We start from the raw sequence: 115,343 nt of genomic DNA, 5'->3' as shown, positions 1-115,343 counted from the left end.
GATGCCGAACAGCAGCAGGGCAAATGACTGCCAGCGGCTGTTACGCCGCACGGCAGCCCGTCTTGAGAGTGTACGCGACATAGCTATAAGATCCTTTTTACGTGTAGAGCATTTCGGATATCACTATTATATACGCAAGCATGGTGAGATGTTTGCGGGCATGACCATTAGGCGCTGAAATCGCCCTTGCGTCCCTTGCCCTGCTGGAATTGCTTCGCGCCTTCTGCCGCCTCGCCGCTGTTTAGCGTATCAGCTCCAAGTCTTGCTTCCTGGCGAAGTCCTTCCGCCAGGTCCTTGCCCAGACCTTGATATGCTGCCTGCCGGTCGTTGCGCATAGCAGTCTGTGGAAATTGTGCCAGCATGTGAGCCAATTCCATTGCACGTTGTAAGCTTTGCCCGCGCGGAACCACCTCGTTTGCCAGGCCCCAGTCGAGCGCCTCGTTGGCCGGTACTGCGCGACCGGTCAGAATCATTTCCAGGGCGCGGCCAAGGCCAATGATACGCGGCAGTCGCTGTGTTCCGCCATCAATCAAGGGTACGCCGAAGCGTCGTTCAAAACAGCCAAATATGGCGCTTTCGTCCGCGATTCGCAGGTCGCACCAGCAGGCGAGTTCAAGCCCGCCTGCGACACAATAGCCGGCAATGGCAGCGATAGTAGGTTTGCTGACGAACAAACGAGTGAAACCGAGCGGGCCCGGACCCTCTATGTCCACATCGAACTGGTTAATATCGTGAAGATCAGCGCCGGCACAAAATACCTCGTCTCCACCGGTTAAAATGCCGGCCAGCGCGTTTTCGTCCGCCTCGAAATCCATCCAGGCTTTCCTCAGCGCCGTAGCCGTCATCTTGTTAATGGCATTCCTGACCTGTGGGCGATTGATGCGAATAATGGTAATGGGGCCTTCGTGTCGTACTTCAACCTCGTTCGTATCTGGCATAATGTGTTCCTTTCAAATAAAAATTCCGAGGACCAGGCTTCTAATGGCTAGAACTGGCCTCGGAAGAGTATGCTACATGTGGTTGCGGATGCCCAGGTTTAGAGGGCCGCAGGGGGCTCATCAGAAGTTGGTCGCTCGGCGCGAACCACCTCAATCGAACACTGGGCTAACAGCGCACCAATTGCGCCAAGCGCGGCCCACAGTGGAGCCACGAGGACACCAACAACGCCAACGGATAGAGGGATTTCCAGAATTGTGTGGCCCTCTTGCTTAATGATAATGCGGCGCACATTGCCCTCGTGGAGCAACTCTTTCACCTTCGAGACGAGTTGCTCGCCCATTACCTGAAGCTCTTCCTGGTAGCTGGCCCTCTGTTCAACATTGTTTGGATCTGCCTGTGTCATCTTCATCTCCTCCTTGAATATGTATCGGTCTATTTAGTCAATACCCGCCTATGGATACATGCGCTTCACAACCTGAGTTGTGATATGCTATGCTCTGGCTAGATGTAGTCCCGTCTATTATCTTCACGGCTACATCTTATATACGGAGACAGCCTGGATTGGGTTAGAGAAGTTGCTTATGGCTGTTCCGATTGTACTCAGAAGAAAAGGCGGTATTCTATGGCATATTTTCTAGCAAAAACTGACCCTGATCACTACTCCCTCGCCGATTTGGAGAGAGACAAGGTAACCGTGTGGGATGGAGTACGGAATCCGCAAGCGGTACGTGTTATTAAGGACATGCGGCCCGGGGATGAGGTGCTGATCTATCACAGCCAGGGTGATGCGGCGATTGTCGGCCTTGCTCGCGTGGCATCGGAGCCTCGTCCAGATCCAAATGACGACAAAAGCTGGGTAGTGGATATGGAGTTTGTGCGCCGGTTCGCGGAACCCGTTACGCTGAAGGAGATCAAGGAGAGCCATAAATTCGATGACTGGAGCCTGGTGCGCCAGGGACGCCTCTCAACGATGGCCGTTCCGGAGAATGTGGTCGCCTGGCTCAAGGAGAGGAAGGTATTGTAGAATCAGAACGACGTTATGGGACAGCTAGAAAGAATCAAGCGATATGGACAAGCAAGCGCTGTGGTACGTTGATGGCCAGTGGGTACATCCGCACGAAGCCTCTCTTTCCGTAAATGATATTGCCGTCTTGCGCGGGTACAGTGTCTTTGAGTCGATGCGCACGTATGACCGGCGTCCTTTTTACCTGGACGATCACCTGGATCGCCTCTATCGCTCTGCCGAATTGATTGAGATGACGATTCCCTGGCCGCGAGAGCATATTGCCGGTGTAATACGAGAGATTATTGCGCGAAATACCTACCGGCATGCTGCCTTGCGATTGCTGGTTACGGGGGGCGAAAGCGAGGATGGCATTTTACCATCCGGCTCACCAAAACTGATCGTGATGATTACTCCGCTGGGCGAGCGAGATATGGAGCGCTTTGCCAGGGGATACAAGTTGATCACGAGTAGCTTACAGCGTGTCTCGCCGGAAGCCAAGACGACCAATTATATAGCTGCTGTTCGTGCTCTAAAGGAGGCGGAATTGCGAGGTGCGAACGATGCGCTTTTTGTCAGCGAACAGGGACACGTGCTGGAAGCTACCCGTAGCAATTTCTTCATTTTTCTGGGAGATACACTCGTCACACCGCGAGAGGGAGTATTAATCGGCATTACGCGCAATGTCGTGCTGGAATTGGCGCGGGGGCGCTTTGCGATTGAGGAACGGCCTATCCTGATGACGGAATTGTTGGCCGCAGATGAGGCATTTATCACCTCGTCATCAAGGGAGATTACACCCATTGTGCAGATTGATGAGCGAGCAATTGGCGATGGGAAGCCGGGTTCAAGGACATACGAGCTGGAGCAGCGATTTATTGAGATGATAGAGCAGGGCAATTTCTCATGAACAGTTGTGGTGCAACGGAACCATATCGTTGCACCACGGATAGGTCACTTATAGTTATTTGAAGATTTATCCAACGGAACTGACCTGCGCGGTTGCCGCTCCCGCGACCGCTACAAAGGCATCCTCGAAGATGTCCAGGCCTTGCTGCAACTGTTCGTTGGTAATGCAGAGAGGCACCAGTACGCGCAGGACATTATCGTACATTCCCGCTTTAATCAGTATCAGGCCGCGATGATGCGCAGCCGCCAGCACGTCGCTTGCCGCATGCGAATCAGGTTCTTTGGTCGTGCGGTCCTTTACCAGTTCCATCGCCACCATGCCGCCCAGACCACGTACATCGCCGATCATCGGGAATCGCTCTTGAAGCCTCAAGAAACGTTCGGTAACAGCGTGTCCGATCTCTCGCGAGCGGGCGGCATAATCGTCTTTTTCAAAGAGGTCCAGCACAGCAATCGCGGCTGCGCACGCGACCGGGTTGCCGCTATATGTACCGCCAAGAGTTCCGGGAGGAGGCGCATCCATGATTTCAGCACGACCAACTACGCCGCTGATAGGCATGCCCGCGCCCATAGACTTCGCGATAATCATCATATCGGGTGCAACGCCATCATGCTCGACCGCGAACATCCTGCCGGTGCGGCAAAAACCGGATTGAATCTCGTCTGCGACGAACAGGATACCGTATTTTTCACAGATGGCTTTGAGCGCACGTAAAAATCCAGGAGGCGCAACCATGAAGCCGCCCTCGCCCTGCACAGGCTCGATAACGATGGCGGCTACCTGTTCCGGCGCCACGTCTCCGCTGAACATGCGCTCAAGCTCCGCAATGCAGAATGCCGAGGCCTCCTGATCAGTCATATTCATACGATAGGCATAGGGGAAAGGCGCGCGGTAGACTTCCGGTGCGTAAGGGCCGAAACCGAACTTATAGGGTTTCACCTTTGAGGTCATCGTCATGGTCATCAATGTCCTGCCATGGAAAGCGTTATCAAACGTGATGATGCCCGGCCGGCCCGTGGCCCAGCGAGCAATCTTTACCGCATTTTCGACGGCCTCCGCGCCGCTGTTGAAGAAAATGGCTTTTTTCGGGAAGTTGCCGGGGGCTAGCTTGACGATGCGCTCGGCCAGGTCAACGTAAGGTTCATACATTACGACGCTGAAGCAGGTATGCGTGAATTTAGCGGCCTGCTCTGCTATAGCTTGAGTCACTTCCGGTCGTGCATGCCCAATATTCATCGCGCCGATGCCACCCGCGAAATCAATATAGCGATTGCCATCGACATCCTCGATAATAGCGCCATCAGCTTTCGCCGCAAATATGCTGGTGTAGGAAGAAACGCCGCGCGCTACAAATTGCTGGCGTTTAGCCAGGAGCTCGCGTGAATTTGCTCCAGGGATGTCGTAGTAGGGAACATTTTCGGACATTGGTGCCTCCTGATTTGAGAAGATAGGACAGTGCTAACGAGGTATAGCCAGGACAGTCAGTTCATATACCATCTCGTACCATTTTACCATATCCAGGTGCTGGCTTTGTACCGCCAAATGAGGCATGGGGAAGCAGCCATCTAGTATGCAGCATTGGTTCGCCGGGTTGATGATGGGGTATACTTCGGAGAGTCGAAAGATGCAAACTGGTCAGAGTGGGCCGGTACTCATGTAGAACACCGGCCTTCAGGCTCGAAAGATTGCCTGCCGGAGAACGCATGCGAACCCGGGCAGGCTGTTCTAGACCTCGTCCTTCAAGAGGGGTGCATTCGCTGAAACTGGCAGAAGCTCTCCGCGAGCGGGTCTATGCTACTCCACTCAAAGTGTTTGTTTCGCTATTACGTCCGGCGACCTGCGCTGCTGCCTCCTTCAGGCGAGCCTCGCTGCGAGGGCCGAAGCCTGGTAGTCTGCGAATGCGCTGCTGGTGGGCGGCCCACCAGAGCTTTTCCGGCGTATCTATGCCGAGTTCCTCGTGCAACCGGATGGCGGTATGAGGGCCTACATGTTCGATGGCCAGCAATGCTCGCGCGCCGGTCGGCAGAGCTTGCATGCAAAGATCATTGTAGAAGGTCATCGTGCCGGTTTGAACAAGCTCCGCAATGCGCCTGCGTAGACGCTCTCCCAGGCCTGGCACCGGCAGTTCCTCACCGCGCGCCAGAATAGTTGCTGCCTGTTCCTGCAATTCAAGAACGCCGCGAGCTGCATTACGGTAGGCCTGAACGCGATAAGGATTACTGTTCGCCGACTCCAACACGTTCGCAACGCTTGAGAGCACTTCGGCAATCTGGCGATTCGTAATGATTGCAGGCGTTGTATCCTCCGGCTCCATCCCTGGCAACATGGGCTGTAAGGGATATTTACCGGGCCTATAGGCAGATGGCAAAATTTGTATTGTTTGTGTCAGTTGTATGATACTCATGAGTTACGCCCCTTCCTTTATGGGCATTTTCATAACTGGCTTGTAACATGCTAAGCTAGACGATAAAATGGATGATCTATGATGAGTTAGTGTACAAATTACGTTGAATGCTTGTTCTAATTGTAGCACGTCGCACAAGAAATGTCAAATCCAAAATGGGAAATGGACGCCGGCTAGAGGCTATTTAAGTCGATTTCTCTTGCAATCCACTACCGTAAAATTGCATACTTTTTATGAGCTTTATAAGCCAGTAATGTCGTTGGGAAAGGATGTTGAATATGGGATATCGTCCTGTATGTGTTGCCGGAGATCCACTGGATTATTTTCTTCAGGAGCATGATGAAGAACATCGCCTGCGTATTGCCGATGTAGTAATACGCGAGAACAAGAGTGCCAAAGAGCTTTTCTCCCGCTTGATCCGGCTGGCTACCGCGAGTCCCTGGAGTCATTCGGCGCTGGTCTACCTGTTAAACGATCCTCACCAGGGATATGATAATACTTTTTTGATTGAAGTAACGACGAAGGGTGCGCGTGTTGCAAGCTGGCGCAAGGAGATTTATCCTTTCAAAGAATTTACCATCGGCATCAAACGGCTGAATGTGGATTGGTATGCAGAGACACCATACGAAAAATCTCGCCATGACCCGCATGATCCAGAAGATACACATGGTATTAGCTATCTCCGCCACGTGCGTGGCATAGCGCTTGACCACATCAATAGCTTGTACGATCATAAAACGGTCTATGAAATGACGGCGTTGTATGCTGAACGCCTGGCAAAGCGGCATTTCGGCTCCATTCCTGGCGTAGCTGATGCGGCAGCCGCTATTGCCGACCTCTTTAGAAAGTGGGATGAGGATAGTGATACGGCCACGAACATGCTGCATTTCATTTGTAGCGGGATGGTGCAATATAGCTTTTTCGAGGCACTGCGCCGTCGCATCATAAACGATCTGGCGATTCCGGAACACCAGGATGCTGCTATCAGTAATCTACATAACATGCATCGCGTCCTCTTTCGCGACGATCCCGAAGGTATTTTTGCCGGCTATGTACAAGGTGTACAATCTGGAAAATTGGATATCACTACACCGGTTCCAGGCAATGTGCTGGATCTGCTCAAGACGGCAACGCCCGCCGATTTCAGCAATAGCGAGAACCTGGAATGGAGATATGTTATTCGCCAGGGTATCGTCTGGCGTATCGATAAGATTGCCGGAGAATACGAGCCACACGATGAGGAAGAGGCGGCAGTTTTAGAGATGATGAGACCCGAGCAATAATCTAATAGTGCGAGACCTCCTGAGTCCTGCTGAATGCATAGCGAAGGTGATGTACTCAACAGCGCAGGAGGTCTCGTCTAGCGTCTTGATATGAAGATTGACTCAATCTTATTTAGGGCTTTTGACAATGCTCCATTTTGTGCCGTTCCAGTGTTCGATCAAGGCCTGGTATTTTAAATTGGCAGTCAAGTAGTCGCCCACCGTCCAGATGTCGCTGGCGGAAACAACAGCCAATGCAGAAGGATTGTTGCTTTGTTTGCCGATGTCAGGGCTTTTGACGATGTTCCATTGAGAGCCGTTCCACTGCTCGATTAGCGTCCGGCCTGAACCTGCGCTGTTGATAGAGGATCCTACCGTCCAGACATTGTTCGATGAAACTACGGCTACACCATTAAGGATGTTGTCACCTGTTCCAACATTGGGACTTTTGACGATGCTCCATTGGGAGCCATTCCAATGCTCAATCAAGGTCTGGAAAAGGGTGCTGTTAGGAGCATAGGAGCCAACAGTCCAGACATCATTGTGCGAAGTGGCGGCCACTCCCCAGAGGTTGCTGCCGTTTGTCCCAGCATCAGGGCTGGTGACAATGCTCCAACTCGAGCCATTCCAGTGTTCGGTCAGAGTTTGCGCTATGTTATCAGGAGTGAAGGAGAAGCCAACAGTCCAGATGTCGTTGGCGTTGCCGGAAACGACCGACAAGCTTTGCAGGTAGTTGTTGTTTGTGCCGGCACTGGGGCTGGCGACAACGCTCCAACTACTGCCGTTCCACTGCTCGATCAGCGTCTGGAAGATGCTGCCATTGAAGTAGTATCCTACGGCCCAGAGATTGTTCTGAGAGACGACCGCTACTGCTTGCAGGTGGTTGCCAGAACCCATACTTGGGGCTGTAACAGTCTTCCAGCTAGAACCATCCCAATGCTCGATCAGCCCATGATAGAACCCCATACTGTAGTAATCCCCGACCGCCCAGACATCATTGGTCGAAACGGCTGCTACGCCGTTCAGGTAGTTATCTCCTGTCCCGACATTGGGGCTGGAGACAATACTCCATTGTGTGCCGTTCCAGTGTTCGGTCAGCGTTTGAGGTGCGCCATTGCTGGTGAATGAATAGCCAACGGCCCAGACATCATTGGTCGAGATTGCTGCTACGGCGGTCAGCAAATGGTTCGTGATCACCTTCGCTTCACCGGCGGCTTGCCGGGAGGTGGCGCCGGCAACTCCCGCTGTTAGCTGCAAGGCAATAAACATGGCTAAAAACAGGGATACGAGAAAACATTTTTTGGCGTGTTTCATGATCATCTCTTTCTGGTAGATGTACCTTTTGCTAATATGTTCGCATTCAAGTGTTTAAAGCTACATTTAGACATTGGTTGAGGGAACAGTAGAAGAGATCTCTTACAGAACAGTCTATGTGGAAATACAGGAGTTAACTGTGAGCTACTTCACAATTTAGATATTCTCAGGATAAATACTTAATAGGATCTGCCAGTTTGTCTCTGTTGTTTCTTCATGACTGGCGTTTGAGATAGTTGTGTGGTTAGATGAACAATGCTATACTTTTTTCTAAAACATCAAGGAAGAGGCTTCATGGAGCTTATGAAGACGGAAGTCCTAAAGATAAATCCCACTCATCCCGAAGCATCGATAATCGAGTATGCCGCTGCGCTGATACAGCAAGGTGAAGTGGTTGTGTTTCCTACTGAAACGGTGTACGGGCTGGGTGCGGATGCCTTTCAACCGGTGGCCCTGGAGCGAATTTTTGCGGCTAAAGGTCGTCCATTCAGCGATCCCCTGATTGTGCATATCGCAGGGGAAGATGCGCTTGGACTATTGACTGCTTCTATTCCTGAACGGGCGAGGCGCTTAGCACAGGCATTCTGGCCCGGGCCTCTTACGCTGATCCTTCCACGGGGGTCGCGAGTGCCCCGATTGGTTACAGCAGGGTTGGATACGGTCGCGGTGCGCATGCCGCGCCACCCTGTTGCGCAGGCACTTATTCGTGCGACCGGTTCACCTATTGCCGCGCCCAGCGCCAACCGTTTCATGCATGTCAGCCCCACAATGGCGCAGCACGCGTTTGCCGACCTGGATGGGCGCGTGCCTTTAATTCTGGATGGTGGTCCCAGTGAGGTGGGAGTGGAATCGACGGTGCTTGATCTTTGCTCTGAAGTACCCAGAATTTTACGTCCGGGCGGGGTCAGTCTGGAAGCCTTGCGAAGTGTTTTGCCGGAAGTTCAACCGCCGGTGCTACGCACTCCTGAGCAGGTGAATGAAGCAGAGGCGCAGGTAGCTCCCGGTCAGATGCTCATCCATTATGCTCCTGTTATCCCGTTACTGCTCTTTGATGGCGGGCTTGAGGCCATGCGCAATGCAATGCTGGATGAGTTGCGGCGCAGGCGTTCGTCTGGAGAACGAGTTGGAGTACTCATAGCCGATGAAGATGTGCCAGTTTTTGAGGACAGCGAAGCGGCTATTCGGACGCTGGGAAGCGCGAATGATCCGCGGCAGATAGCAACGGCATTGTTTGCGGGTTTGCGCGCATTGGAATCGGCGGGCGTAGATGTGATTCTTTGCCGTAGCTTTGATGAACATGGGCTGGGACTGGCCATACGTGACCGGTTGTTGAAGGCAGCGGGTGGCAAAGTAGTGCCGTGTGAAATACCTTGACGAGCTCTCTATCAACTAGTCAAGGATGTAAAAAACAATGCTTTTGCTTATGCCATGATAGATTCTGGACTTGTAACATTTTATGCACCTCTTCCAATTGGTTCTGTATATATCTTTGCCTTGTGAACAGCTATAAGTTATTGTGTTATTTGATGTTATCATTCGCGAATATTGACAATGAAATATGATCTATTGTATAGTAACATAAATTCCCGAAGGTCAATAGAGTTTTCTTAAAGCGATTTGATGGTTTGTGTTAAGTGTTTGAGGTGAATGGTGATTGATAACCCTCCTGATTTTAGCTATAGTAGGGGATTAGATCGGCGCTCTTTGCTGCTTGAAGCCGCCGAGCGGCTTGATGATCTCGAAAACCACCTGGGGCCCGGTGATAGTACAAAAGCTGAAAGTGTTGCAGCTCAGCAGATACGGGCATTTGCCGATGATGAGGCGGAGTTTGCCGATATCCCCACCATGTATAAGATTACTGAACAGTATTTTCTTCAATTGCCGGATAAGACGGTACCCTATAGCTTCAAACAACTTGCCGCGCGCAATGATTTCTACTGGTTGGATATTACGATCAACCTGCATCCGAAAACAAAGTGGGCTTTTAATCAGATAAGGGTTGACATCGAGTTTAATCCGTATGCTCCTAAAGATGGTACGCGCCCCAAGGCGTATCAAATTTTTCCAGACGAGCAGTTTGTCGAATATATGAAAGTTCATGCTCAGGCCCAGGTAGGACTTGATGCGAATTTGAACCTGGTTGCTCAGCTTCCCAGTATTCATATACCAGCAGCTACGGCACCTCTGCCTATCATCACTGATCTTTCGGCGGGAGTGGGTACAAAAAATAATCTTAGTCTCGGATTCGAAATTCCGCCTCATATTTTATCCCTTAAGGCCGATAAAATTACGCATGCTCCTCCCATGTTAGAAAAGGTATGGTGGGAACTGCATGGAAAGGAATTCTCGCGCGAACACCGGCCATTACTTTCTGTGATTGTTCAGGTACCGAAAGGCACCCGAGAATTCAAGATCAGAGGCGAGATGGATGTAGCGCGTTCTTTTAAATATGCGCCTGCCAATCTACGTGAGGCAATCGAGGATCTGCCGGCGAAATTCAGGGAACTGTTTCAAAAAGGTGCTCCTATTCATGTAAAAACCCCGGAAGATAGTCCATGGGATATGACACGCTTCTTGTAACTACGTAGAAGGAGTCCTGCATGCAAGAAGAGGATAATGTCCAACTGTTCAAAGTAACTGTTGGCATTGATAGAAAGATCACTACTCAGCACACATTGAATCGTGATATAGGTTTTCCAACCGCCTATTTGAAACCAGCTTCCGCTGTTCAATGGGACACAATTACCACACTTTCAAAGATATTTCGTGAAGGCCGGTTGCTTGAAGAGGATGAATTTCGTACCCTGGGCGCGAATTTATACGAATTCTTGCTAAACAATCCGGTTGGGGACCTGATTAATCGCATCATTTCAGAAAAATCCGGTTTTGACAAGCAAGAAGGTGCTATATTGCGTCTTGAGCTTGAGTTTGAAGAGGATGAGTATGGCATAAACAGCGATAAATTAGAATTTCTAAGCTGGCCCTGGGAATATCTTTATTGCTGGCAGCAGCAGATGTTTTTGTCTGAGGTCACACAATTAGTTCTTACCCGGCGCCTCTTTTTACGTAAGGGGGAGAACAAGCGTGACCTGTTGATCAAAGATAGGGACAAACCAAGGGTATTATTTGTTTGCGCAAGCCCCAAGGCAAGCCCTGATGAACCGCAACTCAGTAGAGTACAAAGTGCGATCCTTTTTGAAATGTTCAATGAAGAGCCTATCAGAAGTAAAATTGATTTATTAGAACCTCTCCTGATCGCCAATAATGAAGAAGATGTACAAAATGGGGTAGATAATGATAAACTCAGGCGCGGTTTTGCCACATGGCAAGCTTTTAAGACGCTTGTTGCTACCTATAGACCCAATATTATTCATTTTGTTGGCCATGGTCGTTTTGAGAAAGACAAGGGAGAAATAGCGTTTTTAACCGCTGATGAGTCTCATAGCGCTCATTGGATTAATCAAGAAGCCATAGCCAGAGAACTCAAGGGGATAAAGGAAGTGCGACTGGTATTTTTACAGGCCTGCGAAAGTGGCGTTGGTGGTAAAATAGCCAATCCCTACAGAGCTATTTCTGGTATTGCTAGCAGACTTGCAGCTGAAAATATCCCTGCTGTAGTGGCGATGCAATCAAAAATTTCAAACAAAGAAAGTAACCGCTTCGCAAAAGAGTTTTATACGGCACTGCTTGAATCAAGGGCGATAGAAGCAGCAGTATTACAAGGTAGAGAGAAACTGCTGCAAGATCTGGGAGACTGGTCTGTAAGCAAGGCATTCGGTTTGCCAGTGCTCTACTTACGCAGCAACGATAGCATTTTGCTGCCACCTAAGCAAAAGCAGCGTTCAACCCCAAACACTAATGAGGGTAGCCTTTCTGAGAATTCTAACCAATTTATCGGCACACCCGATTCCGGCTATTGCCCGCGATGCCATGCTTTTTATGAAGCAGGCGTGACGGGATGCGTTGAATGTGGGACGCCTTTCTTTTGTAGTAAGTGTAAAAGACCTATAATAACTACTCTTAAGAATGAGAAAGCTCGCTTCTGTCCATATTGTTTTCCCCCAACTCCTCTGGCATTACCCCCTCTTCCTGCAGATACAGTCTCGACAGATAGTTTTAGCAGAACGGGAAAAACAGGACCGCTATGAGAGAAAGCATACAGCAATTTTTATCCAATCGGCGAGAACATTCTTCCTATTCTCGTCAACTGCATAAAGAACTGGTGTTGCCAGGACGTTATGCTGAGCCGGCTTCGTTGCGCAACCTTTATTTCGATTGTGGAAGAGCTTTGTTAGATGCATTGCCGGCGCGAGCCGGAGAAGCTATCATCACTTTTAACCAGGCTTTGCAGGAAGATAAAGACTCTTCTACTATACCGGACTGGGAAGTTTATGTCTATCTGGCGGCAGCATATGAAAAAAATGAAGATATACAGGCTGCTTTCCATGCCTATCTCGAAGCTGCTTTACAGGAACCACAGCACGCTAATTTGTTACTGGAGCGGGCACACGGGCTGATTACCAGGAAAAGAGGGATTGTGCGTGCGGAAAGCGAATGGCTATTGCATGAATGGATAGCGATACGTACCAGTCCCGGACTTGACCAGAAGCAACTCAACAGTATAAATCAATTTATAGGACGGGTGCATTTGCATTTGCGTATGTATGATGCCGCTGTAGACGACTTTGAGCAAGCTCAGCGCGAAATGCCGGGTGATGTACGAGTGCTTGAGGGGCTTGGGCAGGCACTGTGGCGCAGTGGTAAAACTGAGCGCGCAGTGAATATTTTGCGCAAAGCCTATGAACTGGCAAGACAGGTAGAGCAATCTGATCGACTGATACCAACGAATGCCAAACTCGTACAGGCTCTTGCGGCCGCAGGTCAGTATAAAAATGCTTTATCTTACATGCCTGCTGATATCATGACGAATATGCCGTTTGCCTATGAATTTTTGATGGTCGGTGGCCTCTGTCATCTTGCGCTTGGCGAACCACAAGAAGCACTTATCGCTGCGAAGTCGGCAGCCGAAAGTCGTCCAACGGATTGCGAACCATATCTTCTCTGCGCCCAGGCTTATATTGCACTAGGAGAGCATGAACAGGCAGTGAGTGCAACAAATGAGGCATTGCAGCGCAATCCCTCAAACGGCGATATACTCTTTTACCAGGCGCAGGCACTGATCGAGGGCAACATCGATCTTGCTCAAGGGCTCAGGCTGCTAGAGACGTACCGAGAGGACGGCAAGGAAGAGACGCTCATAGAGCGTATTCAATCGGCTTCTTTTAGCGTGCGTGAAAATGATGCAAGAATGCATTACTTTCGCGCACAACTCTATTTTACATTCTCGCACGATTCTGAAATCACGTACTATCAACAGGCAGAACAGGAGATCAAACGCGCTTTCGAGTTACAATTCCTGATAGCAGCCAGTAAACTTGAGGCCCCTGCCCAGCAATTAAGAGGGGATATACTGGTTGCATCTGTACGTAATAAAGGCCTTGACCTTTCTCAACCTGAGGCAGAGCAGGCGGCCAGCCACTACTATGAAGCAGGCATACTTTTTTATAATCAGCAGTTGTATACTGAAGCTGAAGCTGGTCTGAAGAAGGCAATAGAGCTTAGGCCGGAGCATGCGCTATCCTACCTCTACTGCTGTGCGGCTCTTGCTTTTTCCGCCACAGAGGATTCACCACTGAGTTCTGAGGAAGAGAAAGTTCGAGAAGAAAAACTTAAACAGGCATGTCAACTTTGGGAAAATGGTGAAGTTCTTGGGTTTTCAACATCTTTCCTTTCCTGGGCCTATTTTATTTATGCCTTCTGCCTTTGGCAACAGGCATTTACCGTAGAGCGACGCACAGGAGAAACAGAACTATTCTGGAAATCGGCTTTTTACGTAGAACGTGCCGTGCTTCTGCAGCCAGACGAGGATACATACTTATCGCTTCTAAGCCTCTGCTATATGAGTCTTTCGAGGTCTACGAGTGCATTGGTAACAATGCCTCTGGTACCAGGTTCCGCAGAATTACTGTATTTGAAGGCGTTAATGCTTATATTTCTTGAGGACGAGCATGCCGGTGAGGCTTTTCAATCTATAGATGACCACAACAAAACTATTGATTTAAGATTAGCATATGCCTGGCTTCTCTATCTCAAGAAAGATTTTTCAGGGGCTATAGAGCAACTCGATCAATGCATAGCAATTGATGAAAATCACTTTAACGCTTGGATCTTACGTGGACGTATATACCGTCTATTAGGAGATGATGTACAAGCTCAAGCTAACTTTCAGCAAATCTGGAAGAAAACCACACCTGGACTGCCGCTTGATATCCCCGGCAATCTTATGAAACGTGCATACGCAGGATACGAACTCGGCTACTATACAGATGCAATTGATATATTACAGGTAGCTATTGAAAAGGCTTCCGCAAGTTATTTTGATATTTATTCTGCTTTAATGTTTTGCTACCTGAACTTAGAAAACATAGACGATGCAAAAAAAGCCTGCCTGGATGCTTTAAAGCAAATCCCTGCTCTAACATTACAGCTTCATTCTAACCTGCAGGATCTCAATGAGTTCGAACAATTCCATCTTCGCGAAAATGCGAAGACCTTATACACTCGTGAGGTCCTTGCTCTCTATCGGGATGAATTAGAGAAGAAGCTGCGGCAGGTGCGAGAGCAGGCGGAACGAGACAGCGGAGCCGTTCTGGAACTTGTACAGCCAATAGAGGAGAACCAGTTCGAAGCAGGAAGTATAGAATGGGTAAGTTCCCTTGCGGGTGCTGCTCGCCTCTCCCTACGCACTCAACAATTTGATAAGGCTATTGAATACTATTCTATGCTCGTTGAAGCCTATGATTCAAACGAACAACTGCTCATGCCAGAGGCCCGAATTGGCTTGGCACGAGCTTTTAAAGAGGTGGGAATCGAAAAAGCCTTCGAGGGACAGATCGAGGACGCAGTAGAGGCCCTGTATCACAGCCTCCAACTGTATAACGATGCTAAACAGGATAATATGGGACAGAAGATCATACAAGACGTGTATGCACGTATAACTACGCGGGAACATTACCTGGCAATCAGCGAAATCATACATTTACTGGCGAATGAGTCTGCTGTAGATACACAACGACGTCATGGCCTAAGCATTGCTCAATTAGAACTCAGCAAAAATAGCTATCTGGCAACGATGCATCCTTCTAGGAAGGAAAAGGACTTCGAGCAACTTACTCCACAATTTATTGCTGCCGGCTGTCTTACTATTGAATTAGGATTAGGCTTAATTGATGAACGGCTTCTGAATGAGCAGGTTATCAAAATTGATATACCTGAAATGAGAAAGCGTGTTCACCAAAACATGGGTGTACATGTTCCCGGCATCCAATTGCGTGACAACCTGTCTTTGCCTTACTATGGTTATCAGATACTCTTTTACAATACCCCTTTTGTGACGGAAACTATTGATGTCAACAACTCTTCGGATGGCATGCTCGAAGCATATCATGTAATCCTCTCTCAAATGGAAGAGCTTCTTCTGGCGAATCTTGATATTTTGCTGGGTACGCAAGAGGTGCAGTTTACTCTGGATGAGTGGAAGAAGGAGGGAGGTGAAGAATACCGCACGCTTATGAGTGAGGCATTGCCAGATGAACTTTCTGTCGCACGGCTGGCCCAGGTCTTGCGCAGATTAGTAAGGGAACGAATATCTGTTGCTGATTTAGGCACTATCCTCAAAGCCTTTAAAGATAAGAAGGGGCTTGAGGTTGATGAGATTGCCAGGTACATACGAGGTATCCTCGGGCAAGAAGTGCTAGATAAGCAGGTAAGTGCTAGCTAAGGAGGCCAAATGGAAGACGCAAATCAGAAAAATATGTTCAAGCTCTTTCTTCGGTACCTTGAAGAGCTTGGTATCTCAACTGAAAATAGAGACATGCTACAGAAGTTGTTTGGAAGATATCAGAAGTATCATTTCTCGGCAGAGGATTGCGCAGAACTTGCTTTTGCCCGCTTGCGAGCCGATTCTATTGAGATTATCAGTCCCGTAAAGTATCAACCCCTTTTCCTTATCGAAGAAAGCTCGGATAGTTTCAATTTTGAAGAGCAGTTCTCTGTTTCTTTGCCATGGTTAGCGAAGAGATTATTTGATGAACTGGGTGTGATTGCTCCAAAATTTGTCCTTTCACTATCTGAAGACGCCGATGTTTTTTCTGTCAAAATAAATGATTATATTATTCCGCTCTCCCTGGCAGATGAACCATCTTCTGATGTACTAAGGGAAATGATATACGATATTCTTGTTCGGCATGTAGCGCAATTGATTAGCATTGACGATATTGAGTATCATCTTGCGCGACTACGTGAAATCTACCCGGTACTGGTTCAGGCAGTTCTGGCGCGCTATACACGTGGAGATATCACTCGCATCCTACGAGATATGGCGCGAAAAGGCACTTCTATTCAGGATATCCGCTTTCCTCTAGAGCGTCTCCTGGATAGCTCTTTTGCTGCTGCGATCAAGTAACATAAATAAATTTTCTCCTTGATCCTCTCATCTAAAAATCTATCCCTGGCTTATCTCCGTATTGCTCGTCTCTCTACGCGGTCGTCTTCTGCGGCTGGCGGCCCTGCGTGCTTCACCTGCGGCCCGCAGGCGTGGCACAACCAGGAAAACGTAGAGCGCTGAAATGATAAAAATGATGATGGTGATAACGAGCGGCAATCCTGCCTGAATATTTGAGCCAATGCCGAGCGAGGCCAGTAGAGCGAGGATGCCAAAAATGAGAATGGTCAATATGGGGATGGTCCAGCCTCCGCGGATGCGGAACGCGCGTTCTGTGGAAGGCTGTCGTCTGCGCAATTGGATGACGCATAGCCCCGCGACGGTATAGATCATCGCTTCGAGTACCGCGCCTACTAGAATCAGAACCTGGAACTGTCCCGTGAAAAAGATGATAACCGCGATGGCGGCGGATGCGATGGTCAGGAAAATAACGCTTGCATATGGGACGGCGAACGTGATGCTGAGACGCGCAAAGAAAGTCGGCAAGGTATCTTCGCGCGCGGCTGCATACAGGAAGCGCGAGGCGGTCGCGAAGCCACCGTTGAAGGTCATAATGGCCGTTAAAAGGGTAGCCAGGAGCATCAGCCAGATGCCCAGTTGACCAAGCACCGCTTTGCCCAGCAACATTTGCGGAACAGGAGAGTTGTAAATGGCCGGGCTGTGGACGTTCAGGAAGCTGCTGGATGCGACAGTATAGAGCGCGTAAGAAATACCAAGTAGCGCAAGGGCGATGAACATGCCTCTTGGGATCAGGCGGATATCTGAGATTTCCTCCGATAACGGCGTAACCCATTCAAAAGCTGAAAATATGAAAACACCTACGGCGATGGCGTTGATGAGCGCGTCGGGATGGCCCAGCGCGTCGAAAGGGGCATGTAACTGAAAACCGTGCTGACCGAGGGCGATCAGGGAAATGATGATGGCAAATGCGAGCAGGCTGTAAGTAGTGATATCCTGCAACAAACCGGCAATGCGAATGCCCCTCAGGTTGGCTCCCATGGAGAGTCCAAGCAGGGCAAGTATCCAGATCAGCGAGGCCCAGTTCGGCAGCCCAAAGGCGTAAGTAATGGCGCTGCCGACAATGTAACTATCGGCGGCAATCACGGCAATGATGGTGAGCATATAACCAAAGGTGATGGTGAGCGAGAAATTGTCGTTGAAGGCCTCTCTCATGTACTGGCGAATCGCTGCTGCCGTGGGATAGAGCGCGTTCAGTTCGGAAAAACACAGCGCGGCCAGCACTGCCAGCAGACCAGCAATCACAATGGCGATCCAGCCCGAATCTCCTCCAACTAATGATGCCAGCTGCACGCAACCAAGCAGACTAATCGCGGCATATGCCAATCCGGTACTGGTAGAGACGACGGTGCGGAATTTGAGAACACGACGCAACGAGACGGGTTTACTCATGGAATGCCACCTTTCAATACAGTAGTCAGGGTAACTGAAGCGTACTGGAAAATGAAATGGTTGTCAATGGCCAGGAAGACTGACTGACGCAGCCTCTTGCAAAGAAATTCCGAACAAGATAGGATAGTGGCGTGCAAGGAGAGGCATCAACAATGAACTGAATAGGAGGGACAAAATGAATAATTGCTATGAATGTGTAACGTAACATATTTAGGAGGAGAGCATAGTTACCCATGAAAAAGTCAACGGTCGCGATACCCAATTTGCGCCTGAAGGAAGCGAGAGAACTACGTGGCTGGTCGCAGAAATATGTTGCTAATGAGATCGGCGCTGATTACTACTATCTGAGCCGTTGGGAGCATGGCACCGCCTCACCAAGTCCCTACTATCGCCAGAAACTGTGTGAGCTTTTTGGAAAGGATGCACGCGAGCTTGGCCTCATCCGTGACAAGGATACGAAGGTGCCGCAGAAGACGGGTGATGGGCTTCCGCCAGCCATCTCTGATGATCGAACTTCGCCTTCAATTGGTATTGCAATTCCGCTCTATGATCCAATGCTTCCACCTCCCACTGGAGATACGGCGAAACCAATTGGGCGAGACGGCGTCTTATCGCAGCTGCGAGAGCATCTATGCGAAGGCAAAGGAGAAGTACTGGCGGCCATCAATGGATTACCAGGCGTAGGTAAAACAACGCTAGCTATAGAATTAGCCCATGACGAGCAGGTGCTGGCTCGTTACAAAGATGGGGTATTATGGGCCGGCCTTGGTCCGACCCCCGATGTCTTTGCGACCCTTAATCACTGGGGAACGTTGCTTGGGATTCCTGCTCAGCAGGCCGCTAAGTTGAAAAGTATTGAAGATTGGTCGAGGACGCTGCGAGCGGTGATCGGCCAGCGACAGCTCTTGCTTGTGATCGATGACGCATGGCGCATTGAAGCTGCGCTCGCTTTCAAGGTGGGCGGTTCTCGATGTGCCTACCTCTTAACAACCCGTTTCCCCAATATCGCCTTGCACTTTGCTGCTGATAAGGGCGTATCTATAGTCTTGCAGGAATTGAGTACGGCCGATGGCTTCGCGTTGTTAGCTCGCCTGACCCCCGAGGTAGTGAAAAACGAACCGGATAGCGCGCGCAAGCTGGTGGAGGCTGTTGGAGGATTACCGCTCGCACTCACACTGATGGGCCGCTATCTGCGCGCTCAATCGCACAGCGGGCAACCACGCCGCATCCGTGCAGCTCTTGAAAGATTGCACATAGCTGAAGAGCGCTTGCGCCTCGTCGAGCCTATCTCTCCTCTTGAGCGTCCTCCTCATCTTGCTCCGGCTGCTCCCTTATCCTTACAAACAGTGCTCTCTGTCAGCGATCAGCAGTTGGAGGACGATGAAAAACAGGCCTTGCGGGCGCTCTCCGTCTTTCCTGCCAAGCCCAATAGCTTTTCAGAAGCAGCAGCCATCGCCGTAAGCGCCGCTCCCGTGGAGGTGCTTGACGCATTGAGCGATGCGGGCCTGCTTGAAGTTAGTGGCCCGGGTCGCTATACGCTGCACCAGATAGTTGCCGATTATGCCCGGACTTTTCTGGACGATAGAGACGCGTTCACCCGCATGGCAGACTATTTTGCGGAATTTGTTGAGCAAAATGCGAGACATTTTGATGCGCTGGATCAGGAAATGCCCAATATATTCGCCTCTTTAGACGCCGCGTATGCAACAGGTCAGGACAAAAACCTTGTGCGCTGCGTCAATGCTCTTTTCCATTTTCTTTTCACACGCGGTCTGCATGCTCAGGAAGCCGGAATATATATCGAACGCGCAGTAGAGGCTGCGCGCCATCTCAACGATGATGATGCTTTAGCTACTGCGCTACTTAATCAAGGGAAAGTCGCCTATAAGCAGGGGAATTATGCCAAAGCAGAGCAATGCTTACAGGAGGCACGAGCAATAGCGAGCAAGGGGAGTGATGCCAGACTGCTCAGCGAAATCTTGATGGTGCTGGGAGTACTGTATCGCTTTCGCGTATCATATGAACTGGCGGAGACATACCTACGGGAAAGCCTGGACTTAGCGCGCCAGACCGGAGATTCGAAGTTGCTCAGTGACGTGTTGGGAAATCTGGGCTGTGTCCTGAGTGACAAGGGACACTATGCTGATGCCGAGACCTATAACCTGGAGGGATTGACCATCGTGCGCGCTCTTGACGATCGTGGCGGGATGGCGCAGTTACTAATCAATTTGAATGCTATTGCGGTACTGAGAGGGGATTATGAGGCGGCGGAAAGGTATGGCCAGCAAGCCCTTGCTCTAGCGCGTGAGATTGGATTTCTTGATGCTATGAGCGCCATATTAACCAATCTTGGCGGGGTAGCACTGGAGCGAGGAGAGTATGACAATGCCGAATCGTATATCGTCGAGGCGCTTGATGTAGCCCGGCGTATCGATGATATACGATTCGTAGGCACCAATGTTGGCTCCCTGGGAAGTCTGGCTCTGAAGCAGGGACATTATGAGCAGGCTGAGCAATACCTGCGGGAATCATTGGAAATAGCACATAAGATCGGCGATATCTGGATGCTTGGTATGATGTTGAACGAATATGGTGAACTGCAACTCAAACAAGGCCGGATCAATGACGCATATGCAGCATTTGAAGAGGCAAGCAATGTTGCTGCCGGCGGGAGCAAGGAAGTGGTGGCATTAACATTATTCGGGCTGGCACGTGTGAGTGCCGCCCGGGGAAACATGCAAGAAGCGCAACGACTGGCCGCAGAAAGCCTGCAAATGTTTGAGGCTATGGGAAACCGGATAAAAGAGCAGGTGAAAGCCTGGTTGTCCTCCTTATCAGAACCACGGAATGCCTGATAGTATATGCCGCCATTGGATGACTATGATAGCCCACAACATAGTTTCTTCCTTTCAATACTAGACTGGTAGGGAAATGCCTATTTCCCGGCAAGGAGCATGCCGGCTCCCTTGCTTATCCATTCTTGTATTGTCCCTATCCTCTGCATGGATTATATCAATAACTACACCTGGAGAAACCTTATAGCGGGGATTTCTACTATCACATACGTAACAATCTCATCACTGGATCAATAGTGACCCTGGCTTTTGCAATTGTTCAGCCTATGAAAATTTCATAATCGGCAACAAATTTCTGGTTGACTGAACGTTTACATGCCGGAGGTTTTATTATGGCAACAGAATCAAAAATGAAGGACGCTCAGGATCACTCACAATCGAATCAAGCGCGTATCTCGCGCCGGACTCTGCTAGCCGCGTTAGGCGGATTAGTCATCACCGGGGGCGTAGTTGGCGGCTTCCTGTATTATCCCAAACCCCTGATCTATACTGGCCACAGTGACCGCGTAAATGCCCTGGCATGGTCGCCGGATGGGAAAAAGATTGCTTCTGTTTCCGATGATGGCACCATGCAGGTATGGAACGCTTTCACAGGGGAGCGTATCTTTACTTACCGGAATCCAGTTCGTGACTCAATCTATGAAGAAAATTCTGCAACTTTAGACGTGGTAGCATGGTCGCCTGATGGCCGTTTGATAGCGGTAGGGTCGCAAGAGGATACGGCTGTTCGGATAGTGAATGCCGGAACAGGGAGGGATGCATTTCTATGTCATGCTACCTCTTATTTACGTGCAGTGGCCTGGTCTCCGAATGGAAAATACATTGCAGCCGGAGAAGTTGTGGACGATAATCATCAGGGTCATGAAGTGGAAGTGTTTGATGCGGCAGATGGGAGGCTCATTTTTGCCTATAAGGGTCATTCCATTGACGTGCAAGCAGTTGCATGGTCTCCCGACAGTACGCGTGTAGTCTCCGGTTCTGGAGATGAGACCACTCAGGCATGGGATGCGACGACAGGAGCGAATGTTGTGGTTTATCATCACGTTTTCGTTCCCAGTAAATATGATCCTCGTGGTGAATATGATGAGCCCTGGTGTGTAGCATGGTCACCAGATGGCAAATACATAGCTTCTGGCTATTTTAATACCGGTTCTGTACAAATCTGGAATGCCAGCACAGGAAAACTTTTGCTCAACTTTCAAGGGTCTGAGGAGCCAATTTTTACGGTAGACTGGTCTCCGGATGGGAAGCTGATTGTCTCGGCAGGAGCCGGGTTCGTACCAAAAGTCTGGGATGCTATGACAGGTAGAGTTATCTATACGTATGAAGGTCATACATACCCGGATGGCTATTATACCGTCCGGAGCGCGAAATGGTCGCCGGATGGAAAATTCATTGCCAGTGCGAGCGCTGATAAAACTGTACAGGTATGGCAATTGCCGTAGGGGGAGAGAATGCAATGAATCTCATTAAACTGGTTACTTTCCTGCTCTGGTTCGTGCTGATCGTGTATATCATTCTGGGCGGCACCGCCCTGGGCATGGCTACCTGGGAGCTCTTTCCTCCTAAAGAGCAGGGAGCGCAATATCGTCTTTTCATTCACAAAGCAATTGGCCCCACCTGGGAGGCAAGCCATCTGCTGCTCATTTACCTGCCATTTGGCCTGTTTCTGGCGTATCCATTTGTCTATTCAGTGCTATCAACAGTGTTCCTGGTACCAGCTATTCTCATCCTTGTTGCAATAGTCTTGCGCGTTATAGCTCTGATTCTCCTTTCAATTAACGCAATGTTGAGTCGGCTGTTGCGTTTGGTCAGTTTGCTGGCCCTTTTTCTGCTGGGAACAATAGCCGGAGTTATAGCGAGTGGGCAGATTATTTTCCAGCAAGATCAGCTCGTTCCTGTAAATCTATGGAACAGCTATGTGATTCCATTTGCGGTCGTGATGGGAGCTTTTGTAGTCGCGTTGTGTAGTTTACAGGCATGTCTGTATCTATTGGTAAGGGCTGAGGAGGCGGAGAATGATACACTGATAGCAGCGCTTCGCTCGCGTTCACTGATTGCTGTTGCTGTCACAACCATTCTCGCGCTAGTTGGGCTGATTCTGGCTCGCGCAGATGTCCCGATATTATGGCATGGCATGATCAAACAGGGCATCTTTCTACTGGTAGTGACAACATTTTTCTGGCTCTGGATGGTGTGGTCGCTCTTCCAGGAGGCATATCATCGCGCGCGCAATCTCATGATTATCGAAACCGCCCTACTACTGCTCTGGTGGGGCGCCTCACAAACACCATACCTGATTCCCCCTCATATCACAATCGATTATGCCACGGTAGGGCCGTACAATGTACTCATAGCTCTACTCATCGGCTCGATAATAGGCCTTGTATGCTTGTTTTTAGCGATCCGCTACCATTCGCACATTTTTAAAAGTAGGGGTTCAGAGCCTTCGATGTGAATAGAAATTTTAAACTGCTGCCGGGTATCTAGCTGCTAAAAAGCACTGATAGATCGTAAGGTCGTGTGCCGTCAATCACCAGGTCTGCCTTTTGTTCTGGGTGCTCACGCTCGATATACTCATCCTCGTGTGCCATCCATTCCTCCCATTGTGGACGAGCAGCTTCCCCATCACGTTGTAGACCGCGCTGTAGCCGCTCCTGGCGTGGCGTTTCAATCCAGATGGAGAATGTGAGGTATGGCCGAAAAGCCTCTCTTGACGAAGAGACTCCCTCAAGGAGAAGATACCCGGCGGGCTGTATTTCGTGCCACTCTGCCAGGCGTTTTGTGACCCAATCATAGCGTTGGTAGCGCGCTGTTTCATTGTGAGAGAGTGGCTCAAGTACTTGCCTGAGCAAGCGGGGCCACCAGTTGAGCGGATTCTCCCAACTGGCAAAATCATCGGTGTGAAGAATAGGTGCATTGCCTAATTGCTGTGATAACTGCTCGGCAAACGAGCTTTTCCCCGCGCCGCCTGGACCATCAATGGCGATAATCCTGGTGGTCATCCCATTCGGAGCCTGTGCAGTCTGGATTGTCTGGATGATGCTTCTCTGATTATTCATATGCTTCCTCTGTTTCGGTGGATTTTCTTACATTCGCCTCAAATTCGTGCGGATTTGATCCTATTCACTATGCAAAAGATACAATTGAAAGATATCTTGCGTAGAGTTGCAAGTGCAAGGTATTAGATTGGTAGAATGTTTTTTGTCTTGGTAACGCCGTTACCAAATCACAATAGCGTTGCTCAACAAATGTTAAAGAGGAGAAATTACTTCTATGTACGCTTATCAAGGTAAGACGGCTCTCATTACGGGGGCATCTTCGGGTATTGGCACGGCATTCGCGCGTATATTGGCGGCGAAAGGTATGCATGTCATTCTTGTGGCACGCAGCGAAGACAAGTTGCGCGAACTGGCAAACGAGATTATGGGACAGTTTGGAGTTCGCGCAGAGGTAATTGCTATCGACCTGGGACGTGAAGGTGCCGCGCAGGATGTATATGAGGAGGTACAGCGCAGAGGATTGAATGTTGATCTGCTCATCAATAATGCCGGTTTCGCCACGCATGGTCGTTTCGAGACGCTAGATGCGACGCGCGACCATGACGAAATCATGCTGAACGTTATCGCTCTCGTTGATCTGACACATGTATTCGTTCCATCGATGGTGTCACTTAGAGAAGGAGCGATTATCAATGTTGCCTCGACCGCGGCATTCCAACCACTCCCTTATATGGCTGTCTACGGGGCAACAAAGGCTTTTGTAGTCTCATTCTCTGTGGCTCTGGCCCAGGAGTATCGCCGGCGTGGGATTCGCGTGATCGTACTCTGCCCTGGAGCAACGGCAACTAATTTCTTCAATGTTGTGGGGACAGAGGATGCAGCGGTCGGACGGAAGCGTACACCGCAGCAGGTGGTAACAACAGCCCTACGAGCCCTGGAGCGCGGTCGGAGTATTGCAGTTGATGGACGTATGAATGCTCTACTTGCTGCGCTTGCACGCCTGGTCCCAATGTCCTTTTCGGCACGGATGGCTGCATTAACAATGAGACCGGGGAGAAGTGGAACGCGCAATAAGCGCAGTAAGGCCGCTGTATAAGGTTCCGGCAAATTGTTAGCCGCAGAACTCTTTTGCTACGGCGGTCAAAATCTGGGCGCACTTTGCTACTTGCTCAAGATCTGACCATTCGATTACGGCATGCGCACCCTCTCCACCTGGACCAAAGATCACAGTTGGTATACCGGCAGTCGAGAGGATGGCCGAATCCATCCAGGCAAACTGTCCGATTATCTCAGGCTCTTCGCCGAGTTGAGCGGCTGCGTGACGGCGGAGAGTCTGGACGATAAGTTCATCTTCCGAGACTTCGAACGCATCTCGTGCAAGCAATGTCTTGACGGCGGCTTTGAAGTTGGGATCGGTTGCCGCTATTCGTTCAAAAATTTCAGGTAGCTCAGACTCGACCTGCTGCTTCGTTTCGCCGGGTATAGTGCGCCGCTCCACGCCTAAGACGCAGCTTTTGGGATAGCTTGAGAGTTCCTGCCCTCCGTGAATCAGGGAAGCATGTACGGAGCCGCTTTTTAGAAGACGATGAGAAGGAGCGGAACGGAGCCTCTGATCAAGTTCTTCCAGCCCGGCGAGAACTTTGCCCATTTTGGCGATGGCATCGACGCCTATTTCGGGCAGGGAGCCATGGGCCGCCACGCCTGATGTTTCTACCTCGAACCAGATGAAGCCCTTGTGGGCAACGCAAATATTTAAATCGGTAGGTTCCGTCACGATAGCGGCGTCCGCGTGCCAGCGTTTGACGATGGAACCGGTGCCGATGCTCGCATATTCCTCGTCCGCGACAGCTGTAATGATAACATCGCCACGAAGTTGCAGTTGTTTTGCGGCGGCACCGGTGGCCATGATAGCAGCAAGCCCGCCTTTCATATCATAGGCTCCACGCCCATAGAGCCGGTTGTCCTGTATATATGGATCGTGAGGCCGCTCCATACCGGCAACTCCAACGGTATCCATATGGGCATTGAGCATAAGTGAACGTCCGCCGCCCGTACCACGAGCGATGCCGATGACGTTGGGGCGTCCCGGCGCAGGTTCGTCCCAATGAACTTCCAGACCTGCCTCCTGTAGCCAGTCGGCTATGAAACGGGCAATTTTTTCCTCGCCTGCTCCTCCAGGCACGAGGTCGGGATTGATGGAGTCGATAGCGACGAGTTGACGTAAAAGTTTGACGATTTCACTCATAATTACGAATCCTTTTTGTTTTCAGGGAACAGATGACGCACCTTCAACGCGATTTGCAAAGACAGGCGCAATTCAGGGTCTTCCAGAGATCTTCCCAATAATTCTTCGATGCGTCCCAGCCTGTAGAGCAGGGAATTTCTATGCAGGTGCATGGTACGAGCCGTCTCGCTGAGATTGCCGTTGCAGCGAAAGAATCCTTCGAGGGTTTCAATCAACGCTCCATTGCTGCGATTATCGGAATCAAGCAATGGGCCTAATGTTTCATGGTAAAAATCGGTGAGTTCCTTCTGACCATGGAGATGGAACAGGAGACGATAGATGCCTAGACGAGCGAATGAATGCAAGTTGCCCTCGCCGAAGAGCCTCTGTCCGATCTCCAGAGCTTGCCGCGCCTCACGATAGGATTGGGGGATATCAGGCAGACTTCTGGCGAGATGGCCGATGCCCGCCGAATACGCCGGCAGGCTGCCATTGCTTCCCATGTTCTGCTGCACTCGCGCCTGTACCCGCTCCAGGCGTTTGAAGATGATTTGCTCGCAGTCGCGTAGTGCTTCCGGGTTATTGCCATTGGGCTGGTAGGGCAGTAGAGCTGTAACGCGGCGCTGCTCCGCGAGTATCCAGCAAGATGGCCACACCCGCAACAGCTCATCACGAATCCTTCTATGCCATTGCGAGAAGCTATCGACGGGATATTCTGGTTCGGCAGGAGCAACTTCGAAGATGACGACGACCTGGGGGACGGCGAGGTCGTGGCCAAGTAAACGGGCGCGCGCTAACATTTCGTCAGCTTGCTGGTAATTGCCCTGCAAAACATCCATGAACGCCTCGGCTTGATAGCGTGTTTCGACCTCGCTGCGCTCGCGTTCGTGCGCGAATTCCAGTGCCAGGATGGGCACGACCTGCCCCAGGATGAGGCGCTCAAGGTGGTCGAAATCGCTATCCCCGCCGATGAGTGAGAGGTAGCCTACTGTTTCATGGCGGATCTGAATTGGGACCGTGATGCGCGTTAAGTTGGCCTGCCGCAAATTTTCGTCCGACAATTCTGCCGGCAGCGCCTGGCTATGCTCCTCTGAGGGTGGTATCTGATAGAGAATATGCTGCTCCGCGTCTCGCAAAACGACCCATTTTTCGCAACTGCGTGCGAGTTGTTCGCACAGGCCCTTGATACCTGTACCCTGAATGCTCAATTGCATGAGCCGGTGCGAGATTTCAGTCGCTCTACGTTCGATTTCACCCCGGAAACCAACGACAAAAGTGATGACTTCGCGTTCGATCTCTTCCAGGGGAGCCGATAGAGGAAGGAGGATTAAAGGCAAATGTAGCTGGTTTGCAAGGGTGAGGGATTCTTGTCCGAGAGCTTCGATGGATGGAGCAGCGACGGCAATAGCGGTAATCCCCTCCTGATGCAGGCTTTGCAGTACATGTGGTAGGGTTTCATCATGACGACGTAATAGTGAGAGTGCCAGCAGAGCGAGTTCCCCTCCACGCACGCTTTCAAATGCTGGAAGGCGTGCTCGCATACGAGTGGCCCATACGACCTTGCGTTCCAATCCTCCCGCTCCTGCAACCAGTTGCGCATCTTGTGCGACCAGGAGAGTAAGAATGTTACGGACAGAGGCCGAAGATGTGGGGGAAGGCGAACTGCTCATTGCTCCATACACAAATAGGAAGCGCGGCGATTATCGCCGCGCTGGAGATGTGGCAGCAGTGCCGCTGGCTTTTTGCGCTTTGCGCTTCTCTTCGTACTTCTTAGCTTTGATACGATGTTTGCGCCAGGCTACTCTTTTGGTTTTGTTCATCCTGTTTTTCCCTTCTTTTGTTATTCTTCACCCTCTACGCTGCCTTCGAAATCAATCTCGGTCATTTCTTCGGCTTCGTCGGTGCCGTCGTAGTATTCATCATCATTGGCGATATCTTCGTCATCCTCGCGATCATAGCGCAGCATGCTGTCCTTGATGTATGCCCGGATCGTGTCGCCACCGCCCTGAGACGGGAAGCTAACTTTGCCGAACATGCTGGGATGCTGGTACTCCTCGCGTATGATCAAACGCACCTTGCCATTATCCATATTAAGAATCGCGGCGGCGTAGCGATTGCCACCCTCCATAAAGTTGATCAGGCGGTTAGAAAGACGCGGCTCTATCTGACCTATGTCCTCTCCGGCGGCGTTCTGCACAAATATCGTGTGCCCATTGACATGCAAATTTACCCGGTCGCCCACGCCCACCGTTGCGAGGACAGAAGTGGGAGCAAGGTTGATCAACTCCGTCATGCCGGTTTTGCCGGTCTCTTCAATGAAGAGCCGTGGATCGATGCGCTCGACCCCTGTATGAATCTGCACAGGAGTTTCTCCAAGCATTGAGAGCCGGTCCAGATTCTTTTTAGCAATGGTATTGTTTGGGCTAAATTTCAAGGTCTGGGAATAAGCTTGCCGGGCCTCGGTATACTGTCCCAGTTCGCTGTAGGCTTTACCCAGACGGTTGTAGGCTTCAGGATCGTTAGGAAAGAGATTCAAGATATTCCTGTTCGTAACGACTGCATCTTCCCATTGACTCGCCAGCGCCTGTTGAATGGCCATTTCCGTCCATTGTTTTTTCAAGCGTGCTTTCTCTTCAGCCGATTGTGTTTGTTGTGTCATCGACGCCTCCTCCATCCATAGCAGGGATGTACTCGTTTATAATTTGCCTATTATACAGCAACTACGCAACAGTGCAAGTTATTCCATGTCTATGCGACTGCACATCCCTGCAAAGACCACGCTGTTGCTCGTTCTATGCGTACCTGCACAAGATCGCCGGGCTGAATAACACGCGGCGCCTGGCTCCAATCAGCTGGTGGTGCTCCATCTTCGAAAGTCTCCTCGCCGGGCTGCGGGAAAAAGACCAGTTTGTTCGTGCGATTGCGCCCTTTCCATTGCATGCGACCATGCGAATAGTTCGTGTCCTCGACCAGTACTTCCTCGATCTTGCCGATATGCGGGCGGTTCAAGTCGAGCGCGATGGATGCCTGTAGCTCCTCCACGGCATGCAAGCGACGTTTCTTTTCTGCTAATGGCACATCATCTTCCCAGCGCGCAGCTACGGTTCCAGGACGTACCGAGTATGCCGCGACATGTACAACGTCGAAACGGATTTCTTCAAGCAAATCGAGCGTGTGCTGGAACTCCTCCTCAGTTTCTCCACAGAAGCCCACGATGATATCGGTGGAAAGCGATACACCCGGCCACAGTGCGCGTAGCCTTTGAATGCGGTCGCGGTACTCATCGATGGTATAGCCACGTTTCATGCGCTTGAGTACGGCATCATCTCCGGCCTGTACAGGAATATTGACGTGCTCGCAGACTTTTGGTAACGCTGCCATACGCTCGATCATGCTATCGTTCATGTGGCGCGGGTATGAAGTCATGAAACGAATACGCTCCAGGCCGTCGATCTCGCTAAGGTGGCTCATCAGTACGGCAAGGTCGGGCTTATCCGGCAAATCCAATCCATAGGCTTCAACAGTCTGTCCAAGCAGCGTCAATTCCTTCGCGCCCCTGGCGACCAGCGAGCGCGCCTCGGTAACCAGCTCCTCCACGGGACGGCTGCGCTCGCGACCACGGCGATAGGGCACGATGCAGTAGGTGCAGACCTTGTTGCAGCCTAGAATCACGGGCAACCAGGCGGTTGGACTCGCTTTTGCCGGTTCGATTTTGGTAGGATAATGGGCCGTGCGCTCGCCCGGCTTCGGCGTGATTGCCATCGGTAGCACTGTGCGCTTGCCAATGGTACTGGTTGAGGTGGCAAATGTCGGCAGGAGGCGCTCAATAGGCTCGACCGGAATATCCTCATCGGGAGGCGCATATTCTATGTCGAGACAGCCCGCGCCTGAGATAGGCGTCCAGCGCTCCTCCAGGAAACGTGGCAGAATATCAGCTTGCTCAACCTTCATGAAGAGGTCGATATGTGGGTAGCGCCTGCTCAATTCGTCGATGGTCTTCTGGTTACCGATCATGCAGCCCATGAGAGCGACGAGCAAGTCACTGCGTTTGGCCTTGGCATGCTTGAGTTGCGCCAGCTGGTTATGCGCCTTCTCTTCCGGCGCCTTACGAACGCTGCACGTATTGAGAATGACGAGGTTGGCCTGATCCATACTGGTCTCTTCCCACCCCATTTCATCGAGCATCGTCTGTATGCGCTGGGAATCGGCCTGATTCATCTGGCACCCCACGGTCCAGATATGATATTTCCCGCGTGCGATATTCGTCGTCGTAGTCATCCTTTTGTCACTCCAAGCATGGTTCATTCGTCCGGTGATTTTCTGGTGTCTTATCTCTAAGGACGGTATTATAGCATACTGACAGAAGGTTTCATAGGGCCTATGTTCGCATCGTAAATGGACTGGCTCAAGAACCATACTATATGAAGATATCCCCATTTCTCCCGTTTACTACTAAGAGATAAAGGTGTATCAACATTTGTCATTATGATTACGCGCATGAAGGAATGCAACGCATGCCACGTTTATTGAAGATTGTATTGTTGGGTGTGGTGGTGATGATAATTGTCGCGGGAGTTTTATGGTTTGGCCCTGAGCATGTTAAGGGAGAGCCAGGTGTAACGAGCTTTCATGAGAATTCCAGTCGGGCAGGACTAAGTACTGTAAATGAGGTTCCTGAAGGAAGAGCCTCGCCAACTGCGCGTGTAAGCCCAACGCAGAAACCTGCGCCGACTATCACACCGGTGCCTACGCAACAGCCGTCACCAACAGCCACTGTTCCTGTTACTCCAACCCCTGTTCCCTCAATGAGGGAGGCTTACGCGTTGGGTCCATATACGGTTCAGGGCAATCTTATCCTGGCCGCCGATGGGAAACCATATCTGTTTCATGGCATAGGACGTGATGGGCTTGAATATTCCTGTACCGGCGATGGGCATTTTGACTCCCAGGAACTAGCATATATGGGCTCCGGTACGAATCGGGCCGGTATAACCTATTGGAGAGCGAATACTGTGCGCCTTCCGCTCTCCGAGGGCTTCTGGCTCTATGGTCAATCTTCCCCGGCATGTACCGCGACGCAGTACCGGGCCCTTGTCAAGCAGGTCGTGAATGCGCTGACGGCATTGAGATTGAATGTTATCCTTGATCTGCAATGGTCGGATGCCGGTGGTCAATCACTGCAGGGCGGCGGACCGTGGGCAATGCCGGATGCTGATAGCGTCACGTTCTGGCAGCAGGTAGCGGGAATATATGGCAGCTATTCAAATGTCCTGTTCGAGCTATTTAACGAGCCGCATCCATCTTCCTGGACGTGCTGGCTATCCGCGTGTACCATCACCGGCCAGGCTTATTCGGCTGATTGCCACTGCACAAAGACATTGACTTTTGATAGTGTGGGTATGCAGGCATTGGTGGATGCAGTACGTAATACAGGCGCGACAAACCTGGTGCTGGTGGCTGGTATGGACTGGGGTTTTAACTTGAGCCAGGTAGGCGTGTACCACATTAGCGGCTCGAATGTGGTGTATGATACCCATCCCTATCCCTATACTGAGAAAATGCCGTCGAGCTGGAATGCGGCATTCGGGGCAATCAGCAATACGTACCCCGTGATATCGGCTGAAAGCGGCGAGTACGATTGCGGCACAAGTTTTATGAGCAAATTGCTCACTTACTTCGATGCGCATCATATCGGCTGGGTGGCATGGGCCTGGGTCGTGCAAGGTTCTCCATGCGGCTATCCCCAGCTCATCGAGAATTATCATGGAACACCGGTGCCCGGAATGGGCCAGTTGGTGTATGCACGATTACGGGGATATGTTTAGTTACCCCTACTTCTTTTTGCCCTGCTACCCCTGTTCCCGGCAGATTTTGCACTTTCGTTACTGCGCTGCCGGGAACAGGGGTAGTAGTGAATTGATTAAAAAGCCCTCACGACCGTTGCCAAACTGTCCGGTTCCGTTGCCCTACCGTGTTGTAGCAGGCACGGCGTTCTGACTGTCGTTCGTCTTTTCTTATTTATGGTTTTAGCCATGACTTTGCGAACTTCATGAAATAATTCGGCTGCCAGGGCCGGCAATGAGTTTTCACAAAATAGTTCAGCAACGGACGCGAGCCGATGAATCGGCGGTGTGTACGTGGTGAATTAGCCCGTTAGCTCACCGTCAAGGTTACATCGTCCACATACATATAGGTGTAGTACGAATAGCCGTTGGACTCCTCGTGATCCAGGAATTGGATGCCGATGGTCTGACCGGCGTATGCCGAGAGATCAAAGGACATTTGAATCCAGACCTGGTCATTGGTCGTGTTCTGGAAGAGTTGCTGCACGACCTGGCCATTGCTATTAATCACATCAGCTTCTTGCCAGCCGTAGGTGCTGGAGTCATTGCTGGCTGGCCAGTAGTAGAAGCTGAGGGTAGCATGCTTTGTGCCAGCTGGAATGGTTACCGTTTGATAGGCAGTCGAATCGCCCTGTTGCCCACTGCTAAGTCCCACCTTTAAGGAATAATGCCCGCTATGTACTTGCGTACTACTGCGCGCGGGATGACTCGTACCCCCATACACCCAGTTGCCACTCGATTCAAAGCCTCCATTGATAATCAGATTATTTCCTGGAGGGGGTGTGCTGGTGGGAGGAGGCGTGGGTGTTTTGGTGGGCGTGGGAGATGGCGTACTGGTATTTGTCGGCGAAGGGGTATTCGTGGCCGTGGGAGATGGCGTGTTTGTGGTCGTGGGTGTAGGTGAGGGCGTGCCGGTTGGGGATGGTGATGGCGTGGGCGTCGGAGTCACACCGCCTGTGAAGAAGCCTGAGATAATTTGTCCTCTGCTATCGACAGGTGCGGGGAGGCCAAGCTCATACATAAAGGTCGCGCTCATGTCATCGATGCCCACATTGCCTGTATAGGTCTTGCCGGTCGCTATGCCTGGGCCTGAGAAGACGAATGGAAGATGGCGCGTTGAACCCATGCCCGTATCGCCCAGGCCATAGAAGTTATCATACTGGGTGCCGTCATTTTGTGCCTCGTCAGAGACGATGGCGATGGCGGTATTGCTCATATAGTTATTCTGCTGCAGCCATGTCTGTAATTCTCCGAATGCCTGGTCATCCCAGGAACTGGCCTGTTGATAGAGGCTACCGGAGACATCCGGGCTGGTACTTTCTATAGATTTACCCTCCGCCTCTGTGACCGGCATATACACCAGGGAGCCATTGGCGTTCGAGGCGTGAGCCGTCAAGAAATTCTCCACCTCGGTAACCCACTGGGTAGGAACACCATTGATGTTTTGGCCCAGGGAAATCTGGTCTACGTTGGCATCGGTAATGTGCCCGGTTGGATAGTCATTGCCACCGATGACGGCGGTACTCATGCCATAGCTTTTGGCGACATCGAAGATTGATTCCTGGCCGAAAACTTCTGATCCGCCGTACCAGATGTTGGTGTCGAGTCCATTTGGCTGGCCCCATACTTTGGCCGGAGCATCGGGTGTGCGCCATGCAGGGTACGAGCCAACAGCGATCTGGTAATGATCGATGGGTGAGTAGCCGTACTGTGTCCAGGTCTCTGAGGCTAGCACGCCATTTTGCGCAAGTTGATGGGTGGCAGGTGAATTATTGGCCATGGATTGTGTATCGGTGAACCAGGACTCGTAGTAGGTTTCGTCGTAGTCCACGATAATCAGATTTTTGGCGTGTCCTGCCGGAATGGTGCGCGAACCCGGCACGGCAATGGGAGTCAGGCTAAAGTTGACCGTCACACTGCCGTTGACATTCACCTGCATTTGCTCCGCATCTTTATAGAAAGGCTGCGTTCCGCTAATGGTGTAGCGATCTGCTTCCAGGTTGTATGTCCCGGCGGCGATGCCGGTGAAGCTGTAGCTGCCATTGCTGGCGGTTGTCGTGTATTGCGCTGTTGAGCTCACGGTACCAACGCTGATACCGACCTGAGCGTTCGCGACCGGCTGTCCGGTAGTAGCATCGGTAACGACGCCGCTGACAGACGCAGAACCGGCTGCTAACCCTTGTCTGACTGGCCTGATCGACCCCTTCGGCAGATCATCGGTATCACCGAAGACGGTCGAGGGGACGTACTGAGCTTTGGGTAAGGTGTTGGATACGGCGTGAATTGAAATGGCGCGAGGGATAATGACGATTGACGAAATAAGTAGGGTCAGAACTGCCGCGGAAGATAGAATGGTAGTGAGGTGTTGGCGCAGCCAACTTTTGTTGTTCGTTTGCACTACTCTACTCCTTACATTTGACGTTTTTCTTTTGTTGCCGGGTCTGCCTCATCATATAGCTAATACAGGGCTTTGCGCGCTAGACCTGGAAAGCCTCAGATGTCTAGATTTCTCCTACCTTTGCGCTTGATATTGCTCACCGGGCATGATGAAGCCGGTCCCTATAGCAAATAAACAGGCGCCCGTAGGATGATTAGCACACTTTGGGGGCAGTTTTAGAGCGTAGACAGAATTTCTTGCCAGGGCCGTTTAGTTGAACAGTGATTATTTTTATGTATTGAGAGGTACGGTAGTGCAGCGTCTATTTCAGGTGTTCGTCCTGGGCCTCGTGTTGATAGTGCTGGCCGGATGTGGTAGTGCTGCTTCTCCAGGGGCGAGCACATCTACAACTCAAAATCGCGTAATTGATGCGAGCCTGTTGGAGGGTTCGAGCGCCGGTGATTGGCCGATGTTTGGTTATGATCCAGGACATACCGGTTTCGTCGATCCGCTGGTACACCCGCGTACAATTGATGGCAAGATAGTATGGACCCGGCGGCTAAGCCCCATCTTCTCCTCGCCCGTAGCCGGTCTAAACATGCTGTATATTGCCGGCACCGATGGTTATTTATATGCTCTGAGGCAGGATTCGGGGGCTGTAGTATGGCGCGCGAAACTGAATAATTCGCTGACGGATGCGACCCCATCCCTGGAAGGCCAGGTAGTATTTGTGGCTATGCAGAGTAAGGCCATCGCTGCTTTCAACGCGGAGACGGGTCAGATGTACTGGTCGTTCAGTGTGGGTGAGAAGATTCAGGCCCCGCCGGTTGTCGTTGGTGGACGTGTGTATGTCGCTTCTCTCACTCATTTGTGGGTTCTTGATGCAGCCAGCGGGCGAGTTATATGGACATTCAAACACGGGGCGAGCGGATGGCCTACAATGGGTTCTCCGGCAATTATGGGCAACGCGGTCTATATTGGCCTGGGAACGGGAACCCAGCTCTGGGCGCTGAGTCTTACGAATGGACACGTCTTATGGTCATTCGATACCGGAGATCGCATCACAAGTAGCCCGCTCGTGCAGGGAGATACCGTTTATATCGCTACATGGCAGGGAAAGATTTTTGCCCTGAACCGTAGCAATGGCCAATTGCGCTGGGTCTATCTGCTGAACACGGTGCATAATCAAAATGTGGTTGATGGTGTGGGCGGTAGCATGGCCCAGGCGAATAACAGACTCTATATGGGAGACTATCGCGGCTCGATTTTATGTATTGACGCGCTGCATGGGAAGCTGATCTGGCGTTTCGCAACAGGCGCGCAGGTTCTTGCGACACCGGTTGTGGCAGGTGAACGCATATATATCGGCTCTGGAGATGGTTTCTTTTATGCGCTGGATAGTAAAACCGGGCGTCCTATCTGGCGTTATGCGACGGGCGAGATACGGGGTTCTGCCTCGTTAGCCAATGGGCGCCTGTATGTGGGCAGCCTCAACGGGATGGTGTATGCATTTAGATAGCAGAACCGATTATGAATGAGATCTAGCCCTTTCTGCCTGTACCGCCAGCAACGTACTCTGGATAAGTAGAATGATGGCTGTGAGCAATAATGTGTGCTTGATATCCCCCTCGTTTCCTCCGAGAGAGTTCGCATCGCTAAGAGGATACTGAATAAACAGGCAGATAGTGGCAGCGCCAGATACCACAAAGAGCAGGAGACGGCCCGGCCAGGAGATTGAGCGAAATAGCCAGCAGAGTAAGACAAGCGCAGCAATTCCTAATCCTGCCGTAAACAGGTTGTTGTCGCTGACATGTACCAGGTTCTCGATGAGCTGGATACCGGGTGTTGCCTGCATGAGAAAAGCTATGCCAGATGCCATGCTGCCAAGCGCGATGACCATAAGGATTAATAGGGGAACGAATTTGTGAACGAACAGGGTAGCTCCAATCGCAACCAGAAGCAGGAGAGCAGATAACCCGAATTCAACCATATGATCCGAGTTCACGATGAAGTTGAGCGCATAGAGGGTGCCACCTGCGGTAAGGATAAGCATGCCAAGGAATAGGGTGGTGAAAGGAGCTGTCCATGTTGCCTTACGACGAAAGCCGGCAGCTGACGCTTGCGGATGACCGCGAGCTGATCTTTGAGGAAGTTGGGGAGACGGTGCCGCGGTTCTTACTGCCACTGTTGGAGGTAGTTGCGGCGCCTGGTAAGTATTGTGAGGGGATGCGGGAGATAGAGCGTTCGGCGGGACATTTTGGGTTGGAGCATACGCGGGAGCGGCAGGACGAGGACTCACTTGCACAGTATCACCTGCTGCCTGTTGCCTGATCTGGCGCAGCCATTGCTGGACTTCTAGAGCGCTGGCCGGACGATAGCGTTCATCTACTATCACTAAACGCTGGATGAGCTGATCGAGTTCAAGCGGGACCTGCGGGTTAACCTGGCGCACCGGGGTAAAGATGAAGCGTTCTGTTGAGAGATAGGGGTCTTTTCCCGTCAGGCAGCAGTGGAGTGTAGCACCTAATGAGTAGAGATCAGAACGGGGATTCGTTTGTCCGCTGCCATGCTGTTCGGGGGGCGCATATCCTGGTGAACCTAGAAGAATAGTGTCCTGCTGTTGGCCTTCCTTAAAGAAGCGCGCAATGCCGAAGTCGATCAAATAAATATGACCATCCCCGGTAACCATCACATTGGTTGGCTTAAGATCGCGAAAGATGATTGGCGGTTGCAGTCCATGCAGGTAAATAAGCACATCGCATAATTGAAGGGCATAATCCACGACCTGCGCCACGGGAAGCGGGCGCATTTTGTTTTCCTGCAGCAATTGGAACAGGTTTTTGCCCTCAATGAATTCCATGACGAGGTAAGAACGTCCCTGCTCTTCGAATATATCAAAGATGCGAGGTAGATTAGGATGTCGAAGCGAATGTAGCAGGGTGGCTTCCTGTTGAAACCGCCTGATGGCTTCATCGAGATCAGGGCCGCTGAGATGGCCCTGGCTCATCTCCTTAATGGCGACGCGCCGGTTAGCCTCTTGAGTATCTACTGCCTGGTATACCGCGCTCATTCCGCCGCGGCCAAGCGGACCAACGATGGCATAGCGCTGGTGCAAGATGGATTGCCGGGGTATTCTTCCGGTCTGATTTTCAAAGATCGACATGCCGGACCTCACTTTAACACTGCGTTTTCGTAGCCTTTTCGGATACTCGCAAGATTAATTTACTAGAGAATAAACTGATAGATACAGTATAGTTTATCTATGTGAGCCGGTCTATCGTTTAGTTCACAGTTTTGCGAGGAACTATCTTACTGTTGGAGAATGTCTATCCAGGCTCGGGATGTCGGAGCGGATAAACTGACCTTTCAACATGCGTAAAGTTCCCAGGATCAGGCATAAAAGGACGACTTCAGAGAAAAAGAAATTAGCTTCTGTAATGGTTTGGGAAGACAAAGGGATCAGTACAACCTGAGCAAGAAAAAAGTTTGATTCGTTAAATCCCTCGCTGGGAATTGCAAGGAGCAAGAGGATAAGAGGCGCGACCCCGAACAAGAATGTAGGTCCTGGCTGTGCTGTCCAGCATGAAGGGCGCAGCCACCATACGAGTGTGGCAAGAACCAGGGCGGTTGCCGCAACGTACCCCTCGAACATGCCCAATGACCATGTACCGGCAGGGGTAAGAAAATAAGCCAGTACAACGGCCAGAATTCCCCCAATGGGGGCAAGTCCAAAGAACAGGGCATCCCAGCGCCGGAATGGGATTTGCTCCATGGAAAGGCAGGTGTAGGCGCCAAGCAGAGCAATGCAGAGAGCCGCGTTGACAGGAGGAATAAGCGGCGAACCGATATTGCCAGAAGTTGAGATAATGATGATATCGAGGTTCATGAAGATTGCCCAGATACATCCGAAAATAGCCCCGATACGCGCCCATTGCGAGCGAGCAAATATCGCCAACAGCAGCCAGAGTATGCCGGCAATAGCGACATGCGCCTGCATAATCCATTGTCCCGTATAGAAATGAGCGAGCCATCCCTCGGCAAGCAGCGCATCCCCACTCAATCCCAGTACCAGTAGTGAAGCAAATGTGACCATGAAGAAAGGCGTCCAGACACTGTCTGTTCCGGTCATAGAAAGTCCATCTGCCGCTGGCATGTTTTCATTCACCACAATACTCTCTCGTGTTGTTGTTTCTGGTTCCCCGGTATGTTCTGTACCTGATTCAGTTAGACGTTCAGCCATAGGTGTTTTGATACCCCCTGCAACGCTGTTAATGATACACCTTTGCTGCTTCGCGGGCAATGTCGCCGGCGATATTTTCGCTGAAATTGCCGGCAAGTACAACGAGGGATCAGTATCGGTAATATTATGCAGCTTACATGCAAAAAAAGTTGGCTCTGGACGTTTACCATTCAGTTATGGCTGCTGTGACCTGGGAGGAGTTTGCAAGGCTGGAGTAGTTACATGGAATTCATATCCCGATAGATTAGTATTCCTGATAAAAATATGAGCGTTACTTCACGTTTTAAGATGATTGCCGATTCATTATTGCAAAAACCAGAGTGATCTTTAACATATATTTTTTGTGGATTGAAGCTCTTGCTTTTTATAGGGCAGAAGTTTATACTTTTTCCGTGAACCGAGTTGCACCGTTCAGATGCAATGCAGGGAAAAACCAGGTGGCAAGGGCTGAATTTGGGAATATTGACTGTCCCGGTACAATCGTTTTTGTTACCAGCTGCTAACAGCCGGTTATATTGGTAATGGAGGCTTTGCCTATGCCAGCAGATTCACAAACGCTTAATGTACAGTTGACCTGGAGTGATGTAGCAACCGGTGAAGGCCGAGAATTCGTGGGACCACTACCGGTTACATTTGGACGAACTGATGAGAATACAGTTGTTCTCAGCAGCAACAGGGTATCGCGCCGGCACGCGACATTACGAGCTGATGGTGGGAGACTGATCCTTCAAGATCTTCAGAGTACCAACGGCACATTCGTCAACGACGAGCGTATTACTGAAGTACAACTGGCCAGCGGTAGTAGCTTCCAGATCGGCCCTTTCCATTTTACGGTGAGGGAAGTGCCCGCGGCAGCTGTGCAGGCAGCGCAGTTGTCGACGACACGTAAGGGTCTTGAGAAGTCGGCCCTTTTTTCGCAAAGTTTCCTGGGCCGGTTTGCCGGATTGCCGGTTGGCGAGTCCGCTCTTGTGTTCAGCCATGACGACAAACTGCTGCCAGAAGCGACGAAGGAGCCTGTAGAGGAATCCTTACCCCTGGGTGGCATGCGCCAGCCCATTATCCCAATGAATGAGATATACCGCAGCGGATTGCCTGTCATAGAGACGACGTACCTCGCTGTTGGTGGCGGAATAGGCAGCTTCGCCTGGGTTGATCACCTGCGCATCTTCGGGGTACCTGCCGACCAGATTGCCGCGATAGGTCTGGAGCCGAGGCCCATGGGTCGCTACTCGCGCCTATGTGGCAACTCGCAGATACCGCTCCACGAGCGATTACGTTCCAACAGCGAGTCGTGCCCGGACAATATCTGGGGCTGGCCATCCTACGGTCTGCGTGAAATCTTTCGTTCCCTTGGTAAGGGTGAGTTGGGGAACGCGTGGTGGGTCGCAAAGCATGTTTTTGGTGAGCCTTCGCTGACGTATACCTACACGCCGCGTTCAGGAGATGTTTTCAGATCTGTGGATAAAGAGGCTCAGCGCATCGGCTGGGGACGCATCTGGCGCTATGGCCGGGCGCAGGCGATACGTAAAACAGATGATGGCCGGTATGTGGTGGCCTATATGGCGCCTGACCAGCGAGGGCAAATGGTTCATCACCTGGCGGTAGGGCGCTATGTCCAGCTGGCGATGGGCTACCCTGGAATAAAGATTCTGGATGATATCAATGAGTACCGCGAGCGAACCAGGGACTACAAGCACACGGTCAACGCCTATGAAGAGCACAATCACGTGTATGAGGATCTGAAAAAGAATGGGGGAGTAGTGATGATTCGCGGGCGAGGAATTGTGGCTTCACGGGTGATCCAGCGACTATACGAGGTGCGCCAGCAGAATAAGAATATCGTTATTATCCACGTTCACCGCAACCCGGTGCCGAAGGGTCATCGAGACGGGCGCGCTGTCAGGCGAGTGATCAACCATGTCGAGCTGCAGCCGTTCAACTGGCCCAAGGGTTGCTGGACAGGATCGATGCGCATCCGGCTTGAGAGGGCGGATGATGCGGAGCGCGACCGGTTGCTAAACGATTGGGGAGGAACGACCACGGCGGACCGTACAGACTGGCAGAAGATTGCGAATCGGGGGCTGCGAGAAGGCTGGTATCAGATCTACTTCGGAGAGGTTAAGCGCCTTGAGCGTAGCGGCAAGGGGCAGGTCGTGACGCAGCTTTCAACGGGCAAGCCGAACCAGCCCGAGATAGCGCTGATTACAGACTATATCATTGACTGTACAGGGTTGACAGCGGCCATCGATAAGAACCCTATGTTAAATGATATGGTAAACACGTACAGTTTGGGATTAAATCCCAAGGGCCGGTTACGGGTGACGAATGATTTTGAGGTGGAGGGTATGAGTAATGGGCCGGGAAGAGTCTATGCCTGCGGAGCGATGACACTTGGTGGGCCTCACGCGGTTGTCGACAGTTTTCTAGGATTGCAATACGCGGGTCTTCGTGCTGTAGAAGACCTGGTTAGATTGCGCGCGCCGGGATTGCGCAAGCTCACTCCACTGCGTTCATTCTCTCAATGGATGCGTTGGGTGCGTGGCGCTGAGCCGAACAGGAGTTCGTCAGCTCCGACCGGTACAGCATATGCAGGCGGATTTCAAGGACAAGCACAAGGACAAGGAGTACGCGTATGACACCAACATTATTCGGTCGCTGGCAGATTCGGCTCTTTTTACTGCCGACTGCCGGACTTATCATCACGTTGCTGGTGGGGCTGGTCATTCATAACTACCTCACGCCATTATGGGCGCTGCTGTACGTGCTGGTCTTTGGATTGGTCTGGGATATACTGTACCAGTTTATCACGACGTTTCGTTGGGACCGCGATTGGCCGACGAGCTTCCAGGTAGCAGCAGGTATAGTGGAAGGCGCTTTGATCTGGGTACTGATCATTACAGTACATCTGCCAGGTATTAAAACGCCCCCGCCATTTCCTGTCTTCTTGATCCAGTATGGGCTGATCTGGCTGAGCATCTTTTTGCTGTTACAGGGGCCGCTCCGCCTGTTCTTCCTAAATTGGCGCTATCAGGGTGGGCAATGGTTGATCAGTCGTGCCACGAGAGTAAGTCCGGCCCCGGCTGTACCATATCCTGCCCAGCAGCAAGTTGGTGTCGCCAATCCACTGGAGCCACCGCGAGTTGCGCCTGCTTTCGCTGGTGCGCAGCCGCAGTTTGCGGGCCCGAATCCGGCTCAATTTGCGGTTCAGCAACCTGTTCAGTTCGCGGGTCCCAATCCGGCTCAATTCGCAGGCCCGCAGGCGGCGCAATTTGTAAGCCCAGGTCCCATCCCGCTTGATGCCCAGCAGACACTACGAACTCCAGGTCCCAGCGCGGCGCAAATTCCGGCAGAACAGACTGTACGGGCGGCAGTTAACCAGCCTTACCTGTGCGCGTGTGGATTTACTTCTGATCGCAACGCGGGGAACTTTTGCCCCAACTGCGGCAGGCCGAAGGTGTAGTGAGGATCTTTCCTGACTGCTCATCGGAAGTCTGCTGTTAATATAAAAAATGCGGCGGAGTAGCATTGATTGCACTCCGTCGCATTTCTTTTTGTGTTGAACTACAACTTCCTACGCTTATCGGACATTTAGCAGCACGTTAACGCTGATTGGGCCGCATGGGCGGCGTGGGTTCAGTGTTATCCGCATACTGTGGCGGATAAGGCTGCTGGGGTGGATAAGGTTGTTGTTGTGCAGGGTAAGGCTGCTGAGGCGGATAGGGCTGCTGATAACCCTGCGCCGGTACGGGCTGCTGGTAAGTGGCAGCTTGAGGTACCTGCATCTGAGCAGCATTGGCCTGATTCATGCTCTGTTGAGCACTGATCTGTGAGGCCGCACTGCTTACCGTATTTTCTCCGCGAGCGAGCCAGCGACGCGCTGCATCCTGCCCACCAAGACCAAAAGCCAGTCCGAAAGCGATAGCCAGCGCTAAGACAACAGCGCCGAATAGCTCATTAATCAGGTCGGGCGTGATCTTTAACTGCTCAAGCGCGACCAGCGCGGCAAAGGCGATGATGGCCCAGCGAGCGATGCCCGCAAAAATGGATGGGTTACCGATATTTGTGGAGGCAGTTGCTCCACGCACCAGGTCGGCAACGAAGGTAGCCAGCAACGTACCCAGAAACAGTACGAGGATAGCTACAAACACGTTCGGAATGTAGGCCACCAGCGTATTCAGAATGTTACTGACGGTTGGCAACCCCAGAGCATCGGTTGCGGGAACCAGGAAAATCAAGAGCAAGAACCAGAAAACGACCTTGCCTAGAACTCCGGCAGGATCCAATGTAACCCCCATGCGCTGCTCAAAGCGATTCAGACCGATGCGGTTTGCCATGCGGTCAAAACCGACCTTGCGCAACAGGAATGTTACCGCCTTGGCAACAAGGGTAGCAATGATCCAGCCAATGATCAAAATGACCAGAAAGCCGATAATACGCGGGATGAACGTCAGAATGAGATTCACCGCGTTGCTGAGGGCATTGAAAATGGATGTGCCCCAGTTCGTAACCATACAGACTCCTCTCTAATCGTTGTGAATGAGTAAGTAGCATGAATGTGCAACCGACCGGTCCTTTTCTCGTCAACGAACCGGTCGTTTTTTCTTTTGTGAGTAAAGGATAATCTACTGTAGAAATGCGAATCAAGTCAACAATGAAAACGCTAAGTCAATTTTAAGTTTTCTGCTAATCTTACTTTAAGAATAGAAATGATGCCATAAGAATCCTATTTTCTTGCGATTTTTATAGTAGAGAAGGAACAGTTTTAGGGGATGCTGAAGAAGATTGGGTTGCCGGGCAGCACAAATTTTTGCCCTGCCCGGCAATTCATGATTGCGCGGAGCGTTGATGTGGATGTATGCCCATTATCTACCAGCTGGTTATTCCTCTGGTAGGTGATTCTCCAGCAGCCTCTCTGCCTGTTTGCGCAGCGCTTGCAACCCGTCGCTGAAACGCACGGGATAGGGCTGATCTACTGTGAGTTGCCGGTATTGTAACGGGAGCATTTGTAAGTTCTGCTGGGCCAGTTCGCGTATTTCTGAGAGCGGAGGCAGGCTGCCAGGAATCATCTCACCGTTGCGCATAACCGGGCGCAGCAGGCGATGGTAGTTATCGGGACGGGGTTCGTTGGCGAGCTGGACAACATCTTCTTTCCATTCAGGATGGCGATAGATTTCTTTCCTGCCGGGCCAGGTAGACTTGGGGCCGGCGAGCTTCACTTTGGGAATCTCGTTGCCTGCTTCATCCATGTACGAAACCTCTTTATACACGGCGCCAAGCGCTCCACCGGGAATATCGAGTTCAATGGAGCCGCTGCCAAAGCCGAGGGAGGTGCCTACTCCAAACGAGTCAACCTCGGCTCCTGCCGCCAGCATATCGCTAATTTTCCATTCGTCAAGGTCGCCGCTCGCGAGGATGCGCACGCTGTCGAGTCCCGCCTTGTCGAGTTGTTCGCGAATGTATTTGCTATCGGCGACGATATCTCCGCTATCGAGGCGAACAGCGGCGAGTGTATGGCCGAGCGTTTCTTGCGAATGCAGTGCGACGCTGATAGCAGTATGGATGGCCTGGCGTGGATCATAGGTATCGAGCAGAAGCGTATAGCGATTATAGGCCTCCGCGATGGCGTCGAAGGCTTCTTCCTCAGTGGGGAAGAGTTCGATCAAGGCGTGGGGGACAGTGCCGGTTGCCGGTAAGCGATACTCGTAGGCGGCATTGAGCAGCGAAGTGCTGGAGCAGCCGCCGATGTAGGAAGCGCGAGCGACGGTCAGTGGCTCTTGCGCGCGGCGAAAAGCGAACTCGGCGACCCGGCGAGGGCGCCCCTGTTCTGCCGCGAAGACAATGCGAGATGCCTTTGTTGCGATCAAGGTGGAGAGGTTGATGGCCTGAACCAGCCCCGCCTCGAGCAGGATGGCTTCACGAAACGGAGCTGTGACGCGCATGATTGGCTCATTAGGAAAAGCAATGGAGCCTTCGGGCAGCGCGAGTATCTCGCCGGTAAAACGCAGTTTCGCCAGTTCATCGAGAAAAGCGCTATCATAATCGCGAATTTGCGCCAGGAAACGCAGTTCATCGGGTGTATAGTGAAAAGCCTGCACAAATTCGAGCGCGGACTCCACTCCGGCCACCAGCAGATAGGCGCCACCGAAAGGAGCGGTACGGGTATAGAGATCAAAGGTTGTCAGTCCATTGAGACCTGTTCGCCATGAAACATAAGCGGAATCTGGATGGTACATATCTGTCATTAAAGCTGGATGATACTGTGGTGCGCGACGATTCATGATGATTTTTCAACTACCTTTCTTCGTAAGATACTTAGTGTATATGATACCATATCTATTCCTGGGGCACAATTTGAGATATGGCAATCAAGCAGCTTGAATTTGATGAGGTACTGTGTAGAGCGGCTTCGCATATACCAGCAACATTGACATGTTACCTCCTGTATGATACGCTCTATAGTGTTACCTACCAGAAAAGAAGGACAGGGTGTCGCCAGGCACTAGCGCGAATAATATTAACCATTCGCAACTGATAGGCGTATTCACTAGTAGGAGGAGTATCGTTTATCGGGCATAACCCGAGGTAGGTATCGAGATTCATCCTTGTTTGTTGTACCCTCTATTTGTATTGCAAGGAGAAACATCGATGACGATGAAGCGCGAAATCACCGTCACGGTGAATGGCAAGCAATACCATTCATCGGTTGAACCCCGTTTGTTGCTCGTTCATTATCTACGAGACGTGCTGGACCTTACAGGAACGCACATTGGCTGTGATACCTCGCAATGTGGAGCCTGCACTGTACTACTCAATGGCGAAACCGTCAAATCCTGTACGGTGCTGGCAGTACAGGCCGATGGTGGCGAAGTGACAACCATCGAGGGACTGGCACCTGAGGGAAGTCTGCACCCCATCCAGGAAGGTTTCTGGGAGAAGCACGGTCTGCAGTGTGGCTTTTGCACGCCCGGCATGATTATGGCCTCGTATCAATTGCTCAAGGATAACCCCAATCCGACAGAAGAAGAGATCCGCAAGGGGCTTGAGGGCAATATCTGCCGCTGCACCGGCTATCAAAACATTGTGCGCGCAGTCCAGTACGCTGCCGAGCAGATGCGTACCGGCGCTGCCGAGCCTGTTGGAACTGGTGACTAGTACCGGCGAGTAGCTATCGCGAAGATACACATGCACGAGTCAAAGATGCTCTTGCCTTGTTCGCGATGAGAAAGGATAGGCATACGTATGGGTATTGCAGCTATGCTTGGCTCGCCAATTAAGAGGCGAGAAGATCCGCGCCTGATTACCGGACAGGCGACTTATGTCGATGATATCAAACTCCCCGGTATGCTTCATATGGCCGTATTGCGTAGCCCTTATGGGCACGCCCGCATTAAGGGCATCAATACGGAGGCGGCCCGTAATCAGCCTGGCGTTGTGGCCGTCTACACCGCAGAAGATCTCAAAGGCGCAGTTGGCGATATCGCCGTGGCAGTACCTCTTGGGAAGATGACCGAGGGTATGGGCATTCGTAAGCCACTGGCCGAGGGCAAAGTGCGTTTCTACGGCGACCCCGTGGCCGTTGTGATCGCGGAAGACCGCTATACGGCTCGCGACGCGCGCGACCTGATCGAGGTCGATTATGAGCCACTACCCGCCGCTATCGATGTTGAGAAAGCCATGCAGCCGGATGCGCCACTACTCTACGAAGAATTTGGCACGAACGTCGCTTTCAGCATGCATCCCTCATCTGAAGAAATTGACAAGGTCTTTGATCAGACAAAGGCTGATGGCGGTGTCGTTGTCAAAACACGCATGGTGAACCAGCGACTCGCTCCTGTACCTATGGAGACGAGAGGTGTCGTGGCAGAGTATCATAAGGCGCTCAAAACGCTAAATGTCTGGAGCTCGTCGCAGATACCGCATCTGCTACGCAACATTCTCGCGGCTACCGTTGGCCTGCCACAGCACCAGGTGCGCGTAATTGTCCCTGAAGTTGGTGGTGGCTTTGGTTGCAAGCTGAATGTTTACCCCGAAGAAATCTGCGCGGCATTTGCTGCGATGAAGACGGGGCACCCGGTCAAATGGATTGAGGATCGCAGCGAGAACCTGGCGGCGACCATCCACGGACGCGACCAGGTTGACTATGTCGAGGTTGCGGCTACGAAAGAAGGCAAGATCACCGCTCTGAAGATTCACGGCATCTCCGATCTGGGTGCGTATTCGCAGCTGTTCACCGATGTGATCATGATTGCCTTTGGATTCCCGGTGTCCTGCGGTGCTTATGATATTCCGAATATTTACCTCAGTGGTGACATCGTCTTCACGAACAAAGTTCCCACCGATGCGTATCGGGGCGCTGGCCGTCCAGAAGCGACGTATATTATTGAGCGAGCCATCGACCTGGTGGCGCGCGAGCTGGGTAAAGACCCTGCCGAGGTGCGCAGACTCAACTTCGTCAAACCAGACCAGTTTCCCTACAAGTCGGCGGCCGGAGCTGTCTATGATACCGGCGACTACGAAGGAGCGCTGGACAAGGCGCTGGCGATAGCGGACTATCAAAACCTGCGCGCGGAGCAAGCTCGCAGGCGTGCTGACGGCAACGGCAAGCTGATGGGCATTGGTCTTTCTTCCTACATCGAGATCTGCGGCTTTGGTCCAAAAGGTACGGCGCCGGTCGGTCTCTATGAGAGCGCCCGTATGCGTGTCGAGCAGAGCGGTACAGTCATGGTCTATACAGGTTCTTCCCCCCATGGCCAGGGTGAAGAGACGACGTTCGCTCAGATCGTCGCCGAGGAGTACGGTATTCCGGTTGAGAATGTAATGATCATCCATGGCGATACCGATTCGACTCCTGAGGGTCGTGGCACGTATGGCAGCCGCACGACGGCAGTCGGTGGCTCGGCAGTCTATGAGGCGGCCCAGCGATTGAAAGAAAAGATGAAGCAGATCGCGGCACACATGCTGGAGGCTAGCGCCTCAGATGTGACGCTGGAGGACGGCAAATTCTTTGTGACCGGTTCGCCACAGAAGGCCGTCACCTTCGCGGAAGTGGCCTTGACCGCTAACCTCTCGAATACGCTACCCCCTGGTATCGAGCCTGGATTAGAGACAACGGTTTTCTGGGAGCCTGAAGCCTGCGTCTTCCCATTCGGCACGCATGTTTGCGTGGTCGAGGTTGATAAGGATACCGGAGAGGCTGAAATCACGCGTTATATCGCGGTTGATGACTGCGGGCGGCAGCTCAATCCGATGCTTGTGCAGGGTCAGGTTCACGGCGGCATTGCCCAGGGCGTTGGGCAGGCAATGTGGGAGGGCGTCGTCTATGGCGAGGACGGCCAGTTGCTGACGGGAACCTTGATGGACTACGCGATGCCAATTGCTTCAGAATTACCGAGCTTCGAACTGGATCATACGGTCACATTGACGCCGGTCAATCCTCTGGGTGTGAAGGGCGTCGGTGAGGCCGGCACAATCGGTTCGACACCGGCAGTTGCTAACGCGATTGCGGACGCGCTCAGTGTAGCGCATGTCGATATGCCGTTCAAGCCGGAGAATCTGTGGAAAGTCATCCACCAGGCGTAAGGTTGAAAATTCCTCGCCTTCAATAGATGAAAAAGGAGAAAAGAGTATGTCTGTACCAGCAGCATTTGATTACTATCCCGCTACGTCGGTGGATGAGGCTATCTCGCTCTTACAGCAACATGGGGAAGATGCCAAGTTGCTGGCGGGCGGGCATAGCCTGCTGCCAATGATGAAGCTGCGCCTGGCTCAACCCGGCGTGTTGATCGATATCGGCAGGATTCAAGGCCTTTCCTATATCCGTGAAGACAATGGAGTAGTTGCCGTCGGCGCGCTGACGACCTATGCAACGCTGGCACGTTCCGATGTAATACGCCAGCATTTTGCGTCGCTCTCGGACGCCGCCTCGGTAATCGGCGACCCGCAGGTGCGCAATCGCGGTACGATTGGCGGGGCTGTTTCACATGCCGATCCCGCGGCTGATATGACGGCTATCGTGATGGCGCTTAAGGCCGATATCGTAGTCAAAGGACCCAACGGTGAGCGTACCATCAAGGCCGACGATTTCTTCGTGGATGTCTTCACAACCGCTCTTGAGCAGGGTGAGATTGTTACAGAGCTGCGTTTTGCCATTCCGCCGGCCCATACCGGAAGCGCGTATATGAAGCTGGAAAATAAGGCTTCACATTACGCTGTTGTCGGCTGCGCGGCAGTTATCACGCTGGGTCAGGATGGCACGTGCTCCGCCGCAAGCCTGGCAATAACCGGTGCCTCGGTGAAACCCACACGCGCGAGCGCGACGGAGTCGGCCCTTGTGGGCAAGCAACTGGATGACGCGACCGTCGCGGAAGCTGCCAGTCATGCTGCCGATGACCTGGAGCTGGTGAGCGATATTCATGGCTCTCAGGCGTATCGTGGTGATATGACGAAGGTGATGATGCGACGGGCGATTCAAAAGGCGGCGGAGAGGGCTCAGTAGAACAACCTGTCTCTTTCAAAGTATGAAAAGAAAGGATGGCCTCAAATAGCCATCCTTTCTTTGTTCGTATGTCATTTTGATTCGAAAGTCATTTTGTTGACACGACGTTTCCTTCTACATACTCTTCGAGTACCCTGGTTACCTTCTGATTCATGCGTTTGTATCCAAGTAAAGGTAAGATCGGCGAAGCCATCATGGTTGTAACGACGGCCATGATTACCAGTATGGCGAAAAGGGTTGGGGAAAGAACACCCAGGTCCAGGCCAATATTGAGGACGATGAGTTCAACCAACCCTCGCGTATTCATCAGTACGCCAAGGCTAAGCGATTCGCGCCAGGAATCTCCGAACATGCGGGCGGAGAATGTGGCTCCAAAGATTTTGCCAGAACAGGCCACAGCAAGCACCAGCAAGCAGATGAGCCATAGAACAGGACTACCTATCAATCCGATTTGGGTTCGCAGGCCGGTGGCGACAAAGTAGAGAGGCAGGAACAAGAGGCCGTTCGTCTTATCTACGCTGCGCACCAGATCAACAAACAGGACGTTGCGAGGCACGATGATGCCCATGATAAATGCACCAAACACCGGGTGAATGCCAATAGTGTTTGTTGTATAGGCGGACAGCAGGAGCAGGATGATGGTGATGGCAAGCACCAGGGGCTTCGATGGTATGCGCTTATCAGCTAAGAGTAACAACGGGCGGATTATGCCAATCATAATCGCTATAAAGAGAAGCGTTTCTCCTATTGTGATCAGTGCCGCGGTCGCACCCCTGGCATTAACAAGAGCGATGATGAGCGCTAATAAGAACCAGGCGATAACGTCATTTGCGGCCGCGCTCGTCAATGCCAGTGTTCCAATTCTGGTGCTCAACATATTTCTTTCGGTCAAAAGACGTGCCAATACGGGAAAGGCGGTCAGAGATATGGCTGTTCCCACCAGGAACATGAAAGTAAGCAAGGTTGCCTTTGGACCGGCCAGGCCAGGAAACAGGAAATAGGCCAGAATTGCACCCATGATCAGGGGAAGGGCTATGCTCGCCACGGAGATTACTCCAGCTTTGCGGCTCTGGCGTAACATCATAGGAATGTCGATATGGGTGCCTAATGTAAACATGTACAGGATCAGCCCAATATCACCTAGCGTTTGCAGTGTTGGTAGCGCGCTTGCCGGGAAGACGGCCGCCTCGACACTGGGGAAGAAGTGACCCAGCAGTGAAGGACCCAGGGCAAGACCGGCAAGGATTTCTCCGATTACCCATTGCTGCCCAATAAGGCGAGCGAGATAACCGAAGCATTGCACAACAAGCAAGATGACGATCAGCTGTAGAAGGATGACACTGGTGAGCATCATAAGCGGTCTCCTTTGCTCTATCGATAAGGCCTGCTTTCACAGACAACTGGATGCTGCCGTTCGTTTCTTCCCACGTCAGTGCAAGTGCTCTGTAATGAGTCGAAATCTATACTTCACAATAGACGTTGTAGCATAGCATTTTTTTCATGTGTAGAAATTGCAGCACAATAGTACTGTGAATAATCTCATATATTCAGAAAAGGAACCTCCTCCCTTTAGCTGTTGCATTATCTCATACTTTCAGTATAAGGGATATCCCGTTTCGTGTTCGCTTCATGAAGCATTTTCTGCTGGAGCATAGGTGAGGATTTCTGGATATGCGCGTGTAGATGTTTGTCATAGCGGCGCAAGGAGAAAAGAATAGCTATATGTTATACTTTTGTTACCAGGAAGCATTTTTAATGAGAAGGATTGATAAAGTATGATACGAGGTGAAAAGGTTTATCTGCGGCCAGTTAGACAGGCTGACCTGGCATTACTCGAGTCCTGGAATGTTGATCCGAAGCATGACGGTGAGTTCAATGACTTCGGCTTTCATCCATCAGGCCCTTTACAAAAGCGCTTTGCCGAGGATGGGCTGATCGGATCGCGCCAGGGTGAGCTACTGGTGGTCAACTATGATGACGAGGTTGTGGGATCGGTGAGCTATCACCAGGAGCGCTATGGGCCGAATGAGGGCAGCATTGCGTATAACATTGGTATTAGCCTCTCGCCGGAATATCGCGGCAAGGGCTATGGCAGCGAGGCCCAAAAACTCCTGGCCGCCTATCTCTTCGCAATATATCCGATCATGCGCGTCGAGGCTTCAACCGATATAGAAAATATCCCAGAACAAAAGGCGCTGGAAAAAGCAGGCTTTCAACGTGATGGCGTAATGCGCAAAGCTCAATGGCGAACTGGCGATTGGCATGATATTGTCGTGTATAGCAAACTGCGCGGGGAGTAGCAGTTGTTCTCACTGCTGGTTGTTGCCAGGCTGCAATGTTTCCATCTTTGCCAGTTCCTGCTCCGAATGCCGCAAACCCATTCGTATTCCGCCTGCCAGTTCTGTTCAATATGCTTCATGAGTGAGTCGCTGTATACAAAATGGGCACAGGCTTAATAATCTGTATATTGCCCGGTACCTTTTAGAGGTATCACTTGATAGGTGAGCTGCGCGCCTGCTTTTGATTTTGTGCTATTGTCCTGCGTAATAATTCCTAATGTTTCTAAGGGCTGCTCTGTCTGTCCGCCGAGCTTGACTTGTGGTAGCACCAGGGTAAACATCCTTGCACCGGAATCAGCAGCCGACTTGAGAGTAGCGGTGATGAGCGTTCCCAGCGAGGAATTCTGGATGTTCAGGTGATCACTCTGAAAGGTGAGGGTTCCATTAGCATCTTCATAGTCAAGCTCGGACGAATTATCCTCGTTGACGTAGTAAGAAATCTTCACCCCTTCACCTGCCAGCAGGAACATGGTAGCCCGGTCACTTTGTTGTGTCATATTTAAGAATCCTCCATCTCATGATGCTCTTCATGCCTGTTAATGGGGCATGCGTTGATATACGGCAAGCCAATTGGTCGCGATTTCAATCTGTGCCTCTTTCAAGGAAATAGCTCCTGAACATACCTGATTGTGCAAGTAGTTTTCAACCTGGTCTTTCTGGTGGAACCCCGGAGTTGGCGATGCCGCTTCAGGCCAGAGATTTGCGATGTCATTGGAGCCACCTAACTCTAAGGAGACGAGGTGATCGACTTCGTATTGGCCTGAAGAGTGATGTGTAATTCCATACTCAGCATAGGCCTGATCTTTTTCACTTGTTGGTACGTTGCGTACTGAGCTTGCGTATCCAGACTTGCAAATTTCCTGCGCTGTCGCATTTGGGAAGATCGCGCCAGGGGTACAGGCCGAATCGGGAAGCCCTCCATGCGCTTGACAACCTGATGTTTTTGTCTGTACCCCAAAGTGAGTGGCGCCGGACGAGGGAGTAGCAGTCGCTGAACCACTCGACGTTATGGTTACATCACATCCGCATAAGAGTAACGACAAAACGGCGATTATTGCCAGGGCAGAAAGAACGTGCTTCATGCGGCTTCCCTTTCATATAAGATAAATTGATCTAAGATATTACCTCAGGCAAGAGCGCCATCACCCATCTTATCACGCCTGTGAGGGCATCCGCTATGCAAAAGAGTTGGAGATCAGGAGATTGACAATCGGCAGCTTCCTGATCCCAATGTTCTCTTGCCGGTTATATATCTTTTACAGTCTTGGGATGCGCCTTGTATTCGTCCCAGGTATGTTGCAGCGCAAGGTCTCCTGGCCCATTACTATAGACGGAAAAGACGGTCATATCGTTTTCCCATCCAGGCGATTGCCAGAAAGCCCTCAGTATTTTGAACCCCACCCTTGCCCATAATCGTTGTATCTAACATTAGCATTATTATAAGGAGGTAAAAAGGGCATGCCTGACTGGTGAAAATGCCCTTTCTAGAAACAACGAGTATGCATGATATCCGTATTGAGCGATGGGCGCACACGCTCGTCCGTTATTGCCTGTATGTGAAAGCAGGAGAAACGGTCTTAATTCGCGCTACCCCATTGGCTGCGCCGCTGGTGGAGGCCGTTTATAGCGAACTGTTACATGTCGGGGCTTTCCCTGTGCCTTTAATTGACCTGGAAAGCCTCGATGAGATTCTTTTGCAGGAAGGAAGCAATGAGCAACTGCTGAGGCCATCGCCTGTGATGAATGCGCTGGCAGAAAAGGTCGATGCCCGGCTTACTATCGAGTCGGAAGGCAATACACGTGCCTGGAGCGGGATTGTGCCGGCACGCGTGGCGAAACGGCGGCAGGCCAATCAAAGTGTCACCCACGTATTGCGCAAACGCGCCCAGGAGAAGACATTCCGCTGGTCATCAACCCTCTATCCCACAATGGCCTATGCCCAGGATGCCGGTATGTCACTGCGCGAATTTGAGGAGTTTGTGTTCGATGTGTGCTTCCTCAATGATGCCGATCCGATAGCGCGCTGGAAGGAACTGGCGGCAAAGCAGCAACGACTGGTAGACTGGCTTGCTGGTCATAAGCAGGTGCGTATTCAGGGCGAGGGAACAGATTTGACGCTCTCCATTCAAGACCGGGTGTTCATCAATAGTGATGGGAAACGGAACTTTCCTAGCGGCGAGTTTTTTACCGGTCCGGTCGAGAACAGCGCCAATGGGGTCGTCCAGTTTGATATACCCTCTAACTATGAAGGCCGCACTATCGAGGGTATACGGTTAGTATTCCGCGAGGGAAGGGTGGTGGAGGCGAGCGCGAGGCAGGGCCAGGACTTCCTGGAGCAAATGTTAGATCTGGACGCCGGATCTCGTTACCTGGGCGAATTTGCTTTTGGCAACAACCCACGAGTGGACCGCAGTACTAAGAACACACTGTTTGACGAAAAAATGGGCGGGACGGTACATTTTGCATTGGGCGCTAGCTATCCTGAAACAGGAGGGGAAAATCAGTCGGCCCTGCATTGGGATATGGTCTGTGATCTACGCAAATCGGGCGAGGTCCGGGTTGATGATACACTGTTTTTGAAGGATGGGAAGATATTAGTCTAGGCTGCTACGGTCGTGTGCAAAATAATCCGGCATTCCGCGGAACGCCGGATTATTTTGCACACAACTACAGTAATTTATTGCGATACAAAGATTGTGGCATATGCTGCAGCCACCTGTTGGCCAAGGCTATTAAAACTGGTCGGATGTTTCCATCCACCATTAGTCAGCATATCGGCATCGAAGTAGGTGGAACCAAGCGCATTGGCCTGGATAAAAGGAATAATGGTGTTGGGTGACGGCTGGCCGTATTGCCCGCCCCATTCTCCTATAATGAACCCCTGGTTATGTGCCTGTGCGAATGAGACGTTCTTAGAAGCACCCTGCGAAGGATTCCAGTTGGGATCATAGATGTGGGTATCCCAGATGATGTTCGGCTGTGAAAAGTTGGGGAAGCGACCGGATTCAATATCCGGCTGGTCGTGATTGTAGACCATGATAAGTGAGCGAGGCGCATATTGCCGCACCGTGTTGATGCGGGCGTTCATATCCTGGAAGTAGGTTTGCTCCGAGATGCCCTGTAAGTCCGCGTTGCCCGGTTCATTCCAGACATCGAAGATGATGGCGGGGTCGTTGGCATACAACTGTGCCAGGCTGGCAAGGGCAGCAAGCGCAGTCGGCTGGTAAGAAGATTTCTCCTGTGGATTGGGAGGATTGTTCTTTTGTGCCTGGTTTTGTGATGGGCACAGGCTAACATGATAGCCCATACCATCATCGCCACAAGGAGGATTGTGAAACTGGGTGGCGTTATCCAGGATCACGTAGTTGCCTTGCTGCTCCTGCCACTTTACGACCGTCTCTAACCATTGACGGAAGTGCATTCTTACATCCGGCACGTAGACATCGGTGTTCCACCAGTAGGCGTTGTAGGCTTCCCGCACGACATTCATGGCAATATGCTGTTTGAACCAGCTAATGGCGGAGGGAGGGGCATGCCCGGCTGAAGCCAGGAACAAGCCTCCCATATTCAGTCCTACCAGGTGAACAACGCAATTGTTTGCATCGACAATTTTACCGTTTGCTACATGCAGCCATGAAAAAGTATAGGAGCCGTCGGGATTTTGTGTGACGCCGCAGCCGTTGGCAGTATTTGGTACCTTCTGTGGGCCTTGCGTGCCATGGCTGCCGCCGCCCTGTGAGTTTTGCGGTGGAAGTGTAAGTGATTGCCCTGGCGCATTATGAGGAAATAGCTTGATACCATTGTTTACTAATTGGTTCAAGCCACCCTGATTGCTTGCCAGGTAAATGGTCAGCGGACCGATGATGACCAGTAAGAGTAACACAATACAGCCCAATCTTCGAACGAACGAAGATTTTGGCCTCAAACCGCGTGAAAGGCGTATCAAGTTCTTCATAGATGTGTCACCCTGCTTTTTTCTATATAGAGGGTAACAAATATGTGCCGGGTTTGCAATATACAAGAACTTATTTCCTACCGCCTGCGCTATGACCTGCATGGTTATCTCTCGCTTTCCACAATTCTCATCTCGTTGCCAATGTGCGTCATCGTGAGCGATGAATTACATCCATGCAATCTGGCACTTTTTCCATCAACGTATTGACATACTCCAATACATAAAGAAATATATTGAAGCATGTCGATTGGTCAGGTTCTATAATCGGTAGGTTTATAAAATTCTGGAGAGGGAATGGGGTTTTTCTGATGTGGTATCATTGACGCTTCCCTTTTTAAAGTCATAGAATAGGAGTAGTATCATAACGTTTTCTTGTGCTGGATAGCACTAGTTTTTCTGGGAGGCTTTTTTTGGACCAGGAACAATTGAAGACTATCGAAGATGTACAACGGGCAATGTTTGACGAGCGTTATATCGCCGATCGCAGCCTGGCAACGGCCGTGTTCCTGGCGCTGAAACGACGCAAGCCGCTCTTGCTTGAAGGCGAGCCAGGAGTTGGCAAGACCGAGGTAGCCAAAGTTTTGGCTGCCGTCCTCGATACGAACCTGATTCGTTTGCAGTGTTACGAGGGGATCGATGTGAACACTGCCGTCTACGAGTGGAATTATACGCGCCAGATGCTGCATATTCGCCTGATGGAGGCACAGCGACTCAACCGCTCTGAAGAACTCAAGGAAATTTTTGGTCCCGATTTTCTGATAACCCGCCCGCTATTGCAGGCTATTGATCCGTCGAATGCCAAAGCTCCTGTTTTGCTCATCGATGAATTGGATCGCAGTGACGAGGAGTTTGAGGCGTATCTGCTCGAACTGCTGTCAGATTTCCAGATTACAATTCCTGAAATCGGCACCATTCGTGCGAAAGAGACGCCGGTCGTAATTATTACCTCTAACCGCACGCGCGAGATTCATGATGCGCTGCGGAGGCGCTGCCTGTATTATTGGATTGATTATCCTACATTAGAGAAAGAATATTCTATTGTGCTGGCACGCATGCCCGGCGTACCGGAGCGGCTTGCCAAGCAGGTATGCGCGTTTGTGCGCGAATTGCGCAGTATCGATCTGTTCAAGGCCCCCGGCATCGCCGAGACGCTCGACTGGATCAGCTCACTACTGGCGCTCAATCAGATAGAGTTGGTCGAGGGACCGGTACGCGATACATTGGGCGCGCTGCTCAAGTACCAGGATGATGTACTGAAGGCCGGCGGCAGCGAGCTCTACAAGATGATCCGCAAGGCGCAGGGAGTAGCCTGAGTATGGGCATACAGGGGCAACCGCAACAAAATGGTGATTACTTTGCTGCCGAGCCACTGCGTCCGGTTGAACTTGAGCGCGGCGCGCGCCTGCTTTTCCGGCTTACCGAATTTGGGCGTATTCTCTGGGAGTCTGGTATTGATGTAGGGCCTCGCAAGATGCTCGACCTTGCCGAGACGCTGGATTATATCGATATCACCAACAAAGAGGATTTCTATAATACGCTCAAGTGCAGCCTGCTTGCCAAACATGAGCAGGAGCCGGTGTTCAATCAGCTGTTCCTGTATTATTGGTATATGCGAGATCGGCAGGATAAGAAGGCGAACAATGCATCCGGGGCAGCAAAACGGGATGAGCGTCAGATGCGCCTGCCCCCTTCGGAACGGAAACGCCTGGCGGAACACCTCAATTCGCAGTCGGAACAGCGTAAAGACCTGCGCCCGGAGATGCGCGAAAGCGAACGCCGCCGTCGCAAGGATGAGCGCATCGAGCAGGAGGATGACGACGATGCCGCCAATCCACAGGGAACAGCGTACAGTGCCATCGAGATGCTGAGGAAGAAAGACTTTGAGTCTTTTACCTGGGATGAGGTGCAGGAGGCCAAGCGGTTGATGGCCGAGATGCGCTGGCACCTGGGTATGCGGCCTACACATCGCAAGTCGCCTGCTCGCCATGGCTCCTATCCTGATATGCGGCGTATCGTGCGCCGTAATCTCAAGTATGGAGCGGAGTTTCTGGAACTGACGTGGCGCGAGATTCGCTATAAGCCGCGCCCGCTGGTCATCATCTGTGATATCAGTGGTTCGATGAGCCTGTATTCACGGCTGCTCTTGCATTTCATTCATACCATTTCTAATGGCTTGATGAATGTAGAGGCGTTTGTTTTCGGTACGCGGCTTACACGTATTACGCGCCAGTTAAAGAAACGTGATGTCGACGATGCCGTGCGCGATGTGTCAAAATTAGTGCAGGATTGGTCGGGCGGAACACGTATTGGGGACGCGCTGCACTACTTCAATCGTAAATGGGCCAGGCGTGTACTGGGGCATGGGGCCGTAGTGCTGATTATCAGCGATGGCTGGGATCGTGGCGACGCGGGTATGCTTGAAGTGGAGATGGATCGCTTGCAGCACAACTGTCACCGGTTGATCTGGCTGAATCCGTTGCTGGGTTCTCCTGATTACCGACCGCTGACGATTGGTATGAAGACAGCACTGCCGTATATCGATAATTTTTTGCCTGCTCATAACCTGGATAGCTTGATCAGCCTGGGCAATCTACTGGCGGCTATCGACGATAGCAGGCCGGTACGCAGCGCGGCGGCCCGCCGTAAAGCTGCTGCTGAATGGAGTAAGCCACGGGTGTGGTGAGCGGTAATCCATATAGAATGGCGTGTACCAACGAAAAGGAGGTCTGTTATGCGTGATATTCTGCCTGATGTCGAGAAGTGGCGCGAAAACGGCGAGCGTGTGGCGGTGGCTACTGTCGTATCGATGGCCGGATCGGCTCCCCGCAGGCCAGGAGCAAAACTGGCAGTGAGCGAGAAAGGCGAGTTGTCCGGTTCGGTCAGCGGGGGATGTGTTGAGCCTGCTGTCGTGCATTCGGCCATGGAAGTGATTAAGACGGGCAAGCCGCAGATGCTCGAATTTGGCATTTCAGAAGAGGAAAACTTCGAGAAGATAGGGCTGGCCTGCGGCGGAACGATTCGTGTCTTCGTCGAGCGATTGGATTGGTAAGGTCATGGGCGAACTTTACGACGAATTGAGGGATTTGCTGAAGCAGGAAAAAGGTGTCGCATTGGCCACCATCGTGCAGGGCGAGGAGGAGTATCTAGGCGCGAAGATGCTGGTGTATCCGGGCAAAAAAACGCGCGGCACGCTTGGAAATGCCGCGCTTGATACCCTGGTTGTTGAGGATGCCGAGCGGGCCATCTGGAATGGGGATGCAGGAACGCAAACCTACAGCGTGGAAAGCGAAACCGGTGCTTTAGCTTTTGATGTCTTCATCGAGGGCTTTCCGCCGCCGCCAACGCTTTTAATTGTAGGCGCGGGGCACATTGCTATCCCTTTGACTACTTTTGCCAAAACCCTGCATTATCGCGTCGTAGTGATCGATGCGCGCGCGGCATTCGCTACCCGCGAACGCTTCCCGCATGCCGATGAGCTGATTGTGGCCTGGCCCGATGAGGTCTTGCAGGAGATGGATCTCAATCCTTCGACCTCGGTTGCCGTTTTGACACATGATCCCAAGTTCGACGAGCCGACATTGCAGGTTGTGTTATCACGCAATGTCGGCTATATCGGTGCGATTGGCAGCCGCAAGACGAAAGAGGAGCGTGATGAGCGACTGAGGCAGAAGGGACTGACAGATGAACAGTTGCGCCGCATTCATGGCCCGATCGGATTGAATATAGGTGCAACCTCGCCTGAAGAGATGGCCCTGGCAATTATGGCCGAAATCGTGGCTACTCGTCATGGCAAGGATGCTAAAGCCATAAATGATTGGTCAAAAAAATAGGTTCTCCATTCATTTGAATGAATCGGCGATGGGCGCAGTAAACCGGCCTCTACCGTAGAGGCCGGTTTACTGCGCCCATCGCCGATTGACAACCAAAACCGGTCATCGGCCTTGCGGTCATCCTGGATTCTGCTCTTTGCTCATTGCTGGGAAATGAGACTTCCTGGTAATTGATTCGTTCATATACTTAGTGATCAGTCGCTTATGCATTCTAAAATAGAACATTGATCTCTATAATCTGATACTTCAAGGATTTTTATTACTGTTTACTTGCTTTTTTATCTCCCATGGTAAGGAGTTTTTATGAGCCAGTGTGAATATTGTGGTTCCGAGTTACCCGCGGGTGCCAGGTTTTGTGGTGTATGTGGGCGTGTTCAGGGTAAGGGTCAGGGAGCCAACGGGTATCCTGCTGTGAATAGAAATAACGCGGACGAAACGATCGGTACAGGCCCATCCAGCAGTAGAAGAGGGTCTTCGCGTCGCCCTTATCAATTTACGCCTCTCTCTCCTGAGCCTGGTGCAAATATGCAGAAGCCAGAACCATTCATACTAAGAGCGCCCCAGCAACAGGTTCAGGATCAAGCGTGGCCTCCTGTCCAATCGTCTGCTCCCTCGCCCCCGGCCAGGCCTGATGCGACACCGGGAAGAAGCCCTGGAAGTTATAGCTCAGGACGTCCGGTTGCGCGTCCGGCTTCAAACCGGCGTCCGCGCAGGCGCAAAGGTTGCCTGATCGGATGCCTGTCTGTCGTACTGCTGCTAGTGATAGTTATAGGCTTTGCGGCAGTAACCCTGCAAAAGGTGCTGGCATTCGGTTCGGCGATTTCTACCCAATCTCCACTCAGCACGCAGACAGGCTACATGGGGGGCAGTGATCGCGTAAACCTGCTGGTGATGGGTTATGGTGGAAGCGGTCATGATGGAGCATACCTGACAGATTCTCTGGTAGTGATGAGCCTGCTACCGAATAATGGTCATACTACGCTGGTATCGGTGCCGCGAGACCTCTGGGTGCAGATTCCAGAAGGCTCTGGAAATTATGGTAAAATCAATTCTGTCTACGAGTATGCATCCAATAACAATGCGAATCCGGTTGCGGGCGGCAATGCGGCAGCGCAAAAGATATCGCTTATTACCGGCCTGGATGTGAAATACTGGTTGACCATCAATTTCACAGGATTTAAGGATTTCATTGACGCCATTGGTGGAATCGATGTCTATGTGCCCGATTCCTTCAATGCCTGCTATCCAAGGAATGATGATGCAAGCATAGACCCGGGCTGGATTAAGGTTCAATTCAACAAGGGTTGGCAGCATATGGATGGTGCCCGAGCGATTGAATATGCGCGCGCGCGTGAGCCACTGGAAGTATGTGGCAAGGGCACGTCTGAGAATCAGGCCGAGTTGACCGATTTTGCCCGTTCGGCACGGCAGCAGATCATCATCAAGGCCGCGCTATCAAAGGTGAAGTCGGTTTCTACCTGGCCTAGCCTGTATAATGCATTGAACGTGCTGTCAAAAGCCATCTACACAAATCTGTCGCTGGCCGATCTGGGACTGTTTGCCCAGAAGATGAATCTAGATAGTGCGCACCGTGTGAGCTTAAGCAATCAAAATGTGTTGATGGATGCCACATCCAACAATGGGCAATACATTTTATTACCTGTGAATGGCAACTGGCAGGCTATTAAGGATTATGTGAAGAAAAATTTGTACAATTGAAAGTTGTACTTCTTCCCACAAGGAGGCAGGTATGGCGCAGCGCGATTCCCGTTTGATCGGAGGTATCTATCGGGTAGGACAGGTTCTCGCGAGCGGCTCTATTCTTTCGATGTATAGCGCCTATAATCGCAATACGAGTGATGTGGTGGGGTTGCTGGTGCTGGAAGTGCCACCAACTATAGGAGCGGAGGTTGCGCAACAGCTGCTCCAACCGCTGGAACGAAGGCGCCAGGTAGAGTCCCCGCATGTGATCCATGTCTACGATTGGGGGATAGATGGCTCCCGCGCATTCATCGCGACCGATCCACCGCGCGGAGTGACGCTGCGCAGCATACTCGAGGACGAAGCATTAAATTTGCGGCGCGCGGTGGATATCGCGCAGCAGATGGCGCAGGGACTATTTGCTTTACAGGCAGAAGGAATAATAGATACAGACCTGCGCCCGCAGCTGGTAACGGTAGACACTGTAGATGGCGCGGATCGCGTACAATTAGACGATGTCGGGCTGCGTTTATTAATGACGCAACTCGGCTATATTCATAGCCAGCAGGCGGATGATCTCTGGAATCTAGACCCTCGCTATCTGGCGCCTGAATCTTTGCAGCAGGGGCCAGTTGGCCCCTGGACGGATGTCTATCAACTCGGGTTGATTTTATTTGAACTGGTGACGGGCCGGGCCCCTTTTGTCGGGCATACACCTGCTGAGACGGCCGCGTTACAGAGCAGCGCTCCTGTTCCTCGCCTGGAACAGTTCCGTCCCAATACGCCCGCGGCACTGCAAGCTGTGATCGACCGGGCTATGGCGAAGGACCCGGCTCAGCGCTTCCCGAATGCCACCGCACTGCTTACGGCTTTAGAGGCCTTGCCTCTTCCACAACGCTCGCTTGCAGGTGATCAGCCTGGGGGTGCCCATATAACGGGTGAAATGACGACGGTTCGAGATACAGGGGATATTTCCTTAAGCGATACGGTGATCGATGATACGGTAACAGATGTACCTACTGCTGTGGATGGTGTACAGCTTGTGCCAGCGGAAGAGGGAGTGTATGCATATTTATGCCTGGAGAAAGATGGGAAAGATATACAGCGCTTCGCCATTAAGGATAAGTATGTGATCGTCGGGCGCGTTGACCCGAAGCGCGGCCTGAAACCTGAAATCGATCTTACACCTGTCGATCCTCGTATGACAGTCTCGCGGCAGCACGCGCGTATACGTTACGAGAAGACAGCCTTTCATATCGAGGACTTGAAGAGCCGCAACAAGACGCGGCTTGGTGAAACACCTCTAATTCCGCTGAAGCCGGAACCGTTGCAACATGGCGATGTCGTGCAATTTGGCTCTGTACGCCTGGTTTTTAAGATTCCCGGTATGCCCGAACCGGTGGTTGACAGGCCTGATAAGGGGAGCCAGCCATAAATGGGTGCAAATTGCACCTGGTTTGAGAAAGATGCTTAGACCTCATCCATGCCCTCCTTCTTAAGAATGCGCTTGAGGTGGTGGAGACCAAGACGCATGCGGGCCTTGACCGTACCGAGAGGCACTTGCGTACCCTCGGCAATTTCAACATGTGTCCATCCTTGAAAGTAGGCCAGTTCGATTACCAGGCGTTGTTCGGGGGCAATCTTCATGAGAGCCGCTCGTACCTGCGAACTCTGGACGTTCCGCCATGCTTCATCCCAGACATCGGGAAATACAACTGTTTCTTCGAATTCAACTTCTTGCAACGGGGCTTCGTGTAAGACTGAGCGGCGGCGTACTTTGCGCAGGTAATCAATCGTGCGGTGATGGAGGATAGAGATCAGCCAGCTGCGTGCTCCTCCCGCCTGGGGAGAAAAGGAGGTGGCCCGTTTCCACACGGCTATAAATGCGTCTTGTAGCAGGTCTTCGGCTACCTGGTGATCCGCTACCATGCGATAGGCAAGCGAGTAGAGGATGCGGCTATAGCGCTGGTACAGCAATTCCATGGCCCATGCAGCTCCCCCGGCAATCGCATTAAGCAGCGCTTCATCACTTGGTTCGTCTCTGATATCAGCATCCGAAAAACTCTGCATAGCAGTTTTTTTACACTCCCTATCTAATAATACGAGATCAGGCTGCGATTAGATCATTTTGGGACCGGCCTCTGCTTCTATTGTAACAGATTGATGGGCCGGGTAATGATAAAAACCTGGATGGGTCAATTTTTATTGTGAAAGGTCTCTTGTTTTGCGCCCATTGCTTCTGGTAATATGAAGTACGAATGAGGATGAAAGGGTAAGAAAGAACTATGGATGATTCCTTTCCGTGCTGGTATCCAGTACAAATCCGCTTCCGGGACCTTGATCCCCTGGCGCATGTGAACAATACCGTCTACTTTACCTATTTCGAGGAGGCCAGAAGCTATTATTTCAACCAGCTCGAAACCTGGCTGAATGAATGGCCCTCCCGTGAGGAGCATCAGGAGGTCGAAGGCATTGTTTCGCATCCACCGCATAATCCTCGCATTCAAACGCGGCCCAATGGAAGCCATTACGGTCTGCTGGTCAAAGAGATTTCTTGCACGTATGAACTGCCCTTGATCCGTTCTGATCGTGTCGAAGTCGGTGTCCGTGTGGTGCGGGTAGGGCGCACCAGCTTCACAATGGAACACCAGATACGCGATATGACCGAACACGAACGCATCTTTGCGGCAGGTAAATCGGTCATGGTCTGGTGTAATTATCTCAACGGTCGTCCGCATCCTGTTCCGCGTTCTCTGCGCTTTGCGTTTGAGCAGATGGAAGGCAAAGCGTTTCCCCCACCTTAACTTGCCAGGCGGTCTCACCAGGTTCAATGGGTGCTGAAAAGCACTTCTGGAAGAACTAATAGCAATGCAATCTGAAGGTGCAAGTAATCCATGAAAAATCCTTTGACGTATTACTGTTTGTATTGGATTGTACGGGGGGAATGGCGTTAAAAACGTCACGTACAATGCCGCTCTACATTGTATGACTGGCATTATCTCGCCAGGCAATAAGTGGAGCGGATATTATTTTATTTATCTCAAAATCCCTTTTCGAAAGGAATATTAAAACTAGAGCAAATCTTTTTCCTTCTCCTTCTCTGATTCCGTACAAAAGGCTCCGTACAGGTAAAACTGAAAATCGGAGCCTTTTGTATTTCAACTGCTACATGATTGAAGTTCCTCGTTATGGTTGAGGGAAACGGAGACCCTTATAAAATACCAGGCTGCCGGTGTTCTATAGGCTTCCATTGACTCTTGCTAGAGCAGTAGAAGAGACGAAAAAGTGCTAAGCTTAGAAATAGATTAAGAATATAAAAAATCCATGAAAAATTCAATCTCTTCGGTCAAGTACTTGACAAACAATACTATTTGGGTTATGATTGCGGTGGGAAGATAGAGAGAGTCTTCTACGTGTCCGTGTGAGACACAAGAGAGAAGGGGAGATGGATGATGGAAAGTGGTGATGTTATGGTATCAAGGCTTCTGCCGGGTATGAGGTTATGAACGAGGTAGACCGTGTGCAGGGGCTGAGATACCAGCATGAAAGGATGCAGAATGAAAATAGCTCACATAGCTCCCCCCTGGATAGCTATTCCGCCGAAGAACTATGGTGGGACGGAGATTGTGATTTATAATCTGGTAGAGGAGCAGGTGGCGCAGGGGCATGATGTCACGTTATTTGCGCCGGGCGATGCCAGAACCTCGGCAAAGCAAGTGTCATTTTTCCCGAAATCATTGATTGATGAGGGAATACCATGGGCTGCGCACCTGAAGCCTTTTTACCACCTGTACAAGTCTTTTGAGCAAGTCAAGGATTCCGATTTTGATATTGTACATACCCATCTTTCCTCAAGTTCGGATATGTACATTTTTCCGCTTTCGGCTCATCTAGAGACACCTCATGTAACGACGCTGCACAGCTGTTTCCCGTTTGATCGTGTGCGAGAATGGACAGGTGAAGCGGATAAATATTATATGGAGTGGGCTCCATTTGTGCCGGTGGTCGCGATTAGTGAAAGTGCCATGGAGGAGGTGCCCCATAACCTGAATTTTGTGGGAGTCGTACACCATGGCATACCGATGGAGACATTTCGCCCGTTAGATGTACCGCGAGGCGATTTTTTTGTGTGGTTGGGCCGCTTCATGCCTGAGAAGGGTCCGCACCTGGCAATCGAGGCTGCGCGCAAAGCGGGAGTACCGCTTACTCTCGCAGGTATCGTAGATCGTCATTTACCCGAGTCGATTAACTACTTTGAAGAGTTGATCAAGCCCCATATTGATGACGAACAGGTCAAATATATTGGGCCGGTAAATATGGAGCAAAAGATTCGCCTCTTGAGCCAGGCACGGGGATTTCTCAATCCTATCGAGTGGAACGAACCCTTTGGGATGGTCATGATTGAGTCCATGGCGCTGGGCTGTCCCGTCATTTCGTTCCCGCGGGGAGCCGCGCCAGAGATTGTGGCGCATCGCAAAACCGGTTTCCTGGTGCATGACGTAGAAGAGATGGCACGGTTCATCCCGCGTATTGATGACATTAATCGCGATGAGACGCGTGCATACATCGAGAAGAATTTTTCGGTGCGTGCCATGGCTAATAAATATACCAGGATATATAAGAAGGTAATTGCCATGGGTAAGGAAGCGGGCGTGCGTAAGTACGAGGAGAAGCGCCAGAAGAAGCCGGTACTCACTCCACCTTCCGTTCCAGATTTCATTAAAACAGTCTTGCCTGTTCAACTCCCTTATCTAGGGGGTCAGGCTCAGGCTAGCAGGGCAAAGGTGAAGCTGGAACCAGGCCCTTGAGACGTTCAGCAGGTAGGGCGAAGTAAAGGCGAATGGCTCTCAAAAGGGCAGTTACAGAAGCCATAAGGTGTTCTGCCCTTATTGAGCTATTTCGCCATTTTTCATCTTTACCTGCGGGCGGGAAACGAGATGCTACTTTAGTTCGTGATTTGCAAGCCAGAGATCGTAGTCCTCAAATATGCCCTCCTCAATCACGAAGAAGCCTGGGATGGTGAAGACGGGAGCGGATTGACCAATCCTCACCTTGAGCCGGTAAATAGCCAGGTCGTTGTCTGATTTGCCGGTATAGCCCACGCGTTGTGCCAGGCCGCAAATTTGGTCAGGGGCATCCATAGTAGCCACCGGAATTTTGCCCCAGGATTTGCGATAGGTAGCCCGCTGTATTGCGACGGCGGGAATATATATGCGGCGAGCTTGTGCCTGCTCGGGTTGTTTCATAAGAGTGTCCTTTATCTATACTTGAATCCCTTCAAGCATAACAGGCAAAGGAAAAAAGGCCAGTTGTAATGTAAATAAGAGTACTGGTGAGCATGCCTGCTTTGCTTCAACGGAATGATGTGCTCTCTGCCAGAATGTAGGGTTACTACCGTTAATACGATTAAGGATGAGGAAGCGTTTCATGGAATTTTCGACATTTCTCCAGAATTCTAATGAACTTCCAAGGAAAAAGGGCTATTTTTTATTGAACAGTTACAAAAAATAAGGTAAAATACAACTGATGTTTTCTGAGGGAGACAGATTTTTATAAATAAAGAGGGGCCAATGCTTGCATCATGAGGACGTTTCGTGGCCCCGGGAGGTTAAAGAGATGACAGAGGGTATTGGGGAGTATATTCGACAGGCACGCCGGCAGCGTAACCTGACACAAACTGAACTGGGAGGAGACCGGTTCTCAAAGTCCTATGTCAGTGCTGTAGAACGGAATAAAATAGTGCCCTCCCCGGATGCGCTCAAATTTTTTGCGCAGCGACTGGAGCAGTCTGAGGACTACTTTACTACTCTTTTTGTGCAGCCTGAGTCTTCGGGAACATTATCCACGATGAATGATCTGGGTCTGACAGCCGCTACCGGTCACATGATTCAGGATGATGAGCTGGTCCTGCTCGATACCATGCTTGACCATACCGAGTTCAATACGTTCCCGGTTCACTATGAACAGTTACCAATGCTATCTCCCGAGGCTATTGCATTGTTGCCACCCGCACGGCAAGCCCGCTACTATTTTCTGTTAGGACTGATAGCCCAGCAGAATAATAATCTCTCGACGGCACTGTATGCTTTTGAACGCGCGCTCATGCTTGCTCCGGCACGCCACTATCCAGCAATCCTCGATGAACTTGGTAACAACTATTACCTGGCTGAGGCTTACCAAACGGCATTAAATTACTACATACGAGCATTACATAGCCTGCAAAAAAACTCGATGAATGGGACATCTTCTGCAATGCTTTTTAAAATCGAACTGCATTGTGGCAATGCCTACCGGGCCCTTGGAGCCTATCGCGAAGCGTGTGAAAGCTACGAACGAGCGCGTGAGTGTCTGAACTCCCTGCATGATATGAATAGCGCCGGCATGCTCTATTGGGGATTAGGCTATTGCACCTATGAACTCTTGCAGCAAGAGGTAATGCTTGCGGATGCTTCTCACCCCCGTTTCACTATGGAAGAGATTGAACGACAGTACCAGCGCGCTATCAGCTTTCTGATCCAGAGTAAGAGTGTCTACCAGGTAAGCGGTGATTACAAGGAAGAGGCAAAAGTTGGGCTGACTCTAGCGCTGGTCCAGCTGGACTTCTATGCCTGGCGCAGAGGGCTTTCTAAAGCGCAGAAAGACCAGGATAGCAAGCGCACTTTTTCCACGCTCACCTCCTTGCTACAAGATGCGGAGGAGCAGTGCCGGCAGGTACTTATGCGCTATGAGGAGCATTTAAAGGATGCTGATGCCTCATCTATTGAGCTTGATACCAGTGTCTTCGTTGCCCTGGCGTATATGATACGTGTGTACGTAGAGCGGGCAGCTGCCGCTCGATTGGATGGATATCAGGATACGGCCAATCGCAATAGAGCAATAGCATCTTACCTCTGCCAGGAATCTTTTAGCACATTTTTATGGGAGGATGCTTCAGGAACGCATTTGCACAATGCATTGATGATGGATGTGCGAAGTATAGCGTATCGCTCAGCATATCTGCCGCATTTCCCTGACTTATCAGGTAGCCTTGCCGGAGGTTCGCGAAACCCCATCAGTCGGGCCGAACTCTTCTTCGCTGCCGGAACGGTTGCCGAAGAACTCGGTCGCGCTGCCAGCGAGCAGGATTATGCCAGCGATTGTTATGCCCGCGCCAACCAGTTTTACGAAGCAGCGCTCAATGGGGCTCGTGCGGTAATAACTTCGCGAGAGGGTGATCCGGGTTACCTGGTACGCATGTACCAGCGCTGTGTCGCTTTACTGGAAGAGCGTATCGAAACGGCTCCTGATCTCTATGAGGAGACGACCAATACATTGTTGGCTCTGCTCAAAAATGCCCTCTACCAGTTACAATTTCCGCCTGTGCCCGTAACAAGAGATGCAGGAGTAAGCTAGCATTGAAAGGAGTTTGCCCATTCGCAAACTCCTTTTTAGCTCTACAATATGCGCGGTCAATAAGATGCAGTGGCTTGAAGTTGTGTCGCCAGTGCCGCCCGGAGCAATGGCTTGGCACGTTGAAAATATGTTTTTGCAGTTGCTTCCGGCATTCCTAATGACTGGCCGATTTCAGAAAAACTGAGCTGGGCGGTATAGCGCAATATAACGACCGAGCGGAAACGTGGAGGTAATCCCTGGATAGCTCGTTGCAAGAGGCGCTGCATGTCGCGATGTTCTACCAACTCTTCCGGTAAAGGACCGTTATCGGGCAATGCAGCCAGAGCTGGTTCTTCGTCATCACCGCCAATTTCTAGCTCCGAGAAATGAACGACGCGTTTGCGGCGAAGTTCGTCCAGGCAGCGATTGCGCGCAACCTGAAACAGCCAGGACTTCAGCGGTTTATCCTTGTGCAGTGTGGAGAGGGAAATAAAGAGCTGGAGGAAAACCTGTTGTAGCACATCACAGGCCAGGTCATAATCCCCCAGTAAGTGACAAATAAAGTTGAAGAGCGGAGTGCTGTAGCGGTGTACGAGCGTTTCGAATGCCCATTGATCTCCTGCAAGTGCCTGTTGAGCCAGCACACCATCCGGGATTTCGGCATATGGCGCTCTATTTGGTTCCTGGATTTCCTGGATTTGCATCTGAAACATCTTTCTTTATCGAATAAAAAGGGCTGCTGCTTCCCTAGAGAAAATGGTGTTTGAAATCGTCTAATAACGTATCGAAAAGGACCCCGCCTTTTCAAGGGGAAAAATTGGCTCTCAACTGTTGCTGTTATAAGTTACAGCAATACATACTTCTTACTACATATTTGGTGGAATTACTCAAGAATTCCAAAGAAGTTTTCTCCCACATATATTGCACGAATTTTCTTCTGAAAAAGTTGCTACTCTTAACTCCAGAGTTACAAATTCTCAGGATTCTCATTTATTTTTAAGTAATGGGAAGACATGGAACCTTTTGCTTGCTTTCTGGCGTAGTACATATTCAGAGGAGAGGAGCGACAGTGGTTCCTTGTGAAGATGAGATCATTCAAAGAGCAGCATCTGGAGATCAGGAGGCTTTTCGCCTGCTGTGGGAGGCTTATCATGCCGTTATCATGGCAGCAGCGCTGCGGCTTTGCCATCATCGTTCGCTGGCGGAAGATATTACACAGGGAACTTTTTTGTTGGCATGGCGCGGGTTACCGCGTTTTCAGCCTGGGAAGCCTTTTCGTCCCTGGTTGATGCGCATTCTTTACCGGCATGCACTAGACGAGATGGAGCGGCAAGATATCTACCGGCTTCCGCTACCCCTGGACGAGGTCGACGATCCACACTATCAGGGCGGTTCAAATGTCTCGCAACAAAGAGATTTGCAAGCGTGGGTGGCCGAGCGCGAACAGGTGCGCCAGGCGCTCATTCAACTTAGCACAGATCAACGGCGTGTAATTGCTCTGCGCTATGGGGCCGATCTTACCGAAGCTGATATAGCCCAGGTATTAGGATGGCCGATTGGTACAGTAAAGTCACGGCTGAATCGTGCGCGTGATCGACTCCGGCACTTGCTAGAAGATGAGAGGAAGTGACTAAAGATGCACGAACGGGATTTCGAAGCGCGTAGAGATAATGACAAAGCCGATCTGGAGAGCAGGCTCGCGGCTTATTATGGCCCTGATCTGCGCGAGCAACCATTACCTCAAACAGAGTGGCTGCGACTACGGGCAAAACTTGGCCATCGGCATACTGCCAAGGGCAGGCATGTGCGAAGGATTCTGCTACGCCGCAATGCACGGAGTAATCGGGTGCCGGCATACATCCAGGATACTTTTTCGCGCATTATATATGAAGCTCATATGCAAAGCGATACTCCAGGTTTGCGTTGTTCATTCAAAAGCACCCTGCACATGCCTGAAGTTCATACCTCTTTTTTGGGCGAGCGTAAAATATGGCTTATTCTCCCATCCTATGGGGCAGGATCAATGGAAACGGCAATGCTGGAAGTGCTTTTAGCGATGGGCCTGGCGCGTTACTCCTACTCGCGCCGGTTGGAGAACAGGCTGCTCAGGGTGTTCCTGGTAGCAACTGTGATACTTATGCTGGTAACGTTCATTTTGTGGTTGGCTTATCAATACTCACTTCTTGCATTTCTTATAGCCATAATACTCTTTGTTATTGTGGCAGCATTGGTAAGTATTCAGAGGCGGAGGCGGGTGTTTCAAGCGGACGAGTTGATGGTGAGATGGCTGGGAAGAAGTCGTGTTTGCCGGGGGTTACATTTGTTAGCGGGGCAAGGCGATAAACAACGGCGAGTGTTCCTATGGGAACCATCGTTGGCCGAGCGTATAGGGCGAGTATGTGGAACGCAGGTGGAAACTGAGAGCCAGCGGCTGACTCTGGTCAGATAATAGCGACGGGCTAGTGTTATAGACAACTCATAGCAGAAAGGACAGAGGAATATAATGGCTACAGAATTTGCGACTGAGGTGGATCGCCCGGAGGCTCCGCCACTCGAGACGAGGCCTCAACGTTCCGGAGGATGGCTCCGGCGTTTACAGCAGCGCGTTCGGCTGGCAATGGGTGGGGATGACGAGGAGTTAATTGTAGAGAATATGACGAATGTGTCCTGGCGTGTGTACCATGATTACCATATGCTGGGGATAATCGATGCCGGGGAAAGTAGAACTTTCCGCTTGCAAAAGCATGGCAATCTCAATGTACGGCCCGTTGCCGAAGGCGATGAGGTTGAGTACCTGGTGCTATCTCTTACTTTGCATGTCCACAGAGTAAAAATATATCGCCGTCAGATGGCGCGGGATCTGGAAGTATATGATATGCGCGTAGCATAGGAGCCTTTCTTCTTTTCACGGTTCTGTAAAGTAATGTGATAAAAGCAGCTTGTCCTTCTGCGGAAGCTGGCATATACTGAGCTTATGGCATTAGTATTACATCCAAAAATTGAAGTTCGTGACTCGCCTATAGAGGGTAAGGGGTTATTTGCTAAAGAGCCTTTCAAGAAGGGTGAGCGATTTACAGTTACTTCCGGTAAGCATTCCTGGGTCGTTATGACCGATAAGGAGTTTCAGGATTACATCAGAGCTGTTCAGTCATATGACGCTGTCTATCTGGGTAATGGTACCCATCGTGTGAGTACTGTCTCACGAGCAGAAGACCCTTCGAATTATGGCAATCATAGTTGCGACCCGAATATCGCACCTGCAGGCGATGAAATGATAGCCCTTAGAGACATTGAAGCGGGAGAGGAGCTAACTCTCGATTATGCGCAACTCAGCCCAAAGTCCTGGTCAATGAAATGTAACTGTGGTGCTAAAAATTGCACCGGCATCGTTAGAGGCAGGCTATAACTAAAGTATCAGGAGAGTGAAATGTCAATGGTGAATAAGCGGATGAACAAATGTAGCCACCAACCCGGCCGGGTTGGTTAAGATTTCCTCCGCGCATATAGCAAATTCTGGTTGTATTCTGGCAATACCCCATAGTATTGCTAAGATCGGCGTTATACTCTTATAGAAGAGATCAGGAGAAATCTATTTGTTGTGAGGGTAATGTATGTCGTCTGCCGTAATCACGGCGCTCTTGCTTTTGACAATAGTGCTGATCATAGGCAGTATTGTCGTCAGTGTTTTCCTCGAACGGAGACGCTATGTCCGTAGACTTGCTCTCCAGAGCCAGGAGCCGGGCGTATCATCTGACCGTCGTATTACCTTAGTTTTGCAGCTCCAGGATGGAACGCTGCTGGGCCTGGAGAAACCTGTAACTCCTCCTGCCTTTACACTACCCTCTTCCTGGTATACCCGCCATCGCATGTTTGTCACAGTTTGCCTGCTCGTAATGTTGTTGCTTACCCTGTTTATACAGAGTGGCATTGTGGATGGGGCGCTGCACGAGTTAAACGACGGCATCGCCTTACTCAGCTTCGCGCAGCATACCACCGGTATTGCTCTAAATACCGCTGCGCACCAGAATCAGGCTCCTGGCCTCCCGCTTACGGCCAGCCAGCGCCTGGTGCGCGTGGATTCCGCTGACCGCAGGCAGTACTATACCGATTATCAATGGAATGTATGGTCCTACTCCTCCTGTTCGGGCATTTCCATGGAGGAGGTGATGAATGCGTATGGTCGCCATCTTATCGCTGCCGATGTCCTGCAGGTGGAGTTGAATCTGGGAGTATGGTCGGTGTCTGAGGGGCTGTTGCGCGAGGATGGTGTCGCGCTTACGGCGGCGTATTTTGGCTTCAATGCGAGCCTCAGCCATGCGCGTACATTGGATGACATCATAAGCCTGAGTAATAAAGGGTATCCTGTGATTGTGAGTGTGCGCGATAGCTACTACTTTCCAGGAGGTCATCTCTTTGTGATACGCGGGGGGGATAGCAGCTATGTCTACATTGCGGACTCTTCTCCGGCAGATTTTCAACGCATGACGCACGCGATGTTTTTGGGCATGTGGCAGGGATTTAGCGCGGTATTGACTCCACGTTAACTGTTGACGCGCGATACAATCTCCCGGTGCAGTTCTCCGGTTCCCGCTGCTATGAGAGAAAAACCCGTGGTGAGATTGGTGATAGGGCGTAAAGGTTTGCCGGACTGATCAGAAATGATGCCGCCAGCCTCACAAATGATACTGGATGCCGCGAGGAACGATTCAGCCGTCAGGATGTCTCCGATATCGATGCAGGCATCATATGCGCCATTGGAAATATACACAAGGTCCATTGCGGAACTGCCGGTACGTCTTATATTGCTGATCGCCGGATGCCGGGTGAGCAATTTCAGTTGTGCCTGCAAGTTACGACCATCGAAGTTCATGCCGGCAAGGCACTGATCGAGTCGTTTCGTCTCACTGACCCGGCAGCGCTTTCCATTGCAAAAAGCGCCAGCAGCGCGTTGAGCCTGGTAAACTGTGCCACTGAAGAGTTCGCCAACGAGCGCCCATTCTACCCGTTCAGGTACTATGGGCGCATCGATGGGCAGTACCGCAAGCGATACAGCGGCGGTCATAATTCCCCGCCAGACATTCGTCGAGCCATCGATGGGATCGACAATGATCCGATACAGCGGCATAGAGGACGTTGTGAAAGCCGGTCGCTCTTCAGTCATGATTTCGAAACCATACCCGCTTTCAGCCAGGCCGTTGATGATAATATCTTCGGCCTCGCGATCAAACTGCATGGTCACGTGCTGGGGCGATGAAAAAAAGATCTGACCGCGGTCGAAACGTTCGGAGTGTAAATACGCCTGAACGCGCCGGAAGAGGTGTTCTAGAAGTTCTAACATCGGGCGCTCGCTATCTGCCTACTTGCGGTTTAGGATATTGGTTGATCATTCACCACGCCGCTTATACTCTCATCTAAAATGGCTTGTTCATCTTTATGTTCGATGAGACGTTGTAAGACAAAAGGGCGTATTTGTTTGAGTTCAAGCAAGCGCTGGCGCGTCAGCCGGATCGCCAATTCGCTCTGATCGCAAGCAATCCAGCGGCGACCAAGCTCGTCTGCCACAGCGGGAGTGACACCGCTGCCACAAAAGCAGTCGAGAACAAGATCGTTTTCCTCAGATGATGCCAGGATGATACGTTCGAGCAGCGCCGCCGGTTTCTGGGTGGCATAGCCGTTACGCTCAGGGTCTTTCTGATGCAAATGGCTGATATCGTTCCAGACATCGGATGGCGTCATTAACTGATCCTCGTGATAGGTATAGGTGCGTCCTGCCGAGTGTATCGTCCAGTAGACATGTCCATCCTCATTCAGATGTTTACGCATATGATTGCGTTTCTGAGAGCCACGCCGTTCTCCAATGCGTTCGGCGTGAAAGCAATAGTCGGCAGATTTTGTGTAAAGCAGGATGGTGTCATGCTTGCGGGCATAGCCTTTTGTAGAACGCCCGCCGGATTGATAATGCCAGATGATTTCATTTTTGAAGCCGGAGCCTCTGGCATTCGGTTCGTAGCCAAAGATTTCATCCAAAATTACCCTTGCGTAATGGATGACCCGCCAGTCGAGATGCACATACAGACTACCATCATTCTCCAGCAGCCTATGCAGTGCCGCGAATGTTTCATATAGCCATTGAATATAGGAATCCAGATTGTTCCAGGTATCGTTGTAAGCAAGCTCGTTGCCGAGCGTGAAGGTGCGGCCCGTCATGAAAGGGGGATCGATATAGATAAGGTCGATTTTACCGGCAAATTCGGGAAGCAAGGCAGGAAGGATGCGTTTTTTGTCTCCATGGATGAGGCGGTTGTACCAGCATGAAGAATTACCGGCCGGGTTGATCTGATCATCATACTGGTTTGTATTGAAAGCCTCGCACATATGCAGATAATGGGATTTATAATTTTCCGCGCCTGTAATACCTTTTCCTTCCCAAATCAGTTCTACCATTGTTATTCCGCCAATTTCTCCAGCTTGTCTCTTTTCGATCAGGCCTCTTCAGGATGCATCATAAGCAAGAAACGGCCTGCTGTCAATGATTTCATCAAATAGCCCGTTATAACCATACAATTTGCTCAGATGAAATATGTTGATATATTTTGATGCATAGCTCGTTTGATTGATCGGGGCAACGAGCTGTGAAAGATGCATACAGTATTTTGCCGGTGCAGACAGATAGGAGAAGATAGAATGACTTCGCGTATTCAGAAACTGCTGATATCTTGCGTATTTTTAGCGATAGTGGTGGGACTTGCTTCGTGCGGAAGTTCTGGAATTGGCGCTATTCCCAGTGGCACGCCTGATCATGGCAATGGTACTCCTGCTGTTATCCCTACACAGACCGTGAGTCCAGCGCCCGTCATGACGGCCCCGCCCAGCGCGTTAGGGACTTCCTATGCATTTGTGCGCAACGACCAGCTCTGGGTTGCTCGCAATGGCGCAAAGCCGGTGCAGGTGACGCACTTTAACTATAAGAATGCGCCGAATGTTTTCTGGCGTTTGCCGGCATGGTCTCCAGACGATCATTTCATCGCCTTTATCATGAATGCGCGACCGGCGGGAGTAGGTGGTGGTGGCTGCCCAGCACCCGATTTTGGGGCCAATGGAGCGCTTTACGTATTGAATACCGGTACTATGCAACTCACGCAGCTGCTAGTGCCTGCCGATAGCGCTGATCCAATCGCGAAAAGTCCAGAGGGCGGATACTGGCAATATGTATTTTGGGAAAATTCGACGCACCTGCTGGCATGGTACAATGGGGTGATGGGAAAAACGAGCCGGGCTGCTGGCCTCTATCGTTATGATGCGATCAGTGGATCGCTGGCGCAGGTTATTCCTCTCAGCGCGCTGGGAGCGGCGACACTCTTCGCGGCGCAGAACAATGTACCGCTGTTGCTTTCTATGCGTTATAGTAATGAGCAACTTTTTTATCAAGTGATCGTACATCCATTTGGGCGCCAGAGCCAGTTTGTGATTTATCGTCACTCGGTAATTCAACCTGGCCTGGTTTCGAGCAAGGTCATCTCTCAAGGAACTGAGCCGTGGTGCGCGGCACAGGGGAGCGGGCCTTATATAAAACCGGGCTGGGATGTTTCCGCCGACGGCCAGCAACTGGCAGCTCAAATGGTAACGGCAAGTGGTCCTGACCAGGCGCTAGGGAGCATTCAGGTTCTGAATTTGAAAGATGGTGTGACGGCGAGTTTATTGAACCAGTTGCCTGCTCGGATGCTTACACGGGATGATACGTTGAGCTGGGGGCCTGATAGCCAGACGCTCGTGGCGGCGGAATATCACATGCAGAGCCAGGATGGTCCGTATAGCGCGAGCCTGGCGAATCCTGTTGCCATGCAGAAGTATGCGCCAGCGCAGGCTGGCGAAGTGAGCTGGAAACCGGATAGTTCCGCTTTCGCTTTACAGGACCAGGATGCCGCGGATGCCGGCGATTCGATAGGCCCGTACCTTTTTGAAACAGGAGAAGCACAGGGCCAGCTTTTAATGAAGGATGCACAAGATTTTGTGTGGGGATAAATTGAATGTCAGCTGGTTTATTGACAATTTTGAGTGTGATTGCATATATATGCGGGTTAGTAATTATTCTGAGCATGACGCCGCGATTGTACAAGCTCTCGTATGATGAGGGCCTGTTTTTGGCAATCGCGGCGCTAGATGTGATCGGAGCCATTTTCGCTTTTGGTGCTGTAGAGATATCTTTTGCCGCGTTCAATGGAGCATTCGGTATTCGGGTGCTGGACTTTGCATTGCTCCTGGGCATTTTCGTCGTCAGTTTGCGTGTGACACTACAAAGTCTCCGTCCTTATTCGACCTGGGGGACGTTTCGTGTTTCGCGCATCCTGGCCGGGTGCTTTGGCATCTTTCTACTGCTGGCTACGTTATTTAGCCTGGTGTTTCTGTTCAGCGCAGCCACTTAAAAATAATACTCAGTTATGCCTGCGGTGTTTCTGTTGCTGCCCTCCTGTCGAACGCAGGTTGAGTTTATGATTTGCATCGAGAACATTGCCAAGTCCCTTGGAACGGTACAGGTCATCGAGTGGCGTTACCACATTCGTGTTGCGGGTTTTCTGCGTCCGGGCAAGATATATACCGGCAATGCACAGAAAAGCAAATATTCCGAAGAGGATGAGTACGCCTAACCACTGCATTTCGTTACTCCTCCGAATTATCTGGCTGTTAAAAAAAACGGAAAGTTATTCTGCATCGTTTAACGCAAGCCGGACAGAACTATCAAATGATCCTCTCTTTTGAGGGGTGACCTGGGAAATTGTTCCTGCAATCACCCCATGAGAGTCCGTCAAACGAGCTTTTTAAACATAACGCTCGAACCATTCGACTGTGCGAGCCAGGCGGTCGGTACGCTGTAATGGCGAACCGACATCGGGCCAGTCCATCAAGTGGCTGGCACCCGGATAGCGAACCAGTTCGACTTTTTGTTTGCGCTTGCGCAGTTCTACAAACATTTGCAAGGATTCAGAGAATGGGCAGCGCAAATCATCTGCCGCGTGCAGGAGCAAGAGCGGAGTCGTAATCTTATCCGCGAAAGTTAGAGGCGAGGAACTGCGCCTCAATGCCTCTACATCCTGCCCCTCGCCGCTCATTGCGAGATCGAACCAGAGCGTCTGATCCGAGAGCAGACCGGCGCTGGGAAGGTAGCTGATGCCATTGCGACTCACAGCGGCCTTAAAGCGGTTTGTCTGCGTGATTGCCCAGTTGGTCATGTAGCCGCCATAGCTGATGCCACCAATGCCAAGCCGGTTGGCTTCTACCATCTCGGTGGCTATGACGTGGTCAATACCCGCCATCAAATCCCGGAAATCATCTCCTCCCCAGTCGTTCAGATTTTTGCGGCAGAATGCTTCTCCGTACCCGGAACTGCCGCGAGGATTGGCGGCCAGCACCGCAAATCCCTTGCCGGCCAGCACCTGGAACTCGTGAACATAGCTGTCACCCCAGGCCAGGTTTGGGCCGCCATGAACTTCCAGAATCAAGGGAGCTTTTGTGCCCTCCGGCAATGGTGGCAGGTAGAGCCAACCCTCAATCTCCAGGCCATCGAAGCTTTGCCAGGTGATACGTTTGGGGCGCACAAGCTGGAGGCTCCGCAGGTACGTGTCGTTTACACCAGTTAATTTGTGTGAGTTTTGTCCGTTCCCGTCCATGCTCCAGATATCGCCGGGTGTAAACCAGTCCGTGCGAACTACTGCGATTATCTGTCCATCCTTGCTAAGTTGAGGATTGAGGTAGCAGCCGTTGCCACCGGTCAGACGAGTCATCGTATCGTGTTCCATGTCAAGGTGGTACAGATGGAGCTGGCCGCGCTCTTGAAAGGTGGCAAGTAGTGCTTTGCTATCAGGATACCATTGCGGGCGAGTATGCGCATAACTGTGCAGCTCGTCGATGATCCACTCGCTAGAGGTGAAGTTTGGAGACTGCGAGGTGACGGGGCGTGGAGCGCTACTGCCCTGGACATCTACGACAAAAGGAATCACATTGCTCGCCTCTGTTTGATCGGCTGCATAGTAATAGGCAATATGCTGTCCATCGGGCGACCAGGCGGGTGCCTGCGCCAGGCCATCTTCGGGTGTCAGCCGTCGCATCTGGCGATTTGCCAGGTTCAGTACCCACAGCGCCATGCTTACGCTAAGATCGGGATCGGGGCGGCGGTTGGCGCAGAATGCTATTTCCTTGCCATCGGGCGACCAGCAGGATTGTACGAGGTCCACAGGTTCTGCTGTCAGGCGTACAGGTTCACCCTCTAAAGGAATAAACCAGAGCTGCTGGTGACGTCCTTGCTTATAGCCTTCGCCATCCCATTGCTCATCCAGACGGGTGAAAACGACGGATATGTTGCTGGTATCAGGCAGATCGCGGTCATCCGCAGGTCTCCAGGGGCTGTGGGCGACGAGAGCCTTGCCGTCCGGTCGCCAGCTATATTCAGTAATACCGTGTTTCAAATTAGTCAATTGCCTGGCTTCCCCACCCTGCATGGGCAGCAAGTAAATTTGCAGGGTGCCGCTGCGGTCGCTCAAAAACGCGAGGGTGTTTCCATCAGGAGACCAGCGCGGCGATAGATCATGCCTGCCTTGACGCTCTTCTTCAACGCCATTAGTGATCTGCCAGGGAATGTCTCCTTTAGCGGCTTTAGCGCGTACTAACCAGATGGTGCTACTGGTGGTATTCGTCTGAGCGTCGCATTGCTGTATTGTGAAGGCGATGAGGGAACCATCGGGTGAGATTTGCGGGTCCGAGGCAATGCGCAGTGCTAGCAGGTCATCTACGCTGGGGAATGGACGAGGAGCAGGTTGTGGCGCTGGCTCAACTACCGGCACCTGGATGGTGGAATGGACCGTGTCATCTCGCTGATCGTTGGACTGAGGGATAGTAGAAAGATCATCGTTGTCGATCATCGTACAAAACTCCGTTATTTACAAGTCGTTTGCGCTACGTCATATTGGCTGAAAGTATATACTACTGATTTTAATACGTCACGAAAGGCTACGGGTTACTGGGAAAGCTAAGGCTCTGTTTTGTGCTATCATAGCTTAGCAGAAAGGAAGAGACGTATGATTGTAAGCGAAGTGATGACGACAAAATTGATTACAGTCACCCCTGATGATACGCTGAGTCATGCTGCTAACCTGCTACGACAATATCAGTTTCATCATCTACCGGTGGTGTCAGCAAGCAATTCTGCGTGGTCGAAATATATTGATACAGGCCGGAAGGCATTGCCGGAGTTCCAGGGGTTGTTGACCTCACAAGATATAGACCTGGCGGCGGCTATGGGTAGATGGAGTTCCAGCGAAGTGCTGCATCGTCCGTGGCAGGAACGACCGGTGGCCGAGTTCATGCACCGGGCGAGCATCCGTGTAACACCGTCGACGAGTGTAGCGGCAGCAGCACAATTGATGGTCGAACGAGGCTTGAACTGTTTGCCGGTGGTAGAATATGAGCAGATGGGACAGGACGAGGAAGGTAGAATGCGCACTGTGCTGGTTGGATTGCTTACACGCAGTGATTTGCTGCTAGTACTGGCGCGTTTAATGGGCGCATTTGAGCCGGGAATGGAATTGACGATTCAATTACCGGCGGGTGATCCGGGTCCCCTGGCTGAAACACTCGTACTGGCTGCTCAGTTAGGAATACAGGTGCGCAGTATTACAGCCGCTCCACAGGAGAGCGGAGTGCTGCAAGTTGCGACCTTGCGGCTCGGAACGATAAATCCTTCACCCTTGCTGGTGCGATTGCGGGAGGCGAATATCCACTATGCGTTTGCAGGCTCGCCGGTAGAGGACGACGAACAAGGATGAATTACAAATGAACTGTAAGGCGCGTTTGCTGTTCGATAGTGACGAACTGCATTATGATTTTGGCCCGGACCATCCTTTGCAGCCGGCGCGATTGGTTGCATTGATGAATCTGCTGGAGACCAGTGGTTTGTGGCATAGCGCTTACGAACAGGATCGCTTGCCGTCACGTCCTGCCACGCTGGAGGAACTGGAGCTGGTTCATACCCCCGATTATATTGCTGCCGTGCAGCGCCTGAGCCAGGCTCACGAGGGAGACCCGGCAACTGAACTTCACAGTCGAGATGAAGACCGCGTACAAGCGCAGCGGGACGAAAGCAGAGCCGAACTGGCCTTGAAATATGGTTTTGCGGATGGAGATACCCCTGCGCTGCCGGGAATGCACGAGGTTTCTGCACGTATCGTAGGCGGGACGCTGGTTGCCTTGAGCGCAATAATGGGACTGCCCGAAGGGGGAACATTCGCTTCGGAAGACGAACGACCGCTGCATATCTTTCATCCCGCGGGAGGATTGCATCACGCGTGGGCTGAACGCGCCTCCGGATTCTGCGTCTACAATGATATCGCAGTGGCAATAGCGCATGTGTTGCGTGCCAGCGAAGCCAAAGTGTTATATATCGACTTCGACGCCCATCATGGCGATGGCGTACAACGAGCCTTTTACGATGAGCCGCGCGTGATGACCGTCTCATTTCACGAGACCGGGCGCTATCTCTTTCCAGGTACAGGCGATGTGCTTGAACTGGGTAAAGGAGTAGGCCGTGGCTATTCCGTCAATGTTCCCTTGCAGCCTTACACAGAGGATGATTCGTACATCGAGGCGATGGAGGCTCTTCTGACTCCCCTGGTCATCTCATTTGCTCCTGACGTTATTGTCAGCCAGCATGGATGTGATACGCATGCCTGGGACCCCCTGACACATCTTAGTCTGACGATGCGTGGGATTCAGGCGCAGGTCAAACTGGCACACCAGCTGGCCGATACATATTGTAAGGGTCGCTGGGTAGCATTGGGTGGTGGAGGATATGATCTCTACCGGGTCGTGCCGCGTGCCTGGTCTATAGTCTGGGCGGAAATGTCCGGGCAGGAGCTCCCGGTATCCTTACCAGAAGAGTGGGTGGAGCGCTGGCAACCGGTATGGCTTGGCGTGGAGGCGCAGGAGACACTTGCGCAACAGGTAATGGGAAAATCGTCGATCCCGGCCAGCTTTCCAACTACTTTTATGGATCGTCCCCAGGATTTTCCGGCACAGCCCCGCCGCTGGACGATCAGCAACACGAACCGGCACACGACGGCACTGGTACGCCAGCTGTTGCTACCTCCTCCGGTGCGGCAGGCTTTCCCTACGGTTCATAATCGGTCTCCCCTGGCCGGTCTATTCGACCTTTTGCATTTGCAGGGAAGCGCGACTCCCTCACGTAGCAGGTCATTAGAAACGGGAAAGGGAACGCTATTGCTGCGCGATTTTTGCCCACCCTCGCTGATCGAGCGTCTTACTATCGATGCAGGATTACGGGCTTTCGCGCGTCTGCCGGAACGAGAGCACCAGCTCCTCTTGAGTATTGCGAGACGGCCAGATTGCGCGCTCACCATAGCTCATACGCCCTCCGGTGAGATCGTAGGTGAGGTGACATTAGCTCCCGGTGATGAGTGGTGGGAAGGCCTGGAGAACGTCTATGAGGTGGGGATTGAAGTCAGCGCAAACTGGCGCCGGCTGGGTATTGCGAAAAATTTGCTGGCCTTTGCGCTTGAACTCGATGCATTGGAAGACATCATTTTGTACGCAATGGGTCTATCATGGCATTGGGATATGGAAGGGCTCGGCCTCAATATCTACCAGTATCGCGAATTGATCGCGCGGCTTTTCGCTTCTCAAGGCTTTACAGAATATCCGACGACCGAACCGAATGTGCGTATGGAGCCGGCGAATATCCTTCTGGCCCGCATCGGTAGTCGTGTAGACCAGCGGGTCGCGAGCAGGTTTTTGAGCCATTTGTTGAGTACGCCTAACCTGGGAGGTTTATAATGCGGGTCGGCTAGTAGGTGCGAAGTTGTTATCGAGTGCAGTGGAGCCAACTGAGCGGCTTGACTCTAAATACTCGGCTAATGATTTACAGTAAAGATTTAGTGGGAAAAGGCTATCATCCTTCTGGAAAGGAAACCATTGAATGAACCAAGAGGAGCAAGAGAAAGCCGGAAAACAAAAGAGTGAGGGAGAGCAAACGAAGCAGTCTGTTGATCAGTATCCAGCTGATCTGCTGGAAGCCATTCGACAGGCAACATTTAGAACGTTGGCTGTCACGTGTGTACGTGGCTTTACAGACCTGAAGATTATTGCAACCCGGAAGATTGCCGAGGACGTGTATGCCGTAAGCTTTAGCTATTATGTGCTGAATATAACAGGTCCAACTTTCACTGAAGGTCAAGGTCTTTATGTTCACCAATTTGCTCCTGCGCTGTACCTTGATGCGTATGCTATTTCCAATTTTGCGAATGACCTTTTCAATCCTCCTCCTTCGTCTGCTTGATACTGCCCTGGTAATCCATCATTACTGTTCCTTCTCAATGACCTGAGTCCATTCCCGCCTTCAAATCGTACAAAGGAGATAAGCAGGGCCTGGGCATCGACACAGGATTCTCAGACTGTATAGATATTAGATTAATCTATCCTGAGAAAACTTAAAAATGCCTTATAAGTTTTTAAGGTAGAGTTTACATATTGAACAATTATATGCAAAAAGATTCCAAAAAGCTTTTAAAAATGTCATATTTTCTATGAACAAGCTATGAGCACTAGGGGGAATAAAAATCATTAGCTCAAGTATTAATTCTTTCTACTCTACTTCGTTACTTTTAGCAGCGAGCATGCAATCTAAACGCCTGAATGTAGCGTAGTATATTACGAGAAGCGATAACGATCGATTGCCTTCCATCTCCTCGAGAGAACCGCAAACGCGAGCGGATACGATTCCGAGAACAGGCAACTTATAGAATCGATTGCTTCAGTAATACCTACATAATGTTAGCATGTCATCATGATGATTGGTATGATGACAAACAGTCTATCTCAGATTTTAGGAAGATCTGAGTAGAAGAAAGGAATGATTAGCTCTGTGGAAAGACCGGACGATTTGACTCCTGAAACCGATGATCTCATGGAGTCGTTCTCAACACGTCGTACGCGCCGCTCCCTGCTGAAAGGAGCGGCAGCAGGGGTAGCCGGTGCGGCGGGGTTATCAGCAGCCGGAGCAGGCGTCTTTTCGCTCTTGCATGGTTCGGCGAATATTGTGCATGCCAAAGCCCTGGCTGGATCAAGTTGTGTAGATAGTATCAAAACTATTTTCACCGTAGCGCGAACTGCTGAGCGATTAGCGGTTACCTTCTACACGAATGGCATGAACAATGCTAACGAGTTGGGGATAACCGGTGACAACCTGGATATCATTCAGGCGGCTCTCATTGAGGAGCAAATTCACGAACTCTTCTTTGCAGCCAACGGCGGAGGGGTGCTTGCCAGTACCTTTAGCTTCCCTCATGGCCCCGATACATTCACCGATCTAAATCTCTTCATCGCGACCCAGCAGCAGCTGGAGGGTGTTTTCGACTCTGCCTTCCTGGTAGCAATTCGAGAATTCGCGCAATTGGGGCGACCCGACCTGGCGGAAATCGCCGGACAAATTGCCACAGTTGAGGCGGAGCATCGTGCGTTGGGGCGCATGATTGGTGGACTCGAACCCGCCGATAACTGGGTATTCTCCCCTGTACTGCTCCCATCGGTTGGCGCAGCTCCTGCGCTCGTAAAGAAGGCTGGCTACCTAAGTCCCAAACCGGGCAATAGCTACACCTATAAGCAAGTCGGTACGCACATTACTGGCGGCGTGATCTATCGCCAGCCCTATGCTGTGTCCTGTTCCTAGCAGTCTTTTTGTAGTGCGGTGATCTGAGCCACGAGCGGAAGTCTTTCTTCTGTTCGTGGTTCAGATCTATCTTGAATATGCTTTTTTGAGGGTAGTATGAGTATGATCAATGAAAGCGATTGGATCGGAATGCAGATTGGCAATTACCGCGTGGTTGCCGCCTTGACCCAAGGCTTCGTCAGCGGTGTCTATCTCGCTCAACATCTCTTGCTCAAACACAATCAAGTAGCAATCAAATTGCTGCATAGAAAGTCTCTTCGTTCAGTAGAGAAGCAACAGCAATTTTTGCAGGAAGCTGAAAGGCTTGATCTACTTCGATACCCTCATATTGTATCCATTATTGACGTTGGCCAAACCGATGAAGGTTTTCCCTACATAATAACCGAATACGCACCCGGAGGTTCACTTAAAGATCGCATAGAGCGCTATCGCCCTGGCCCGTTGCCGTTGGAAGAAGCTTTAGTCATCCTTTCTCAAATTGGGGAAGCAGTGCAATATATGCATCAGCAGAACATCATACATTGTGACCTCAAGCCAGGAAATGTCCTATTTAATGGCAAAGGTGAAGTGCTCCTCGCCGACTTTGGTAGTGCCGTGTTGTTGGGTGTGGCAGATACCAGACGAACCGCGGGAGAAGGCACTTTTTATTACATGGCACCAGAGCAGTTTGAGGGCGTGGTGAGTAAGGGGATAGATCAATATGCACTTGGCTGCATCGCTTACGAACTCTTGACCGGGCGTCAACCTTTTACTGCACTCAGCATACGGGCTGTAATCCAGAAGCATATGATGGAGGATCCCATTCCTCCTACCCAACTGAACCAGGAACTCCCTGCTCATGTAGAGCAGGCAATCTTGAAAGCGATGGCGAAAGTCCCTACCGATCGCCATTCTGATGTCGCAGCTTTCATTTCAGCATTACATATGCCTGTTAGCAATCAAATTGCTGTATTGGCCGGTTCTTCTACAGAAATGACCACACCTGTCCAACCAGATGAGCCTGAGGTATTGACGAAAACCAGGGAGAATTGGTTGGATGAAGCTGTTGCACATCAGAAAACTGGTTGCTATGAGGAATCGCTTGCCGCATATGAGAACGCTATTGAATTGGATTCTAGTGATGCCTATGCGTATATAGGCAAGGGGCTTATGCTGTGCAAACTCAAGCGGTATGAAGAAGCTCTGAATAGCTTTGAGCATGCAATAGAACTTGATGCCGGTGATGCCTATGCCTATATTAGTAAAGGGCTGGCGCTCAGCATGCTCAAACGATACGAGCAAGCGCTTGATGTCTATGACGAGGCTATTCAGCTTGATGTCTATGATGTTGATGCTTACCTTGGCAAGGGCCTTGCGCTAGAGCATTTGCAGCGTTACAACGAGGCTCTATTGGTCTATGAGCAGGCCATTTCATGTAATCCCAATCATGTACCTGCATGGCGTGCCAGGGCCGATCTATTGCAAAAGCTTGAGCGGACTGAAGAAGCGCAATATGCCTTTGAGATAATCAATCAACTCGAAGTGATAGTAGGGGCCGGAGCGGCACAACATATATAGCTTCGCGCTTGCCTCCTCGATGGTTCCGATTTTTCAAATGGGTATGAATCTGCTATGTCTTCCTTAGAATTCCATAAGAAATGGATGGGATTTCTTAAGAATATAATGAGATTGCACTCACGCACTTTAGTTTATGCTTAGAGGTGCCTACAGCAGAGTTTATAAATGCAAAAAACTATTGTAATTTAATCGAGAAAAGGATACGCTAGTGTCAGGACGAAAGAAAGTGAGGTTGTTACTCATGCAAATTCGAGAACGCGTAAAAACACGCACGCCTGACATTACTGATGGTATTCTGGCGCAACAAAGCCTTGCCGGTGACCAGCAGGCGTTTGAAAGTCTTGTCAAACGTTATAATGGTCCGCTCTTTAATTTTATCTGCCGTTTCCTGGGGGATTATGACCAGGCATCGGATATCTTACAACAGGTGTTTCTCCAGTTGTACATCTCCCTGCCAAATTTGCGAACCGGAGAGCCGTTGAAAGCCTGGTTGTTTCAGGTGGCCCGCAATCGCTGTCTGGATGAGTTGCGTAAAAAGCGCGCGATTCATTTTTCTGACCTGGAAGCCTCGGCAGATGAGGACGACGCCTCGCCATTAGCAGCGATGCCGGATACAGGTCCTTTACCGGAGGAAGTAGCGGAGCGGCATGATTTACAAGAGTGCCTGCAGAAGGCTATCGAGGCGCTGCCCCCCAAGTTTCGCTCAGTTGTGCTGTTGCGTTATGCTTCCCAGTTAAGTTTTTCCGAGATTGGGCACGTGCTAAACATGCCGGAGGCGACTGCCAAGACATACTTCCAGCGCGCAAAGCCCTTATTGCGGTCGACACTGGCGGCCCAGTTGCAGATTATGCCCGCATGCTAAACTCACCCGGAGCAGCAACTATTTTTGACTGTTGCGAATGAAATAGGCGATGTGAAACTTCCCTCTTACCTTGACCGTACTAACAGCAGAGATAGTATGGAAGAAGATAAGAGGGAATTATGTATGGACCATCCACGCCATGATTCATTTCCAGACCCGGCAGAGCCTGACGATATTGACAGGCTCTTCAATCGATTAGCGCCACTAGAGCCTCCAACAGGGATCATTGCACGCATTCTAGACTCTATTTCGCGCATCTCTCCGCGCCAGGCAGATCCAGAGCTTCCGTGGGACAATGACAGCCAGGTGGATGGACTGGTTGTACGAAACGAAAAGCAAGAGCCATCCTAAGAGGCGAGCTGTTCAGAAAGTTTACCGGTGCTGACCAGCCAGCGAATAAATTCCAGGCGGCGCTGGTCTGCGATCAATTGCAATCTCTCTCTTTCGTTGTAATCCCTGCGCAACTGGCTCAGCCGCTTCATTTCTACCTCTCCGAACCCACCTTTACGCAAAATTTCACGATCTTCTTTACGGTCCATGCGGTCCATGTGGCCCTCCTTTTTTGTCTAGCTATCCACGCTGGATAACTCTTACGGAGCGAATACTTGCCGCGGATAGCTCCGCGGGCCGGTATCCAAAAGGGATGCTTCTACGGTCCTATCGTTAACATGCGTTCAATGCGTTTGAGAAGAGTATGCATAGGATATGGTTTAGGCAAATGATCTAAAGTTGCCCGGCTTTCGCCATGGCTGCGAATATGCTGACGCACTGCGGATGCCGAACTGGTAAGCAATACCGGCGTGCTCGAATAAGTCCGTAAAACTTTCAAGACTTCCCAGCCGGAAATTGAACCAGAGAGATCAAGGTCAAGCAATACAAGGTCGGGAATCGCTTGTTGAAGCGCCACGATAGCTAATTCTCCATTACTTGCTATCTCCGTAGCGTAGCCGGATGCGGTTAAAAAATTTGCTTCCAGGCTGGCCAGGGAAGTGTCATCTTCAACTACGAGTATTTTGTGTGAGTGCCTGGCTACCGCCGCTTGTGAATGCATTGGATGATCAAACACTCGCACCTCATTCGGTGTGGCCTCGTTCAAAGCATTCAACTGACCGCCTCCAGACGATGACCTTGCAGCGTCCCTGTCTTGCATGACTGACATCCTGCTCCCGCAAAGCGCTCATAATGCGGCTACATCGCCAGCGCGGTAATATCATAGATGACTTGAGAGAAGCCGCCTCTCTTAGCAAAAATTGTACACAAGTTTTGGTGACAATGGTGTGAATAAGCATGTGATTACTGTGAAGAATCTGTGAAAAATCTTCACGTAATCATGGTTCTTTGTCATCCGGGGGAGGAACAAAATAGCCCACGCCTAACTCATTGAGCAGGAAGCGCGGTTGGGCAGGGTCCGGCTCTAGCTTGCGGCGCAAATGACGAATAAAGGTACGCAGGTAAGTGTTTTCCGCGCTGTAGTCCGGCCCCCAGACGCGCTGGAGCAGTTCGCGATGGGTAAGAACCTTTCCGGCGTTGCGGGTGAGTTCGCAGAGCAGGTCATATTCGGTGGGAGTCAGGTGGATTTCTTTGCCGCCGGAGCGAACCGTGCGATGCGCAAAATCCACGACCAGCCCCTGTTCGCCGCCACAGCGATAGACGGGGCGCTGCGAATCGTCACCCTTGCTGCTGCGCAGGCGAGCTGCCTCGTCCGCGCGGCGCAAGGCCACACGGACGCGAGCCAACAATTCATTCAGGCTAAAAGGTTTGGTCAGATAGTCGTCGGCACCTTGATCGAGGGCCTTGATTTTGACCAGTTCCTCGTCATGGGCTGAGAGAACAATCACAGGTGCGCTGCTCCATTCGCGCAAGCGCCTTAGAAAGGTCAGGCCGTCCAGGGTAGGCAATGAGAGGTCGAGGAGAATGAGCTGCGGCTCGAAAATGGCAGCAAGATCGATAGCCTGGGCTCCATCACGCACTGCCTGAACCTGATAATTTCTCGCTTTCAACTGCGCCAGAAGAAAAGAGCGCATTTGCGCATCATCTTCGACGCAAAGGATACGAACTTTTTTATCTGATACTGGCATGTAATACTCCTGTTAATCCTCTTTGCGAGCCGGGACGGCGAGCGGAAGAGTGAAAGCGAAAACCGCCCCCTGCCCCGGGCTGCTCTGCAACCTGAGCGTGCTGCCATGGGCCTCGATAATACCGCGACTGATATAAAGGCCCAGGCCGGTCGCCGCGCTCCACCTGGCAGTCCCTGGTCGTTTCGCGACCATGGGCTGGCCCGGTCGATCAGGCGCCGGGCGTCTCAGATTCGCGAAGGTGCTGAAGCGGGTAAACAGTTCAGCCTGTCGCTCCTCTGTGATACCAGGTCCGCGGTCGATCACACGAATCTCGACGCCCACCGGCTGCTCGTCTTCTTCATCGTAGACCACCTCTGCTTCGAGACGCACAATGTCCCCCTCCGGTGCATAGCGGAAAGCATTACTGAGCAGATTGGTGAGAACGCTCATAATAAGCTCATAATCCGCGCTCACTGCCGGTAAATCGACCGGTACGCTAATCTCCAATTGACGCTGTGAAGAAGAGATCAGGGCTTCCAGGCGATCTTGTAGGTCTTCAACCATTTCAGGCAACAGAATAGGCTCTCGTTCGAGGCGCAAGGCTCCTGCCTCGACACGCGAGGCATCGAGAAAATTGTTGATCATTTCTACTAAACGATTGACCTGTTCGTCGGCTGTCTTCAGAAAGTCCAGTTGCTGTTCGTGCGACCACTGCAAATCGTTGGCCTGTAGCGCGCTGATATGAGCGCGAATATTGGCGAGGGGTGTTTTCAATTCGTGGGCCATGGTTGTGAAGAAGTCTTCACGCACACGTTCCAGGGCCTTGAGCCTGGTAATATCTTGCCAGACCAGCACAGCGTTGGTAATGGTGCCATCATTGGCGCGCAATGGTGCGGCTTTGGCGAGCAGGTACAGCGTCTGGCCATCGGATGCGGTGAGATGGAGTTCGGCTTCACTGGCCTCTCCTTTATTGAGGGCAAGGAAAAGTGGCTGTTCCTCATATGGTATCAGAGAGCCGGAGGCCCTATAAACCAGGACGCCACGCAGCAAGTCCTCGATATTCATGCCGGTGGTCTGCTTAACAGCGGCATCCATATCTTCAGGGAACGGAGATGAACCATTCGATGGAATGCACCCCATGCGGTACAGTAGTTCTGTGGCCTGGTGGTTGCTCAGAATAATGCGATTATCGTTGGCTGAGATCAGTAACACGCCGGAGGGCAAACGCTCTAAGAGCAATTCCAGGCGGGCGCTTTCCAATTCCAGGGCTTCTTGCGCTTCCTGAAGTGCCTGATTGCGCTGTGCCAGTTCGGCAGTACGAGCAATGACTTCTGATTCGGTACGCTCCCGCGCCGCTGCCTGTTCGGTAACATCATGATAGACGACCACAAAGGCGAAGATATTGCCAAGCTCATCCTGTATAGGGGCCTTTGAGCGGCGTATTGTGTAATAGTGTCCATCGGCGCCATGCAACTTGAATTCATCAATGCGTTTTTCGTGAGGGAAACGCTCAAGTTCTGCTGTCATTTGTTCGAAAGGAGGAGCATCTGGAGGATAGAGGGCTGTACTATGTGCAAGAGCCTCGCTAATATGCAAGCCAATGACATCGTTTGTCCATCCTAACAGGTTGCGGATAGCGTTATTGAAATCAACTACCCGCCAGCGGGCATCGTAGATGATTACCCCGTCTGGAATAGCCTGCATGACGTTTTCTTGCTGGCGCGCGTGCCTTCTGGCGGTACGCGCCAGGTGATCGATGCGCAGGAACAGGCGGGCATTTTGTATCGCAAGCCCGGCCTGTTGCGCGAATTGCTCCAATAACTCAACTTCCTCTTTGGGCAGGCCACGAGCGCGCCGGTGGTAGACTTCGATTGTGCCCAGCACGTCGCCTTTTGGTTTATGCCAAAAGGCGTTTCCCCTGGAGTTGGAAAGCTCTCCTATACTGGGACCTGGTGTCGGCTCAAATATCGGAACACACACAACTGAGCCGGGGCGGCGAGGTATGCCGTTATCGTCGAGCAGTGGAAACTCTATTTCGGGCACAGTGCTTGTGTCTGAAATGACCAGCGAGCGGCGGCTGCGCATGACCCTTCCCAGTAGCAGCTGTTCGCTTACCTGTGGATGCCAATCCTGGACGCTCAGATGTAATCCTTTCTGAGCGGCAACCGTTACTGTGGGAGCAGTCTCCGGCGGATGATGTGTGTCTGGGCCAGTAAAGGTCCGCTCCTCAAGCCCGGAAAGGAGGTATTCGCCATTTGAGATCGAATAATCCCTCAAAATCACGGCACAACGTGTTGAGCCTGCCAGGCTCTGAACGGCTTCGAGGATGCGATCAAGCACCACAGGAAGCGCAAATCTGCCCGCGATTGCTGATGAGATATGGTGAATGGCTGCCAGGTGCAGCCTTGAACGAACATGATTCGTAACGTCCTCAATGGTGATGAGGAGCGTTGGTTCTGCGTTATAATTTTCAGATTGTGGTTGTGTGCCGGGCGGAACGTCGGGCGTAAAAAGCTCGATAGAGATATGCCAGTAGGTACGTCCGCGTTCTTCGAGAAAGCCTTCATAAGGCACCTCGCTGAGGACGGCCTTTTGACCTGTGACACAGACTGCTCGCGCTTCCGGTTGCACTACCCTGAGCAATTCACCGGGCAGTACTTCCTCCAGCAAGTGACCAACCACATTTTGAGTTTGCCATGGCTGTGGAAGTAGTGAGACGAAGTACGAGTTGACATAAAGGAGGCGCATGTCTGTGCAGTTGAGGCTGGCGACTCCCACTGGCATGAGTTCGAGAATATGTTCAAGCCGGGCGGATGGCTCTGGCTGCATATGATGCAATTTCTAGAAAACCAACTAGTCGGTACAAAGAAAGCTTCTCTCTTTGTACCGGGGCGCGAGTGAGAAAAGTGCTGCTTATATTCTATATTATAAGCTCGATTTGCTCAACTGTGATCATAGGTGAGGAAGGCTTTGCGTATTCACATCATTGGAGGGCCTGGAAGCGGAAAAACCACGCTGGCGCAACGCATAGCGGCACATTTTCGCATTCCTTTTTATGAATTGGATGTCATTGGTTGGGAAGGAGGAGTAGGAGCTGAACGCTCTTTAGAGGACCGGTTGCGTGATATTCATCAAATAGCTGTGTCATCCGATTGGGTCACAGAGGGCGCTTTTATCGAATGGACGGATGAGCTCTTTCAGGCATCCGATCATATCGTATGGCTTGATCTCCCCTGGATCATTGCCGCGTGGCGTATTGTAACTCGTCACGTGCGAGCAAGTCTCGCGGGAACTAACCGGCATAAAGGATTCTTTAAACTGCTGCGTTTTCTTGCGCACAGCAGGATATATTATACCAGCAAAGATCCCTCAATGGGGCATTCGCGAATGATAGCAGCTACTTATCTAGCCGCTTATGGCGAGAAAGTGATCCATTGCCGGCGTCCGTCGAAGGTTGAAGCGTTCTTCAAGGCGCTCATTACCGAAGAAAACCAATGATATAATAGAACTGGCGTGGCTACGGATATGTTAATGATAGCCAGGAGAAAGGATAAGCGCATGACGCTAGAGATAGGTGTCGAAGAGTACTTTGAACTCGAAGAGCGCGATCCTGATACGCGCTATGAATATCTTGATGGCTATATGTACATAATGCCGGGTGGAAGCGCCAATCACGCGACTATCGGCGGAAATATCCGTGACATTCTGAAAGGTTTACTTCGCGGTGGCCCTTGCCGCGCCTACAATTCGGATATGAAAGTGCGTGTCTCGGAGAATCGTTACCTTTATCCTGATGTGGTGGTGAGTTGCGATGCGCGTGATCGAGGGAATAGCGATCTGATCCGATCACCACGCGTTGTCGTTGAAGTACTCTCTCCAAGTACGGAGGCTCGCGACCGTGGAAGAAAACTGCAAGCCTATCTTGCCTGTCCTACCATTGAGGAGTATCTGTTGGTGGACTACAGGACTATGAGGATAGAGATATATCGCAAAGAGCAGAAAAAATGGATGTATGATGCTTTTGGCGCTGATGATGAGGTTGAGCTTGCTTCCCTGGGGGTGCATTTTCCCGTTGCCGATGCCTACGAGGATGTGATTTTTGAAAACGGCGGGCCGGTAAACCCACAGGCGAAATGATAAAAGTTGTGCCGGAATAATTTTATGCGCCTGGGCACCAGATAGATTTATTTGATCGAGGAATAAAGATGGATTTGCGAGGGAAGCGCGTACTGATTATGGGGTTGGGGTTGCATGGATCGGGGATTGCCTCGGCCCGGTTCGCTGCGCAGCAGGGGGCGATTGTGCGTGTGACCGATTTGAGATCGGCGGAGGTGCTCGCGCCAAGCATAAAGACGCTAGAGGGGTTGCCAATCGAGTATGTGCTTGGAGAACATCGCGAAGAGGATTTTCGCTGGGCCGAGGTTGTCATTCGAGTTCCGGGTGTGAAAAAGTCTTCTCCTTACCTGCGCATCGCTCGCGAACATGGGGCGCAAATTGAGCAGGAGATTGCTTTCTTCTTTCAGGCCTGTACCGGCCGTATCATCGGTATTACCGGCACGCGCGGGAAAACGACGACCACGACACTTATTTATGAGATATTGCGCGCTACTGGTGCCAGGACGGTTATCGGTGGCAACGTGGCCGGTGTTGAAACGCTCTCTCTCTTGCCCACCATTACACCTGATACTCTCGTAGTGCTGGAATTATCGAGCTGGCAACTGGAGGGGCTGGAACCGCATAAGCTCAGTCCACAGGTTGCCGTCATGACCAATATCTATCCCGATCACCTCGATACCTATGCGGACATGGACGAGTATGCCGCGGCCAAGGCAAATATTTTCCGCCATCAACACGCGGATGACCTGGCGATTTTTAACTACGATAATCCCTGGACGCGCCGCCTTGGAGAGGAAGCGGTTGCCAGGACCTGGTTTACCAGCCTGGAACTGGGAGGAAGTTTCGCGCGCGGTTCCTCTGATATTGCGCCATTCATCTTTACGGAGACGCCATTGATAGGAAAGCATAACCTTGAGAATATCCTGCTGGCGACGACAACTGCGAGATTGCTGGGTGTTCCTGACGAGATTATCGCCGCGACGGTGCGTAGTTTTCACGGAGTTCCTCACAGATTGGAGGAGGTCGCGGTTATCAACGGAGTGCGCTTCATCAACGATAGTACCAGTACGACTCCGGTGGCAGGGCGGATCGCTCTGGAAGCTTTCGATGGTCCGATAGTGCTGGTCGCGGGTGGCAATACGAAATTTCTACCGCTTGAAGATTGGCCGCGAACGATTGTGCAGCGCTGCCGGAACGTGATTCTGCTCAAGGGGACAGGTACAGATGAGTTGTTGCCGGTGCTGCAACAGGAGGCCGAGAAATACGGGATCCCTGACCCCGTATGCGGCGTTTTCGATGATTTCACGACCGCAATGAATGAGGCCGTTTCGCTGGCGCGGCCCGGGGATGTGCTCCTCTTTTCGCCGGGTTTTACCAGCTTTGGCATGTTCCTCAATGAGTTCGACCGCGGCGATAAGTTTGTCGCTTATGTACGCGCGTTGAAGTAACAATCCCCTGCAAGCCTCAAGCAAGCGTTTGGACATCTCCATGGTTAAAGCAAGCTTACGGTGATATTCCCCCAAATGTCCTATCTCTTCTACTGAAAGTCAAACGATAGTTTATACTATGGCCGGGGTAAAAATTTATGTAGGGGGAAGCCATGCGCTTTCGACAATGTGAGGATAACAAGGTCAGGGCTTTTGCTGTGATCTCTATTTGCCTTCTCTTGTTTGTGACAGCATGTTCCAGCAATGTGGGGCAACCTGGGAATAGCAATGAGATGCAGGTATCAGGGCAAAGCAGTCCAACCTCAGGCTCGTATTCGGGAGTTACCATTCAAGTGCCCCGCCAGAATTCTGGGGCACCGGGGGCGCACCCAACCGGCGGAACGACACCAGGGGCGACACCTACGCAGGGGCAGGGCAATCCCGATCCGCCTCCAGGCCCCGTGCCTCAGGGTCAGGGAATTGTTCCGGCGGCATTTCCTCATTATTTTAGTTTTGGCGTGATGAATCCTCCTGGAAGCGCTTCACAGCTTGATGATATGCGCAGCAGGAACGGCGCAGCTTTTAGCTTCAGGTATCAATATCTGACCGGTGGCGTCAATACAGGCAGGGGATGGGAACAATGGCAGCAACCTCAAGGGCAGTTTGCTACCTCTTATATGGATGAGAGCGCGCAGCACGGCTATATGCCCGTGTTTGTCTACTATGAAATCTGCCTGAGTAATGGCCCGCATCCCGGTAGCTATTGCGGTGGCCATAATATAGATCAGGATACAGGTAATCTGGCAGATGCATCAACGATGAAGGCCTATTTTGCGAACTGGGTGCTGATGCTGCAAAAAATAGGCGCTTTCGGCAAACCTGTCTTCGTGGTTGTCGAGCCTGATTTATGGGGCTTCTTGCAAAATGCCACCCATGGCAGCGATAATGCTGCTACCATTCCCGCGAGTGTCAGTTCATCCGGTTTCCCCGATGCATCCGGCTTTCCCAATAACGCGCAGGGATTTACCTGGGCTTTGCTGCACATGCGCGACAAATATGCGCGCAACGCTATTCTAGCGCTGCATGCCTCGACCTGGGCAGCGGGTGATGATATCGCCACGGATACCAATCCCAACGTGGATGTTCCCGGACTGGCCCAGAAAGAGGCGAATTTCCTCAATACTGCCGGGTTAGTTGGTAATCCAAATGGAGTCTCAAGCTGGGATGTGATTTCCAACGATGTGGCCGATTTTGACTCAGGGCAACCCGGTAGTCGAGGATGGTGGGATCGCTATAATAGGACTTTTCCCAATTTTGCTCGCTACCTGACCTTTATCGGTGATCTGAGCAAGGATACACACCGGCGCATTGTGATGTGGCAAGTGCCAATGGGTAATCAGTATTTTGATACCATGAACAATTCGTCCGGCCACTACCAGGATAATCGCGCGGAGTATATCCTGAACAATGTCGCCAGTTTTGCCACGGCGGGTGTGATCGCCGTCCTGTTTGGGCCTGGTAATGGTGGCACTATGAATATCGATGCAATGCATGATGGGGTAACCAATCCAGGCCCGATCAGCACGTATGAATGCAATAATTGTAACAATCACACGAGCAGTTATCCTGATGACGATGGTGGGTACCTGCGTATCTTCGTTGGCCTGTACTTGCAGCATCCGGTGATGCTGCAATGACTGCGACCCTCATGAGGACGGCAGCAAGAGTACGTCCTGGGATTATTCCAGGTAGCCCAGGGCTTGCAGGCGCGATTTGATACTTTCGATTTCTTCATCGTTGGCCAACTCTTCCCAGAGTGGAGCAATATAGCCATGCTGTTCGAGATAGGCGATCAGCCGTAATGCGGCGCGTTCGAGCGCATCCTTTCCCGTGTCCAGGCTCAGTTCCGGGGATGGTGGGGGTTCATAGAGGGCTTCTATCTCAGTGGGAAACCTGGTCTCCGATTGTTCCACACGCTTCTGCCTCAACCCGGTTTCACAATGCAAATAGACCTCAATGAAGCGATGTATCTGCTCGCGGGCGTAAGAACGTGCCTCTATATAGGGTGATACCGAAGTGGTGATGCTTATGATGCCATTACGCGCCAGTATTGTGCAAATATAGGTGATAAAGGCATCATAGCCGATTGTATGGCTATTGTCTTGCCGGATATCCTCGTGTATCTGAAGTTTGAGATTGAGCCAGTGGGTAAGCACCTGCGAATCGATGATTTCAACCTTGTAACCGCGCGCTAGCAGCGCTTTCTGTACGAGATGTGCCAGGCTAGTTTTGCCTGTGCCGGGCAGACCGGTAAACCAGAGCGTGAAACTGAGAGCGCTCTGGGCGAAAATCGTCGACCAGCCGGATTCCAGGTCCCATATGTGGTATTCCGAGTGCTGCGACATTTCGGCGCTCCTTTTTTTGACCACAAGCGCTGTGGGACGCAATATGAGCGAGTGATGCAACCAGTTGGGCAGAGATAGACCACCTGTATTGTATCCTCTTGTGGGGAGTAGTGGCAAGTATCTGATCTACGTATTCAAGTTTTTTCTGCCATATATAAGTAAAACCTTTTTTCGTCTCCCAGAACTGCCCGAACTGGCTTGCGAAGGCGCCATAAGTCTGGTAGACTAACAGTTGGTAGGGAAGCGTTGAATTGTACAATGTGGCAAGTACACGCGCGAACGATGTTGTTCCAACGCGATGAAGGAGAAAAAGATTATGACAATCATGATGAGCCGGAAAGCCCTGGAAGAATATGGATTAGTAAACCTGGGAAAAATTTACTGGAATCTTGCGCCTGCTATCCTGGTCGAGCACGCGCTGGCACGTGGAGAGGGGCAATTAGCATCAAACGGCGCGTTTGATGCTACGACCGGGCCGCATACAGGGCGCTCGCCAAAAGATAAGTTTATCGTTTCAAATGAGGAGTACGCAGCGAAGATCTGGTGGGGTGAAAATAATCACCCGCTGTCGCAGGAGAATTTTGAGTCTGTGCGCACCAGCCTGGCGGCATATTTGCAGGGACGCGATGTCTACGTGCTGGATGCGGCCGCGGGTGCCGACCCGGATTATCGCATGCCGATCCAGGTGATAACGGAACTGGCCTGGCATAACCTCTTCGCCCGCCAACTCTTCCTACGTGTGAATGAGAACGATGTGGCTAGCAACCGGCCAGGCTTCACCATCCTGTGTGTGCCGAATTTTAAGACCGATCCACGTATTCATGGCACGCGCTCGAATGCCGCCATTATTATCGACTTTGAGGAGCGGCTGATTTTGATCGCCGGTACGCATTATGCCGGCGAAATGAAGAAGTCTATATTTACCGTCCTCAATTTCATCCTGCCCGCCGAGGGTGTATTGCCCATGCATTGCTCGGCCAATGTGGGTGAAGCGGGCGATGTGGCGCTGTTCTTCGGCCTGTCGGGCACAGGCAAAACGAGTCTATCAGCCGATCCGAGCCGGCACCTGATCGGTGATGACGAGCATGGTTGGGGAGACAATGGCGTCTTCAACTTCGAGGGTGGATGTTACGCCAAGTGCATTAATCTCTCACAGAAGTATGAGCCACAAATCTGGAATGCGATCCGTTTTGGCGCGGTGTATGAGAATGTCGTACTGAAAGAGAAGACGCGCGAACCGGATTATGCCGATGATTCTTTGACGGAGAATACGCGGGCGGCTTATCCTATCGACTTCATCGAGGGTGTGGTCGAGTCGGGTATGGGCGGGCATCCCCAGGCGGTGATTTTCCTGACCGCCGATTCTTTTGGGGTGCTGCCTCCGATCTCCAAACTGACGACGGTCCAGGCAATGTACTACTTCCTGTCGGGCTATACGAGCAAGCTGGCAGGAACCGAGGCCGGTGTGACGACGCCGGAGGCGACGTTCAGTCCATGCTTCGGGGCCGCTTTCTTGCCGCTGCGTCCTGGCGAGTATGCAAATCTGCTAAGGGAGCGTATCGAGAAGCATAATGTACGCTGCTACCTGATCAATACCGGTTGGACTGGCGGGCCTTATGGCGTTGGCGAGCGTATCAACATCAACTATACACGAGCGATGGTGAGGGCGGCCATCGGTGGCGAGGTGGACAACGTGGAGATGGAGACTGATCCCGTGTTTGGGTTGAGCTTCCCGGCCTCATGTCCAGGTGTGCCGGACGAAGTCCTCAATCCGCGCAATACCTGGGCAGATAAAGAGGCATATGACGCGCAGGTGCGCAACCTGGCCGAGCGCTTCAAAAAGAATTTCCAGCAGTTCATACTGCCCAGCGATGAAGTGAGGAATGCGGGGCCAAAGTAGGTCTATGAGGGAGTAGTTGAAGAGAGTCAGGAGAGAGATTTTGAGGGCGACCCTCGTGGTCGCCCTTACTATGACTACCTTTTCATCTTCACCTGAACCAGGATCAAGTGGCAGCTAACCGCCGCAAACACCGAAATTGCTGCAAAATCCGTTTATTTGCATTGACTGGCCTTAAACGCCCCCTTGCCATTTCGTTCAGATAGTGTAAAATGTCTTAAGTAGCGAAAATACGCCAAATTTAGGGATTAAAGAGGAAGTATAGCGATGAGACAAGGCGATGGAGCGGATCTTCTGGGGGCGAACGACCCGCGTAGCTCCGAAATTGGCGTTATATACGTGGCCCCCAATGATGATAGACAGAGTGTGCTGGCCGCCATTCTAACCCAGGATAAGCTTGGCCGTAAGCAGGTAGCTGTCATATTGCCCGAGCATAACAAGGCCTTTCAACGCCCGGTGGATTTTGAGGGGCTGAAGAATATGCGCCGCGGCCTGAAGACGCAGATCGTGTTTGTGGCCCCTCCCGGCCCTGGTCCTGCTGAGTTCGCACGACAGCGCCGTTTTCCCGTGTATTCTTCTCCAGAATCATTTGTGCAATCATTACGTGATGAGAGTCCATCTACCGGGCCCATTCGCAGAGGTTTATTTGGACGCAGGCCCAAGCCGGCTAACGGCACGGGGGTGATTTCCAGGGCAGCTGTTGAAAGTGGACCGACCGCACCTTTACCGGGCTCGCCCCCGCCCATTCCTCTGCCTGTTCCAGAAGAACGCGTCACTCCATCGTCCAGCCCGGTCAATCAGGTGGAAGAAAACTCGCCTGATCAGCAACAGCATGAGCCGGAGGGTGTAAATGGGGCAGCTATAGGCGCAGCAGGATTGGGACTGGCTGCCGGTGCAGGAATTGCTGCCCTTGCTGCTCATAATGGAGCGAATGCTTCCCCTCATCCCGACGATGAAGCAGATTTGCTTCCACCTGCGCCTGGACAGTCGCCACCCGATACTAGCTCCCAGCCCGCCGGTACTCCTGCGCAAGATGAAGCGGAAACGAAGCCTCTCAACGATTCTCAGAGTGGTGGAGGGCCGGGAATAATTGTATTTCCATCGCCGCAAAATCGTGCAAAGACGACGGGAAAATTGCCCGCCGCGGTAGCGCCGGTTCCAGTTCCACAGTCAAATACACCACCGGCCGTTCCGCCCAAAAAGCGCCGCAATACCGGGAAAAATGCTGCGATAGCTGCCGGTGCGGCAGGAGCAGGCGCGGGTGCGGCACTGGCGACTCAGGCCCCAGGTACTGGCGGTACACCTCCGCCAACAAGAGGAAATGCTGGAGGTCCTGGCGGAGGTGGAGGGGCTTCTCGCCGGCGTACAAGCCGGACGTTGCTGGTTGTGCTGCTTATTTTACTCACCCTCTTGCTGGTGGCGGGCATAGCCTTTGCCGCTCCGGGCGGGATCGGGCGGCTTTCAAATGTCATCCCCGGTACGTCACCGACCGCGAAAGTAGCGATTACTCCAGTTAGTAAAGATGTGAAGGATGCCTTTGTTCTCACGGCAGTAACGGGGACGCCCGTTGCTTCCAAACACCAGGTGCAGGCCCGCCAGCTCTTGTATACCACTCCTTCGCAATCAAATACGGTCCCGGCTACCGGCAAGGGACAAATTCCGGCTACATTTGCCACAGGAACTTTGACATTTTTTAACGCTTTGACTTATTCGCAGACAGTCGCTGTAGGTACGGTTTTGAGAGGGGCGGATGGTGTGCAAGTGGAGAACACCCAGTTGGCTGTCATACCAGCAGCCAATCCCCCAACTGAAGGTTCGGTCACTGTATCTGCACGGGCAGTACAGGCAGGTGTTAGTGGTAATATTAATGCTTTTGATGTCAATGGAACATGTTGTATTAGTGGTGTGACTGTGCAAAATAGAGGAGCATTTAGTGGTGGCCAGAATGCCTCCACCTACACCGCCGTACAGCAAAGCGATATCGATGGGGCGGCTGCTCCCCTGAAAACGTCGCAAACCAAAAGCGCGCAGAAGGCGTTGCAGGCCCAGATTAAGAGCAACGAGAAGCTGGTCAATCCGGCGCAATGTTCCACCAATGTCATCTCTAATCATAAGGCGGGGGATAGAGCAACGAGCGTGACGGTGAGTGTGACGGCGACCTGTAGTGGAGAGGTGTACGATCAGGCGGGGGCGAAGACGCTGGCGGCAGGGTTGCTCAAGGCCGAGGCACAGAAGAATCTGGGCAGCAATTATATGCTGCTGAATGATAATGTGGTGACGCAGATTACATCGGCCAGCATCATCGATAAGCAGGGGACCGTCTCCCTGGATGTGAGCGCGGAGGGCATCTGGGTCTACCAGTTCAGCGATGCCACGAAGCAGAACCTGGCGAAGCTGATCGCGGGCAAGAGTGAAGCTGAGGCTAAAACGTTACTGTTGCAGCAGCCAGGGATAAGCGATGTGCAGATCACGCTTTCGAGCGGCAATAGCCTGCCCACTGATCCTGCCAATATCACGATTGTGATCAATACGGTGCCGGGATTGCCAGCGGGTACTCCGACGACCACGCCGCCAATTCCGACAGGCACAACACCGGCAACACAGACACCGCCAACGCCGACTCCTACACCCACCTCTGAGCCGGGGTTGGGTGGCAGCTAGGAAAGGATACAGGCTGGCGATGCTCGCTCTGGAAGGCAGGCAACTCGGAAATTATGATGTGGTCCGGCGCATTCGAGTAGGCGGGATGGGCGCTGTCTACGAGGGTAGGCAGCGCACGGCCTTTGGACGGCGCGTTGCTATCAAGGTCATTCTTGGCAACTATGCATCTGATCGCGAGATGCGCCGTCGCTTTGCGCGCGAGGCGCAGACCATCGCGCAGCTGCATCATCCTCATATCCTGCCCCTGATCGAGTTTGGTGATGAACGGGGCCTCCTGTATCTTGTCATGCCGTTTATCGAGGGCGGAACGCTCACGAGCTACCTGCGCCACGCGCTGCCCGATTTGAATGAGGTCGCGGCCATTTTCCTGCAACTATTGGATGCTGTAGAGTATGCGCACGACGAGGGACTGATTCACCGCGATATCAAATCTTCGAACGTCCTGCTAGACTTGCGCCGCAGTGGGCCTCCATATGTCTACCTGGCGGATTTCGGCCTGGTGCGCACATCGCAGCAAGCGGAAATGGAGCAACAGGGCAGGCCAATTCCCCTCGAGCAAGTGCCCGGCACTCCCCACTATATGGCTCCTGAGCAGACACGCGGCATCGTTACGACTTCAACCGATATCTATGCGCTGGGTGTCTTGCTGTATCAGATGCTGGTAGGAGAACTGCCCTATAACGACCCGGATGAGGTGAAGGTCATCAAAATGCACCTGTACGCGCCTGTACCTTCACCGTGCGATCTTGACGCTTCGATCCCTTTTGAACTGGGTGAGGTAGTGCAGACCGCCATGGCCAAGAGGCCGGAGGCGCGCTATAGCAGTGTGGCCGAGTTGCGAGAGGCTTTCCTGGCATCCCTAAAAGAACCTGTTGCGACCATTGATGAGGATGACCAGCCTTTTGAAGATATTGCTCCCCCGCTTCAACGCCATGTCTCAGTGCCGCTGGTTGAACCGGAGCCGCAACAAATGCCACCCCCTGCACCCGTTCCTGTGCAGCGTCCCCAGCCCAGGCGCCTGGTCCGACCTATTTCAAGGGGAATGCAACAAATCGGTCAGCGTGCCAGAGCTTCTATGAAGGTGAGGAAGAGACGTTTCGCGCTCACGGTAACGGCCGCAACGCTGGTTCCTGCGCTGCTTTTACTTGTACTGGTCATACCGCGGGTATTTGGTTTCAGCCTGATTCCGGCGGCGGTACCGATTCAGAGCGCCTCACCAGATGCAACCATTTTAGTCACGCTTCAAAGCAAGACGTTGCAAAATACGTTCATTTTGACGGCTTCTCCTCACACGCAGCAGCCGGACGCTGCGACACGCGTGATTCCTGACCATATCGTACAGGCCACGAGTACGGATAGTCGTACCGTCCAGACCACGGGTGAGAAAACGCTTCCTGGGACGCGCGGAAGTGGCACGATCTTGTTCGATAATAGCAGCCATACAGATGTGTTTGTGACCCAGGGAACGACTTTTACGGCCAGTTCAGGCGTACAAATCATGGTGACGCAGTCGGTAAACGTGCCGGGACGCCATAATGGACAGGATGGCACGGCTACGGCCCCTGGTCAGGCCGTCCAGGCGGGTGCTGCCGGAAATATCCAGGCAGGCGCGCTCAATACGAATTGCTGCAACGGCCAGGTAACGGTGAGCAATCCCGCGCCTTTTGAGGGTGGGACGGACTCACAGCAGGTACACATAGTGACGCAGGCGGATATTGATGGTGTGACGAATGCTTTAAGCGGGCAACTCCGGCAACAGGCGATGAAACAGCTTCAGAGCCAGCTGGCTGCCGGGGATCAGGAAGCCGGGCAACCCTCTTTTACTACAAAGGCAGTAGCGGATAATCCGGTCGGAGCGCAGGCAAACCAGGTAACGGTACAGGTCAGTATTGCGGCGACGGCTCTGGTATATAACGTGAATATAGCTGATCAGATCGCGGAACAATTGTTGAGTAAACAGGCGGCGCAGGACCCTGGCAAGGATTATCACTTATCAAAAGGTTCGATTTCATTCGTTGGACCAATCGGCGTGCAGCAGGCACAGAACGATATGCTGTATTTGAGTGTAACTGTGCATGGCCTGTGGATTTATAACATCACGAACCAGCAAGTCGATACCTGGCGTCAAGAGATCAAGGGGTTGACGCCTGCTCAGGCCACGGTATATCTATCTTCGCAGCCAGGAGTAATCTCAGTTCAGATTCAATTGCCCTTTGGGACTGATCATCTCCCAGTTTCGGCCAATCAAATTCGCGTTCAGCTTGGGACGAAATAGCTCAACCGGTCGCTGCCCTCTTTTCCTATCATGCATATGTGTTATACTATGTCCGTCGAAGTGGGGGCCGGCAATGTGGCCGAGCACCGCGAAAAAGCTGTGAGAGGGTATTGCGTAATGGACAAACAAATAGATGCTCCGATGGGAGAGATGCATTATTATGATTCGGTTCTTGATCTGATAGGCGAAACGCCGCTGGTGCGGCTGCATCGAGTTGCCAGCGATGTAGAGCCGATTGTGCTGGCAAAAATGGAAATGTTCAATCCGGGTGGCAGTGTCAAAGATCGCATTGGACCGGCTATGATCGAGTACTGTGAAAAGCGTGGATTACTGCGCCCGGGCGGCACAATCGTTGAGCCGACGAGCGGCAACACAGGTCATGGACTGGCCATCGCCGCGGCTATTAAAGGATATCACTGTATTTTCGTGATGACCGATAAAGTCAGCGAGGAGAAGCGCAGCCTGTTGCGTGCCTACGGAGCCGAGGTGGTGATTTGCCCCAGCAGCGTCACGCACGATTCTCCAGAGCATTACAAGAATGTAGCGCACCGGTTGGCCGACGAGATTCCGGGCGCCTGTTGTCCAGATCAATACGCCAATCCGGCGAATCCCGCGACCCATTATGCCACGACAGGCCCCGAAATCTGGCACGATACCGCCGGACGTATCAGCGCCTTTGTGGCGGGCATCGGCACAGGTGGTACTATCTCAGGCACATCTCGCTATCTCAAAGAGCAGAATCCGAATGTGAAGGTCATTGGTGCTGATCCCCCAGGTTCGGTATATTCCGGTGACACCCCTGGGCCATACAAGGTCGAGGGCATCGGCATGGAGCTTTTCCCGAAGAACTACGATCCAACGCTGGTTGATGAGGTTATTCGCATCGATGATCGCACCTCGTTCTACTGGGCGCGCAGGCTGGCGCGTGAAGAGGGCATCCTGACGGGTGGGTCGGCAGGTACGGCATTGGCCGCCGCCCTCGTCTATGCGCGTCGCCTGACATCAAACGATGTGGTTGTCGTCTTGTTACCCGATACCGGGCGCGGCTACTTGAGTAAGCAGTTCAACGATACGTGGATGCGCGAAAACAATATGCTGATGCCGGCTGAGACTGAAGAGCCGACGCTGCGCGATGTGCTGACATATCGCCGCACCCATTCGCAAACGATGCCACTGGTGGTCAGTGTTCATCCCACAGATTCGATTGCCGATGCCGTTGAACTGCTGCGTCGCTACGGGATCAGCCAGACGCCGGTAATAGAAAATGGGCGCATGGTCGGTAGCCTGACCGAAAATCTGCTACTGCGCCACCTCGCCAGCGGCGAACCATTGGCGGCGATGGTCGTGCGCGACCTGCAAGGCCCTCCATTCCCAGAATTGCCCGGTGACGCGCTTGCTCAGGAGGCCTATACGCTCTTTAGCGCAGGCCAATCGGCAGTCGCCGTGATGAACAATGGATTGCTAGAGGGTATCGTTACCAAGAGCGATTTGTTGGAGTTCTGGGCACAGTCGAGGAATCAGTAGGGGCGCACTCTTGTGGTCGCCCTCTGGTGGGGTTCTCGTTACACTTCTAATCCCCCCGTTATCGTATACATCGCCTCGCTCAGATGTCCATTCGATGGTGCGAAGGCTATCGAGAAAACGGGGAAAGCGTTGCCATCCACAAATGAGGTCGAGATATAATCTCCGACCTTGTTTCTGCCCTGCGGTAGCCAGGATAAATTCATTGGCCTGGCAAGCTGAATTTTCTTCGTCCAATGATTGCCACCGTCGTCTGAGGAGACAAAACCTGCATAGAACTGGCAATTGCCAGTATCACAGGTGGTCGAATGATAATAGAAGGCGAGCGCGAGATGCGCGTTATTGCCGGATGTGTTCTTATCGACTCCAAGTCCGGGTACCAGGTGATCTATCCCGCTGCCGCGGGAATCGATGGGAATAAGTTGGACAGGCGACCAGTGGATGCCATCCGTCGAAGTTGACATGACGAGGTCGTCTTCGCTGCCGCTCAAACTTGTGTCTGAGTTATCATTCTCAGACCTATCCGCGCTTTCATCAGATGCGCCGCCCGGCTTGCAATTTGCCTCAAACTGGCAATCCACCCATACCAGGTACACTTTGCCTGAACCATCCATAGCAGCTGTCGGCAGGACGCTGCCGGTGATTTTAGCCACGACGCTAGTCTTGCTCCAGCTCGCGCCGCCATCTGTGGAGATGAAGGAGAGTATGCGAGAAGTATCGTAACCGCTGATGGGAACAATCACGGTTCCATTCGGCTGCACAAGGGGCTGGCCGCCCAAACCATGCGCCTTATTATCTGTAGTTATAGGCGTTTCCCAACTACGTCCACCATTCGTAGAGGTACTCATTTCGATCAATCCGCCTTTGTTGTCATCGTCCCACTCGATGTAGCAATGACCATAGAACTTGCTGGTAGCAGTACTATCGCAAGTGATCCAATCCTTGTCATAGTAGGTACTGCCACCATTCACGACATCAATGGGCTTGCTCCAGCTTAATCCACCATCGGTTGAGAGATTGACGATCACGGCAGGGCTGGCCAGGCTAGCTCCACTACCTGTTACAGCGAGGGAAGAGATGATCCATGTTTTGTAAGCGGCATCATAGGCAACCGAGGGATCGCTGACACGGGTAAAAGGCCCACCTGCAAATTGCGTGGTGCCGGGTAAAAAACCGTTCTTCCAGGTATTTCCGCCATCGGTGGACGTGGCCCAGCCAATATTGGAGCTACCCCCATCACTGAAGCGTCCAACCTGGAAAGCGGTCACGATGGTTGAACCATAAGAGAAGGTGCCAGGCTCGACCTCGGTCTGGTGCTGGCTGGTTTTATTGCTATACAGGTCGCTGCTGAGTTGAAATGGCGGTCTCAGATCATTCGGCAAGGGTGGTGGCAAGGCATACGTCAGTTGCTGCTGATGAAGAAAAGGGAGCGTATGGACGGCAGCAAAGACGAGTAATAGGAGAAGTGAGGGGGTTACAATGAGGGCGATGCTAGTCAAACGAGGATGCCTGAAAAGCTGAGACATAGAGAAAATCTCCTCGGCAGTAGTGTACTTTTGTGTGTTATTAGATATTTCGCTGTGTTTTTATGCTTGCCGAGATAAGAGTATACCATAAAGTTGGGATAATTGCGTTAAAAAACATATTGACAAATCACAAACTCTCTGGTATCCTGTCAACAAGGTAAAGATGCCTCGTAAGGAAAGGAAGGGTACAGCTATGCAAAGCAATCGAAGAAGTACGCGCGGGTTTGTGGGAGCTGTGCTGAGTGAGCGCGTGTAATGGCGCGTTCGCCTTATGAGGTATTCGAGCATACGGCAGATATCGGTCTGAATGCCTATGGCGCGACCCTGCCGGAACTGTTCATCCATGCCGCACAGGGCATGGAAAGTTTGATGGTCGTCCCCGAACAGGTGCAGGCGCGGGTGAGTCGCGAGATTGTCGTGGATGGTCACGATACTATCTCACTGCTGATTGCCTGGCTAAACGAACTGATCTTCCTGTTCGATACCGAATACCTTCTCTTTCGCCAATTTCAAATCGACGCCCTCACAGAAACTCACTTGCAAGCACGAGCCTCCGGCGAACCCTATGATGCGCAGCGCCATGACCTCAGCAGCGCCATTAAAGCTGTGACGTGGCATGAGGCTGCCGTAGAACAAACGGATGATGGTTACACAGCTCACATCATCTTCGACATTTAAGCCTTTTCATTAGTATGTCAGAGGGTAATCAGAAACCTGCCCAGTTTGATGTTTGTTTTCTTATAGCCATAGAATATTGCGTGAATGTATCTATGGTTGTATCCTGTCGTGTATCCAATGTGAATTATAAGCGGGTGGATGTTTTGCCTTCGGCAAGTTTGAAAGTAGGAGCAGTATGGGCAAGTCTTTGGAGAAAATACCGTTAGAACGGGTAGACCCTTATCGCTGGCGCATTCCGCAGCGGTACAACGAGGAGATGCGCGTGCCGGGGATGGTCTATGCCGATGACGAACTGATAGGGCAGATTCTTGAGGATAACGCACTGCACCAGGTCGCGAATGTAGCGACTTTGCCTGGCATTGTCGGTCACTCGCTGGCGATGCCGGACATTCACTGGGGCTACGGTTTTCCGGTTGGCGGCGTGGCAGCGACGCATGCTGATTATGGTGTCGTCTCTCCCGGCGGTATCGGCTTTGACATCAACTGCGGTGTGCGCATGCTGGCGACCGACCTGTTGAGGGACCAGGTGCGTGGCAAAGTCGATAAGCTGGCAGACGAACTGTACAATAACCTGCCGTCGGGTGTTGGGGGTGCAGGAATGCGTCAGCTGACTACCGGCGAGATGCGGGCCGTGATGGAGCGCGGCTCAGGCTGGGCTATCGAAGAGGGCTATGGTTTTCCAGATGACCTGGATGTTACCGAGGAGCATGGATGCCTGGCAGGCGCTGATCCCGGCAACGTTTCGAATACGGCAGTGCAGCGTGGTTTGAAGCAACTTGGCAGCCTGGGTTCAGGGAATCATTTCTGTGAGGTGCAGGTAGTCGATCACATCTACGACGCGCAGGCCGCCGAAGTGATGGGTATTGGCCAGTTGGGTCAGATTGTTGTCACCATTCACTGCGGCTCGCGTGGGTTCGGGCATCAGATCGCGGAAGATTATGTGCGGCTGGCGGAGTCGAAGCAGCAGGATTATGGCTTTCACCTGGTAGACCGGCAGCTGGCATGTTTGCCTTTGCAGTCGAACGCGGGAAAGGCATACCTGTCGGCGATGGCATGCGGCGCGAACTTTGCCTGGGCGAACCGGCAGTTGTTGATGCATGGGGTGCGACAGGCGTTTGCCAGCGTGTTTGGAAGGCGAGCGCGTCCCAAGGATATGCCGCTGGTCTACGACGTCTGTCACAACATCGCCAAGATGGAAGAATACGAGGTGGATGAACAGGTGCAGCGGGTCTGCGTGCATCGTAAGGGGGCGACACGCGCATTTCCGGCGCATCATCCTGCCGTGCCGGAAAAGTACCAGGCGATAGGCCAGCCGGTACTCATTCCGGGCGACATGGGCCGTTACTCGTTTGTACTGGTTGGCGCGCAGGGTTCGATTGAGCAGACGTTTGGTACGTGCTGTCATGGCGCGGGGCGCAGGCAGAGCCGCACGGCTGCGAAAAAGTCGCTCAGCCCGCGCGACCTGCTCAATCAGCTGGCGGCTAGAGATATCACGATTCGCGTGCATAGCAAGAACTTGCTGACCGAGGAGGCTCCCCAGGCTTATAAGGACGCGCAAAAGGTCGTGAATGTGGTGCATAACGCAGGCCTGGCGAAACTGGTGGCGAGGTTGAAGCCGGTAATCGTTGTGAAAGGATAAGCTATGCTTGTGCAAAAGCGATGGTTTAGCGCCTATAGAGTGTACCTGATACTCTCTGGCGCTTACTCACTCTTCTTTGCGACGATTACCACCATTAACCTTGTGTACCAGATCGAGATCGCGAAGCTCAACCCACTGCAACTGGTGCTGGTAGGAACGGCATTGGAAACCGTCGCTTTTCTATGCCAGGTTCCTACCGGCATTCTTGCCGATGTTTTTAGCCGTCGCCTGTCGGTAATATTCGGTCTATTCTTGCTCGGCGCCGCTTTCGTCATCGAGGGTTCTTTTCCCAATTTCGCGGTAATTATGGCTGCGCAGGCGCTGTTTGGCATTGGCGCCACCTTCATGGATGGCGCGGAACAGGCCTGGATTAGCGGCGAAGTGGGCGAGGAAAGAGTAGGGCATGTCTTCATGCGCAGCACCCAGATTGGTTTGATTGGCGGGTTGCTCGGTGCCGCGCTCAGTGTTGCTCTGGGCAGTATCCGCCTTAATCTGCCGGTTGTTTTTGGCGGCGCAATGAATATAGTGCTGGCCGGTTTCCTGCTGCTGTTCATGCCGGAAGATGGTTTTCAGCGCGTTCCACGTGATGAGCCTCACTCCTGGCGTGAAATGGCCGGCACTTTCCGCAATGGGATGCGTGTTGTTCGCGGCAGTACCATCCTGATCATTATTCTCATGATCAGTCTATTTTATGGACTATCCAGCGAGGGGTTTGACCGGCTGTCATCGGCGCATTTTCTGGCCGATTTCACCTTTCCTGCCCTTGGTCAGTTGAAGCCGGTGGTCTGGTTCGGTATCCTGTCTGTCGGTGGGACGCTTTTGACGCTGGCGGCATCAGAAGTTGTGCGGCGGCGGGTCAATACCAGTAACCAGCGCATTCTGGTACGTGCGTTATTTGTGATCAATGCGTTATGGGTAGCAAGCCTGTTCGTATTTGGGCTATCCGGAAATTTCTTTCTCGCGGTGTTGGCGTATTGGGCTGCGGGTGTTTTTCGTCGCGTGAACCAGCCAATTTTCACGACCTGGCTCACATTGAACGTCGATGCAAAAGTGCGCGCGACGGTTATTTCGATGTGGAGCCAGATGGATGCGCTGGGGCAGGTCGTGGGCGGCCCACCGGTCGGCTATATCGGTACGGCAGTATCGCTGCGGGCCGCGCTGACTGCCGTTGGGATTATCCTTTCGCCTGTATTGCTGCTGTTTGCTATGGCTGCTCGCGTGGGGAAGCGAAAGGCTGTTGTGGTGGAGGAGGGCGAGGTGCCGGTTTCGTAGCATATTTCCTCAACCAGAGGTAATTGTTACCGTACTGGCGGAACTGGCAACTTCGATATCATAAAAGGAAGCTGCCGGATCAAAGCCGGGACTCTGTAACCAGACGTTGTTGCCCAGGTCGCTGAGATGCTGGTCATCGAAGTCAAATGTGGAAACCCAGCCCTTGAGGTGCGCGCGGGCGGCGGTGCCTTCGGGACGCCGAACGAAAATCGTCGATGCTCCTCCGCTGATCCGTACGGGTACTACTCCTGATGGATCAGGAAGTTCCAGGTGAATCATACTGAGTCCACCCGTGATCTCCAGCCCTGCGAGATGGAGACCATCAAGATTGGCTTCGACTACCGAAGTTCCACCCTGAATGACGATCCACCAGGGGATAGTCGCGTTGAGTGTGATCTCGGCGGCACGTTGCTCAGCGCCCAGCATCCACAGACGTCGTGGATAGCGAACTGTGACCACCCCATCTTTGACCGTGACGCCTGGTGGTGTTCCCTCGAAACGAGCTTGATAGAGTTCGGATATCGCTTCGCCGGTACGCAAGGTCAGTCGAGAGACCCCGGATGAGACAACGAGCCGGCCTCTCGTCAGATCTCCAAGAGGCGCGGAGAAGACTCCCTCATGACTGCCCGGCGGCGTCTCTCGCAAGCGGACAATCTCCTTTCTGGTCAGCGTATTGCTGCCTCTCAGAAATTCTAGCAGAAAAGCAAGCTGTTCTTCGTTGTAGCGCGATGCCATGTCATCCCACGCATCTCCGAGGGAGTCGAAGATGGCGTCAATCTTCTGCATTTCGTCCTTGTCGGGAACGAGCCGGACAATCACTCTGCGACCATCGTTGGGATCGCGCTCACGACGCACAAGCCCGGCCTCCTCCAACCGGTTGAGCATCCCGGTGATCGCCCCGGTGGTCAGGCCCGCGAGATCGGCGAGCTGACCGGCAGTCATGGGGCCGGTAAGATGAAGAACATCAATCACCTGCATATCCGTGACGGTTATCCCGATGCGGGCCGCCGCCGCACGGAAGAAGGATGCTCCCAGTCCGGTGAACTGCCGGAGTTCGCGCGCAAGTTCTCCCAGTAATTGCATGCGTTTTTCTTCAGAACCACTTGACATTTTTTATTCCTTCGGGTAAGATATATTTGTCTTAATTACTAAGATAAATTTCTGATATTTCATTTAATGACTCAGTAAAATTATTATAACACAGAAAGGTAACATATGCCATGATGATTGAGACACGTGGTTTGCGCAAATCGTTCGGCGATCATGTGGTGCTTGATGGCATTGATCTCTCCGTGGCCGAGGGGACCATCTTCGCGCTGCTCGGACCCAATGGCGCTGGCAAGACCACGACCGTTCAAATTCTCTCAACGCTTCTCCGTGCCGATAGTGGCGTAGTGCGGGTTGCCGGACATGACCCGCTGCGAGAGCCTGACGCGGTACGTGCCACTATCGGCGTCACCGGCCAGTTCTCGGCGGTAGATAACCTGCTTACCGGCGAGGAGAACCTGTTATTGATGGCAGACCTGCACCACCTGAACCGGGCTGAAGGCCGGAAGCGCGCGGGCGCATTACTGGAACGCTTCGACCTGGTCGACGCGGCCAAAAAGACCCCTGCCACCTATTCCGGCGGCATGCGTCGCAGGCTTGACCTGGCAATGACACTGGTTGGCAACCCGCGCGTCATCTTCCTCGACGAGCCAACGACGGGCCTTGACCCACGCAGCCGCCATACCATGTGGCAGATCATTCGCGACCTCGTGGCCGAGGGCATTACGATCCTGCTCACCACGCAGTACCTGGAAGAGGCGGATCAACTCGCCGACCGCATCGCGGTACTCGATCAGGGGAAGCTGGTGGCCGAGGGAACTCCCGACGAGTTGAAGCGCCGAATTCCTGGCGGCCATATTCGCCTGCAGTTCGCAGATGTAAACGAGCTGGAACAGGCTGCCCACACCCTGGGCGATGGCGTGCGCGATGAGAACGAACTCGCGCTCCAGATTCCGACCGACGGCAGTATTCGATCATTGAAGGGCGTACTTGACCGGCTCGACCGCGAAGCTATTGAAGTCGAGGGGGTAACAATTCACACGCCCGACCTCGATGATGTCTTCTTTGCCCTTACCGACCGCTCCGACGCACAGAAAGGCTATGTACGATGAATACGCTTTCCCTTACCCTGCACGATTCGGCGACCATGCTGCGGCGTGATATTCGCCATTCGCTGCGTCGCTTCTCAATTACACTCAGTGGCATATTCGTACCGGTTATCATGATGTTGCTATTCGTCTACTTCTTTGGCGGTGCGATAGGCGGTGGTATCGGTTCCTATATCGACTATGTCACACCGGGGATTATCATCATGACTGTAGGCAGTGGGTGCGCTACGACTGCGCTTAACCTGTGCATGGACGTGAGCGAGGGCATTATTACGCGCTTCCGCACTATGGCGATCTCCCGCTCCTCGGTGCTGGTCGGGCAGGTCATCGGTAGCCTGATCCGAACGATGATCAGTATCGTCCTCATTACGCTCATTGCCCTGCTCATTGGCTTCCGGCCTACTGGCGGTCCGCTTGCCTGGCTCGCGGCACCTGGCCTCATCGTGCTGCTTATCCTTGGAGTGACGTGGATGGGGGTGGCATTCGGCCTGGTTGGCAAAACACCCGCGGGAGCGAACAGCCTTGCTCTCATATTCCAGTTACTCGCGTTCACCAGCAGCGCATTTGTCCGCCCGGATTCTATGCCAGCCGGCATACGCTGGTTCTCAGAGTATCAGCCCTTCTCGCCCGTCATCGACACGGTACGCGGGCTGCTGTTAGGGACACCAATCGACGGCAGTAGAGTTATCCTCGCCCTTGTATGGTGTATTGCCCTGATCCTGGTTGGCTACTTCTGGGCGCGCGCGGTCTACAACCGCGGTTCCCTAAAGTAGGCGCACAGAACTGCCACGTGCAGGATTGTCTGATATCCAACCTTCTCATCTTTCTTGCCAACGTTTTGCTGTGTTGTTATACTCGCGTTAAGAATATAGCAACATGGCAATACGAGGCAATAAAGGAGATTTATACAGGTGAAAGTATTAGTAACAGGGGCGGCCGGCTTTTTAGGCGGCCATCTCGTTGATATGCTGTTGGAGCGCGGGGACGAGGTGCGCGCTATGGTGCGACCGGTTGAGGACTCGGCGCGGTTGCGCGCACTGGAGGGCGTCGAGGTCGTCTACGGTGATTTGACGGAACCGGAAACATTGAAGCGCGCGGTGCAGGGGATGCAGCGAGTATACAATGTCGCGGCAAAAACGGGACCGTGGGGATTAGAGGATGTGTATCAGGCCATCAATGTACGCGGGCTGGCAGATCTAATAAACGCTGCGATGGATGCCGGGGTCCAGCGTATAGTGCATACGAGTTCGATCACCGTCTATGGTCATCACCTGCATGGTATCGTTACCGAGAACTATCCATTTCGTGCCGAAGACAACCCGTATAGTCGCACCAAGATCGCGGGCGAGAAATTGATCGGCAACCTGGTCAGGGATCGTGGCGCTCCGGTCGTGATTGTGCGCCCCGCCTGGATTTATGGGCCGCGCGATATGGCCAGCTTTGGGCGCTTCGTCGCGCTGGTTGAATCTGGTAAGGGCTTCATCATCGGCTCTGGCAAAAATATTGTGCCGGTGGTCTATGTGCGCGATGTGGCCCAGGGGCTGATCAAGGCAGGTGATGCCGGTAACGAGGCGATTGGGCAGGCATATACCATCGCCGATGACCGGCGCGTGACGCAGGCCGAATACTTGAATACTATCGCGGATTTCTTGCAGGTGCCTCCTGTCTCTCGACATGTTCCCTACTTGGCTTTGTATGGTGCCGGGCGCGCTGCCGAATTGACCTGGCAGGCGCTGGGACGACGTAAATCAGCACCACCACCTGTTACTACCTATGGTATAACGCTGCTCGGCGGCAACCAGGAGTTCTCGATTGAGAAGGCGCGCCGCGAGCTGGGATATGAGCCTCAGTTCGACGTGATTCGCGGCGTGTCCGAGGGAGTGAAGTGGTACCTGGACTCCAAAAAAAGCGGTCAGGAAAAGCAGGCAGGAGAACAGCGCGAGGTAGCACAGGCAAAAGGGTAAATCTCGTCAGGATGTGTACCATACCTGAACGGTTTTATCGGTGCCTCCAGATGCGATGAGTGTATCGTCTGAGGACCATTGAGCATCAAAAACGGTGGCGGTGTGACCTCGATAGGTGAAAAGCGTATTGCCTGGCTGTTGTCCTACGCGATCAACCATGCAGAACATCCTCTCTCCATGCAATAGATGCCTTCGTCCCGAAAGGTAGGCGTATTGGTAACAGGTATCCTAAACTCTTGCCTCTCTTCTATACGAAAGATACCTGTGCTATTGTAACATACTTGTGGAAGTTATTTGGATAGTTTTATCCTGGATAGGTACGATAAATGGCTCTTACAGCACATATGTAAGAGCCATTTATCGCGGTTAATACGAGGCTATAGAGCTTATCTCCAGCTATATATTCCAGATCTGAGTAGCAATCAAAGTGTGTGAAGGACCATAAAACTCAAAGGTTATGGGAGGGGAAAATTGGCTAAGAAATAAGACTATATTTTCCTCGACCTCGTCTTCTTCTACAGATCCCACACGAGGTATCATGCGAATGCTTGCAACATCGTGACGATTCGCAGTGAGGTAGCCAACCAGGAAGCGATAATTAGGCGCATTCTCTGGAAACACACGCTTTATCGATGAGCTACCAATTCTCAGCGTATGTTTTGCCAAATTGTCTTCCATTGTCTCCTGTATTATCTTCTCGCTCATTGGCTCATTTTGAGCTATTGCCTCTACTGCTGGTTTTTCTCCACCTGCTGATATTCTGATCTGCGGTAGATATGTACGTATCATTTGAAGGTCTTTATTTGCAAGAGAACTATCCTCTGCCTTACAATAAGCTCCAGATTGTATAGTAAATGAGCCGTCTGCATTTTGTATGACATAACTTGTATCGTACCACTGTTGATACGTGGTACTCGTGTAACGCACCACATAAGCATATGTATTTTGATAATTTTTCTCTTTTAAAAAGACAATGCTTTCAGTTTTAGCTAGCATCCCCCTTTCTTCTCTCTTCATCGAGGGATTAGAATCAGTTAGTGTATTAATCACGCCTTGCTTTGGGTCCGTTGTACGCATTGATTCGCTTCCTTTCTGTGGGATGACTTTATATATTCCTCTTGAGTAAACTTGTGCATTATCTGCTTTACAAGTTTACCTCAAGAGGAATGCTGATGTCAAACAAAGTTTTGACAGTAGCAGATATGACTTGAGCGCCTCTTGAGGAGTATCTATCATTTCAAGGCACTCCCTGCGAAAGCAATGTTCGAGCCTTTGATGACAGTTTCTATCCCTTATACGAAAAGATTAGTCAGTAGGTGGACAGGGGGGTGCATATAAGCCAGTGTTTGTGACTTCGTATGTTGTCTGAACATCACCGGTGTCAACTGCAAGAAAAGACTGCCCATTATACTTGTAGTTTCCAGGTAACTGCCCAGGTCCGCTTGGGACTTGCCAAACGTCGTAAAAGCCGGTAAAGTAGAGCGATGAGCCTGGAAGAAGAAAATCAGCGGCTGCGTGAGCAAGCGGCAGAGCGAGAGCAACGCATCGGGCAGTTGGAAAGCC

At 51.8% G+C, this 115,343-nt stretch carries 96 protein-coding genes (1 of these 96 running past the window's edge); 58 read left to right on the top strand and 38 right to left on the bottom strand.

The features are described from left to right. From VFA09_04695 to VFA09_04685, 3 genes are all read right to left on the bottom strand, one after another. Window positions 1-81, bottom strand: partial view of a hypothetical protein gene (locus VFA09_04695; protein HZU66557.1) — the beginning only. The gene continues 450 nt to the left of window position 1, outside the view; only the first 81 of its 531 coding nucleotides appear in the window; the start codon lies at window positions 79-81; its stop codon lies beyond the left edge, outside the window. A gap of 86 nt (window positions 82-167) precedes the next feature. Next, complete coding sequence (locus VFA09_04690) at window positions 168-938, bottom strand: crotonase/enoyl-CoA hydratase family protein (protein HZU66556.1); 771 nt, start codon at window positions 936-938, stop codon at window positions 168-170. A 98-nt stretch (window positions 939-1,036) separates the two neighbouring features. Continuing rightward, window positions 1,037-1,342 carry a DUF4342 domain-containing protein gene (locus VFA09_04685; protein ID HZU66555.1) on the bottom strand — a complete coding sequence of 102 codons (306 nt, stop codon included), beginning with the start codon at window positions 1,340-1,342 and terminating at the stop codon, window positions 1,037-1,039. Window positions 1,343-1,561: 219 nt separating this feature from the next. On the opposite strand from VFA09_04685, the gene VFA09_04680 reads away from it, so the two are divergent. Together VFA09_04680 and VFA09_04675 are read left to right on the top strand one after the other, a co-directional pair. Beyond that, window positions 1,562-1,963 carry an EVE domain-containing protein gene (locus VFA09_04680; protein HZU66554.1) on the top strand — a complete coding sequence of 134 codons (402 nt, stop codon included), beginning with the start codon at window positions 1,562-1,564 and terminating at the stop codon, window positions 1,961-1,963. Window positions 1,964-2,006: 43 nt separating this feature from the next. Beyond that, window positions 2,007-2,852, top strand: a complete 846-nt coding sequence (locus VFA09_04675; GenBank protein ID HZU66553.1) for an aminotransferase class IV — start codon at window positions 2,007-2,009, stop codon at window positions 2,850-2,852. A gap of 66 nt (window positions 2,853-2,918) precedes the next feature. Here the strand turns inward: VFA09_04675 and gabT are convergent, their stop codons facing one another. Together gabT and VFA09_04665 are read right to left on the bottom strand one after the other, a co-directional pair. Next, a complete protein-coding gene (gabT, locus tag VFA09_04670) occupies window positions 2,919-4,277 on the bottom strand; it encodes a 4-aminobutyrate--2-oxoglutarate transaminase (protein HZU66552.1) in 1,359 nt (452 codons plus the stop codon). 364 nt (window positions 4,278-4,641) lie between these two features. Further along, a complete protein-coding gene (locus tag VFA09_04665; GenBank protein HZU66551.1) occupies window positions 4,642-5,256 on the bottom strand; it encodes a helix-hairpin-helix domain-containing protein in 615 nt (204 codons plus the stop codon). A gap of 278 nt (window positions 5,257-5,534) precedes the next feature. Here VFA09_04665 and VFA09_04660 point away from each other — a divergent pair, with 278 nt between their 5' ends. After that, on the top strand, window positions 5,535-6,539 hold the full coding sequence (locus VFA09_04660; protein ID HZU66550.1) for a hypothetical protein: 1,005 nt from the start codon (window positions 5,535-5,537) through the stop codon (window positions 6,537-6,539). A 108-nt stretch (window positions 6,540-6,647) separates the two neighbouring features. Here the strand turns inward: VFA09_04660 and VFA09_04655 are convergent, their stop codons facing one another. Beyond that, window positions 6,648-7,832 (bottom strand): hypothetical protein, encoded by a 1,185-nt coding sequence (locus tag VFA09_04655; GenBank protein ID HZU66549.1) that lies wholly within the window; start codon window positions 7,830-7,832, stop codon window positions 6,648-6,650. Window positions 7,833-8,126: 294 nt separating this feature from the next. Between VFA09_04655 and VFA09_04650 the strand changes: the two genes are divergently transcribed. From VFA09_04650 to VFA09_04630, 5 genes are all read left to right on the top strand, one after another. Beyond that, a complete protein-coding gene (locus VFA09_04650; GenBank protein HZU66548.1) occupies window positions 8,127-9,206 on the top strand; it encodes an L-threonylcarbamoyladenylate synthase in 1,080 nt (359 codons plus the stop codon). Between the two features lie 273 nt (window positions 9,207-9,479). Next, window positions 9,480-10,412 carry a hypothetical protein gene (locus VFA09_04645; protein ID HZU66547.1) on the top strand — a complete coding sequence of 311 codons (933 nt, stop codon included), beginning with the start codon at window positions 9,480-9,482 and terminating at the stop codon, window positions 10,410-10,412. Between the two features lie 20 nt (window positions 10,413-10,432). Next, window positions 10,433-11,980, top strand: coding sequence for a CHAT domain-containing protein (locus tag VFA09_04640; protein ID HZU66546.1), 1,548 nt, complete (start codon window positions 10,433-10,435; stop codon window positions 11,978-11,980). Further along, a complete protein-coding gene (locus tag VFA09_04635) occupies window positions 11,977-15,672 on the top strand; it encodes an FHIPEP family type III secretion protein (protein HZU66545.1) in 3,696 nt (1,231 codons plus the stop codon). The genes VFA09_04640 and VFA09_04635 overlap by 4 nt, the downstream gene beginning before the upstream one ends. 9 nt (window positions 15,673-15,681) lie before the next feature. Then, the gene (locus tag VFA09_04630; GenBank protein HZU66544.1) at window positions 15,682-16,356 is read left to right on the top strand and encodes a hypothetical protein; all 675 of its coding nucleotides are present in this window, start codon (window positions 15,682-15,684) and stop codon (window positions 16,354-16,356) included. Between the two features lie 39 nt (window positions 16,357-16,395). Here VFA09_04630 and VFA09_04625 read toward each other — a convergent pair whose 3' ends face one another. Further along, window positions 16,396-17,805: an APC family permease gene (locus VFA09_04625; GenBank protein ID HZU66543.1), complete on the bottom strand. Its 1,410-nt coding sequence runs from the start codon at window positions 17,803-17,805 to the stop codon at window positions 16,396-16,398. Between the two features lie 233 nt (window positions 17,806-18,038). Here VFA09_04625 and VFA09_04620 point away from each other — a divergent pair, with 233 nt between their 5' ends. The 3 genes from VFA09_04620 (at window position 18,039) to VFA09_04610 (ending at window position 23,118) form a co-directional block, all read left to right on the top strand. Continuing rightward, window positions 18,039-20,660 carry a tetratricopeptide repeat protein gene (locus VFA09_04620; protein ID HZU66542.1) on the top strand — a complete coding sequence of 874 codons (2,622 nt, stop codon included), beginning with the start codon at window positions 18,039-18,041 and terminating at the stop codon, window positions 20,658-20,660. Window positions 20,661-20,992: 332 nt separating this feature from the next. Beyond that, the gene (locus VFA09_04615; GenBank protein ID HZU66541.1) at window positions 20,993-22,105 is read left to right on the top strand and encodes a WD40 repeat domain-containing protein; all 1,113 of its coding nucleotides are present in this window, start codon (window positions 20,993-20,995) and stop codon (window positions 22,103-22,105) included. Between the two features lie 14 nt (window positions 22,106-22,119). Continuing rightward, window positions 22,120-23,118, top strand: a complete 999-nt coding sequence (locus VFA09_04610; GenBank protein HZU66540.1) for a cytochrome d ubiquinol oxidase subunit II — start codon at window positions 22,120-22,122, stop codon at window positions 23,116-23,118. Between the two features lie 28 nt (window positions 23,119-23,146). Here VFA09_04610 and VFA09_04605 read toward each other — a convergent pair whose 3' ends face one another. Next, on the bottom strand, window positions 23,147-23,722 hold the full coding sequence (locus VFA09_04605; protein HZU66539.1) for an AAA family ATPase: 576 nt from the start codon (window positions 23,720-23,722) through the stop codon (window positions 23,147-23,149). 214 nt (window positions 23,723-23,936) lie between these two features. On the opposite strand from VFA09_04605, the gene VFA09_04600 reads away from it, so the two are divergent. Next, the gene (locus VFA09_04600) at window positions 23,937-24,758 is read left to right on the top strand and encodes an SDR family oxidoreductase (protein HZU66538.1); all 822 of its coding nucleotides are present in this window, start codon (window positions 23,937-23,939) and stop codon (window positions 24,756-24,758) included. A gap of 15 nt (window positions 24,759-24,773) precedes the next feature. Here the strand turns inward: VFA09_04600 and VFA09_04595 are convergent, their stop codons facing one another. The 4 genes from VFA09_04595 to VFA09_04580 form a co-directional block, all read right to left on the bottom strand. Next, the gene (locus VFA09_04595) at window positions 24,774-25,907 is read right to left on the bottom strand and encodes an ArgE/DapE family deacylase (protein HZU66537.1); all 1,134 of its coding nucleotides are present in this window, start codon (window positions 25,905-25,907) and stop codon (window positions 24,774-24,776) included. Between the two features lie 2 nt (window positions 25,908-25,909). Further along, on the bottom strand, window positions 25,910-27,556 hold the full coding sequence (locus tag VFA09_04590) for a helix-turn-helix domain-containing protein (GenBank protein ID HZU66536.1): 1,647 nt from the start codon (window positions 27,554-27,556) through the stop codon (window positions 25,910-25,912). Window positions 27,557-27,726: 170 nt separating this feature from the next. Further along, window positions 27,727-28,545 (bottom strand): tetratricopeptide repeat protein, encoded by an 819-nt coding sequence (locus tag VFA09_04585; protein HZU66535.1) that lies wholly within the window; start codon window positions 28,543-28,545, stop codon window positions 27,727-27,729. A gap of 89 nt (window positions 28,546-28,634) precedes the next feature. After that, window positions 28,635-30,164, bottom strand: coding sequence for a MiaB/RimO family radical SAM methylthiotransferase (locus VFA09_04580; protein HZU66534.1), 1,530 nt, complete (start codon window positions 30,162-30,164; stop codon window positions 28,635-28,637). Window positions 30,165-30,400: 236 nt separating this feature from the next. On the opposite strand from VFA09_04580, the gene VFA09_04575 reads away from it, so the two are divergent. After that, the gene (locus tag VFA09_04575; protein ID HZU66533.1) at window positions 30,401-31,711 is read left to right on the top strand and encodes a cellulase family glycosylhydrolase; all 1,311 of its coding nucleotides are present in this window, start codon (window positions 30,401-30,403) and stop codon (window positions 31,709-31,711) included. Between the two features lie 328 nt (window positions 31,712-32,039). Here VFA09_04575 and VFA09_04570 read toward each other — a convergent pair whose 3' ends face one another. Further along, the gene (locus tag VFA09_04570) at window positions 32,040-34,127 is read right to left on the bottom strand and encodes a carboxypeptidase regulatory-like domain-containing protein (protein ID HZU66532.1); all 2,088 of its coding nucleotides are present in this window, start codon (window positions 34,125-34,127) and stop codon (window positions 32,040-32,042) included. Between the two features lie 292 nt (window positions 34,128-34,419). On the opposite strand from VFA09_04570, the gene VFA09_04565 reads away from it, so the two are divergent. Continuing rightward, on the top strand, window positions 34,420-35,625 hold the full coding sequence (locus VFA09_04565) for a PQQ-binding-like beta-propeller repeat protein (protein ID HZU66531.1): 1,206 nt from the start codon (window positions 34,420-34,422) through the stop codon (window positions 35,623-35,625). Between the two features lie 9 nt (window positions 35,626-35,634). Here the strand turns inward: VFA09_04565 and VFA09_04560 are convergent, their stop codons facing one another. Together VFA09_04560 and VFA09_04555 are read right to left on the bottom strand one after the other, a co-directional pair. After that, entirely contained in the window at window positions 35,635-37,269 is a 1,635-nt protein-coding gene (locus VFA09_04560) for a serine/threonine-protein kinase (GenBank protein HZU66530.1), read from the bottom strand. A gap of 141 nt (window positions 37,270-37,410) precedes the next feature. Further along, on the bottom strand, window positions 37,411-38,235 hold the full coding sequence (locus VFA09_04555) for a hypothetical protein (GenBank protein HZU66529.1): 825 nt from the start codon (window positions 38,233-38,235) through the stop codon (window positions 37,411-37,413). A gap of 647 nt (window positions 38,236-38,882) precedes the next feature. On the opposite strand from VFA09_04555, the gene VFA09_04550 reads away from it, so the two are divergent. Together VFA09_04550 and VFA09_04545 are read left to right on the top strand one after the other, a co-directional pair. Beyond that, on the top strand, window positions 38,883-40,982 hold the full coding sequence (locus tag VFA09_04550) for an FHA domain-containing protein (protein HZU66528.1): 2,100 nt from the start codon (window positions 38,883-38,885) through the stop codon (window positions 40,980-40,982). Next, window positions 40,979-41,806, top strand: coding sequence for a hypothetical protein (locus VFA09_04545; protein ID HZU66527.1), 828 nt, complete (start codon window positions 40,979-40,981; stop codon window positions 41,804-41,806). Before VFA09_04550 ends, VFA09_04545 begins: the two co-directional genes overlap by 4 nt. A 139-nt stretch (window positions 41,807-41,945) precedes the next feature. Here the strand turns inward: VFA09_04545 and VFA09_04540 are convergent, their stop codons facing one another. Together VFA09_04540 and VFA09_04535 are read right to left on the bottom strand one after the other, a co-directional pair. Further along, window positions 41,946-42,857, bottom strand: a complete 912-nt coding sequence (locus VFA09_04540; protein ID HZU66526.1) for a mechanosensitive ion channel — start codon at window positions 42,855-42,857, stop codon at window positions 41,946-41,948. A 366-nt stretch (window positions 42,858-43,223) separates the two neighbouring features. Continuing rightward, on the bottom strand, window positions 43,224-44,624 hold the full coding sequence (locus VFA09_04535) for a nicotinate phosphoribosyltransferase (GenBank protein HZU66525.1): 1,401 nt from the start codon (window positions 44,622-44,624) through the stop codon (window positions 43,224-43,226). 367 nt (window positions 44,625-44,991) lie between these two features. On the opposite strand from VFA09_04535, the gene VFA09_04530 reads away from it, so the two are divergent. From VFA09_04530 to VFA09_04520, 3 genes are all read left to right on the top strand, one after another. Next, the gene (locus tag VFA09_04530) at window positions 44,992-45,498 is read left to right on the top strand and encodes a (2Fe-2S)-binding protein (protein ID HZU66524.1); all 507 of its coding nucleotides are present in this window, start codon (window positions 44,992-44,994) and stop codon (window positions 45,496-45,498) included. Window positions 45,499-45,585: 87 nt separating this feature from the next. Then, window positions 45,586-47,925, top strand: a complete 2,340-nt coding sequence (locus VFA09_04525; GenBank protein ID HZU66523.1) for a molybdopterin cofactor-binding domain-containing protein — start codon at window positions 45,586-45,588, stop codon at window positions 47,923-47,925. Between the two features lie 46 nt (window positions 47,926-47,971). Next, window positions 47,972-48,841, top strand: coding sequence for a xanthine dehydrogenase family protein subunit M (locus VFA09_04520; protein HZU66522.1), 870 nt, complete (start codon window positions 47,972-47,974; stop codon window positions 48,839-48,841). Between the two features lie 88 nt (window positions 48,842-48,929). On the opposite strand, the gene VFA09_04515 is transcribed toward VFA09_04520, so the two are convergent. After that, on the bottom strand, window positions 48,930-50,195 hold the full coding sequence (locus VFA09_04515) for a cation:proton antiporter (GenBank protein ID HZU66521.1): 1,266 nt from the start codon (window positions 50,193-50,195) through the stop codon (window positions 48,930-48,932). 421 nt (window positions 50,196-50,616) lie between these two features. Here VFA09_04515 and VFA09_04510 point away from each other — a divergent pair, with 421 nt between their 5' ends. Further along, on the top strand, window positions 50,617-51,141 hold the full coding sequence (locus VFA09_04510; GenBank protein HZU66520.1) for a GNAT family protein: 525 nt from the start codon (window positions 50,617-50,619) through the stop codon (window positions 51,139-51,141). A 152-nt stretch (window positions 51,142-51,293) separates the two neighbouring features. On the opposite strand, the gene VFA09_04505 is transcribed toward VFA09_04510, so the two are convergent. Continuing rightward, the gene (locus VFA09_04505; GenBank protein HZU66519.1) at window positions 51,294-51,677 is read right to left on the bottom strand and encodes a hypothetical protein; all 384 of its coding nucleotides are present in this window, start codon (window positions 51,675-51,677) and stop codon (window positions 51,294-51,296) included. A gap of 39 nt (window positions 51,678-51,716) precedes the next feature. Beyond that, window positions 51,717-52,262: an HNH endonuclease gene (locus tag VFA09_04500; GenBank protein ID HZU66518.1), complete on the bottom strand. Its 546-nt coding sequence runs from the start codon at window positions 52,260-52,262 to the stop codon at window positions 51,717-51,719. Between the two features lie 417 nt (window positions 52,263-52,679). On the opposite strand from VFA09_04500, the gene VFA09_04495 reads away from it, so the two are divergent. Continuing rightward, a complete protein-coding gene (locus VFA09_04495; GenBank protein ID HZU66517.1) occupies window positions 52,680-53,783 on the top strand; it encodes an aminopeptidase in 1,104 nt (367 codons plus the stop codon). A 74-nt stretch (window positions 53,784-53,857) separates the two neighbouring features. Here the strand turns inward: VFA09_04495 and VFA09_04490 are convergent, their stop codons facing one another. Continuing rightward, window positions 53,858-55,063, bottom strand: a complete 1,206-nt coding sequence (locus VFA09_04490; GenBank protein HZU66516.1) for a cellulase family glycosylhydrolase — start codon at window positions 55,061-55,063, stop codon at window positions 53,858-53,860. A gap of 482 nt (window positions 55,064-55,545) precedes the next feature. Here VFA09_04490 and VFA09_04485 point away from each other — a divergent pair, with 482 nt between their 5' ends. The 6 genes from VFA09_04485 (at window position 55,546) to VFA09_04460 (ending at window position 62,101) form a co-directional block, all read left to right on the top strand. Then, complete coding sequence (locus tag VFA09_04485; GenBank protein HZU66515.1) at window positions 55,546-56,448, top strand: MoxR family ATPase; 903 nt, start codon at window positions 55,546-55,548, stop codon at window positions 56,446-56,448. Window positions 56,449-56,450: 2 nt separating this feature from the next. Next, window positions 56,451-57,818, top strand: coding sequence for a VWA domain-containing protein (locus tag VFA09_04480; GenBank protein HZU66514.1), 1,368 nt, complete (start codon window positions 56,451-56,453; stop codon window positions 57,816-57,818). A 48-nt stretch (window positions 57,819-57,866) separates the two neighbouring features. Then, window positions 57,867-58,184 carry an XdhC family protein gene (locus tag VFA09_04475; protein HZU66513.1) on the top strand — a complete coding sequence of 106 codons (318 nt, stop codon included), beginning with the start codon at window positions 57,867-57,869 and terminating at the stop codon, window positions 58,182-58,184. Beyond that, complete coding sequence (locus tag VFA09_04470) at window positions 58,156-58,965, top strand: XdhC/CoxI family protein (GenBank protein HZU66512.1); 810 nt, start codon at window positions 58,156-58,158, stop codon at window positions 58,963-58,965. Before VFA09_04475 ends, VFA09_04470 begins: the two co-directional genes overlap by 29 nt. Before the next feature lie 303 nt (window positions 58,966-59,268). Beyond that, window positions 59,269-60,684 (top strand): LCP family protein, encoded by a 1,416-nt coding sequence (locus tag VFA09_04465; protein HZU66511.1) that lies wholly within the window; start codon window positions 59,269-59,271, stop codon window positions 60,682-60,684. A 31-nt stretch (window positions 60,685-60,715) separates the two neighbouring features. Next, a complete protein-coding gene (locus VFA09_04460; GenBank protein ID HZU66510.1) occupies window positions 60,716-62,101 on the top strand; it encodes an FHA domain-containing serine/threonine-protein kinase in 1,386 nt (461 codons plus the stop codon). Between the two features lie 35 nt (window positions 62,102-62,136). Here VFA09_04460 and VFA09_04455 read toward each other — a convergent pair whose 3' ends face one another. Continuing rightward, window positions 62,137-62,736, bottom strand: coding sequence for a sigma-70 family RNA polymerase sigma factor (locus tag VFA09_04455; protein HZU66509.1), 600 nt, complete (start codon window positions 62,734-62,736; stop codon window positions 62,137-62,139). A gap of 215 nt (window positions 62,737-62,951) precedes the next feature. Here VFA09_04455 and VFA09_04450 point away from each other — a divergent pair, with 215 nt between their 5' ends. Both VFA09_04450 and VFA09_04445 read left to right on the top strand, forming a co-directional pair. After that, window positions 62,952-63,470 (top strand): thioesterase family protein, encoded by a 519-nt coding sequence (locus VFA09_04450; GenBank protein ID HZU66508.1) that lies wholly within the window; start codon window positions 62,952-62,954, stop codon window positions 63,468-63,470. 753 nt (window positions 63,471-64,223) lie between these two features. Then, window positions 64,224-65,474: a glycosyltransferase family 4 protein gene (locus VFA09_04445; GenBank protein HZU66507.1), complete on the top strand. Its 1,251-nt coding sequence runs from the start codon at window positions 64,224-64,226 to the stop codon at window positions 65,472-65,474. Window positions 65,475-65,606: 132 nt separating this feature from the next. Here VFA09_04445 and VFA09_04440 read toward each other — a convergent pair whose 3' ends face one another. Next, window positions 65,607-65,912: a hypothetical protein gene (locus VFA09_04440; GenBank protein HZU66506.1), complete on the bottom strand. Its 306-nt coding sequence runs from the start codon at window positions 65,910-65,912 to the stop codon at window positions 65,607-65,609. Window positions 65,913-66,282: 370 nt separating this feature from the next. Here VFA09_04440 and VFA09_04435 point away from each other — a divergent pair, with 370 nt between their 5' ends. Further along, window positions 66,283-68,058: a helix-turn-helix transcriptional regulator gene (locus VFA09_04435; protein ID HZU66505.1), complete on the top strand. Its 1,776-nt coding sequence runs from the start codon at window positions 66,283-66,285 to the stop codon at window positions 68,056-68,058. A 56-nt stretch (window positions 68,059-68,114) separates the two neighbouring features. Here VFA09_04435 and VFA09_04430 read toward each other — a convergent pair whose 3' ends face one another. Further along, window positions 68,115-68,741, bottom strand: a complete 627-nt coding sequence (locus VFA09_04430; protein HZU66504.1) for a sigma-70 family RNA polymerase sigma factor — start codon at window positions 68,739-68,741, stop codon at window positions 68,115-68,117. A gap of 365 nt (window positions 68,742-69,106) precedes the next feature. Here VFA09_04430 and VFA09_04425 point away from each other — a divergent pair, with 365 nt between their 5' ends. The 5 genes from VFA09_04425 to VFA09_04405 all read left to right on the top strand — a co-directional run bounded on the left by VFA09_04425 (window position 69,107) and on the right by VFA09_04405 (window position 72,581). After that, on the top strand, window positions 69,107-69,667 hold the full coding sequence (locus tag VFA09_04425; GenBank protein ID HZU66503.1) for an RNA polymerase sigma factor: 561 nt from the start codon (window positions 69,107-69,109) through the stop codon (window positions 69,665-69,667). Between the two features lie 6 nt (window positions 69,668-69,673). Next, window positions 69,674-70,486 carry a hypothetical protein gene (locus tag VFA09_04420; protein HZU66502.1) on the top strand — a complete coding sequence of 271 codons (813 nt, stop codon included), beginning with the start codon at window positions 69,674-69,676 and terminating at the stop codon, window positions 70,484-70,486. Window positions 70,487-70,540: 54 nt separating this feature from the next. Further along, the gene (locus tag VFA09_04415) at window positions 70,541-70,927 is read left to right on the top strand and encodes a hypothetical protein (protein HZU66501.1); all 387 of its coding nucleotides are present in this window, start codon (window positions 70,541-70,543) and stop codon (window positions 70,925-70,927) included. 84 nt (window positions 70,928-71,011) lie between these two features. Then, window positions 71,012-71,443, top strand: a complete 432-nt coding sequence (locus VFA09_04410) for an SET domain-containing protein-lysine N-methyltransferase (GenBank protein HZU66500.1) — start codon at window positions 71,012-71,014, stop codon at window positions 71,441-71,443. Between the two features lie 205 nt (window positions 71,444-71,648). Beyond that, window positions 71,649-72,581 (top strand): C39 family peptidase, encoded by a 933-nt coding sequence (locus VFA09_04405; GenBank protein ID HZU66499.1) that lies wholly within the window; start codon window positions 71,649-71,651, stop codon window positions 72,579-72,581. Here VFA09_04405 and VFA09_04400 read toward each other — a convergent pair. Together VFA09_04400 and VFA09_04395 are read right to left on the bottom strand one after the other, a co-directional pair. Further along, on the bottom strand, window positions 72,578-73,375 hold the full coding sequence (locus tag VFA09_04400) for an inositol monophosphatase family protein (GenBank protein HZU66498.1): 798 nt from the start codon (window positions 73,373-73,375) through the stop codon (window positions 72,578-72,580). The genes VFA09_04405 and VFA09_04400 overlap by 4 nt on opposite strands. A 29-nt stretch (window positions 73,376-73,404) precedes the next feature. Then, the gene (locus VFA09_04395; protein ID HZU66497.1) at window positions 73,405-74,481 is read right to left on the bottom strand and encodes a DNA methyltransferase; all 1,077 of its coding nucleotides are present in this window, start codon (window positions 74,479-74,481) and stop codon (window positions 73,405-73,407) included. 240 nt (window positions 74,482-74,721) lie between these two features. Here VFA09_04395 and VFA09_04390 point away from each other — a divergent pair, with 240 nt between their 5' ends. Both VFA09_04390 and VFA09_04385 read left to right on the top strand, forming a co-directional pair. Beyond that, window positions 74,722-76,059: a hypothetical protein gene (locus tag VFA09_04390; GenBank protein ID HZU66496.1), complete on the top strand. Its 1,338-nt coding sequence runs from the start codon at window positions 74,722-74,724 to the stop codon at window positions 76,057-76,059. 5 nt (window positions 76,060-76,064) lie between these two features. Continuing rightward, entirely contained in the window at window positions 76,065-76,460 is a 396-nt protein-coding gene (locus VFA09_04385) for a hypothetical protein (protein HZU66495.1), read from the top strand. A gap of 9 nt (window positions 76,461-76,469) precedes the next feature. On the opposite strand, the gene VFA09_04380 is transcribed toward VFA09_04385, so the two are convergent. Both VFA09_04380 and VFA09_04375 read right to left on the bottom strand, forming a co-directional pair. Next, on the bottom strand, window positions 76,470-76,691 hold the full coding sequence (locus VFA09_04380) for a hypothetical protein (protein ID HZU66494.1): 222 nt from the start codon (window positions 76,689-76,691) through the stop codon (window positions 76,470-76,472). A 162-nt stretch (window positions 76,692-76,853) separates the two neighbouring features. Continuing rightward, on the bottom strand, window positions 76,854-78,950 hold the full coding sequence (locus VFA09_04375; GenBank protein ID HZU66493.1) for a S9 family peptidase: 2,097 nt from the start codon (window positions 78,948-78,950) through the stop codon (window positions 76,854-76,856). 156 nt (window positions 78,951-79,106) lie between these two features. Between VFA09_04375 and VFA09_04370 the strand changes: the two genes are divergently transcribed. The 7 genes from VFA09_04370 (at window position 79,107) to VFA09_04340 (ending at window position 86,537) form a co-directional block, all read left to right on the top strand. After that, on the top strand, window positions 79,107-79,853 hold the full coding sequence (locus tag VFA09_04370) for a CBS domain-containing protein (protein HZU66492.1): 747 nt from the start codon (window positions 79,107-79,109) through the stop codon (window positions 79,851-79,853). Window positions 79,854-79,860: 7 nt separating this feature from the next. Next, window positions 79,861-81,876 carry a GNAT family N-acetyltransferase gene (locus tag VFA09_04365; protein ID HZU66491.1) on the top strand — a complete coding sequence of 672 codons (2,016 nt, stop codon included), beginning with the start codon at window positions 79,861-79,863 and terminating at the stop codon, window positions 81,874-81,876. 142 nt (window positions 81,877-82,018) lie between these two features. Then, the gene (locus VFA09_04360; protein ID HZU66490.1) at window positions 82,019-82,378 is read left to right on the top strand and encodes a hypothetical protein; all 360 of its coding nucleotides are present in this window, start codon (window positions 82,019-82,021) and stop codon (window positions 82,376-82,378) included. A 585-nt stretch (window positions 82,379-82,963) separates the two neighbouring features. Next, window positions 82,964-83,767, top strand: coding sequence for a ferritin-like domain-containing protein (locus VFA09_04355; GenBank protein ID HZU66489.1), 804 nt, complete (start codon window positions 82,964-82,966; stop codon window positions 83,765-83,767). Between the two features lie 102 nt (window positions 83,768-83,869). Further along, entirely contained in the window at window positions 83,870-85,324 is a 1,455-nt protein-coding gene (locus VFA09_04350) for a serine/threonine-protein kinase (GenBank protein ID HZU66488.1), read from the top strand. A gap of 241 nt (window positions 85,325-85,565) precedes the next feature. Beyond that, a complete protein-coding gene (locus tag VFA09_04345; protein HZU66487.1) occupies window positions 85,566-86,186 on the top strand; it encodes a sigma-70 family RNA polymerase sigma factor in 621 nt (206 codons plus the stop codon). 123 nt (window positions 86,187-86,309) lie between these two features. Continuing rightward, window positions 86,310-86,537: a hypothetical protein gene (locus tag VFA09_04340; protein HZU66486.1), complete on the top strand. Its 228-nt coding sequence runs from the start codon at window positions 86,310-86,312 to the stop codon at window positions 86,535-86,537. Here VFA09_04340 and VFA09_04335 read toward each other — a convergent pair. The 4 genes from VFA09_04335 to VFA09_04320 all read right to left on the bottom strand — a co-directional run bounded on the left by VFA09_04335 (window position 86,534) and on the right by VFA09_04320 (window position 91,072). Then, the gene (locus tag VFA09_04335; protein HZU66485.1) at window positions 86,534-86,734 is read right to left on the bottom strand and encodes a hypothetical protein; all 201 of its coding nucleotides are present in this window, start codon (window positions 86,732-86,734) and stop codon (window positions 86,534-86,536) included. The genes VFA09_04340 and VFA09_04335 overlap by 4 nt on opposite strands. A gap of 101 nt (window positions 86,735-86,835) precedes the next feature. Further along, the gene (locus VFA09_04330) at window positions 86,836-87,336 is read right to left on the bottom strand and encodes a response regulator (GenBank protein HZU66484.1); all 501 of its coding nucleotides are present in this window, start codon (window positions 87,334-87,336) and stop codon (window positions 86,836-86,838) included. A 178-nt stretch (window positions 87,337-87,514) separates the two neighbouring features. Continuing rightward, window positions 87,515-88,264: a response regulator gene (locus VFA09_04325; GenBank protein HZU66483.1), complete on the bottom strand. Its 750-nt coding sequence runs from the start codon at window positions 88,262-88,264 to the stop codon at window positions 87,515-87,517. 12 nt (window positions 88,265-88,276) lie between these two features. After that, window positions 88,277-91,072, bottom strand: coding sequence for an ATP-binding protein (locus VFA09_04320; GenBank protein ID HZU66482.1), 2,796 nt, complete (start codon window positions 91,070-91,072; stop codon window positions 88,277-88,279). A 141-nt stretch (window positions 91,073-91,213) separates the two neighbouring features. On the opposite strand from VFA09_04320, the gene VFA09_04315 reads away from it, so the two are divergent. The 4 genes from VFA09_04315 to VFA09_04300 all read left to right on the top strand — a co-directional run bounded on the left by VFA09_04315 (window position 91,214) and on the right by VFA09_04300 (window position 95,483). Next, window positions 91,214-91,741, top strand: a complete 528-nt coding sequence (locus VFA09_04315) for an AAA family ATPase (GenBank protein ID HZU66481.1) — start codon at window positions 91,214-91,216, stop codon at window positions 91,739-91,741. A gap of 60 nt (window positions 91,742-91,801) precedes the next feature. After that, window positions 91,802-92,380 (top strand): Uma2 family endonuclease, encoded by a 579-nt coding sequence (locus VFA09_04310; protein HZU66480.1) that lies wholly within the window; start codon window positions 91,802-91,804, stop codon window positions 92,378-92,380. Window positions 92,381-92,448: 68 nt separating this feature from the next. After that, complete coding sequence (gene murD / locus VFA09_04305) at window positions 92,449-93,807, top strand: UDP-N-acetylmuramoyl-L-alanine--D-glutamate ligase (GenBank protein ID HZU66479.1); 1,359 nt, start codon at window positions 92,449-92,451, stop codon at window positions 93,805-93,807. A 152-nt stretch (window positions 93,808-93,959) separates the two neighbouring features. After that, window positions 93,960-95,483, top strand: coding sequence for a hypothetical protein (locus VFA09_04300; GenBank protein HZU66478.1), 1,524 nt, complete (start codon window positions 93,960-93,962; stop codon window positions 95,481-95,483). A 42-nt stretch (window positions 95,484-95,525) separates the two neighbouring features. Here VFA09_04300 and VFA09_04295 read toward each other — a convergent pair whose 3' ends face one another. Beyond that, complete coding sequence (locus tag VFA09_04295) at window positions 95,526-96,191, bottom strand: adenylyl-sulfate kinase (GenBank protein HZU66477.1); 666 nt, start codon at window positions 96,189-96,191, stop codon at window positions 95,526-95,528. 316 nt (window positions 96,192-96,507) lie between these two features. On the opposite strand from VFA09_04295, the gene pckA reads away from it, so the two are divergent. The 4 genes from pckA to VFA09_04275 all read left to right on the top strand — a co-directional run bounded on the left by pckA (window position 96,508) and on the right by VFA09_04275 (window position 104,548). Next, window positions 96,508-98,091 (top strand): phosphoenolpyruvate carboxykinase (ATP), encoded by a 1,584-nt coding sequence (gene pckA, locus VFA09_04290; protein ID HZU66476.1) that lies wholly within the window; start codon window positions 96,508-96,510, stop codon window positions 98,089-98,091. A gap of 264 nt (window positions 98,092-98,355) precedes the next feature. After that, a complete protein-coding gene (locus tag VFA09_04285) occupies window positions 98,356-100,749 on the top strand; it encodes a hypothetical protein (GenBank protein ID HZU66475.1) in 2,394 nt (797 codons plus the stop codon). Between the two features lie 19 nt (window positions 100,750-100,768). Continuing rightward, a complete protein-coding gene (locus VFA09_04280) occupies window positions 100,769-103,024 on the top strand; it encodes a protein kinase (GenBank protein ID HZU66474.1) in 2,256 nt (751 codons plus the stop codon). 117 nt (window positions 103,025-103,141) lie between these two features. Beyond that, window positions 103,142-104,548 carry a cystathionine beta-synthase gene (locus tag VFA09_04275; protein HZU66473.1) on the top strand — a complete coding sequence of 469 codons (1,407 nt, stop codon included), beginning with the start codon at window positions 103,142-103,144 and terminating at the stop codon, window positions 104,546-104,548. 38 nt (window positions 104,549-104,586) lie between these two features. Here the strand turns inward: VFA09_04275 and VFA09_04270 are convergent, their stop codons facing one another. Further along, window positions 104,587-106,071 (bottom strand): sialidase family protein, encoded by a 1,485-nt coding sequence (locus VFA09_04270; GenBank protein HZU66472.1) that lies wholly within the window; start codon window positions 106,069-106,071, stop codon window positions 104,587-104,589. 255 nt (window positions 106,072-106,326) lie between these two features. On the opposite strand from VFA09_04270, the gene VFA09_04265 reads away from it, so the two are divergent. From VFA09_04265 to VFA09_04255, 3 genes are all read left to right on the top strand, one after another. Continuing rightward, window positions 106,327-106,749 carry an archease gene (locus VFA09_04265; GenBank protein HZU66471.1) on the top strand — a complete coding sequence of 141 codons (423 nt, stop codon included), beginning with the start codon at window positions 106,327-106,329 and terminating at the stop codon, window positions 106,747-106,749. A gap of 175 nt (window positions 106,750-106,924) precedes the next feature. After that, on the top strand, window positions 106,925-108,388 hold the full coding sequence (locus tag VFA09_04260) for an RtcB family protein (protein HZU66470.1): 1,464 nt from the start codon (window positions 106,925-106,927) through the stop codon (window positions 108,386-108,388). 3 nt (window positions 108,389-108,391) lie between these two features. Beyond that, window positions 108,392-109,660 (top strand): MFS transporter, encoded by a 1,269-nt coding sequence (locus VFA09_04255; protein HZU66469.1) that lies wholly within the window; start codon window positions 108,392-108,394, stop codon window positions 109,658-109,660. Between the two features lie 9 nt (window positions 109,661-109,669). Here VFA09_04255 and VFA09_04250 read toward each other — a convergent pair whose 3' ends face one another. Beyond that, the gene (locus tag VFA09_04250; GenBank protein ID HZU66468.1) at window positions 109,670-110,770 is read right to left on the bottom strand and encodes a MarR family transcriptional regulator; all 1,101 of its coding nucleotides are present in this window, start codon (window positions 110,768-110,770) and stop codon (window positions 109,670-109,672) included. Window positions 110,771-110,880: 110 nt separating this feature from the next. Between VFA09_04250 and VFA09_04245 the strand changes: the two genes are divergently transcribed. The 3 genes from VFA09_04245 (at window position 110,881) to VFA09_04235 (ending at window position 113,780) form a co-directional block, all read left to right on the top strand. After that, window positions 110,881-111,819, top strand: coding sequence for an ATP-binding cassette domain-containing protein (locus VFA09_04245; GenBank protein ID HZU66467.1), 939 nt, complete (start codon window positions 110,881-110,883; stop codon window positions 111,817-111,819). After that, window positions 111,816-112,589: an ABC transporter permease gene (locus tag VFA09_04240; GenBank protein HZU66466.1), complete on the top strand. Its 774-nt coding sequence runs from the start codon at window positions 111,816-111,818 to the stop codon at window positions 112,587-112,589. The genes VFA09_04245 and VFA09_04240 overlap by 4 nt, the downstream gene beginning before the upstream one ends. 138 nt (window positions 112,590-112,727) lie before the next feature. Next, entirely contained in the window at window positions 112,728-113,780 is a 1,053-nt protein-coding gene (locus tag VFA09_04235) for an NAD-dependent epimerase/dehydratase family protein (protein HZU66465.1), read from the top strand. Between the two features lie 6 nt (window positions 113,781-113,786). On the opposite strand, the gene VFA09_04230 is transcribed toward VFA09_04235, so the two are convergent. The 3 genes from VFA09_04230 to VFA09_04220 form a co-directional block, all read right to left on the bottom strand. Beyond that, window positions 113,787-113,939 carry a WD40 repeat domain-containing protein gene (locus VFA09_04230; protein HZU66464.1) on the bottom strand — a complete coding sequence of 51 codons (153 nt, stop codon included), beginning with the start codon at window positions 113,937-113,939 and terminating at the stop codon, window positions 113,787-113,789. 237 nt (window positions 113,940-114,176) lie between these two features. Continuing rightward, window positions 114,177-114,857: a hypothetical protein gene (locus VFA09_04225; GenBank protein HZU66463.1), complete on the bottom strand. Its 681-nt coding sequence runs from the start codon at window positions 114,855-114,857 to the stop codon at window positions 114,177-114,179. 215 nt (window positions 114,858-115,072) lie between these two features. Then, window positions 115,073-115,343: hypothetical protein (locus VFA09_04220; GenBank protein ID HZU66462.1), on the bottom strand; the 271-nt coding region annotated here is incomplete at its 5' end.

Source organism: Ktedonobacteraceae bacterium (assembly GCA_035653615.1).
In the GTDB taxonomy this organism is placed as follows: domain Bacteria; phylum Chloroflexota; class Ktedonobacteria; order Ktedonobacterales; family Ktedonobacteraceae; genus DASRBN01.
The sequence above is the reverse complement of the archived record's forward strand: the minus strand, read 5'-3'. Positions and strand labels throughout refer to the sequence as shown.

Bases quoted from the DNA above. Each gene is read 5' to 3' on its own strand.
- VFA09_04575 (HZU66533.1), top strand. From the start codon at position 30,401: ATGCCACGTTTATTGAAGATTGTATTGTTGGGTGTGGTGGTGATGATA.
- VFA09_04385 (HZU66495.1), top strand. From the start codon at position 76,065: ATGTCAGCTGGTTTATTGACAATTTTGAGTGTGATTGCATATATATGC.
- VFA09_04230 (HZU66464.1), bottom strand. From the start codon at position 113,939: ATGGTTGATCGCGTAGGACAACAGCCAGGCAATACGCTTTTCACCTAT.
- VFA09_04250 (HZU66468.1), bottom strand. From the start codon at position 110,770: ATGTCAAGTGGTTCTGAAGAAAAACGCATGCAATTACTGGGAGAACTT.
- VFA09_04545 (HZU66527.1), top strand. From the start codon at position 40,979: ATGACACCAACATTATTCGGTCGCTGGCAGATTCGGCTCTTTTTACTG.
- VFA09_04645 (HZU66547.1), top strand. From the start codon at position 9,480: ATGGTGATTGATAACCCTCCTGATTTTAGCTATAGTAGGGGATTAGAT.
- VFA09_04625 (HZU66543.1), bottom strand. From the start codon at position 17,805: ATGAGTAAACCCGTCTCGTTGCGTCGTGTTCTCAAATTCCGCACCGTC.
- VFA09_04660 (HZU66550.1), top strand. From the start codon at position 5,535: ATGGGATATCGTCCTGTATGTGTTGCCGGAGATCCACTGGATTATTTT.
- VFA09_04640 (HZU66546.1), top strand. From the start codon at position 10,433: ATGCAAGAAGAGGATAATGTCCAACTGTTCAAAGTAACTGTTGGCATT.
- VFA09_04505 (HZU66519.1), bottom strand. From the start codon at position 51,677: ATGACACAACAAAGTGACCGGGCTACCATGTTCCTGCTGGCAGGTGAA.
- VFA09_04460 (HZU66510.1), top strand. From the start codon at position 60,716: ATGGCGCAGCGCGATTCCCGTTTGATCGGAGGTATCTATCGGGTAGGA.
- VFA09_04690 (HZU66556.1), bottom strand. From the start codon at position 938: ATGCCAGATACGAACGAGGTTGAAGTACGACACGAAGGCCCCATTACC.
- VFA09_04390 (HZU66496.1), top strand. From the start codon at position 74,722: ATGACTTCGCGTATTCAGAAACTGCTGATATCTTGCGTATTTTTAGCG.
- VFA09_04665 (HZU66551.1), bottom strand. From the start codon at position 5,256: ATGAGTATCATACAACTGACACAAACAATACAAATTTTGCCATCTGCC.
- VFA09_04255 (HZU66469.1), top strand. From the start codon at position 108,392: ATGCTTGTGCAAAAGCGATGGTTTAGCGCCTATAGAGTGTACCTGATA.
- VFA09_04500 (HZU66518.1), bottom strand. From the start codon at position 52,262: ATGAAGCACGTTCTTTCTGCCCTGGCAATAATCGCCGTTTTGTCGTTA.
- VFA09_04375 (HZU66493.1), bottom strand. From the start codon at position 78,950: ATGATCGACAACGATGATCTTTCTACTATCCCTCAGTCCAACGATCAG.
- VFA09_04480 (HZU66514.1), top strand. From the start codon at position 56,451: ATGGGCATACAGGGGCAACCGCAACAAAATGGTGATTACTTTGCTGCC.
- VFA09_04685 (HZU66555.1), bottom strand. From the start codon at position 1,342: ATGACACAGGCAGATCCAAACAATGTTGAACAGAGGGCCAGCTACCAG.
- VFA09_04435 (HZU66505.1), top strand. From the start codon at position 66,283: ATGACAGAGGGTATTGGGGAGTATATTCGACAGGCACGCCGGCAGCGT.
- VFA09_04510 (HZU66520.1), top strand. From the start codon at position 50,617: ATGATACGAGGTGAAAAGGTTTATCTGCGGCCAGTTAGACAGGCTGAC.
- VFA09_04295 (HZU66477.1), bottom strand. From the start codon at position 96,191: ATGTCGCAGCACTCGGAATACCACATATGGGACCTGGAATCCGGCTGG.
- VFA09_04410 (HZU66500.1), top strand. From the start codon at position 71,012: ATGGCATTAGTATTACATCCAAAAATTGAAGTTCGTGACTCGCCTATA.
- VFA09_04650 (HZU66548.1), top strand. From the start codon at position 8,127: ATGGAGCTTATGAAGACGGAAGTCCTAAAGATAAATCCCACTCATCCC.
- VFA09_04340 (HZU66486.1), top strand. From the start codon at position 86,310: ATGGACCATCCACGCCATGATTCATTTCCAGACCCGGCAGAGCCTGAC.
- VFA09_04555 (HZU66529.1), bottom strand. From the start codon at position 38,235: ATGACCGGAACAGACAGTGTCTGGACGCCTTTCTTCATGGTCACATTT.
- VFA09_04330 (HZU66484.1), bottom strand. From the start codon at position 87,336: ATGCAAGACAGGGACGCTGCAAGGTCATCGTCTGGAGGCGGTCAGTTG.
- VFA09_04400 (HZU66498.1), bottom strand. From the start codon at position 73,375: ATGTTAGAACTTCTAGAACACCTCTTCCGGCGCGTTCAGGCGTATTTA.
- VFA09_04280 (HZU66474.1), top strand. From the start codon at position 100,769: ATGCTCGCTCTGGAAGGCAGGCAACTCGGAAATTATGATGTGGTCCGG.
- VFA09_04240 (HZU66466.1), top strand. From the start codon at position 111,816: ATGAATACGCTTTCCCTTACCCTGCACGATTCGGCGACCATGCTGCGG.
- VFA09_04335 (HZU66485.1), bottom strand. From the start codon at position 86,734: ATGGACCGCATGGACCGTAAAGAAGATCGTGAAATTTTGCGTAAAGGT.
- VFA09_04515 (HZU66521.1), bottom strand. From the start codon at position 50,195: ATGATGCTCACCAGTGTCATCCTTCTACAGCTGATCGTCATCTTGCTT.
- gabT (HZU66552.1), bottom strand. From the start codon at position 4,277: ATGTCCGAAAATGTTCCCTACTACGACATCCCTGGAGCAAATTCACGC.
- VFA09_04615 (HZU66541.1), top strand. From the start codon at position 20,993: ATGGCAACAGAATCAAAAATGAAGGACGCTCAGGATCACTCACAATCG.
- VFA09_04590 (HZU66536.1), bottom strand. From the start codon at position 27,556: ATGAGCAGTTCGCCTTCCCCCACATCTTCGGCCTCTGTCCGTAACATT.
- VFA09_04405 (HZU66499.1), top strand. From the start codon at position 71,649: ATGTCGTCTGCCGTAATCACGGCGCTCTTGCTTTTGACAATAGTGCTG.
- VFA09_04455 (HZU66509.1), bottom strand. From the start codon at position 62,736: ATGCAGAGTTTTTCGGATGCTGATATCAGAGACGAACCAAGTGATGAA.
- VFA09_04360 (HZU66490.1), top strand. From the start codon at position 82,019: ATGAACCAAGAGGAGCAAGAGAAAGCCGGAAAACAAAAGAGTGAGGGA.
- VFA09_04585 (HZU66535.1), bottom strand. From the start codon at position 28,545: ATGACACAACAAACACAATCGGCTGAAGAGAAAGCACGCTTGAAAAAA.
- VFA09_04380 (HZU66494.1), bottom strand. From the start codon at position 76,691: ATGCAGTGGTTAGGCGTACTCATCCTCTTCGGAATATTTGCTTTTCTG.
- VFA09_04520 (HZU66522.1), top strand. From the start codon at position 47,972: ATGTCTGTACCAGCAGCATTTGATTACTATCCCGCTACGTCGGTGGAT.
- VFA09_04680 (HZU66554.1), top strand. From the start codon at position 1,562: ATGGCATATTTTCTAGCAAAAACTGACCCTGATCACTACTCCCTCGCC.
- VFA09_04630 (HZU66544.1), top strand. From the start codon at position 15,682: ATGGAAGACGCAAATCAGAAAAATATGTTCAAGCTCTTTCTTCGGTAC.
- VFA09_04300 (HZU66478.1), top strand. From the start codon at position 93,960: ATGCGCTTTCGACAATGTGAGGATAACAAGGTCAGGGCTTTTGCTGTG.
- VFA09_04225 (HZU66463.1), bottom strand. From the start codon at position 114,857: ATGCGTACAACGGACCCAAAGCAAGGCGTGATTAATACACTAACTGAT.
- VFA09_04595 (HZU66537.1), bottom strand. From the start codon at position 25,907: ATGAGTGAAATCGTCAAACTTTTACGTCAACTCGTCGCTATCGACTCC.
- VFA09_04580 (HZU66534.1), bottom strand. From the start codon at position 30,164: ATGACTACGACGACGAATATCGCACGCGGGAAATATCATATCTGGACC.
- VFA09_04530 (HZU66524.1), top strand. From the start codon at position 44,992: ATGACGATGAAGCGCGAAATCACCGTCACGGTGAATGGCAAGCAATAC.
- VFA09_04350 (HZU66488.1), top strand. From the start codon at position 83,870: ATGATCAATGAAAGCGATTGGATCGGAATGCAGATTGGCAATTACCGC.
- VFA09_04600 (HZU66538.1), top strand. From the start codon at position 23,937: ATGTACGCTTATCAAGGTAAGACGGCTCTCATTACGGGGGCATCTTCG.
- VFA09_04270 (HZU66472.1), bottom strand. From the start codon at position 106,071: ATGTCTCAGCTTTTCAGGCATCCTCGTTTGACTAGCATCGCCCTCATT.
- VFA09_04620 (HZU66542.1), top strand. From the start codon at position 18,039: ATGAAAAAGTCAACGGTCGCGATACCCAATTTGCGCCTGAAGGAAGCG.
- VFA09_04370 (HZU66492.1), top strand. From the start codon at position 79,107: ATGATTGTAAGCGAAGTGATGACGACAAAATTGATTACAGTCACCCCT.
- VFA09_04245 (HZU66467.1), top strand. From the start codon at position 110,881: ATGATGATTGAGACACGTGGTTTGCGCAAATCGTTCGGCGATCATGTG.
- VFA09_04275 (HZU66473.1), top strand. From the start codon at position 103,142: ATGGACAAACAAATAGATGCTCCGATGGGAGAGATGCATTATTATGAT.
- VFA09_04325 (HZU66483.1), bottom strand. From the start codon at position 88,264: ATGCCAGTATCAGATAAAAAAGTTCGTATCCTTTGCGTCGAAGATGAT.
- VFA09_04260 (HZU66470.1), top strand. From the start codon at position 106,925: ATGGGCAAGTCTTTGGAGAAAATACCGTTAGAACGGGTAGACCCTTAT.
- VFA09_04420 (HZU66502.1), top strand. From the start codon at position 69,674: ATGCACGAACGGGATTTCGAAGCGCGTAGAGATAATGACAAAGCCGAT.
- pckA (HZU66476.1), top strand. From the start codon at position 96,508: ATGACAATCATGATGAGCCGGAAAGCCCTGGAAGAATATGGATTAGTA.
- VFA09_04440 (HZU66506.1), bottom strand. From the start codon at position 65,912: ATGAAACAACCCGAGCAGGCACAAGCTCGCCGCATATATATTCCCGCC.
- VFA09_04395 (HZU66497.1), bottom strand. From the start codon at position 74,481: ATGGTAGAACTGATTTGGGAAGGAAAAGGTATTACAGGCGCGGAAAAT.
- VFA09_04365 (HZU66491.1), top strand. From the start codon at position 79,861: ATGAACTGTAAGGCGCGTTTGCTGTTCGATAGTGACGAACTGCATTAT.
- murD (HZU66479.1), top strand. From the start codon at position 92,449: ATGGATTTGCGAGGGAAGCGCGTACTGATTATGGGGTTGGGGTTGCAT.
- VFA09_04655 (HZU66549.1), bottom strand. From the start codon at position 7,832: ATGAAACACGCCAAAAAATGTTTTCTCGTATCCCTGTTTTTAGCCATG.
- VFA09_04265 (HZU66471.1), top strand. From the start codon at position 106,327: ATGGCGCGTTCGCCTTATGAGGTATTCGAGCATACGGCAGATATCGGT.
- VFA09_04475 (HZU66513.1), top strand. From the start codon at position 57,867: ATGCGTGATATTCTGCCTGATGTCGAGAAGTGGCGCGAAAACGGCGAG.
- VFA09_04560 (HZU66530.1), bottom strand. From the start codon at position 37,269: ATGTCGATCTTTGAAAATCAGACCGGAAGAATACCCCGGCAATCCATC.
- VFA09_04535 (HZU66525.1), bottom strand. From the start codon at position 44,624: ATGAATCGTCGCGCACCACAGTATCATCCAGCTTTAATGACAGATATG.
- VFA09_04605 (HZU66539.1), bottom strand. From the start codon at position 23,722: ATGAATAATCAGAGAAGCATCATCCAGACAATCCAGACTGCACAGGCT.
- VFA09_04310 (HZU66480.1), top strand. From the start codon at position 91,802: ATGACGCTAGAGATAGGTGTCGAAGAGTACTTTGAACTCGAAGAGCGC.
- VFA09_04675 (HZU66553.1), top strand. From the start codon at position 2,007: ATGGACAAGCAAGCGCTGTGGTACGTTGATGGCCAGTGGGTACATCCG.
- VFA09_04445 (HZU66507.1), top strand. From the start codon at position 64,224: ATGAAAATAGCTCACATAGCTCCCCCCTGGATAGCTATTCCGCCGAAG.
- VFA09_04345 (HZU66487.1), top strand. From the start codon at position 85,566: ATGCAAATTCGAGAACGCGTAAAAACACGCACGCCTGACATTACTGAT.
- VFA09_04450 (HZU66508.1), top strand. From the start codon at position 62,952: ATGGATGATTCCTTTCCGTGCTGGTATCCAGTACAAATCCGCTTCCGG.
- VFA09_04610 (HZU66540.1), top strand. From the start codon at position 22,120: ATGAATCTCATTAAACTGGTTACTTTCCTGCTCTGGTTCGTGCTGATC.
- VFA09_04320 (HZU66482.1), bottom strand. From the start codon at position 91,072: ATGCAGCCAGAGCCATCCGCCCGGCTTGAACATATTCTCGAACTCATG.
- VFA09_04540 (HZU66526.1), bottom strand. From the start codon at position 42,857: ATGGTTACGAACTGGGGCACATCCATTTTCAATGCCCTCAGCAACGCG.
- VFA09_04635 (HZU66545.1), top strand. From the start codon at position 11,977: ATGAGAGAAAGCATACAGCAATTTTTATCCAATCGGCGAGAACATTCT.
- VFA09_04525 (HZU66523.1), top strand. From the start codon at position 45,586: ATGGGTATTGCAGCTATGCTTGGCTCGCCAATTAAGAGGCGAGAAGAT.
- VFA09_04465 (HZU66511.1), top strand. From the start codon at position 59,269: ATGAGCCAGTGTGAATATTGTGGTTCCGAGTTACCCGCGGGTGCCAGG.
- VFA09_04550 (HZU66528.1), top strand. From the start codon at position 38,883: ATGCCAGCAGATTCACAAACGCTTAATGTACAGTTGACCTGGAGTGAT.
- VFA09_04495 (HZU66517.1), top strand. From the start codon at position 52,680: ATGCATGATATCCGTATTGAGCGATGGGCGCACACGCTCGTCCGTTAT.
- VFA09_04415 (HZU66501.1), top strand. From the start codon at position 70,541: ATGGCTACAGAATTTGCGACTGAGGTGGATCGCCCGGAGGCTCCGCCA.
- VFA09_04285 (HZU66475.1), top strand. From the start codon at position 98,356: ATGAGACAAGGCGATGGAGCGGATCTTCTGGGGGCGAACGACCCGCGT.
- VFA09_04430 (HZU66504.1), bottom strand. From the start codon at position 68,741: ATGCAAATCCAGGAAATCCAGGAACCAAATAGAGCGCCATATGCCGAA.